Source organism: Luteococcus japonicus, from assembly GCF_003752415.1.
Taxonomy (GTDB): Bacteria; Actinomycetota; Actinomycetes; order Propionibacteriales; family Propionibacteriaceae; genus Luteococcus; species Luteococcus japonicus.
Map to the genome: position 1 here is coordinate 1,018,728 of NZ_RKHG01000001.1, position 112,410 is coordinate 1,131,137.

At 66.6% G+C, this 112,410-nt stretch carries 112 protein-coding genes, 1 tRNA gene, 4 pseudogenes and 1 riboswitch (2 of these 118 running past the window's edge); of the genes and pseudogenes, 37 read left to right on the plus strand and 80 right to left on the minus strand.

Annotated elements, in window-relative coordinates:
- On the minus strand, positions 1-2,117 hold the 5' portion of the coding sequence (locus EDD41_RS17390) for a DEAD/DEAH box helicase (RefSeq protein WP_123575169.1). The gene continues 268 nt to the left of window position 1, outside the view; 2,117 of the gene's 2,385 nt are visible here — the first part of the coding sequence; the start codon lies at positions 2,115-2,117; its stop codon lies off the left edge, out of view.
- A 434-nt stretch (positions 2,118-2,551) separates the two neighbouring features.
- On the opposite strand from EDD41_RS17390, the gene EDD41_RS04995 reads away from it, so the two are divergent.
- Positions 2,552-3,697, plus strand: a complete 1,146-nt coding sequence (locus tag EDD41_RS04995) for a glycosyltransferase family 4 protein (RefSeq protein WP_123575170.1) — start codon at positions 2,552-2,554, stop codon at positions 3,695-3,697.
- Positions 3,698-3,715: 18 nt separating this feature from the next.
- Here the strand turns inward: EDD41_RS04995 and EDD41_RS05000 are convergent, their stop codons facing one another.
- From EDD41_RS05000 to glmS, 4 genes are all read right to left on the minus strand, one after another.
- The gene (locus tag EDD41_RS05000) at positions 3,716-5,131 is read right to left on the minus strand and encodes an NAD(P)H-hydrate dehydratase (protein WP_123575171.1); all 1,416 of its coding nucleotides are present in this window, start codon (positions 5,129-5,131) and stop codon (positions 3,716-3,718) included.
- Positions 5,128-5,484 (minus strand): holo-ACP synthase, encoded by a 357-nt coding sequence (locus tag EDD41_RS05005; protein WP_094763938.1) that lies wholly within the window; start codon positions 5,482-5,484, stop codon positions 5,128-5,130. The genes EDD41_RS05000 and EDD41_RS05005 overlap by 4 nt, the downstream gene beginning before the upstream one ends.
- Positions 5,484-5,948 carry a tetratricopeptide repeat protein gene (locus EDD41_RS05010; RefSeq protein ID WP_094763937.1) on the minus strand — a complete coding sequence of 155 codons (465 nt, stop codon included), beginning with the start codon at positions 5,946-5,948 and terminating at the stop codon, positions 5,484-5,486. Before EDD41_RS05010 ends, EDD41_RS05005 begins: the two co-directional genes overlap by 1 nt.
- 98 nt (positions 5,949-6,046) lie before the next feature.
- On the minus strand, positions 6,047-7,894 hold the full coding sequence (gene glmS / locus EDD41_RS05015; protein ID WP_094763936.1) for a glutamine--fructose-6-phosphate transaminase (isomerizing): 1,848 nt from the start codon (positions 7,892-7,894) through the stop codon (positions 6,047-6,049).
- Between the two features lie 148 nt (positions 7,895-8,042).
- Here glmS and coaA point away from each other — a divergent pair, with 148 nt between their 5' ends.
- Positions 8,043-9,011, plus strand: a complete 969-nt coding sequence (gene coaA, locus EDD41_RS05020; protein ID WP_094763935.1) for a type I pantothenate kinase — start codon at positions 8,043-8,045, stop codon at positions 9,009-9,011.
- A gap of 70 nt (positions 9,012-9,081) precedes the next feature.
- Here coaA and EDD41_RS05025 read toward each other — a convergent pair whose 3' ends face one another.
- Entirely contained in the window at positions 9,082-9,516 is a 435-nt protein-coding gene (locus EDD41_RS05025) for a hypothetical protein (RefSeq protein WP_148060477.1), read from the minus strand.
- Positions 9,517-9,564: 48 nt separating this feature from the next.
- On the minus strand, positions 9,565-9,693 hold the full coding sequence (locus EDD41_RS17760) for a hypothetical protein (RefSeq protein WP_281273090.1): 129 nt from the start codon (positions 9,691-9,693) through the stop codon (positions 9,565-9,567).
- On the opposite strand from EDD41_RS17760, the gene EDD41_RS05030 reads away from it, so the two are divergent.
- Together EDD41_RS05030 and EDD41_RS05035 are read left to right on the plus strand one after the other, a co-directional pair.
- Positions 9,686-10,639: a M15 family metallopeptidase gene (locus EDD41_RS05030; RefSeq protein WP_148060478.1), complete on the plus strand. Its 954-nt coding sequence runs from the start codon at positions 9,686-9,688 to the stop codon at positions 10,637-10,639. The two genes, EDD41_RS17760 and EDD41_RS05030, sit on opposite strands and share 8 nt — an antisense overlap.
- Entirely contained in the window at positions 10,639-11,364 is a 726-nt protein-coding gene (locus tag EDD41_RS05035; RefSeq protein ID WP_123575174.1) for a hypothetical protein, read from the plus strand. Before EDD41_RS05030 ends, EDD41_RS05035 begins: the two co-directional genes overlap by 1 nt.
- A 160-nt stretch (positions 11,365-11,524) precedes the next feature.
- On the opposite strand, the gene glmM is transcribed toward EDD41_RS05035, so the two are convergent.
- The 4 genes from glmM to treZ form a co-directional block, all read right to left on the minus strand.
- On the minus strand, positions 11,525-12,877 hold the full coding sequence (glmM, locus tag EDD41_RS05040; protein ID WP_094765758.1) for a phosphoglucosamine mutase: 1,353 nt from the start codon (positions 12,875-12,877) through the stop codon (positions 11,525-11,527).
- Between the two features lie 137 nt (positions 12,878-13,014).
- Positions 13,015-13,545, minus strand: a complete 531-nt coding sequence (gene rpsI, locus EDD41_RS05045) for a 30S ribosomal protein S9 (protein ID WP_094765757.1) — start codon at positions 13,543-13,545, stop codon at positions 13,015-13,017.
- Positions 13,546-13,574: 29 nt separating this feature from the next.
- Positions 13,575-14,018 carry a 50S ribosomal protein L13 gene (gene rplM, locus EDD41_RS05050; RefSeq protein WP_123575175.1) on the minus strand — a complete coding sequence of 148 codons (444 nt, stop codon included), beginning with the start codon at positions 14,016-14,018 and terminating at the stop codon, positions 13,575-13,577.
- A gap of 131 nt (positions 14,019-14,149) precedes the next feature.
- Entirely contained in the window at positions 14,150-15,925 is a 1,776-nt protein-coding gene (gene treZ, locus EDD41_RS05055) for a malto-oligosyltrehalose trehalohydrolase (protein ID WP_123575176.1), read from the minus strand.
- 175 nt (positions 15,926-16,100) lie between these two features.
- Here treZ and EDD41_RS05060 point away from each other — a divergent pair, with 175 nt between their 5' ends.
- The 8 genes from EDD41_RS05060 to EDD41_RS05095 all read left to right on the plus strand — a co-directional run bounded on the left by EDD41_RS05060 (position 16,101) and on the right by EDD41_RS05095 (position 24,608).
- Positions 16,101-17,441: a glycoside hydrolase family 125 protein gene (locus EDD41_RS05060; RefSeq protein ID WP_123575177.1), complete on the plus strand. Its 1,341-nt coding sequence runs from the start codon at positions 16,101-16,103 to the stop codon at positions 17,439-17,441.
- Between the two features lie 619 nt (positions 17,442-18,060).
- Positions 18,061-18,735 (plus strand): MOSC domain-containing protein, encoded by a 675-nt coding sequence (locus EDD41_RS05065; protein ID WP_123575178.1) that lies wholly within the window; start codon positions 18,061-18,063, stop codon positions 18,733-18,735.
- Positions 18,736-18,787: 52 nt separating this feature from the next.
- On the plus strand, positions 18,788-20,884 hold the full coding sequence (locus EDD41_RS05070; RefSeq protein ID WP_123575179.1) for an elongation factor G-like protein EF-G2: 2,097 nt from the start codon (positions 18,788-18,790) through the stop codon (positions 20,882-20,884).
- A 322-nt stretch (positions 20,885-21,206) separates the two neighbouring features.
- Positions 21,207-21,494 carry a hypothetical protein gene (locus tag EDD41_RS05075; protein WP_123575180.1) on the plus strand — a complete coding sequence of 96 codons (288 nt, stop codon included), beginning with the start codon at positions 21,207-21,209 and terminating at the stop codon, positions 21,492-21,494.
- 93 nt (positions 21,495-21,587) lie between these two features.
- Complete coding sequence (trmB, locus tag EDD41_RS05080; protein WP_123575181.1) at positions 21,588-22,346, plus strand: tRNA (guanosine(46)-N7)-methyltransferase TrmB; 759 nt, start codon at positions 21,588-21,590, stop codon at positions 22,344-22,346.
- A gap of 10 nt (positions 22,347-22,356) precedes the next feature.
- Entirely contained in the window at positions 22,357-23,223 is an 867-nt protein-coding gene (truA, locus tag EDD41_RS05085) for a tRNA pseudouridine(38-40) synthase TruA (RefSeq protein WP_123575182.1), read from the plus strand.
- Positions 23,220-23,825, plus strand: a complete 606-nt coding sequence (locus EDD41_RS05090; protein ID WP_123575183.1) for a class I SAM-dependent methyltransferase — start codon at positions 23,220-23,222, stop codon at positions 23,823-23,825. The genes truA and EDD41_RS05090 overlap by 4 nt, the downstream gene beginning before the upstream one ends.
- A 3-nt stretch (positions 23,826-23,828) precedes the next feature.
- A riboswitch (adenosylcobalamin-variant (AdoCbl-variant) riboswitch) is annotated at positions 23,829-23,907 on the plus strand.
- Positions 23,908-23,993: 86 nt separating this feature from the next.
- Complete coding sequence (locus EDD41_RS05095) at positions 23,994-24,608, plus strand: hypothetical protein (protein WP_148060479.1); 615 nt, start codon at positions 23,994-23,996, stop codon at positions 24,606-24,608.
- 144 nt (positions 24,609-24,752) lie between these two features.
- On the opposite strand, the gene EDD41_RS05100 is transcribed toward EDD41_RS05095, so the two are convergent.
- Complete coding sequence (locus EDD41_RS05100) at positions 24,753-25,259, minus strand: hypothetical protein (protein WP_148060480.1); 507 nt, start codon at positions 25,257-25,259, stop codon at positions 24,753-24,755.
- Positions 25,229-26,025, minus strand: a pseudogene (locus EDD41_RS05105) (ABC transporter ATP-binding protein). The gene EDD41_RS05100 and the pseudogene EDD41_RS05105 overlap by 31 nt, the downstream one beginning before the upstream one ends.
- A gap of 190 nt (positions 26,026-26,215) precedes the next feature.
- Here EDD41_RS05105 and EDD41_RS05110 point away from each other — a divergent pair.
- Together EDD41_RS05110 and EDD41_RS17765 are read left to right on the plus strand one after the other, a co-directional pair.
- The gene (locus EDD41_RS05110; RefSeq protein ID WP_123575186.1) at positions 26,216-26,818 is read left to right on the plus strand and encodes a superoxide dismutase; all 603 of its coding nucleotides are present in this window, start codon (positions 26,216-26,218) and stop codon (positions 26,816-26,818) included.
- 166 nt (positions 26,819-26,984) lie between these two features.
- The gene (locus tag EDD41_RS17765; RefSeq protein ID WP_211336590.1) at positions 26,985-28,202 is read left to right on the plus strand and encodes a resuscitation-promoting factor; all 1,218 of its coding nucleotides are present in this window, start codon (positions 26,985-26,987) and stop codon (positions 28,200-28,202) included.
- A gap of 46 nt (positions 28,203-28,248) precedes the next feature.
- Here EDD41_RS17765 and EDD41_RS05120 read toward each other — a convergent pair whose 3' ends face one another.
- From EDD41_RS05120 to infA, 9 genes are all read right to left on the minus strand, one after another.
- The gene (locus tag EDD41_RS05120) at positions 28,249-28,860 is read right to left on the minus strand and encodes a transglutaminase domain-containing protein (RefSeq protein WP_094763910.1); all 612 of its coding nucleotides are present in this window, start codon (positions 28,858-28,860) and stop codon (positions 28,249-28,251) included.
- Positions 28,857-29,957 (minus strand): glycosyltransferase, encoded by a 1,101-nt coding sequence (locus EDD41_RS05125; RefSeq protein WP_123575187.1) that lies wholly within the window; start codon positions 29,955-29,957, stop codon positions 28,857-28,859. The genes EDD41_RS05120 and EDD41_RS05125 overlap by 4 nt, the downstream gene beginning before the upstream one ends.
- An 89-nt stretch (positions 29,958-30,046) precedes the next feature.
- Positions 30,047-30,727 carry a 50S ribosomal protein L17, sunset domain variant gene (gene rplQ, locus EDD41_RS05130; RefSeq protein WP_094763908.1) on the minus strand — a complete coding sequence of 227 codons (681 nt, stop codon included), beginning with the start codon at positions 30,725-30,727 and terminating at the stop codon, positions 30,047-30,049.
- Between the two features lie 33 nt (positions 30,728-30,760).
- Positions 30,761-31,780, minus strand: coding sequence for a DNA-directed RNA polymerase subunit alpha (locus EDD41_RS05135; protein ID WP_094763907.1), 1,020 nt, complete (start codon positions 31,778-31,780; stop codon positions 30,761-30,763).
- Between the two features lie 161 nt (positions 31,781-31,941).
- The gene (gene rpsD / locus EDD41_RS05140) at positions 31,942-32,547 is read right to left on the minus strand and encodes a 30S ribosomal protein S4 (RefSeq protein WP_094763906.1); all 606 of its coding nucleotides are present in this window, start codon (positions 32,545-32,547) and stop codon (positions 31,942-31,944) included.
- Between the two features lie 31 nt (positions 32,548-32,578).
- Complete coding sequence (rpsK, locus tag EDD41_RS05145; RefSeq protein WP_094763905.1) at positions 32,579-32,989, minus strand: 30S ribosomal protein S11; 411 nt, start codon at positions 32,987-32,989, stop codon at positions 32,579-32,581.
- Between the two features lie 47 nt (positions 32,990-33,036).
- Positions 33,037-33,411 carry a 30S ribosomal protein S13 gene (rpsM, locus tag EDD41_RS05150; protein WP_094763904.1) on the minus strand — a complete coding sequence of 125 codons (375 nt, stop codon included), beginning with the start codon at positions 33,409-33,411 and terminating at the stop codon, positions 33,037-33,039.
- Between the two features lie 335 nt (positions 33,412-33,746).
- Positions 33,747-33,860 carry a 50S ribosomal protein L36 gene (rpmJ, locus tag EDD41_RS05155; RefSeq protein ID WP_002514836.1) on the minus strand — a complete coding sequence of 38 codons (114 nt, stop codon included), beginning with the start codon at positions 33,858-33,860 and terminating at the stop codon, positions 33,747-33,749.
- A 98-nt stretch (positions 33,861-33,958) separates the two neighbouring features.
- The gene (infA, locus tag EDD41_RS05160; protein ID WP_094763903.1) at positions 33,959-34,180 is read right to left on the minus strand and encodes a translation initiation factor IF-1; all 222 of its coding nucleotides are present in this window, start codon (positions 34,178-34,180) and stop codon (positions 33,959-33,961) included.
- A gap of 134 nt (positions 34,181-34,314) precedes the next feature.
- Here infA and EDD41_RS05165 point away from each other — a divergent pair, with 134 nt between their 5' ends.
- Positions 34,315-34,605 carry a YciI family protein gene (locus EDD41_RS05165; protein WP_123575188.1) on the plus strand — a complete coding sequence of 97 codons (291 nt, stop codon included), beginning with the start codon at positions 34,315-34,317 and terminating at the stop codon, positions 34,603-34,605.
- A 236-nt stretch (positions 34,606-34,841) separates the two neighbouring features.
- Here EDD41_RS05165 and EDD41_RS17945 read toward each other — a convergent pair.
- The 4 genes and pseudogenes from EDD41_RS17945 to EDD41_RS05180 all read right to left on the minus strand — a co-directional run.
- A pseudogene (locus tag EDD41_RS17945) lies at positions 34,842-35,180 on the minus strand (glutamine synthetase); the annotation flags it as partial.
- A gap of 70 nt (positions 35,181-35,250) precedes the next feature.
- Positions 35,251-35,523: a hypothetical protein gene (locus EDD41_RS17410; protein WP_245995542.1), complete on the minus strand. Its 273-nt coding sequence runs from the start codon at positions 35,521-35,523 to the stop codon at positions 35,251-35,253.
- Between the two features lie 113 nt (positions 35,524-35,636).
- Entirely contained in the window at positions 35,637-36,008 is a 372-nt protein-coding gene (locus tag EDD41_RS05175) for a DUF1707 SHOCT-like domain-containing protein (protein WP_094763900.1), read from the minus strand.
- Positions 36,005-38,158, minus strand: coding sequence for a prolyl oligopeptidase family serine peptidase (locus EDD41_RS05180; RefSeq protein WP_123575189.1), 2,154 nt, complete (start codon positions 38,156-38,158; stop codon positions 36,005-36,007). The genes EDD41_RS05175 and EDD41_RS05180 overlap by 4 nt, the downstream gene beginning before the upstream one ends.
- A 217-nt stretch (positions 38,159-38,375) precedes the next feature.
- Here EDD41_RS05180 and EDD41_RS05185 point away from each other — a divergent pair, with 217 nt between their 5' ends.
- On the plus strand, positions 38,376-39,458 hold the full coding sequence (locus EDD41_RS05185) for an NAD(P)H-dependent glycerol-3-phosphate dehydrogenase (RefSeq protein ID WP_123575190.1): 1,083 nt from the start codon (positions 38,376-38,378) through the stop codon (positions 39,456-39,458).
- Positions 39,459-39,518: 60 nt separating this feature from the next.
- On the opposite strand, the gene EDD41_RS05190 is transcribed toward EDD41_RS05185, so the two are convergent.
- A complete protein-coding gene (locus EDD41_RS05190; protein ID WP_094763924.1) occupies positions 39,519-41,216 on the minus strand; it encodes a formate--tetrahydrofolate ligase in 1,698 nt (565 codons plus the stop codon).
- A 318-nt stretch (positions 41,217-41,534) separates the two neighbouring features.
- Here EDD41_RS05190 and EDD41_RS05195 point away from each other — a divergent pair, with 318 nt between their 5' ends.
- The gene (locus EDD41_RS05195; protein ID WP_245995720.1) at positions 41,535-42,551 is read left to right on the plus strand and encodes a CapA family protein; all 1,017 of its coding nucleotides are present in this window, start codon (positions 41,535-41,537) and stop codon (positions 42,549-42,551) included.
- Between the two features lie 30 nt (positions 42,552-42,581).
- On the opposite strand, the gene map is transcribed toward EDD41_RS05195, so the two are convergent.
- Genes map through secY form a run of 3 tightly spaced genes read right to left on the minus strand, consistent with a single transcriptional unit; the run spans position 42,582 to position 45,306 of the window.
- Entirely contained in the window at positions 42,582-43,421 is an 840-nt protein-coding gene (map, locus tag EDD41_RS05200; RefSeq protein WP_094763896.1) for a type I methionyl aminopeptidase, read from the minus strand.
- Positions 43,421-43,993: an adenylate kinase gene (locus EDD41_RS05205; RefSeq protein ID WP_094763895.1), complete on the minus strand. Its 573-nt coding sequence runs from the start codon at positions 43,991-43,993 to the stop codon at positions 43,421-43,423. The genes map and EDD41_RS05205 overlap by 1 nt, the downstream gene beginning before the upstream one ends.
- Positions 43,990-45,306, minus strand: a complete 1,317-nt coding sequence (gene secY, locus EDD41_RS05210; protein ID WP_094763894.1) for a preprotein translocase subunit SecY — start codon at positions 45,304-45,306, stop codon at positions 43,990-43,992. Before secY ends, EDD41_RS05205 begins: the two co-directional genes overlap by 4 nt.
- A gap of 322 nt (positions 45,307-45,628) precedes the next feature.
- Here secY and EDD41_RS05215 point away from each other — a divergent pair, with 322 nt between their 5' ends.
- The 6 genes from EDD41_RS05215 (at position 45,629) to EDD41_RS05240 (ending at position 51,939) form a co-directional block, all read left to right on the plus strand.
- Positions 45,629-47,269, plus strand: a complete 1,641-nt coding sequence (locus EDD41_RS05215) for a peptide ABC transporter substrate-binding protein (protein WP_094763893.1) — start codon at positions 45,629-45,631, stop codon at positions 47,267-47,269.
- Between the two features lie 103 nt (positions 47,270-47,372).
- Positions 47,373-48,302, plus strand: coding sequence for an ABC transporter permease (locus EDD41_RS05220; protein ID WP_123575192.1), 930 nt, complete (start codon positions 47,373-47,375; stop codon positions 48,300-48,302).
- 43 nt (positions 48,303-48,345) lie between these two features.
- Positions 48,346-49,248 (plus strand): ABC transporter permease, encoded by a 903-nt coding sequence (locus tag EDD41_RS05225; RefSeq protein WP_211336704.1) that lies wholly within the window; start codon positions 48,346-48,348, stop codon positions 49,246-49,248.
- A gap of 116 nt (positions 49,249-49,364) precedes the next feature.
- A complete protein-coding gene (locus tag EDD41_RS05230; RefSeq protein ID WP_245995721.1) occupies positions 49,365-50,303 on the plus strand; it encodes an ABC transporter ATP-binding protein in 939 nt (312 codons plus the stop codon).
- Positions 50,296-51,303 (plus strand): ABC transporter ATP-binding protein, encoded by a 1,008-nt coding sequence (locus EDD41_RS05235; RefSeq protein ID WP_094763889.1) that lies wholly within the window; start codon positions 50,296-50,298, stop codon positions 51,301-51,303. Before EDD41_RS05230 ends, EDD41_RS05235 begins: the two co-directional genes overlap by 8 nt.
- Positions 51,304-51,366: 63 nt before the next feature.
- Entirely contained in the window at positions 51,367-51,939 is a 573-nt protein-coding gene (locus EDD41_RS05240; protein ID WP_170165255.1) for a PH domain-containing protein, read from the plus strand.
- A gap of 86 nt (positions 51,940-52,025) precedes the next feature.
- Here the strand turns inward: EDD41_RS05240 and EDD41_RS05245 are convergent, their stop codons facing one another.
- From EDD41_RS05245 to EDD41_RS05260, 4 genes are all read right to left on the minus strand, one after another.
- Positions 52,026-53,738, minus strand: coding sequence for an ABC transporter family substrate-binding protein (locus tag EDD41_RS05245; RefSeq protein WP_094763887.1), 1,713 nt, complete (start codon positions 53,736-53,738; stop codon positions 52,026-52,028).
- A 215-nt stretch (positions 53,739-53,953) separates the two neighbouring features.
- On the minus strand, positions 53,954-56,086 hold the full coding sequence (locus tag EDD41_RS05250) for an ABC transporter ATP-binding protein (RefSeq protein ID WP_123575193.1): 2,133 nt from the start codon (positions 56,084-56,086) through the stop codon (positions 53,954-53,956).
- Positions 56,083-57,018: an ABC transporter permease gene (locus EDD41_RS05255; RefSeq protein WP_094763885.1), complete on the minus strand. Its 936-nt coding sequence runs from the start codon at positions 57,016-57,018 to the stop codon at positions 56,083-56,085. Before EDD41_RS05255 ends, EDD41_RS05250 begins: the two co-directional genes overlap by 4 nt.
- A 9-nt stretch (positions 57,019-57,027) precedes the next feature.
- Positions 57,028-58,011, minus strand: coding sequence for an ABC transporter permease (locus EDD41_RS05260; protein ID WP_094763884.1), 984 nt, complete (start codon positions 58,009-58,011; stop codon positions 57,028-57,030).
- A gap of 359 nt (positions 58,012-58,370) precedes the next feature.
- On the opposite strand from EDD41_RS05260, the gene EDD41_RS16555 reads away from it, so the two are divergent.
- Complete coding sequence (locus EDD41_RS16555) at positions 58,371-58,565, plus strand: hypothetical protein (RefSeq protein WP_148060462.1); 195 nt, start codon at positions 58,371-58,373, stop codon at positions 58,563-58,565.
- Complete coding sequence (locus EDD41_RS05270) at positions 58,562-59,635, plus strand: IS3 family transposase (protein ID WP_123574591.1); 1,074 nt, start codon at positions 58,562-58,564, stop codon at positions 59,633-59,635. The genes EDD41_RS16555 and EDD41_RS05270 overlap by 4 nt, the downstream gene beginning before the upstream one ends.
- 156 nt (positions 59,636-59,791) lie before the next feature.
- Here the strand turns inward: EDD41_RS05270 and rplO are convergent, their stop codons facing one another.
- The 21 genes from rplO to rpsJ all read right to left on the minus strand — a co-directional run bounded on the left by rplO (position 59,792) and on the right by rpsJ (position 69,821).
- A complete protein-coding gene (rplO, locus tag EDD41_RS05275) occupies positions 59,792-60,232 on the minus strand; it encodes a 50S ribosomal protein L15 (protein WP_094763883.1) in 441 nt (146 codons plus the stop codon).
- Position 60,233: 1 nt separating this feature from the next.
- Entirely contained in the window at positions 60,234-60,416 is a 183-nt protein-coding gene (rpmD, locus tag EDD41_RS05280; RefSeq protein WP_094763882.1) for a 50S ribosomal protein L30, read from the minus strand.
- Entirely contained in the window at positions 60,416-61,015 is a 600-nt protein-coding gene (gene rpsE / locus EDD41_RS05285) for a 30S ribosomal protein S5 (protein ID WP_094763881.1), read from the minus strand. Before rpsE ends, rpmD begins: the two co-directional genes overlap by 1 nt.
- A 23-nt stretch (positions 61,016-61,038) precedes the next feature.
- Positions 61,039-61,422, minus strand: coding sequence for a 50S ribosomal protein L18 (rplR, locus tag EDD41_RS05290; RefSeq protein WP_123575195.1), 384 nt, complete (start codon positions 61,420-61,422; stop codon positions 61,039-61,041).
- A gap of 2 nt (positions 61,423-61,424) precedes the next feature.
- Positions 61,425-61,967, minus strand: coding sequence for a 50S ribosomal protein L6 (rplF, locus tag EDD41_RS05295; RefSeq protein WP_094763880.1), 543 nt, complete (start codon positions 61,965-61,967; stop codon positions 61,425-61,427).
- A 28-nt stretch (positions 61,968-61,995) separates the two neighbouring features.
- Positions 61,996-62,403, minus strand: a complete 408-nt coding sequence (rpsH, locus tag EDD41_RS05300) for a 30S ribosomal protein S8 (protein ID WP_094763879.1) — start codon at positions 62,401-62,403, stop codon at positions 61,996-61,998.
- A 190-nt stretch (positions 62,404-62,593) separates the two neighbouring features.
- Positions 62,594-62,779: a type Z 30S ribosomal protein S14 gene (locus EDD41_RS05305; protein WP_094763878.1), complete on the minus strand. Its 186-nt coding sequence runs from the start codon at positions 62,777-62,779 to the stop codon at positions 62,594-62,596.
- 11 nt (positions 62,780-62,790) lie between these two features.
- Positions 62,791-63,429, minus strand: coding sequence for a 50S ribosomal protein L5 (rplE, locus tag EDD41_RS05310; RefSeq protein ID WP_094763877.1), 639 nt, complete (start codon positions 63,427-63,429; stop codon positions 62,791-62,793).
- Positions 63,429-63,800, minus strand: coding sequence for a 50S ribosomal protein L24 (gene rplX / locus EDD41_RS05315; RefSeq protein WP_094763876.1), 372 nt, complete (start codon positions 63,798-63,800; stop codon positions 63,429-63,431). Before rplX ends, rplE begins: the two co-directional genes overlap by 1 nt.
- A gap of 1 nt (position 63,801) precedes the next feature.
- A complete protein-coding gene (gene rplN, locus EDD41_RS05320; RefSeq protein ID WP_094763875.1) occupies positions 63,802-64,170 on the minus strand; it encodes a 50S ribosomal protein L14 in 369 nt (122 codons plus the stop codon).
- Between the two features lie 279 nt (positions 64,171-64,449).
- Positions 64,450-64,731 (minus strand): 30S ribosomal protein S17, encoded by a 282-nt coding sequence (gene rpsQ / locus EDD41_RS05325; protein ID WP_094763874.1) that lies wholly within the window; start codon positions 64,729-64,731, stop codon positions 64,450-64,452.
- Between the two features lie 2 nt (positions 64,732-64,733).
- A complete protein-coding gene (rpmC, locus tag EDD41_RS05330; RefSeq protein ID WP_094763873.1) occupies positions 64,734-64,964 on the minus strand; it encodes a 50S ribosomal protein L29 in 231 nt (76 codons plus the stop codon).
- Positions 64,964-65,383 (minus strand): 50S ribosomal protein L16, encoded by a 420-nt coding sequence (rplP, locus tag EDD41_RS05335; RefSeq protein WP_094763872.1) that lies wholly within the window; start codon positions 65,381-65,383, stop codon positions 64,964-64,966. The genes rpmC and rplP overlap by 1 nt, the downstream gene beginning before the upstream one ends.
- Positions 65,384-65,385: 2 nt before the next feature.
- Positions 65,386-66,210, minus strand: coding sequence for a 30S ribosomal protein S3 (gene rpsC, locus EDD41_RS05340; RefSeq protein WP_094763871.1), 825 nt, complete (start codon positions 66,208-66,210; stop codon positions 65,386-65,388).
- 2 nt (positions 66,211-66,212) lie between these two features.
- Positions 66,213-66,638: a 50S ribosomal protein L22 gene (rplV, locus tag EDD41_RS05345; protein ID WP_123575196.1), complete on the minus strand. Its 426-nt coding sequence runs from the start codon at positions 66,636-66,638 to the stop codon at positions 66,213-66,215.
- A 28-nt stretch (positions 66,639-66,666) separates the two neighbouring features.
- Complete coding sequence (gene rpsS / locus EDD41_RS05350; protein WP_094763869.1) at positions 66,667-66,948, minus strand: 30S ribosomal protein S19; 282 nt, start codon at positions 66,946-66,948, stop codon at positions 66,667-66,669.
- Positions 66,949-66,963: 15 nt separating this feature from the next.
- Positions 66,964-67,800 (minus strand): 50S ribosomal protein L2, encoded by an 837-nt coding sequence (rplB, locus tag EDD41_RS05355; protein WP_094763868.1) that lies wholly within the window; start codon positions 67,798-67,800, stop codon positions 66,964-66,966.
- Positions 67,801-67,835: 35 nt separating this feature from the next.
- Positions 67,836-68,147, minus strand: coding sequence for a 50S ribosomal protein L23 (rplW, locus tag EDD41_RS05360; protein ID WP_211336591.1), 312 nt, complete (start codon positions 68,145-68,147; stop codon positions 67,836-67,838).
- A complete protein-coding gene (gene rplD, locus EDD41_RS05365; protein WP_094763867.1) occupies positions 68,144-68,842 on the minus strand; it encodes a 50S ribosomal protein L4 in 699 nt (232 codons plus the stop codon). The genes rplW and rplD overlap by 4 nt, the downstream gene beginning before the upstream one ends.
- Positions 68,839-69,498: a 50S ribosomal protein L3 gene (gene rplC, locus EDD41_RS05370; RefSeq protein WP_123575197.1), complete on the minus strand. Its 660-nt coding sequence runs from the start codon at positions 69,496-69,498 to the stop codon at positions 68,839-68,841. The genes rplD and rplC overlap by 4 nt, the downstream gene beginning before the upstream one ends.
- 11 nt (positions 69,499-69,509) lie before the next feature.
- Entirely contained in the window at positions 69,510-69,821 is a 312-nt protein-coding gene (gene rpsJ / locus EDD41_RS05375; protein WP_015071250.1) for a 30S ribosomal protein S10, read from the minus strand.
- A 442-nt stretch (positions 69,822-70,263) separates the two neighbouring features.
- Between rpsJ and EDD41_RS05380 the strand changes: the two genes are divergently transcribed.
- On the plus strand, positions 70,264-72,126 hold the full coding sequence (locus EDD41_RS05380) for a DUF294 nucleotidyltransferase-like domain-containing protein (protein ID WP_170165256.1): 1,863 nt from the start codon (positions 70,264-70,266) through the stop codon (positions 72,124-72,126).
- A gap of 12 nt (positions 72,127-72,138) precedes the next feature.
- Entirely contained in the window at positions 72,139-72,810 is a 672-nt protein-coding gene (locus EDD41_RS05385; protein ID WP_123575199.1) for an exonuclease domain-containing protein, read from the plus strand.
- A 4-nt stretch (positions 72,811-72,814) separates the two neighbouring features.
- Here the strand turns inward: EDD41_RS05385 and gltX are convergent, their stop codons facing one another.
- Positions 72,815-74,206: a glutamate--tRNA ligase gene (gene gltX / locus EDD41_RS05390; RefSeq protein ID WP_245995722.1), complete on the minus strand. Its 1,392-nt coding sequence runs from the start codon at positions 74,204-74,206 to the stop codon at positions 72,815-72,817.
- Positions 74,207-74,389: 183 nt separating this feature from the next.
- Here gltX and EDD41_RS05395 point away from each other — a divergent pair, with 183 nt between their 5' ends.
- Positions 74,390-76,087: a glutamine--tRNA ligase/YqeY domain fusion protein gene (locus tag EDD41_RS05395; protein ID WP_123575201.1), complete on the plus strand. Its 1,698-nt coding sequence runs from the start codon at positions 74,390-74,392 to the stop codon at positions 76,085-76,087.
- A 3-nt stretch (positions 76,088-76,090) separates the two neighbouring features.
- On the opposite strand, the gene EDD41_RS05400 is transcribed toward EDD41_RS05395, so the two are convergent.
- The gene (locus tag EDD41_RS05400; RefSeq protein WP_211336592.1) at positions 76,091-76,591 is read right to left on the minus strand and encodes a DUF4112 domain-containing protein; all 501 of its coding nucleotides are present in this window, start codon (positions 76,589-76,591) and stop codon (positions 76,091-76,093) included.
- Between the two features lie 84 nt (positions 76,592-76,675).
- On the opposite strand from EDD41_RS05400, the gene treY reads away from it, so the two are divergent.
- Complete coding sequence (gene treY / locus EDD41_RS05405; RefSeq protein ID WP_094763861.1) at positions 76,676-78,952, plus strand: malto-oligosyltrehalose synthase; 2,277 nt, start codon at positions 76,676-76,678, stop codon at positions 78,950-78,952.
- A gap of 113 nt (positions 78,953-79,065) precedes the next feature.
- Positions 79,066-79,548: a LysM peptidoglycan-binding domain-containing protein gene (locus EDD41_RS05410; RefSeq protein ID WP_123575203.1), complete on the plus strand. Its 483-nt coding sequence runs from the start codon at positions 79,066-79,068 to the stop codon at positions 79,546-79,548.
- 179 nt (positions 79,549-79,727) lie between these two features.
- Here EDD41_RS05410 and tuf read toward each other — a convergent pair whose 3' ends face one another.
- The 11 genes from tuf to rplJ form a co-directional block, all read right to left on the minus strand.
- Complete coding sequence (gene tuf, locus EDD41_RS05415) at positions 79,728-80,921, minus strand: elongation factor Tu (RefSeq protein WP_094763859.1); 1,194 nt, start codon at positions 80,919-80,921, stop codon at positions 79,728-79,730.
- A 232-nt stretch (positions 80,922-81,153) separates the two neighbouring features.
- Positions 81,154-83,202 (minus strand): elongation factor G, encoded by a 2,049-nt coding sequence (fusA, locus tag EDD41_RS05420; protein ID WP_245995723.1) that lies wholly within the window; start codon positions 83,200-83,202, stop codon positions 81,154-81,156.
- 180 nt (positions 83,203-83,382) lie between these two features.
- A complete protein-coding gene (gene rpsG / locus EDD41_RS05425; RefSeq protein WP_123575205.1) occupies positions 83,383-83,853 on the minus strand; it encodes a 30S ribosomal protein S7 in 471 nt (156 codons plus the stop codon).
- The gene (gene rpsL / locus EDD41_RS05430; protein WP_077340453.1) at positions 83,853-84,224 is read right to left on the minus strand and encodes a 30S ribosomal protein S12; all 372 of its coding nucleotides are present in this window, start codon (positions 84,222-84,224) and stop codon (positions 83,853-83,855) included. Before rpsL ends, rpsG begins: the two co-directional genes overlap by 1 nt.
- A 252-nt stretch (positions 84,225-84,476) precedes the next feature.
- Complete coding sequence (locus tag EDD41_RS05435; protein ID WP_123575206.1) at positions 84,477-85,142, minus strand: MOSC domain-containing protein; 666 nt, start codon at positions 85,140-85,142, stop codon at positions 84,477-84,479.
- Positions 85,143-85,294: 152 nt separating this feature from the next.
- On the minus strand, positions 85,295-89,176 hold the full coding sequence (locus tag EDD41_RS05440; protein WP_123575207.1) for a DNA-directed RNA polymerase subunit beta': 3,882 nt from the start codon (positions 89,174-89,176) through the stop codon (positions 85,295-85,297).
- A 125-nt stretch (positions 89,177-89,301) separates the two neighbouring features.
- Positions 89,302-92,787, minus strand: coding sequence for a DNA-directed RNA polymerase subunit beta (gene rpoB / locus EDD41_RS05445; RefSeq protein ID WP_123575208.1), 3,486 nt, complete (start codon positions 92,785-92,787; stop codon positions 89,302-89,304).
- A 331-nt stretch (positions 92,788-93,118) separates the two neighbouring features.
- Positions 93,119-94,321 carry a UDP-N-acetyl-D-mannosamine dehydrogenase gene (wecC, locus tag EDD41_RS05450; RefSeq protein WP_281273092.1) on the minus strand — a complete coding sequence of 401 codons (1,203 nt, stop codon included), beginning with the start codon at positions 94,319-94,321 and terminating at the stop codon, positions 93,119-93,121.
- 98 nt (positions 94,322-94,419) lie between these two features.
- A complete protein-coding gene (gene wecB / locus EDD41_RS05455; RefSeq protein WP_123575210.1) occupies positions 94,420-95,577 on the minus strand; it encodes a non-hydrolyzing UDP-N-acetylglucosamine 2-epimerase in 1,158 nt (385 codons plus the stop codon).
- 171 nt (positions 95,578-95,748) lie between these two features.
- The gene (rplL, locus tag EDD41_RS05460; protein ID WP_123575211.1) at positions 95,749-96,141 is read right to left on the minus strand and encodes a 50S ribosomal protein L7/L12; all 393 of its coding nucleotides are present in this window, start codon (positions 96,139-96,141) and stop codon (positions 95,749-95,751) included.
- Between the two features lie 51 nt (positions 96,142-96,192).
- Complete coding sequence (rplJ, locus tag EDD41_RS05465; RefSeq protein WP_094763851.1) at positions 96,193-96,822, minus strand: 50S ribosomal protein L10; 630 nt, start codon at positions 96,820-96,822, stop codon at positions 96,193-96,195.
- A 551-nt stretch (positions 96,823-97,373) separates the two neighbouring features.
- Here rplJ and EDD41_RS05470 point away from each other — a divergent pair.
- Positions 97,374-98,156, plus strand: coding sequence for a C40 family peptidase (locus EDD41_RS05470; RefSeq protein ID WP_123575212.1), 783 nt, complete (start codon positions 97,374-97,376; stop codon positions 98,154-98,156).
- 159 nt (positions 98,157-98,315) lie between these two features.
- Here EDD41_RS05470 and rplA read toward each other — a convergent pair whose 3' ends face one another.
- The 9 genes from rplA to EDD41_RS05515 all read right to left on the minus strand — a co-directional run bounded on the left by rplA (position 98,316) and on the right by EDD41_RS05515 (position 104,505).
- The gene (gene rplA / locus EDD41_RS05475) at positions 98,316-99,020 is read right to left on the minus strand and encodes a 50S ribosomal protein L1 (protein ID WP_123575213.1); all 705 of its coding nucleotides are present in this window, start codon (positions 99,018-99,020) and stop codon (positions 98,316-98,318) included.
- Between the two features lie 119 nt (positions 99,021-99,139).
- Complete coding sequence (rplK, locus tag EDD41_RS05480; RefSeq protein ID WP_094763848.1) at positions 99,140-99,568, minus strand: 50S ribosomal protein L11; 429 nt, start codon at positions 99,566-99,568, stop codon at positions 99,140-99,142.
- 87 nt (positions 99,569-99,655) lie between these two features.
- Positions 99,656-100,501 carry a transcription termination/antitermination protein NusG gene (nusG, locus tag EDD41_RS05485; protein WP_123575214.1) on the minus strand — a complete coding sequence of 282 codons (846 nt, stop codon included), beginning with the start codon at positions 100,499-100,501 and terminating at the stop codon, positions 99,656-99,658.
- A gap of 25 nt (positions 100,502-100,526) precedes the next feature.
- The gene (gene secE, locus EDD41_RS17415) at positions 100,527-101,258 is read right to left on the minus strand and encodes a preprotein translocase subunit SecE (protein WP_245995543.1); all 732 of its coding nucleotides are present in this window, start codon (positions 101,256-101,258) and stop codon (positions 100,527-100,529) included.
- Positions 101,259-101,363: 105 nt separating this feature from the next.
- Positions 101,364-101,436: transfer RNA gene (locus EDD41_RS05495), tRNA-Trp, on the minus strand.
- A gap of 93 nt (positions 101,437-101,529) precedes the next feature.
- Positions 101,530-102,309, minus strand: coding sequence for a WecB/TagA/CpsF family glycosyltransferase (locus EDD41_RS05500; RefSeq protein WP_123576872.1), 780 nt, complete (start codon positions 102,307-102,309; stop codon positions 101,530-101,532).
- Positions 102,310-102,512: 203 nt separating this feature from the next.
- Positions 102,513-103,646: a UDP-N-acetylmuramate dehydrogenase gene (locus EDD41_RS05505; protein ID WP_123575215.1), complete on the minus strand. Its 1,134-nt coding sequence runs from the start codon at positions 103,644-103,646 to the stop codon at positions 102,513-102,515.
- Positions 103,643-104,059, minus strand: coding sequence for a MaoC/PaaZ C-terminal domain-containing protein (locus EDD41_RS05510; RefSeq protein WP_123575216.1), 417 nt, complete (start codon positions 104,057-104,059; stop codon positions 103,643-103,645). The genes EDD41_RS05505 and EDD41_RS05510 overlap by 4 nt, the downstream gene beginning before the upstream one ends.
- Complete coding sequence (locus tag EDD41_RS05515) at positions 104,056-104,505, minus strand: FAS1-like dehydratase domain-containing protein (protein WP_094763844.1); 450 nt, start codon at positions 104,503-104,505, stop codon at positions 104,056-104,058. The genes EDD41_RS05510 and EDD41_RS05515 overlap by 4 nt, the downstream gene beginning before the upstream one ends.
- 210 nt (positions 104,506-104,715) lie before the next feature.
- Here EDD41_RS05515 and EDD41_RS05520 point away from each other — a divergent pair, with 210 nt between their 5' ends.
- From EDD41_RS05520 to EDD41_RS05525, 3 genes and pseudogenes are all read left to right on the plus strand, one after another.
- The gene (locus tag EDD41_RS05520; RefSeq protein WP_148060481.1) at positions 104,716-105,207 is read left to right on the plus strand and encodes a YncE family protein; all 492 of its coding nucleotides are present in this window, start codon (positions 104,716-104,718) and stop codon (positions 105,205-105,207) included.
- Positions 105,208-105,560: 353 nt separating this feature from the next.
- Positions 105,561-105,941: pseudogene (locus EDD41_RS18110) on the plus strand (hypothetical protein); the annotation flags it as partial.
- A gap of 52 nt (positions 105,942-105,993) precedes the next feature.
- The gene (locus EDD41_RS05525) at positions 105,994-106,602 is read left to right on the plus strand and encodes an esterase-like activity of phytase family protein (protein ID WP_148060482.1); all 609 of its coding nucleotides are present in this window, start codon (positions 105,994-105,996) and stop codon (positions 106,600-106,602) included.
- 123 nt (positions 106,603-106,725) lie between these two features.
- Here EDD41_RS05525 and EDD41_RS17420 read toward each other — a convergent pair whose 3' ends face one another.
- The 3 genes and pseudogenes from EDD41_RS17420 to EDD41_RS05535 all read right to left on the minus strand — a co-directional run bounded on the left by EDD41_RS17420 (position 106,726) and on the right by EDD41_RS05535 (position 109,730).
- Complete coding sequence (locus tag EDD41_RS17420) at positions 106,726-107,598, minus strand: glycine betaine ABC transporter substrate-binding protein (protein WP_245995725.1); 873 nt, start codon at positions 107,596-107,598, stop codon at positions 106,726-106,728.
- Positions 107,599-107,694: 96 nt separating this feature from the next.
- Positions 107,695-108,519 (minus strand): annotated as a pseudogene (locus EDD41_RS17425) (ABC transporter permease); the annotation flags it as partial.
- Positions 108,516-109,730: a quaternary amine ABC transporter ATP-binding protein gene (locus EDD41_RS05535; RefSeq protein WP_123576874.1), complete on the minus strand. Its 1,215-nt coding sequence runs from the start codon at positions 109,728-109,730 to the stop codon at positions 108,516-108,518. The gene EDD41_RS05535 and the pseudogene EDD41_RS17425, both read right to left, overlap by 4 nt.
- Before the next feature lie 262 nt (positions 109,731-109,992).
- On the opposite strand from EDD41_RS05535, the gene EDD41_RS05540 reads away from it, so the two are divergent.
- The 3 genes from EDD41_RS05540 to nhaC form a co-directional block, all read left to right on the plus strand.
- Positions 109,993-110,694 carry a response regulator transcription factor gene (locus EDD41_RS05540; RefSeq protein ID WP_123576876.1) on the plus strand — a complete coding sequence of 234 codons (702 nt, stop codon included), beginning with the start codon at positions 109,993-109,995 and terminating at the stop codon, positions 110,692-110,694.
- Positions 110,691-112,007, plus strand: coding sequence for a HAMP domain-containing sensor histidine kinase (locus EDD41_RS05545; RefSeq protein WP_123575220.1), 1,317 nt, complete (start codon positions 110,691-110,693; stop codon positions 112,005-112,007). The genes EDD41_RS05540 and EDD41_RS05545 overlap by 4 nt, the downstream gene beginning before the upstream one ends.
- A 268-nt stretch (positions 112,008-112,275) precedes the next feature.
- On the plus strand, positions 112,276-112,410 hold the 5' portion of the coding sequence (nhaC, locus tag EDD41_RS05550) for a Na+/H+ antiporter NhaC (RefSeq protein WP_123575221.1). Its footprint extends 1,368 nt past the window's final position; only the first 135 of its 1,503 coding nucleotides appear in the window; the start codon lies at positions 112,276-112,278; its stop codon lies off the right edge, out of view.

Sequence of the window (112,410 nt, forward strand, 5' to 3'; positions counted from 1 at the left end):
GGACGCGCGCCGGTCTTGTCGGCCAGCTCCTCCTCGCCCGGGTGGGCGTTGAGCTGCTCGGCCTTGACGCCGGCAGCACCCAGCAGGCGCAGCATGGAGCGGCGCTGGTGCGGCAGGCAGATGGAGGCCACGACGCCCTTGGTGCCGGCGCGGGCGGTGCGCCCGGCGCGGTGCAGGTAGTCCTTGTGGTTCATCGGCGGGTCGATCTCCAGCACCAGGGTCACGTCGTCGACGTGGATGCCACGGGCCGCGACGTCGGTGGCCACCAGGACCGGCACGGAGCCGTCCTTGAAGGCCGCCAGGATGCGGGTACGGGCGCCCTGGGTGAGGCCACCGTGCAGCGCACCAGCCATCACGCCGGCGGCGCGCAGCTGCTCGGCAACGCGGTTGGTTCCCATCTGGGTGCGGCAGAACAGCACCGAACGACCCTCACGATTGGCGATCTCCGCGGTGATCAGGTTCTTCTCGTGCGGCGGGACGTGCAGCAGCACGTGCTCCATCGTCGTCACCGACGCACGGTCGGAATCCACCTCGTGGGTGATCGGGTCGTGCAGGTACTTCTTGACGATCTTGTCCACGGCACCGTCGAGGGTCGCGGAGAAGAGCAGCCGCTGACCGTCCGAGGGAACGGTGTCCATCAGGGTGGTGACGGCGGGCATGAAGCCGAGGTCGGCCATGTGGTCGGCCTCGTCGAGGACGGTGACCAGGACCTGGGAGAGGTCCACCGCACCCTGCTCGAGCAGGTCGATCAGGCGGCCGGGGGTGGCCACGACGATGTCGACGCCACGCTCGAAGGCGCGCAGCTGCGGGCCGTAGCCCATGCCGCCGGCGATCAGCGTGAGGTCGAGGCGCAGGGTCTTGGCCAGCGGGGCCAGCACGTCGGCGCACTGCAAGGCCAGCTCGCGGGTCGGCACCAGGACGAGGCCACGGGGGGCTCCGCCGGTCGACTCGGCGGCCGCGATGCGGGTGAGCATCGGCAGGCCGAAGCCCAGGGTCTTGCCGGAGCCGGTCTGGCCGCGGCCCAGCACGTCGCGCCCGGCGATGGCGTCGGGGATGGTGGCCGTCTGGATCGGGAAGGGGCTGGTGATGCCCTGCTTGTCCAGTGCGGCAACGAGCTTTGTGGGAACGCCCAGGGCAGCGAAGCCCTCGGTGGCGACGACGGCGGAGTCATCGACTTCGCCGAGGTCGGTGGCCTCCCAGCTCATCTGGTCCAGGTTCTCGCTGGCGGGGCGGTCCTCGCGACGGTCGAAGGAATGACGCTCCTCACGCTCGAAGCGGGGCTTGTCGTCCCGCTGGAAACGGGGCTTGTCGTCCCGCTCGAAACGGGGCTTGTCATCGCGCCAGGTGCGCTCGTCGGCGGGCACACCGTCACGACGATCATCACGCTGGAAGCGGGGACGGTCCTCGCGGTTCGGGCGCTCGGGACGGTCCCACGGCTTGCGCTCGGCGCGGGGCTCCCACTTGGGGCGGGGTGCCGCGTCGTAGGCGCGGGCGGGACGGTATTCCTTGCGGGGGCCACGTTCGGGGCGCTCGTCCCGGTTGAAGGTACGGCGCTCGCCGCGGTCCTCGCGGTTGAAGCCACGGTCGTCACGGCCGGCACCGCGGTCGTCGCGCTTGAAGCCCCCGCGATCCTCGCGCTTGAAGCCCCCGCGATCGTCGCGGCTGCGGTCATCACGGTTGAAGGGACGACGCTCGCGGTCACCGGAGGGACGCTCGCCGCGATTGTCATAGCCGCGGGACTCGGTGCCACGCTCGACATTGCGGGGGGCGCGGCCACCGAAGCCACCCTCGCGGGGCTCGTAGGCGGTGAAGTTGCGGCCCTTGGCGTCGCTGCGGCGGGGAGCATCGCTGCGGTAGTCGTCGCGACGCTCGTAGCCACCCTCGCGGGGGGCACGGTCTGTGCGGTCGTCACGACGGGGAGCGCGGTCGTCACGGGAGGAACGGTCCTCGCGGGGCTCCCACTGCTTGCGGGGGCCCTTGCCGTAGGCAGCGCGCTTGTCGTCGCTCCAGCGGTTCTTGGCGGCGCCATCAGCCTTGAAGCCCTTGGGGCCCTTCTTGGCGGGCTTGAAACCGGGGGCCTTGGCCGCCTTGCGGCCGTGCGGAGTGGGACGGGGCATGGTGGTACTCACTTCTCTGGGCGCAGTACGCCCGTTGGGGCAGCCGATCATGGCTGGTTCATCACAAGGAACCGTGGCGCACCAACATGCACTTGCTCTCACGCAGATTGATGGCGACGGTACATGGCACTCGAAGCCATGTTTGGCATCAGGCGCTCGGGGCGAATTGGTCGCCTCATCCAAGCTGCAACTGATTCGCGTCGTGGGCCAACTACCGCTCCCTCATTCGGGAACGAATTGCCCAACCGAGAGGCAACACTACCAGTCAGGGCGTGTTCACCACGAATCCAGCCTGTGATCCGGCTGTGGTGTCCTGCCCCGTTCGTCTGGTGTTCAGATTCGTCAACCCGCGTTCAGACCCATCGCGAAGTGTTCAGCCCGGTGTCTCCCCAGACTGTCCGGAGGCACAGGAAGTGGGGTCTACCATCGAAAACGTGAGAGTTGCTTTTGCGGCAGAGTCCTTCCTCCCCCAGGTCAACGGCGTCACCAATTCCGTCCTGCGGATGCTCGAGCATCTGCAGGCCCAGGGCCACGAGGCCCTCGTCCTGGCACCCGCCGCCGCCGGCCGGGTCCCCAAGCAGTACGCGGGCTTCCCCGTGGTCACGCTGTCCAGCGTCGGACTGCCCGGATATTCCGACGTCCGCGTCAACACCGCCCCGCGCTTCATGATCGACCGCACCCTGGCCGACTTCCGGCCCGACGTGGTGCACCTGGCAGCCCCCTTCGCCATCGGCTACAAGGCAGCCCTCAGCGCTGCCCGCCTGAACATCCCGAGCGTCGGCATCTACCAGACAGAGATCGCCACGTACGCCACCCAGTACGGCTTCCCCGCACTGGAACCGGTCTTCTGGTACCGGCTGCGGCAGGCCCACCAGTTGGCCACGTTGAACTTCGCGCCCTCCACCTATGCGCGTGACCAGCTGATGGAACAGGGCATCCCGCGGGTGGGGATCTGGGCGCGTGGCGTGGACTCGGTGCGCTTCCACCCGGACAGGCGCGACGAGGAATTGCGCCGCGAATGGGCACCCAATGGCGAGAAGATCGTCGGCTACATGGGCCGGCTGGCCGCGGAGAAGCGGGTCCAGGACCTGTCCGCCATCGCCGACATCCCCGGCATCAAGCTGGTCATCATCGGCGACGGCCCGAGCCGGGCCGAGCTGGAGCAGCAGCTGCCCGGCGCCATCTTCCTCGGCATGAAGGGCGGCGAGGAGCTGCCCCGCTGCCTGGCCAGTTTCGACCTGTTCGTCCACACCGGCGAACTGGAGACCTTCGGCCAGTCCATCCAGGAGGCGGAGGCAAGCGGACTTCCGGTCATCGCACCGCGACGCGGCGGCCCCATCGACCTGGTCAAGCCCTCGCACAATGGCTGGCTGTACGAGCCCGGACGTCTGGACCAGCTGCGGGGCCACGTGCTGGACCTGGTGGGCGATGACTTCAAGCGCCAGGCCTTCGGTCGCACGGCGCGGGCCAATGTGGAGTACCGCACCTGGCCCTTCATCTGCGGCCAGCTGGTGGAGCACTACGAGGAGGCCATCAAGATGGGCGTCCGGATTCCCCGCCTGACCAATTCAACCCGCTGACCGGGTTGGTGTCGTAGGTCACCAGACCGGGTCGAAGCCGCCCACCACGGCGGCCACCTCGCGCGCGATGACCTCCGGGGGCCACGGCCCGAGCCGACGCTTCGCGGCCATGGCCTGCACCGAGGCTCCCAGCAGGGCTGCATCGGCCGCACTGAGGCCGGCCGCCAGCAGTGCGGCGCAGATCCCGGCGAGCACGTCACCGGAGCCCGCCTGGGCGCTCCAGTGGGGGCCCGGCACGGCCAGCTGGACCCTCCCGCCAGGCTCGACGACGTACTGTGTCGCCCCCTTGAGCAGCACCACGGCCTGCCATCGTTCGGCGGTCTCCCGCGCGTGGGTGAGCGGGTCGGCCTCCACCTGGGCGCGCTCCACGCCCAACATGCGGGACATCTCCCCCGCGTGCGGGGTCAGCAGCGTGTTCGGGGGCACGACGGTGGGCAGGCTGAGCAGGGCATCGGCGTCGATCACGGCTGGCGTCTTGACGCCGAGGTGCGCGGCCAGGCGGTCCCGGTTGGCCTCGGTCTGTCCCCAACCGGAACCCAGGAGCCATGCCTGCACTGCTCCCTCGCCGTGGGTCACGCTGGGCAGCTGGGTGCGGACCAGCTGGGCGGCAACCTCCGGGCCGACGAAACGGATCATGCCGGCGCCGGCATGGAGCGCCCCGATGGTGCCCAGCAGGGCGGCACCCGGGTAGCGGGTCGAGCCCGTGTCGATGCCCACCACGCCGCGCGAGTACTTGTGGCTGGTGGGGCCGGGCACCGGCCACAGCCGTGCGATGTCGGCGGGCGTGGCCTGCAGCGCCACCGGGCGCGTCGCGACCGGCACGTCGAGATCCTCCAGCTGCACCACCCCGCACCGTCCAGCGGCGGGTTGCAGCACGTGACAAGGCTTGCGGGCGATGAAGGTCACGGTGCGGGCGGCACGGAAACCGTCCTGCTCCACATGTCCGCGGTCGGGGTCCAGTCCCGACGGGATGTCGACGCTGAGCACGGGGATGGCGAGGGCCTCGGCCTGTTCGGCGAAGGTTGCCACCACCGAGTCCAGGCCCGGACGCCCGCCGATGCCCAGCACGGCGTCGATCACCAGGCTGGCCTGGGCCAAGAGCTCGGTGGCACCCAGCGCATCCACCTCACGGCACCCGGCCTCCAGGGCAGCGTGCAGACCGTCTGGGTGCGCCTGCCCGGTGGTCAGCCACAGGGAGACGGGGATTCCCTGTCCGGCCAGCCGGGCGGCCGCGTACAGGCCGTCGCCGCCATTGTTGCCGGGGCCAACGGCCACCAGCACGGCGCCCTCGCTGGTCCGGTCGCCCTCGAGCAACTTCGAGGCCGCCTCCGCGACGGCCTCGGCGGCCAGCTGCATCAGGTCGACGCCCGGCTGCTGGGCGAAGAAGGACTCCTCCGCCTCGCGCACGGTCTGGGCGGTGTGGATGGGGATCATTTCGCCTCACAGATCACGAAGGCGGTGGCAAAGCCACCGTCGTGGGAGATGGACAGGTGGACGTGGGTGATGCCGAGCTCGTCGGCGCGCTCCTTGACGCTGCCGCGCAGCGCGAAGCTCGGGGCACCAGTCTCGGTGCGCACCACTTCACTGTCCAACCACGCCATGCCCGCCGGGGCGCCCAGCGCCTTGGCGAGGGCCTCCTTGGCGGCCCAGCGGCCGGCCTGGGAGGCGACCGAGGTGGCCGCTTCTGCGGGGTTCAGGATGCGCTGCACCACGCCCGGCCTGCGGGTGCACATGGCCTGCCACCGCTCGATGCTGCACAGGTCCACGCCGATTCCGACGATGGCCATCAGGCACCTCGCCGGCTCTGCGCCACGCGCAGGGCGTGCTGAGTGGTGGCCAAGGCCCGTGGCGAGCCGACAGCTCGCCCCAGCAGGGCCAGGCGCAACATGTCAACAGCCTCGCCAGTCCGTCCGGCAGCCAACAGGGCGCAGCCGAGGTGGTGCTGGAGGTAGGTGGCGCGGGCCGGCGTGCGGTCCTCATCGAACAGCTCGCGCCAGGCCGCGACGCCCTCGTCATGGCGCCCCTGCGCGGACAGGGCATCGGCGAGCAGTGCTCGGGTCCGGAAGTCCTGGGGGCGTTGCCGCAGCATCTGCTCGGCGCCCGCGGGGTCCTCGCCCCAGAGCCGTTCGAGCTCGGCGCCGTAGGGGTCGTCGGTCCGGTCGGCCCGGAAGACCTCCAGGTCCGTGATCCGGGGCCGCAGCGTGGCGCGGTCCACCTGCCAGCCGGGCCCGCCTTCGAGTTCGTCGCTCACGGCTCGACCCTAGTACGTCTCCCCCAGAAGGACAGTGCCCCACCGGCGAACCGGTGGGGCACTGCATTGGCTGGTCTCAGGGGGTCGCCCCCCTCAACTCATTCAACCGTGACGGACTTCGCCAGGTTGCGGGGCTGGTCGACGTCATTGCCCAGCAGGGTGGCCACCTCGCAGGCGAACAGCTGCAGGGGCACGATGGCCAGCAGCGGCTGCAGCAACGTGGATGCCTTGGGGTGACGGATGATGACGTCGGCGTAGGGGTTGACCGAGTCGTCGCCCTCCTCCACCAGCACGATGGTCTTGGCGCCGCGGGCGCGCACCTCCTGGATGTTGGAGACGACCTTGTCGTGCAGCTGGTCACGGCCCTGCGGCGGGACCATCACGAAGACCGGGATGTCCTGCTCGATCAGGGCGATGGAGCCGTGCTTCAGCTCACCGGCGGGGAAGCCCTCGGCGTGCTTGTAGGCGATCTCCTTGAGCTTCAGCGCGCCCTCGAGTGCCGACGGGTAGCCGACGTGGCGGCCCAGGAAGAAGAAGGAGCGGTCATCCATCAGGTCCTTGGACAGGTCCAGGATCTGCTGGTCGTTGTCCAGCATCGTCTGGATGGCGGCCGGCATCTTCTGCAGCTCGTCGGTGATGGCCTTGATCTCGTCGCCGTACTTCATGCCGCGCACCTGGGCGAGGTAGAGGCCCAACAGGTAGCAGGCGACCACCTGGGTGAGGTAGCCCTTGGTGGAGGCGACGCCGCGCTCGGGGCCGGCGTGGGTGTAGATCACGGCATCGGACTCGCGAGGGATGGTGGCGCCGTTGACATTGCAGATGGCGATGACCTTGGCGTGCTGCTCACGGGCGTGGCGGATGGCCATCAGGGTGTCGGCGGTCTCGCCGGACTGGCTGATGGTGACCACTAGGGTGTTGGGGTCGATGATCGGGTCGCGGTAGCGGAACTCGCTGGCAATGTCGACCTCGCAGGGAATGCGGGTCCAGTGCTCGATGGCGTACTTGGCCACCAGGCCGGCGTGGTAGGCGGTGCCACAGGCAACGATGACGATCTTGTTGATCCGGCGCAGCTCCTCGGGCGAGATGCGGATCTCGTCCAGGGTCAGCTTGCCCTCGGCGTCGTAGCGGCCCAGCAGGGTGTCGGCGACGGCCTGCGGCTGCTCGTAGATCTCCTTGCGCATGAACCAGTCGAAGCCACCCTTCTCGGCGGCGGTGATGTCCCAGTCGACGTGGTACGGGGTGACATCGCTGGCGGGCGTGCCATCGAAGTTGGTGACCTCGTAGGAGTCCTTGGTGATGACGACGACCTGGTCCTGGCCCAGCTCGACGGCGTCGCGGGTGAACTCGAGGAAGGCGGCGACGTCGGAGCCCAGGAAGTGCTCGCCTTCGCCGACGCCCACCACGAGCGGGCTGTTGCGCCGGGCGGCGACGACACGGTCGGGGTCCTGGGCGTCGATGGCGACCAAGGTGAAGGCTCCAGCCAGACGGCTGGCGACCGCGTGGATGGCGTCGGTGATGGTGGCGCCGTCATCGACGAGCTTGCCCAGCAGCTGGGCGGCGGCCTCGGTGTCGGTCTCGGACTTGAACTGGACGCCCTGGGCCTCCAGCTCGCTGCGCAGTTCGGCGAAGTTCTCGATGATGCCGTTGTGCACGAGGGCGACGCGGCCGGACTGGCTCACGTGCGGGTGGGCGTTCTGGTCGGTGGGGCCGCCGTGGGTGGCCCAGCGGGTGTGCCCGATGCCGTGGCTGCTCGCGGGCAGCGGGTTCGCCGCGATCTCGGCGTCCAGATTGGTGATCTTGCCCGACTTCTTGCGGGCCTCGATCCTGCCGTCGGCCTCGACGGCAATGCCGGCCGAGTCGTAACCGCGGTACTCGAGGCGTCGCAGACCCTCGATGACAACGTCCTGGGCGCTACGCGGCCCGATATATCCCACAATTCCACACATGGCAAGAAGTGTACAAAAGGACTGAGCGTTTTGCGAATGCCGCGCCCGGCCAGATGCTGGACCACACCCCTTGCGGTGGACAGGAACAACCGTCGGTTGAGAATCTAGCTCGTGAGGAGGCGCCGCACACCGATTCGGCGCGACACGAATGAGTGAATCTCTGGCGCAGGACCGTGCCGACGACGCTGCGGGCGGCCCCTATGTCCAGTTGGACCGCAACAGTTGGGCCGAGCTGGCCGACCACACCGACATCGACCTGGACGAGGGCACCCTGGCGCGGCTGCGTGGCCTGGGCGATCCGACCAGCCGCGAGGAGGTGGAGGCGGTCTATCTGCCGCTGACCCAGCTGATCCACCTGCACATGCGCCACACTGGGCACCTCTACCGCGCCAGCAATGCCTTCCTGGGGCTCGACGTGCGGCGCACGCCCTTCGTGATCGGCGTCGCCGGCTCCGTGGCCGTCGGGAAGTCCACCACCGCCCGGCTGCTCAAGGAGTTGCTCTCCCGCTCCCCCGGCCGCCCGAGGGTGGAGCTGATCACCACCGACGGTTTCCTCTACCCCAATGCCGAGCTGGAACGCCGCGGCATCCTGGACCGCAAGGGATTCCCGGAGAGCTATGACCGCCGCGCCCTGCAGCGCTTCGTCGTCGACGTGAAGTCCGGGATGCCGGAGGTCACGGCCCCGGTCTACTCGCACATGGTCTACGACGTCACCGACGAGGTGGAGGTGGTGCACCGCCCGGACATCCTCATCGTCGAGGGCCTCAACGTGCTGCAGCCCGCCCGGGTGCGCAGCAATGGCACCACGGGCCTGGCCCTGAGCGACTTCTTCGACTTCAGCGTCTATGTCGACGCCGCGGAGCAGGACATCCGCTCCTGGTACCTGGAGCGCTTCCAGGCCCTGCGCAAGACCGCCTTCAGCGACCCGCGCAGCTTCTTCAAGCGCTACGCGACGATGAGCGACGAGGAGGCCACTGCCTTCGCCCACAAGGTCTGGGACGAGATCAACGGGCCGAACCTGCGGCTCAACGTGGCGCCCACCCGGCCCCGCGCCACGGTGATCCTGCGCAAGGGCGCGGACCACGACGTCGAGTGCGTCCGGATCCGCAAGTTGTGACGATGCTTGATCCTGTCCCGAATTGCTGACGCCCCCACGTGGAGCAGGTTATGGTCAGGTGACCCGCTAGTCACTCGCTGAGGAGCTCTCGCATGCGTCGCCCCGTCCTGGCACCAGCCGCCGCCACACTTGCGTTGGCCCTTTCCCTGACTGCTCCACCCGACGCCCACGCGAAACCCACGCCGAGCCCCAGCCCCACCCCGGCACCGTCACCAACCGCTTCGTCGCCCACTGCTTCAACTCCCATTGCTTCAACTCCCACTGCTTCAACTCCCATTGCTTCAACGACAACGCCCACACCACCGTCGGCCAGCAATCCCAGCCCCGACACGACAGCCACCGACGAGGCCACGCCCGCCTCCACTGCCCCAGTGCGGAGCTCTTCCCCGTCGGCCTCCTCCAGCCCCTCCCCCTCCCTCGCGACTTCCACGACGCCGAGTGCCAACCCCAGCAGCCGGACAAGTGCCACTGCGGCAGCACCCGCCATCACCATCTCGTCGGTCACCTGCACAGGAGGGTGCGCCAGCGGTGGGTGGGTTGCCGGCTTCGGCAGCTACCGCGTGGCGGGTTCCACGACTCTCCCGGCCGGCAGCACGATCGTCCTGCGGCTCTCCATCCGGGGAGGCGTACCCAAGCAGGCCTCCACCGCGACGATCTCCAGCACAGGCAGATTCGTGCTCACCACCCCCATGATGGCCTCCGGTGCCGTGGTGGCCAGCGTCGCATCACCTGACGGCAGGACCGGGGCCAGCGCGGCCCCCATCAACGTCGCCTTCCCGAAGCTGACGATGACAGCCAGCAGCTACAACGCAGCCACGCTGAAGGGAACCAATGTTGCAGGCCAGCTCAACACCAGGATGGCCAACCGCTCCGTGAGTCTGTGGGTCTGGACCTGGTTCCCGTCCGAGGGCCGCAGCCGATGGTCCTTCAGCAAGACCGTCCGCACGAACACCACGGGGGCCTTCGCCACCAAGCTGGACTTCAACAATGGGTACGTCGGTTCTCAGCGCTGGAAGGCAGAGAGCACGTACACGAACACCACCAAGGCCTTCGGCGCGGAGTTCACCACGAACAAGGTTGCGCAGATTGACTTCTCCACCGTGTCAGCAACCTCGTCCATGGTCTCCACCACATACCGCTCCGGGTGCCCGGTGGCCCCCTCCCAGCTGACACGGATCAACATGAACTACTTCGGCTTCGACAAGCGGTTGCACCGCGGCCACCTGATCGTGCGCAGCACCGACGTCGCCCGGTTCAAGAACGTCTTCGTCGCCGCCTTCAATGCCCGCTTCCCCATGAGGGTCATGCGGGACCCGAGCCCGTACGGCAATGACGACACCTCGATGGCGGCCGACAACACCTACGCCTTCTTCTGCCGCCAGGTCAACGGGAATCCCTATGCGATGAGCCCGCACAGCTATGGACGTTCCGTGGACATCAATCCCGTCGAGAATCCCTACCGCAAGCCCAATGGCTACTGGTACCCCGTCAACGCTCGCAGCTATGTGGACCGCAGCAACCGCCGCCCCGGGATGCTGTTCAGCGATTCGCCCATGACGAAGTCCTTCCTGGCCAATGGGTTCAAGTGGCTCACCGGCTTCGACTGGCAGCACTTCCAGGTGAAGTGATGGGTACCCGGCATGCACCGCCCCTGGCGGCGATCACGGTCCTGGCCCTTGGGCTGCCCCTGACGGCGTGTTCGTCTGCCGAGCAGGCACCACCGCAGGTCTCGCCGAGCCTCTCGACGTCCGGCAGCGTGGACCCCAGCAGGGCGGCGGACCAGGTGGCCTCCGAACGAGCCCACCTGCCGTCTGCCAGCGCGACGCCGGCCGCCACGCGCGCCGGTGACCTGGACCAGTCAGTCTTCAGGGCGTCCATGGGCCGGTGGAAGGCCGTCCCCGGCGAGGGCGACGAGGGTACCTACCAACCCAACGGCTCCTGGGTGCATGCGCTGGATCCCGCGCAGGTGGTGCAAGGGCTGTCTCTGCAGGCCTGCGGGAAGTCCCCCGCCCTGCCACAGCCCAAGCACGTGCTGGCCTCGGACTACCGCGATCAGGGAAACCGACCGGCAGTGGGACAGGCCCTGCGCTTTGCCGACGCAGGCCGGGCCAAGGCCTTCGCGGGGGCCTATGTCGCCCTGCTGAAGACCTGCACGGCCCGGAAGAATCCGATGGCGGTGACCGTCTTGTCCACCTCCCCTCAGCTGGTGGACCGGCGCGCGATGCTCGCCGACGGCTCCGCCTGGCTCGAGGTGGTCTCCGTGCAGGGAAACCTGGTCAAGCTCTTCGCCGCCAACGAGCAGGACGCCAAGCTCACGGACGCCGAGGTCCAGGCAATCACGAAGGCCATCTGACAAACGGCCCCGCCACCCCATCGCGGCCTGTGCTCCGTCCCCAAAACCGCACGTAGCTTGATCTGGAGGTACCCAGCTCGGGATACAAGCCCAGCTGGGTACTCCAAGATCAAGCTACGTGGAGGACAGTGCACCCAAGGAGGGGCATCCTTGCGCGGCCCTACAGGCTCACGCGCTCCTTGACGATGGCGGCGAGTTCCTCGCACACCTGCTGGGCGCGCTCGGTCGTCTCGGCCTCGACCATGACCCGCACGACGGGCTCGGTGCCCGACGGGCGCAGCACTACGCGGCCGGTGTCGCCCAGCTCCTTGTTGGCGGCGCTGACGGCGCTCTGGATCTGCGGATCGATGCCGGCGCGCAGCTTGTCGACGTCCTTGACGTTGATCATCACCTGCGGCAGCCGGGTCATCACCTGGCCGAGCTCCTTGAGGCTCTTGCCGGTGCGGGCCATCCGGGCGGCCAGGTGCAGGCCGGTGAGCACACCGTCGCCGGTGGTGGCGAACTCACTCATGATGACGTGGCCGGACTGCTCCCCACCCAGGGTGAAGCCGTTGGCATTCATGCTCTCCAGCACGTAACGGTCGCCAACCTTGGTGGAGTCGACGCTGATGCCGTGCTCCTTCATGGCGTTGACGAATCCGAGGTTGCTCATGATGGTGGCCACGACGGTGTCGCTGTGCAGCTTCTGGTCCTCCTTGAGGGTCAGCGCCAGGATCGCAAGGATCTGGTCACCATCGATCAGGTTCCCCTCGGCATCGCAGGCCAAGCAGCGGTCGGCATCACCGTCGAAGGCCAGACCGAGATCGGCACCCACCTCGACGACCTTCTTCTGCAGGTCCCCCATGTGGGTCGAGCCGCAGTTCTCGTTGATGTTCTCGCCGTCGGGGGTGTTGTGGATGGCGACCACCTCGGCACCTTGGGTCTCGAAGGCGGCCACTGCGGTCATCGAGCTGGCACCGTTGGCGCAGTCCAGGACCACCTTGAGCCCTTCGAGGCTGGAATCGGCGCCCAGGCTGGAGACCAGGTGGGCGACATAGGCCTCGATCGCCCCCAGGTCATCGGTGACGCGGCCGACGGCAGCACCAATGGGGCGGGCCCACTCCTCGCCCATCCGTTCCTCGATGGCGTCCTCGAGCAGGTCGTCGAGCTTCACGCCACCGCGGGAGAAGAACTTGATGCCGTTGTCGGGCATGGGGTTGTGGGAGGCGGAGAGCATGACGCCCAGCTCAGCATTGCGGTCATTGACCAGGAAGGCGACACCGGGGGTGGGCACGACGCCCACCCGGACCACGTCGACGCCGGCACTGGCCAGGCCCGCGACGACGGCGGCCTCCAGGAATTCCCCCGACGCACGGGTGTCACGCCCGACGAGGGCGACGGGCCTCTTCTGCCCGAAGACCCCTGCCTCCCCCAGGACGTGGGCCGCGCCCACCGAGAGTTCCAGGGCCAGTTCGGCCGTGAGGTCCTTGTTTGCCAGTCCGCGCACACCATCGGTGCCAAAAAGTCGTGCCATGGGAAACAACCCTACCGTCCGGCCTGCCGCCCACACGCGACACGCACGGCGGACGATGCGATCCGGATACGGAACAGGCCGCCACCCGAGGGGTGACGGCCTGTTGCCGGAGCTGATGCGACGTGAGTCGCACCAGATCAACGCTTGCTGTACTGCGGGGCCTTACGGGCCTTCTTGAGACCGGCCTTCTTGCGCTCCTTGATGCGGGCGTCGCGGGTCAGCAGTCCGGCCTTCTTCAGGGCGGGGCGGCTGGCCTCTTCGTCGATCGCGTTCAGCGCACGGGCAATGCCCAGGCGCAGGGCACCGGCCTGACCGGTGATGCCGCCGCCATTGATGCGGGCGATGACATCGTAGGCCTCGGTCACACCAGCGGTCACGAAGGGCTCGTTGACCAGCTGCTGGTGCACCTTGTTCGGGAAGTACTCCTCAAGGCTGCGACCGCCGTTGATCGAGAACTTGCCGGTGCCAGGAACCATGCGCACACGGGCAATGGCCTCCTTGCGGCGGCCGGTGGCGCCACCCGCGGCGACGACCGCGGCGCGGCCCGACGGGTTCGTGGCGGGAGTCGGGTTCGAATCCGTACGGTAGGCGATCTCACGATCGTTCTCGTCGGTGAACGGGGCGACCTCGGTCTCGAGGTTCTCGTCAAGCTCTACGGTCTCAGACACATTGATTCCTTGATTCGCGTGGGCGATCGTCACTGGGCGATCTGGGTGATCTCGTACGCCTGCGGGTTCTGCGCGGCGTGGGGGTGCTCAGGGCCCGCGTAGACCTTGAGCTTGCTCATCAGCTGACGGCTCAGCTTGTTCTTGGGCAGCATGCCCCACACGGCCAGCTCGACGGCCTTGCGCGGATCCTTGGCCAGCATCTCGCCGACGGGGGTCTTGGTGAGACCTCCCGGACGACCCGAGTGGCGGTAGCGCATCGAGTCGGTGCGCTTGCTGCCGGTCAGGGCGATCTTGGATGCGTTGATGATGACGACGAAGTCGCCACCGTCGACGTGGGGCGCAAACGTGGCCTTGTGCTTGCCACGCAGCAGGGTGGCAGTAGTCACGGCGAGGCGTCCGAGGACGACATTCTCGGCATCGATCACATGCCAATTCCTGGTGATCTCCCCAGGCTTCGGGCTGTACGTAGACACGGGTCGCAGACCATCTTCCGTTAGATTCATGAACAAGGTGTGGCAGCGCTCAGGGCCGGCGAAAGCTCCGCCAAGACATTCCAATGCGCAACAGCGACTCATGCTACCTGCTGCGAGGCCCCGGAACAAAATCAGGACCTGCCGGGCATCGCCTCCGCCTCCAGGTGCAGCACCGCAGCGGCCTGCCGACCCAGCTGCAGCCGCCCCTCCACCAGCTGTACGTCGCCGACGCGCAACAGGATCTGGACACCGTCCTCCATCTCGATCTCGACGGGATCCATGTCGAAGTTCACGGCCACCGTCATCGTCTCGCCACGCTCCACCACGAACCAGTGGGAGTCGGGGTCGAAGCGGGCGGCGACCCACTCGAAGCGCGGGTCGGTCAGGTCGGGGTAGGTACGACGCAGCGCGATCGCATCGCGGTAGGTGGCCAGGATCTCCGCGTGCACCTCGCCGTCGAGTTCTCCCCAGTTGAGCTTGGAGCGCTCGAAGGCGGCCGGGTCCTGCGGGTCGACGATGGTGGAGGTGTCCCAGTCCATCTTGCTGAACTCCTCCAGCCGTCCCGTGCTGACCGCCTCGGCCAGATCCGGTTCCGGGTGGGAGCTGAAGAACATGAAGGGGGTGCTGGCAGCCCATTCCTCCCCCATGAAGATCATCGGGGTGTAGGCGGACAGCAGGGTGATCAGCGCGGCGATCTGCAGCTGGCGCGGGGTCTGCCGGGTGGCCAGACGGCCGCCGTCGGCGCGGTTGCCGATCTGGTCATGGTTGTCGCTGCACACCACGAGGCGCCAGGTGGGGATGGTCGGGGTGTCCAGCCGTCGGCCGTGGCGACGTCCCCGGAAGCTGGACTTGGTGCCGTCGTGGAAGAAGCCGGTCTCGATGACCTTGGCCAGCGCCTCCAGCTCCGCGAAGTCCGCGTAGTAGCCGGAGTCGTCGCCGGTCAGGTTGGCCAGCAGGGCGTGGTGGAAGTCATCGCTCCACTGGGCGTCCAGGCCGTAGCCGCCGGCCTCGCGGGGCGTGATGAGCCGCGGGTCGTTCAGGTCCGATTCGGCAATCAGGCACAGCGGCCGGTTGAGGAAGGTGCTCAGGGCGTTCACCTCAACGGCCATCTCCTCCAGGATGTGGATGGCGCGGGTGTCCACGAGGGCATGCACGGCGTCGAGGCGCAGGCCATCGACGTGGTAGTCCTGCAGCCACATCAGGGCGTTGTCGATGATGAAGCGGCGCACCTCGTCGGAGTCCTCGCCGGCCAGGTTGATGGCGCTGCCCCACGGCGACTGGACCGAGTCGTCGAGGAAGGGGCCGAAGAGCGGCAGGTAGTTGCCGCTGGGGCCCAGGTGGTTGTAGACCACGTCCTGGATGACGCCCAGGCCGCGGGCGTGGCAGGCGTCGACGAACTCCTGGTAGGCGCGCGGGCCGCCATAGGCGTGGTGTACGGCGTACCAGCCGACGCCGTCGTAGCCCCAACCGTGCTCGCCGTTGAAGGCGTTGACCGGCATGAGTTCCACCAGGTCGATGCCCAGCTCGACGAGGTGGTCCAGCTTGTCGATGGCTGCGGTCAGCGTGCCCTCGGGCGTGAAGGTGCCGATGTGCAGCTCGTAGATGATGGCGCCGGCCAGCTGTCGACCGGTCCAGTCGGAGTCCTGCCAGGCGTAGGAGGCCGGGTCGTAGAGCCGGGACAGGCCGTGCACGCCGTCGGGCTGCCAGCGCGAGCGCGGGGCGGGGATCAGGGCCTCGCCACCGTCAAGGCGGTAACCGTAGCCGGCGCCCTCGCGCAGCAGGTCCTGGCGCTCGGCGGGCAGCCGCCACCAGCCCTCCTCGCCACGTTCCAGGGGCACCTCGAGTCCGTCGACGACGACGTCGACGCGTTCCGGAAGGGGGGCCCAGACATCGAGCGACAGCGGCATTGGTCAACAACTCCTCGGATCGGTCGGCAGGCCTTGTTTCGACAGGCCGTTCGACGTGAACACGCTACCGGCTCGGCGGCCACTCTCCCCCGGGATGGACGCCCGCTACGCGCAGAATGAACACGCTTGCCGGATTGGCACGTTCAAGCGACGGCGAGGCCCCTAGGGTTGTGCCATGCAGCGGATCACCAGCCTGTGGCCCCGGGCCCTGCGCCCGGGAGGTGGCCGACGCGAGTGCCCGGTCCCCGACGAGGTCCGCGACGCCGTCGAGGCCCGCGGCCGCAGGATCGCCGAGGCCACGGGATTCCCGGGCTGGGGCGAGATGTACGTCCGGCTGATGCTGGACACCTGGCGCCGCACCCTGCAGCCGGGGCCCGACGGAGTCTTCGTCGTGACCGGGGACATCCCCGCGATGTGGCTGCGGGACTCTGCCGCGCAGATGCGTCCCTGGCTGGGATTGGCGTCGGACTGCGAAGCCGTCGCCGAGATGTTGCGTGGCTTGGTGCGGATGCAGTGGCGGCTGGTCCGGCACGACCCTCATGCGAATGCCTTCAACCACGGGCCGGTCGGAGGCACGCCGCACCTGTTGGACAACCATCTGCTCGCCCGTCGCGCGGACCCGTGGATCTGGGAGCGCAAGTACGAACTGGACTCGTTGGGTCTTCCATTGCTGCTGGCCCACCAGCTGCAGCAGGCCGCCGGTGACGACGCGCACCTGGACTGGGGCGTGCACAGCGGCTTCGCGGACGTCGTCTCCCTGTGGCGTCGGGAACAGGACCACGCCTCCAGCCGCTACCGCTTCATCCGGCTCGACGCGGTGCTCCGCGGGCGGGCCGACGACACCCTCCCCCGGCTCGGGCGCGGGTCTCATGTGGGGCGCACCGGGATGACCTGGCAGGGGTTTCGGCCCAGCGACGATGCCTGCCGCTTCGGCTACAACATCCCCGCGCAGCTGCTGGCGGTGCACGTCCTGCGGGTGGGTGCGCGGTGGTGCGACGAGCTGTGGCACGATGCGGACCTGGCCGCCGGGGCCCGCGGTCTTGCCGATGAGATCGAGGCGGGCGTGGCGGCCCACGGGATGTTGCCGGACGGCTCCTTCGCCTACGAGGTGGACGGGCTGGGCGCCGTGCTGGCAGCCGACGACGCGAACCTGCCGAGCCTGTTGGGCCTGCCGCTGACCAGCGCCGTGACGATGGATGATCCGCGCTACCTGGCCACCCGGGCGCGCATCCTGTCGTCGGCCAATCCGTGGTGGCACCGCGGGAAGGCCGCCAGCGGGATCGGCAGTCCGCACACCCCCGGGAACCGCGTGTGGCCGATTGCCCTGGCCGTGGAGGGCCTGACCAGCCCGGACCGCGACGAGCGTCTGCGCCTGGCGCGGCTGCTGGCCGACACCACGGCCGGCACGGGACGAATGCACGAGAGTTTCGACGCCGATGACCCGTCGGACTTCACGCGCGGCTGGTTCAGTTGGGCGGACATGGTGTTCTGCGAACTGCTCGCCAGCCTGACCTGACGCGTGCCTTCGCGACCCGGGGGTTGGTGGCTCCCCGGCTCACTCCAGCCAGGTCTCGAAGGACATCTCGAGGAGGTCGGATCCGAGAGCGTCACCTCGAACCATTCCTCCAGCTTCGCCTTGGCGAACGACAGGGGCGATCCGCCCGGGACGGCCGTCTCGTCGGAATCGAGCTTGGACGTCTGCACTTGGGCGTTGGTCTGCCGGACGGAGCATCCGCTGCTGCCCTTGCAATAGCCCACGAAGCTCTCGGCTGTTGCGCCGCGTGACAGTGCGTCGAGGTCCAGCCCGAGGACAGGGTTGCGGCAGGAGGCCACCACCACCCCGTGGGCATTGGCGTGGACGACACCCCGTCCACGGCCAGCAAATCCTCGGTTCCCGCGCAACCGGACAGTCCGAGTTTCTCCGCGACCTCCACGGCGGCTTTGTGATCGCAGGGCACACCCAAGCTGAGTCCCACGGTTCCGACACCGAAGACCTTGGAAGTGGCACCGAGGACAGTCCCCTGCCCCGAATTGTGAAGAGCCCCGCTGAGTCCCCGGACTCACCGGGGCGATGCAAAACACCGTTACCGAAGCGTGACCTAGCGAGCCACGCCTTCGTCGAGCAGGATGGGCCCATGCACACGTCGCCACGCATCAGCGCCTTGGGCTGGACCCCGGTCAAGGGCTGCACCTGGTTGAGCGCCAGCTCCCTCGACGTCACGAGCCACGGGATCGAGCAGGACCGCCGTTGGACTCCCGTCACCCACGGCCTGCGGGCGGTCAAGGCCACCGACGTCCCGGAGCTCGCCGGACTACGTCTGACATCCGAGGACCTCCCGGCGCCCGACGAGCACCTGGTCTTCCCCGACGCCCGGACCGTGCACTACTACGACCGCCCCTTCGAGGCGATGGTGCACGACGACCCCGCCGCGCAACGCATCTCCGAGTGGATCGGCCAACCGGTCTGGCTGGCCCACACCACCGGCCCGACGGGCTTCATCTGGAGCTCCCCCATCAGCGTGCTGCTGCTCAGCGAGCTGGCCGAAGCCGGCCTGCCCACCGACACCGACCGCTACCGCGCGAACGTGATCCTCGACGACCTGTCGGCTCCCCTGCCGTTGACCGTCGGACAGCGGCTGGAACTGGGCGACGTGGTGCTGGAGGTGGAACGTCCGCTGGACCGGTGCCGGGTGATCGACCACAACCCCGTCGACGGCCAGCGGGACCACCACCTGCTCCCCCGGTTGCGCGACGGGCTGTTGCTCGGCTGGGGCTGCCGCGTCCTGGCCCCGGGAACGCTCGTGACATAAACCACAACCAAACCCCCTTGTCAGCTGGGAAGGTCGGGAGCAATGTTGGGCCATGAGTTCAAAGGTGAGCGCTTCCAACAAGGTCTCCAGCCCCGTCGACCTACGCAATGTGGTCCTGGTCGGATCCGCGGGCTCGGGCAAGACCACACTGTTCGACACGATGCTGGCCGCCCGGATTCCCGGCCACAGGCCCGCCAAAGACGACACAGACCGTGCCGCCGCCCTGACCCTCGCGTCGGTCTCCACCGGCGACGTGGTGGTCAACCTCCTCGACGCCCCCGGACACCCGGACTTCGTCGGTGAGTTGCGCGCCGGGTTGCGCGCCGCCGACGCCGCGGTCTTCGTGGTCTCCGCCGCCGACGGCGTCGACAATGCCACCGCCGCCCTGTGGGCCGAGTGCAAGGCCGTCAACCTGCCGCGCGCCATCGTCATCACCAAGCTCGACGCAGAGCGTGGCGACTACGAGAGCGCCGTACAGACCTGCCAGGCCACCTTCGGCGAGGGCGTCGTACCCGCCTACCTGCCGCTGACCAATGACGCCGGCGAGGTGATCGGCTCGATGTCGCTGGTCACCGAACGCATCCACGACTACTCGTCGGGAACCTCCGAGCTTCGTGACGCCAGCGACGACGAGTCCGCCCAGATCGAGACCTACCGCGCCCCCTTCCTGGAGAGCGTGGTCACCGAGGCCGAGGACGACGACCTGATGGAGCGCTACCTCGAGGGCGAGCAGCTCGCCGTCGACCAGGTACGTGCCGACCTGCTCAAGGCCACCGCCCACGCCACCTTCTTCCCCGCCATCCCCGTCCAGGCCAGCAATGGTGTGGGCGTCGAGGAACTGTTCAGCCTCATCGAGCACGGCCTGCCGCACCCCGCGCTGCACCCGCTGCCCACCATCACCAATGCCGACGGCTCGGACATCCTCGAGCTGACCTGCGACCCCGACGGCCCGCTGGTGGCCGAGGTGATCCGCACCAAGTCGGACCCCTACGCCGGCCGCCAGTCCATGGTCCGCATCTTCTCCGGCACCCTGCGCACCGACGAGACGGTGCACGTCGCCGGACACCGGGAACTGTTCACCGGCGTTGCCGACGCCCACCACCCGGACCACGACGAGGACGAGAAGGTCGGCCCGCTGGCCTTCCCCGTCGGCCTGGAGATGAACACCAAGAAGGAGGCCATCGCGGGCGACATCGTGCTGGTCGGCAAGCTGACCCGGGCCGAGACCTCCGACACCCTGTCCGCCAAGGAGTCCCCCGCCCTCGTCGAACCGTGGAACCAGCCCGAACCGCTGCTGCCCACCGCGCTGAAGGCCGCGACCCGCAATGACGAGGACAAGCTGGCCGGTGCCTTGGCCCGCCTGGTCGTCGAGGACACCACCGTCCGGCTGGAACGCACCACGGAGACCGACCAGGAGATCCTGTGGACGATGGGCCAGGCCCACACGGACCTGCTGCTGGGCCGACTCAACGACCGCTACGGCGTGAAGGTCACCCAGGAGCCGGTGAAGGTGCCGATGCGCGAGACCTTCATCGCCGGTGCCAAGGCCCACGGCCGCCACGTCAAGCAGTCCGGTGGCCACGGCCAGTACGCCGTCTGCGACATCGAGATCGCCCCCGGGGAACGCGGCTCCGGTTTCGTCTTCGTGGACAAGGTCGTCGGCGGTGCCGTGCCGCGCCAGTTCATCCCCAGCGTCGAGAAGGGCATCAAGTCCCAGCTGGAGCGCGGCACCATCTACGGCTACCCGATGGTGGACGTCCAGGTCACCCTCTACGACGGCAAGGCCCACTCGGTGGACTCCTCCGACATGGCATTCCAGTCCGCCGGTGCGCTGGCGCTCAAGGAGGCGGCGACGCCGCAGACCGTCGCGCTGCTGGAGCCCATCGACGAGGTCACCGTCACCGTCGGCGAGGAATACCTGGGCGCCGTGATGACAGACCTGTCCAACCGTCGCGGCCAGGTGCTGGGCACCGACGCCGACGCCGAGCACCACTCCATCCTCAAGGCACTGGTGCCGGCGACCGAGCTGGGGCGCTATGCCGTGGACCTGCGCGGGCTCGCGCACGGCAGTGGCACCTTCACCCGCACCTTCCACGGCTATGAGCTGGTGCCGCCGCAGATCGCCCAGACCTTCGAGCGGGAGGCCTGACGGTCACCGGAGCACCACGGTCCCGAGCCTGCCAAGGGGCCGCTGACAAAGGCTCCTCCGCTTGGCGCGACGTCGCCCCCTTCCTGGGACGATGTCGCGCCGCGTGGTGCACGAGGCGTCGGCCAAGGCTCCTGGCGCCTGGTTTGCGGGGTGCCAGGAGCAAGCCGCGCCGCAGGGTGCAAGAGCTGGCGGGAGGTGGGGTGCAAGAGCTGGTGTGAGAGGGTGGGGCCGGGGTGTCGAACCGGAGCGCTCCACCACCGGGCCGAGCCGGCATCAACCCGGACCAGGGCTTCTCGCGCGAGGGTTGGATAGGGTGCCTGCCATGGATGAGGGGTCGAGGACGTGGCGTTGGCTCGCGCTGGCCGGAGTGCTGGTGAGCCTGGTGAAGGTGCTGGGCCCGGACACCTATGTGGACGAGCGCAAGTGCGGCCCGGCGATCTCGGTTGTCGTGCGTGGCCCCGTGATCACCGACGGCTCCACCCCGCCCGCCGGATGGGTGGACCAGTGCCACCGCGACGCCCGCGCCACGGCCCTGCCCTGGCTGGGCGTGCTCATGGCCGGTGGCCTGTTGCTGGGCGCCGGCCTGAAGCTCCGCCCCGCCGCCTCCTGAGCCACCCCTCGCCCGTCGGTTCGACGTGCAGAGTCGATGGTGCACGTCGGAGCGACGAGACCGTGTCCACCACACCTCGCCTAGACTTGCCCGGTGCAGAACCAGTCTCCCAAGCGCCGTGTCCACCGTGAGGTGGTCAGTTTCGTGCGCCGTAGCGCCCGGATGAACGAGTCCCAGACCAAGGCCTGGGAGAACCACCATGAACGGTGGGTGCTGCGGGTGGCACAGGGCGAGACCGAGACCTCCATCGCCCCGCAGGACCCCGTCGACTGGGCCGCAGTCTTCGGGCGCGAGGCGCCGCTGATCGTGGAGATCGGCTCCGGCGCGGGCGAGTCGCTGGTGGCAATGGCCAAGCAGCATCCCGAGGCCAACATCATCGCCTTCGAGGTCTTCCAGCCCGCGGTGGCCAGCACCCTGTCACGGATGGCCCGAGAGGGCGTGGACAACATCCGGATCGTGATGGGCAACGGCGAACAGGGGCTCACCCACCTCTTCGCGCCGGCCTCGATCAGTGAGTTGTGGCTCTTCTTCGCCGATCCCTGGCACAAGGTGCGCCACCACAAGCGTCGTCTGGTCAGCGCCGACTTCGCGCAGCTGGTGCGTTCCCGGCTGGTCGATGGCGGCCTGTGGCGGCTGGCGACGGACTGGGACGACTACGCCGAGTGGATGCGCGAGGTCCTGGACCATGCCCCCGGCCTGGTCAACGCGCACTTGGACCCAGCCGACCCCGAGAACACCGGATGGGCCCCTCGGCTGGAGATGCGTCCGGTCACCAAGTACGAGCGCAAGGGGCTGGCCGCGGGCCGAACCATCCACGACCTCACCTACCGCACGGTGCGCGACGATGACTGAGACCACTCCCATGCCGGCCGAGCCCCTTCCCACGTCGGCCGAGGCCGTCGAGGCCACCCGCTGGCGTCTGGACATCGCCTATGACGGCACCGCCTTCTCCGGCTGGGCCACCCAGCCCGACCTGCGCACCGTCCAAGGCGAGCTGGAGCGCTGGACCGCCCAGGTGCTGCGCCTCCCCGAACCGGTCCAGCTGACCGTCGCCGGCCGCACCGACGCCGGCGTGCACGCCCGCGGACAGGTGGCGCACGTGGACCTGCCCGTCGCTGTCGACACGTCACGTCTGCAGCGACGCCTGGAACGGGTACTCGACGAGGACCTGCAGGTCCTGCGGGTCTCGCGAGCTCCCGAAGGTTTCGATGCCCGCTTCTCCGCCCTCTGGCGTCGCTATGTCTACCGGGTCTGGGACGAGCAGAGCACTCGCGATCCCCTGCTGCGCGGCCACATCACCCGGATCCGTGGCGTCCTGGACGTGGCGGCCACCAATCACGCCGCACGGATGCTGCTGGGCCTGCACGATTTCGCGCCCTTCTGCAAGCCACGCGACGGCGCCACCACCATCCGTACCCTGACCGGCCTGCATGCCGAGCGCACCGCCGACGGCATCGTGGAGTTCACCGTCACGGCCGATGCCTTCTGTCACTCCATGGTCCGCTCGCTGATGGGGGCGATGACCACGGTCGGGACCGGCCGCAAGGACCAGGCCTGGCTGGCGGAGGTGATGGGATCCCCCAAACGCCACAACGGTGTGCTGGTCATGCCAGCCAAGGGCCTGTGCCTGGAGGAGGTCCGCTACCCCGCCGACGACCGGCTCGCCGAGCGTGCCAACCTCTCCCGTGCGGTCCGCACCCTGCCCGAGACATCCGAGGAAGCCCGATGAGCCACTACTTCACCACGCCCGACGGACCTGAGAAGCGGCGCGAGATCCGGGCCACCATCTGGGGTCACGAGCACACCTTCATCACCGCCAACGGTGTCTTCTCGGGCAGCCGGCTGGACCCGGCGACGAAGATCATGCTCGACGAGGTGCAGCCGCCGGCCGACGGTGGCCGACTGCTGGACCTGGGCTGCGGCTACGGCCCCATCACGGTCGCCCTGTCAGTGGCCTGCCCTACCAGCACCATCGACGCCGTCGACGTCAACGAGCGCGCCCTGGCCCTGACCGCGGACAATGCCCGGTGCATCGGCGCCGCAGACCGGGTCCGTGCCATCACCCCGGAGCAGGCGGAGCCCACCGTGCGCTACGACGAGATCTGGTCCAACCCGCCCATCCGGATCGGCAAGCCCGCGCTGCACGAACTGCTGCTCACCTGGCTTCCTCGTCTGGCCGACGGCGGCCGTGCCGTGATGGTGGTCGGCAAGAACCTGGGAGCCGACTCCCTGGCCCGCTGGCTGACGGAGCAGGGCTACCGATGCGAACGACTGACCTCCAGCAAGGGTTTCCGGGTGCTGGAGGTTCGCCCCGGCGCGCCGGTGCAGTAGTCTGCCGCTGTCGTACCCAGGGAAAGCCGGTGCAAGTCCGGCACTGACCCGCAACCGTCACAGTCGGAGCTCCTGGTGCGGCGGACTCATCACCACCCGTCGTGGTCCGCGGGACGAGTCGTGGGCATCGAACCCGCGGCCGTGCGCGGCCCGCTCGAAAGGACTTCCGTGCCCACCACCTCCGCCAAGCTGCTTGCCTCCGCTGCCGCTGCCCTGGCCTTCTCGCTGGCCCCCGGCGCAGCCCTCGCCGCCGATGCCGCCCCCGCCCGGGTGATGCCCGCCGACGCCGTCTCCGACTGCTCCAGCCAGGGCAAGGTCTGGCTGGTCGTGCAGGACTCCAAGGGCAAGGCGCTGGTGGACAAGTGCGTCGAGACCGCCGCCACCGGCTCCGAGCTGCTGACCAAGGCCGACGTGAAGACCACGCTGGACCCGAAGACCAAGATGATCTGCACCATGGAGGGCGAGCCGGCTGCCTGCCCGACCAAGTTCGACGGCAACTACTGGCACTACTACACCGCCGCCAAGCCCGGCACCTGGGCCTTCAGCCAGAAGGGCGCCGACCAGGCCAAGCCCGTCGCCGGTGGCGCCGAGGGCTGGTGCTACGGCAAGGAGTGCACCCCGGCCAAGCCCGGCACCACCCCGGCCGCCACTGCCACCCCCTCGGCCGCCCCTGCCGCGGACGAGAAGAAGAGCAACAAGGGCACCATCACCACCGTCCTGGTCGCGGCGATCGTCGGCGGTCTGGTGGCCGCCTTCTACGTGGCCAAGCGCAAGAAGTCCTGAGCCACACCAGCCGCCTGGGCAGTTGCCCTGGTGACGTGTCGCCCTGCCGTCCTTGCAAGCACGGCAGGGCGACAGCTCGGCAGGCACTCCAACCGTGCCGATCACCCCTTGCTGTAGGTGACCTTCTTGAGCACCTCGGGCCAGCTACGGTCCAGCACCTGGCCTCCCCAGATCACTGAACCGGCCAGCAGCGCCATCCCGTACAGCGGCGCCACGCAGAGCAACAGCCAGCCCAGCCAGGGCCGCCCGCCCGCTGATCCCGGCCGAGATGTGCATCCACAGCGGCGTCCCGTCGTAGCTGATCTCCTGGGCCACCGCCAGCGATCCCATCAACAGCATGGAGAAGATCGGTGGGAACAGGATGCCGCGCCCGCTGGCCATGGAGTTCTCCGCAGAGCCGCCAATCAGGCTCGGGGCCAGCAGCAGCGTGCCGAGCGGCCAGCCCAGCGTGAGCACCGCACAGCCGACGGTGGTGGAGCCGCCGTGCAACTGCTGCGCGGCGCCGCGCAGCCTGAGCAGGGCCACGGACAGCCAGACCAAGGCGCCCAGCGCGTAGAGACCCGCCATCACCAGGCCGATGATCGTGGTCGCCTGGCCCTGCAACGAGCGCTTGAGCAGCGTCAGTTTGAGTCGGACGAGTGTCCCAACCATGCCAGCCCCTCCCCCGCATCGATCGTGCCGCCACCCACCAGCTCGATGAAGCGGTCCTGCAGTCGTCGCCCCTGGGTCACCTCGGAGGTCGGGCTGATCGCCAACACCCGCCCGGCGGCGACCACCGCGACGGCGTCGCACAGACTCTCCACCAGCTCCATCACATGGCTGGAAAGCACGACGGTGCCGCCACCGGCAACGAAGTCATGGAGGATCTTCCGGATGGCCTGCCCCGAGACCGGATCGACTGCCTCGTAGGGTTCGTCCAGTACCAGCAGCCGCGGGTTGTGCACCAGCGCGCAGCCAGACCGATCTTCTTGGTCATGCCCGCCGAATAGTCGCACACCAGCGTGTTGGCGTCAGCTGTGAGTCCGAGAGCATGCAGCAGGGCCTCAGCTCGCGGCTCGATCTGGTCGGGAGCGACGCCGCGCATGCCAGCGGCGAAACGCAACAGTTCCAGCCCGCTGGGCCAGTCGAAGAGTCGCAGCCCGTCGGGTAGCACGCCCATCATCGCCTTGGCCGCGACGGGGTCGCTCCAGACGTCATGGCCCCAGAACTCAACCTGTCCGGCATCGGGCCGCAGCAACCCGGTGGCCATGCCCAGGCTGGTGGTCTTGCCGGCACCGTTGGGTCCCACCAACCCGAACAGGCAGCCGGACGGCACGACAAGACTGAGATTGTCCAGGGCCGCCTTCGGCCCGAACCGCTTGAGCAGATTGCGGATCACCAGGGCGGGGGCGCCGTCGTCGCCTCGTGCTTGACTCATTTGCCCACTACATCGCGCCACCGGCCCAGAACCACTGCCCACAAGGACAATTGGCCGTGGATAGCGCTGGCGGCGAACAAGGATGGCCTCGGCGGGAACAAAGTGCCTAGGATCGGTGTTGTCCCAAGGAAAGCCCCTTCAACAGGGGCTCCAGGCCTTGCCGCCTGGCGAAGACGGAAAGAGGATTTACATGGCTGTTTACACCCTGCCCGATCTTGACTACGACTACAGCGCCCTCGCGCCGCACATCGCGCCCGAGATCATGGAGCTGCACCACTCCAAGCACCACGCCACCTACGTGACCGGCGCCAACACCGCGCTGGAGAAGATGGAGGAGGCCCGCGCCAAGGGTGACTTCGCCAACATCAACAAGCTGGAGAAGGATCTGGCCTTCCACCTGGGCGGCCACGTCAACCACTCCGTCTTCTGGAAGAACATGTCCCCCGAGGGCGGCGGCCGCCCCGAGGGTGAGCTGTCCAGCGCGCTGGACGAGTTCTTCGGCTCCTTCGACGCCTTCCAGGCCCAGTTCAACGAGAATGCCAAGGCCATCCAGGGCTCCGGCTGGTCCGTGCTGGCCTGGGACACCCTCGGCAAGCGCCTCAACGTGCTGCAGCTCTTCGACCAGCAGGGCAATGTCCCGCTGGGCCAGACCCCGCTGCTGCAGCTGGACATGTGGGAGCACGCCTACTACCTGCAGTACAAGAACGTGAAGGCCGACTACGTCAGCGCCTGGTGGAATGTCATCAACTGGGCCGACGTGACCGAGCGTTTCACCAAGGCCCAGCAGGCCTGATCCGCAGTCAGCACGCCGCATGTGGCCGTCACCGTTCGCCGGTGGCGGCCACTGCTCTTGTGGCCGGTTCTGACCCAACCTCCAGAGCAGCTGAGAACCTGAGCCACAATTATGATTTTTCTCAGCTTTCAAGGCATCATGGACCTCAGGCCCACGGAGGAGAAGCGTGAAGAAGAAGACCATCGGGATCATTGCCGCCACAACCACCCTGGCAGCCGTTGCCGGAACAGTCGGGTGGCAGGTCGCGGACAAGGAAGTCCTGCTGGCCATCGACGGCACAAACCAGACCGTCCACACCTTCGGCAGCACTGTGAATGATGCCCTGGCCAAGAAGGGCATCATGGTGGGTGAACACGACACGGTCGTCCCCTCCCCCAACAGTGCCATCACAGATGGCACCGTGGTGAACATCGCCTATGGCCGTCCGCTGACCATCACGCTCGACGGCAAGAAGACCACTGTCTGGACCACCGCATCCACGGTGGACGCTGCCCTGTCCCAGCTGGGCATCACCGAGGCGGGAACCCGCCTCTCGGTGAGCCGCTCGGCCGCCGTCGGCCGCGAGGGCCTCGCCCTGACGGCCACCACACCCAAGACCATCTCCATCTCCGAGCCGGGCAAGCCTGCCGTCGCGCTGGAGACCACGGCCAACACAGTGGGGGACCTCCTCAAGGAACGTCGGATCACCCTCGGCAAGGGCGTCACCGTCACTCCCGATGCCAAGACCGCTCTCACCGATGAGCTCAAGGTCGTCGTCACCCGCACTGTCACCAAGACGCGCACCAGCACCGAAGCAATCAAGCACGAGACCACCACCGTCGATTCCGAAGAGTTGGCGGCCGGCTCCCGCAAGGTCAGCGTCAAGGGCGTCGACGGTGAGCGCACCAAGACCCTGCAGGTGACGGTCGTGAACGGCAAGGAGACCGCCACGAAGGTCGTCTCCGAGAAGATCACCAAGCAGCCGGTCACCGAAAAGGTCCTGGTGGGCACCAAGAAGGCCGAGGCACCCAAGCCGACCAGCACCGAGAGCACCAAGCCCTCGCCGAGCCAGTCCAAGCGCTCCGCGGCCCCGACGCCGAAGACTACTTCGACGCCCAAGGCCACCGAGGCGAAGTCCTCCTCCAGTGGCGCCGGGCTCAACCTGGCTCGCGCGGACATGTGGGACCGGATCGCCCAGTGTGAGTCCACCGGCAACTGGTCCATCAACACCGGCAATGGCTACTACGGCGGTCTGCAGTTCGACCGCGGGACCTGGCTGGCCAATGGTGGCGGCGCCTACGCGCCCACCGCCAACCTCGCCAGCCGCGCCGAGCAGATCACCATCGCCAACAAGGTATACGCACAGCGTGGCCTGCAGCCGTGGGGCTGCGCACACGCCGCCTGACTCCTCCTGATCCTCGGTCCCCCGGGCTCGTCGGGGGGCCCGAGATTCACAGCAGCTCGTCGAAGTCCCGGTAGAGCCACGGTGCCACCGGAGTTCCGGCGAGCTGCTTCCATGTCTGCACCGCAACGACGGGTGACAGGGACAGCGAGACCAGGGCGCGGGTCCAGCGGTTCATCTGTCGCACGGGGGTGACGGGCACGAACTGGACCTCTCCGGCCCTGTTCTCGGCGCGGGAGGCACACACGTCGCGGGTCCGGCCGTCGAGGGTGACCTGCAGCCAGCTGTGCCCCGCCTGCCACCACGGGTTGTTGCCCAATCCGCGCACCCGGGCGGCATGCACGACGCGCGCGTCGATACCGAGCCGGCGCAGCACCAGCATCAGGGCCCCGTTGTACTGGGCAGCCCATCCGCGGCCATTCCTCAGGGCGGTCTCCGACCCCTCCCACAGGTGCCACAGGCTGGTGTGGTCGAAGGCCTCGTGCACCTGGCGGGTGGCCTCGTCCACCAACTCCCAGCCGCGCAGGCCGGTGGCGCGGCAGGAGGCCGCAATCTCGTCGACTTCGCGCCCGGAGCCTTCCCGGGCCGGCCCCGGTGCTGTCAGTACTGCGGGGGCGAAGAAGGCCGCCATGACGGCAGCGCGTGCCAGTGCCCTGTTCATCGGTGCCCTCCCAGGCTCTCGTGGAGTGCCAGCATCTGGGTGACGCTGGCCTGCCAGGTGTACTGCTCGGCGCGCAGGCGAGCCGCCCGGCGCAGGTCTGGGGACAGCCGCGCGGCCAGCCGTTCGACGGCGTCGGCGATCCCGACGGCGTCCGGCGGCCCGTACTCGCCGCAGCTGGCGTCCACGAGTTCGTGGGCCCCACCGCGGTTGGAGGTGACCACCGGGGTGCCACAAGCCAGCGCTTCCAGCACGGCCAGCCCGAAGGTCTCCGAGGGGCACACGGACAGCGAGACGTCGCTCGCCGCGAAGCGCTGGGCCACCTCGTCACGTCCCTCGACGAATCCGTGGAAGACGACGGGTGTGTCGCCTGCCTGGTGGCGCATCTTCTCCAGGTCCGGCCCGACGCCGTACATGTTGAGCTGGATGGGGACGCCACGCCGGTGCAGCTCCACGGCGGCCGCGACGCCCAGCTCGGGATTCTTCTCGTGGGACATCCGCCCCACGTAGCAGAGCTTCACCAGTCCGTCGTCTCGGGGTTCACCGGCGCCGGTGTGGAAGGTCTCGAGGTCCACCCCGAGGGGAACCTTCCACAGGTTGGCCCCCAGGTCTGCGAACTCCTCTCGGGCATAGTCGCTGGTGACGACGACGGCGTCGAACTCCTTGACCAGGCGGCGATTCAGGGCGCCGACGGCCGTCTCGACCCCGAACTGTGCCCGCAACCATCCTGCCAGCATGTCGTCGAGGCGCTCATGGCTGAACAGCACCGAACCGACGCCGTGATGCCGGGCCCACCGGGCCGCCGGCGACAGGGTCCACTTGTCACTGACCTCGATGGTGGTGGGATTGAACCTCTCGAGCACTTTCAGCGCCCGCCACGGGGCGGCGATCATCCGGTAGTCGCGCGAGACCCGGGGGGCCCGGACCTGCACCACGATGCCGTTCTCCGTCTCGGTGGTGCTGTCCCGCTCCCCCGGGATGACCAGGATCCGTTCGTGACCGGCGGCAACATAGCCCTTGCCCAGCTGGTCGATCGCGACGCGCATCCCACCCGAGACCGGACCGACGAAATTGGCCAGTTGGGCGATGCGCAGTGTCATGCCCCCGAGCCTACCGGGGACGGCTTCGAATACGACGAAGGGCGCCCCACCAGTGGTGGGGCGCCCTTCGCCAAGGGTCGAGCGGAGGCTCAGGCCTCTTCGGTCTTCGCCTCGACGGCATTGGTGAAGCCAGCGGCCTCGGCGGCCTCGGCGGAGTTGAACCACACCTCGGCGACGGTCTGCTCGTACCACTGCGACTCGGGCGTGTGGAAGAGCATGGAGTCCTTGTTGCCCTTGATGTCAAAGCCCTCGGGGGCGTTCTCGCCCACGAAGGAGCCCTCGCCGAACTCGGCAGCCTCGGTGGCATCCTTGGCCTCGACGGCCTCCGTGTCGGCCAGCGGAGCGGCCTTGGCGATGTCGGCCTTGACGTCCTCGGCCTTGGCGGCCTTGGACTTCGACGGCTGCTTGACGACGGCCTCGGTCACCAGCTCGATGATGGCCATCGGGGCATTGTCGCCCTGACGGTTTCCGATCTTGGTGATGCGGGTGAAGCCACCGTCGCGCTCGGCCATGGCCGGGGCGATCTCGGTGAACAGGGTGTGCACGATGCTCTGGTCGGTGATGGTCTTCAGCACCTGACGACGGTTGTGCAGGTCGCCGCGCTTGGCCTTGCTGATCATCCGCTCGGCCAGGGGACGAACGCGCTTGGCCTTCGTCTCGGTGGTGGTGATGCGGCCGTGCTCGAACAGCTGGCTGGCCAGGTTGGCCAGGATGATCCGCTCGTGGGTGGGCGATCCGCCGAGGCGGGGACCCTTGGTGGGTGTAGGCATGTCAGTTCTCCAGGTTCTTGGTCAGCGGAGCGGTCAGTACTGCTCGGTCTCGGTGAAGTCCTCTTCGCCCTCGGGCTCGTCCTCGTAGTTGGCAGCAGCCAAGGGATCGAAGCCGGGAGCGGAGTCCTTCAGCGAAAGGCCCATCTCGTGAAGCTTCAGCTTCACCTCGTCGATGGACTTGGAGCCGAAGTTGCGGATGTCGAGGAGGTCCTGCTCGCTGCGCGAGACGAGCTCACCCACGGTGTGGATGCCCTCGCGCTTCAGGCAGTTGTAGGAGCGAACCGTGAGGTTCAGGTCCTCGACCGGCAGGGCCAGGTCCTGCGCCAGCTGCTCGTCGACGGGCGACGGGCCGATCTCGACACCCTCGGCGTCGACATTCAGCTCGCGCGCCAGGCCGAAGAGCTCGACCAGGGTGCGTCCGGCGGATGCCACGGCGTCACGGGGACGGATGGCGGGCTTGGTCTCGACGTCGACGATGAGCTTGTCGAAGTCGGTGCGCTGCTCGACTCGGGTGGCCTCGACCTTGTAGGTGACCTTCAGCACGGGGCTGTAGATCGAGTCGACCGGGATGCGACCGATCTCGGCGTCGGGGTTGTTGTTGAGCACGCTGGAGACGTAGCCACGGCCACGCTCCACGACCAGCTCCATCTCGAGCTTGCCGTTGTCGTTCAGCATCGCGATGTGCAGATCCGGGTTGTGGATCTCCACGCCGGCCGGCGGCTGGATGTCGGCGGCGGTGACCGCACCGGCACCCTGCTTGCGCAGGTACATGGTGACGGGCTCGTCCTCCTCCGAGGACAGCACCAGACCCTTGAGGTTCAGGATCACCTCGGTGACGTCCTCGACGACACCCTCAATGGTCGAGAACTCGTGCTGGTTGCCCTCGACCTTGATGCTGGTCACGGCCGCGCCCGGGATGGACGACAGCAGGGTGCGACGCAGCGAGTTGCCCAGGGTGTAGCCGAAGCCAGGCTCCAGGGGCTCGATGATGAAGCGCGAACGGTATTCGCCGATCACTTCTTCCGACAGGGTCGGACGCTGTGCGATGAGCATGTACTTTCCTTTTCTCCAGGTCCCCCGCTATATGAGGACCATGTGATGCACCACCCGATAGGTGATGGTGCAGGGTAGTTGACGGCCCCTTGCGGGACCGCCAACCAAAGGTCAGAGCCGAAGGCCCCGGCCGGGGCGGACGTGGGCCCGCCCCGATGGGATCACTTCGAGTAGAGCTCGACGATCATCTGCTCCTGGACATCCACGGTGATCTGCTCACGAGTGGGCAGCTGGTGGATCAGGATGCGCATCTTGTTGGGACGCACGTCCATCCAGGCGGGAACCTCGCGCTCGCCATGGATCTCACGGGCCACCACCAGCGGGTGCAGGTCCATGGACTTCGGGCGGACGTCGATGACGTCGTACTGGCTGACGCGGAAGCTGGGGATGTTCACCTTCTGGCCATTGACCAGGAAGTGACCGTGCACCACGAGCTGGCGTGCCTGACGACGGGTCGAGGCGAAGCCGGCGCGGTAGATGACGTTGTCCAGACGGCTCTCGAGGATCTGGAGCAGGGCGTCACCCGTCTTGCCGGGCACGCGGTCGGCCTCGGCGTAGTAGCGACGGAACTGCTTCTCCAGCACGCCATAGGCGTAACGAGCCTTCTGCTTCTCCCTGAGCTGCAGCGAGTACTCGGAGTCCTTGACGCGGCCGCGGCCGTGGACGCCCGGCGGGTAGGGGCGCTTCTCGAATGCCTTGTCGTTGCCGACCAGGTCGGTCCCGTAGCGACGGGACTTCTTGGTCATGGGGCCGGTGTAACGGGCCATTGTTGATCAGTCCTTTTCTGTGTTCTCGGGATCAGACGCGACGGCGCTTGGGCGGGCGGCAGCCGTTGTGGGGCACGGGGGTGACGTCGGCAATGGCGCCGACCTCGAGCCCGATGGCTCCCAGCGAACGGATGGCGGTCTCGCGGCCGGAGCCGGGTCCCTTGACGAAGACGTCCACGCGCTTCATGCCGTGGTCCATCGCACGACGACCAGCGGCCTCAGCGGCCATCTGGGCGGCGAAGGGGGTCGACTTGCGCGAGCCCTTGAAGCCGACGGTGCCGGCAGAGGCCCACGCAATCACAGCACCGGTGGGATCGGTGATGGCGATGATCGTGTTGTTGAACGTGCTCTTGATGTGGGCCTGTCCAGCAACCACATTCTTCTTTTCCTTGCGGCGCACCTTGGTCTTTGCGGCGGCGCCCTTACGGCCTGCAGTAGCCATGGGTCAGTTTTCTCCTGGAATCTGTCGTGTCTGCACCAACCGGAAGGTCAGCGCGCCTTCTTCTTGCCGGCGACGGCCTTCTTCTTGCCCTTGCGGGTACGAGCGTTGGTGCGGGTGCGCTGGCCGCGAACCGGAAGACCGGAGCGGTGACGACGACCCTGGTAGGTGCCGATCTCGATCTTGCGACGGATGTCGGCAGCAACCTCGCGGCGGAGGTCACCTTCGGTCTCGTAGTTGGCCGCAATGTGGTCACGCAGGGCAACCAGCTGCTCGTCGGTGAGGGTGTGGACACGGAGGTCACCGGAAATACCGGTGGCGTCCAGGGTCTCCTTGGCACGGGTCTTGCCGATGCCGAAGATGTAGGTCAGGGCGACCTCGAGACGCTTTTCGCGCGGGAGGTCGACACCAATGAGGCGTGCCATCAGGCGGTTACCTTTCAATTTCCAGCCCAGTTCCCATTTCTGGGAGCTCCCTCGTTTCCAGCGAGTTGAGGAGCTTTCGGTCTTGGGCCGCGAAGGTGTGTGGCGTGACGCGTCCCCGATGCCTTGTGGAGTTCCGGTGCGGATCTCCGTCGGGGCCCTGGCCTTCGCCCAGGGGTGCGACCGGTATTCATCTCCGGCCTTGCGTTCACGTTGTTGATTTGTCTGGCAGGTGGTTCACCGTCGAAACGGTGGGTGACCTTGCACCTGCGATGTTCTGCGAGTCACCGCCCATTGCCCGTCGAGCCGGGGCTCTCGGGGCGGCATTGCCTGGCTGGTCAGCCCTGGCGCTGCTTGTGGCGCGGGTTGTCGCAGATCACCATCACGCGACCGTGCCGGCGAATCACCTTGCACTTGTCGCAGATCTTCTTGACGCTCGGCTGAACCTTCATTCGAGAGTCTCTTTCGGATCATCGAACCGGTGTGGGCACAGGGCTTCCCCCGGTTCTGTGGTGGATGTGTCTGCTGGGCGACGATGCCGCCCGTCAGATCACTTGTGGCGGTAGACGATGCGTCCGCGAGTCAGGTCATAGGGGGACAGTTCGACCACGACTCGGTCAGACGGGAGGATGCGAATGTAGTGCTGACGCATCTTGCCGCTGATCGTGGCGAGCACCTTGTGACCGTTGACCAGCTCGACGCGGAACATCGCGTTGGGCAGGGACTCGACCACGGTTCCCTCAAGCTCGAGGGCTCCCTCTTTCTTTGCCATGAACTCTCAATCTCTTCGATTGCAGCCCCATCCGGTTGGACATGGGCACGAACGATCGCCTGGACACAGGTGACCGACACACCACTCTACGCCAGCCGTCCATCGGCACCAAATCCGGCGGCTAGGGTGGATCCATGGCCTACTACAGCGTTGTGTACACCTATGGACCCGACCAGGCGACGCAGGACGAGAACCGTCCCCGTCACCGCGCCTTCCTCGGTCAGCTGGCCGAATCCGGGAGCCTTGTGGCCTCCGGCCCGCTGGTGGGCACCAGCCCCGGCCGGGCGCTGCTCGTGATGCAGGGCGATTCCGCCGACGCGCTGCGCCAGCTGCTCAGCCAGGACCCTTTCCAGAAGCTGGGCCAGGTCGAGGACGTGCAGGTCGACGAGTGGAATCCCGTGATCGGCATCCTTTCCGGGAAGTGACCTGACCGGCCCGACACCATGGGGCGTCGGGCCGCGGGTCTCACCCGCAGTGCAGTTGACGCTCGACGAGTCGTGCCGTCGCGTCCGGGTCGTCCTGCAGACGTTCGCGCAACCCGTCGTCCTCGAAGGCGCGCAACATGTCCGCCTGCGCGTCCAAACATCCGGTCGTCGGTCCCCCGCCAGCCCAGCGGCACCCGGACCAGGGCCGAGCGGTTGCGCTCACCCCAGCAGATCGATGTCGGCGCCTCCTGATGGGGAACCAGCCGCAGGAAACTGGTGGGCACGGTGTTGCCGAAGGCGGTCAGCGCCGGAGCAGCTTCCAACAGCCCGGCGATGGCGCGGCGCGCCGGATCGCTCAGCCCCTCCTCACCGGCGAGCAGGTTCACTGCGTCGCGGACCAGACGCAGGTGCACGTGCATCCCCGGGCCGGCCTGACGACCATGATCTTGGGGGCAAAGGTCACCAACAGGCCGCGCCGATGTGCCACCTCCCGAAGGATCCATTTCGCGACGCCCAGCTGGTCGGCCGCATCCTCCACGGGGGACAGGCAGGAACTCGATCTCCTGCTGCACCATCTGCCGGTCACCGTCAAGATGTTGCCCACCTCGGCGTGACCGTACTTCACCTGCCCACCGGTGGAGGCGATCAGGGCCAGGGCCTACTGACGCACCTCGGCCCACTTCGAGAAGGGTTGCGCTTCGTGGTATACCTCACCCGCTGGAGGTGCTCCTCGGAGTTGATGACGAAGTGGAGTGCCTTCAGCCGCCCGTCGCCCGCGTCATATCGCAGGGTGAGCATCCCGATCCCCTGCTCCCGCACGTAACGGACCAGGTCCTCGCGGGTGAATTCGGCCTGTGGCTTGCCCAGTGCCTGGACGATCGGGTTGGGGTTCAGTGCGACGGACGGATGCTGGGACACGTGACGCTCCTCGGTCTGGATGACTGTCCATCGATCCCGTCCCGCCACTGCGACGAAGGGCAATGGCCCGGCCGTGTGAATCTCCGCACACCCGGCGCCCCGTGGGCCCCGGTTCAGAGCAGCCCGAAGGCCAGCACCAGCACGATCAACACCGACAGGGCGGTGATAGCCGCGCCCACCTTCAGGGCGAACTGCGCATTCATCCCGGCGGGCGCGAGGTCACCGGGGGCCGTGCTGGTCTGCTGGCGAACCATCTCCGGGTCCGAATAGGTCTGCTTGGCGGGCAGGTGCTCGACGACGGGCACCAGCTCCCCCAGTGTCTGGGCTCCGTACAGCTCGTCCAGCAGCGTCCGGTAGCTGTCGCCGTCGATGTCTCCGCTGGTGAAGGCGTCGTTGAGCCGTTTGGTGAGGTCCTCGCGTTCGGCCTCGTCCACCGGGCGTGCCGGCTGGCTGCGGTACTTGGAGGAGATCGGAAGGTTGCTCACTCCTCCACCCTAACGTCCTTCCCGTCCCCCGGACCCTCCCCCACGTCCCCCGAGCCTGTCGAGGGGAACAGACCGGTGTGGTGGGCGGCGAAGGCCAACAGGTCCGCACACTCGGCCGCCAGCACCGACGGTGGCTTGCTGGCCAGCCCATGCCCGGTCGCCTCCTCGATCCGCGCGACGACCGGAGCGGCTCCGCCCTGGGCAGCCTGCAGCGCGGCCGCGAACTTGTAGGAGTGCGCGGGCACCACCCGGTCGTCGTGGTCACTGGTCAGCACCAGGGTGGCCGGGTAGCTGGTGCCGGGTGTGATGTTGTGCAGCGGAGACCAGGCCAGGATCCGTCCGAAGTCCGCGGCATCGTCGGGATTGCCGTAGTCACTTGCCCAGGCCCTGCCGACGGTGAACTTGTGGAAGCGCAGGGCGTCGAGCACCCCGACGTGCGGCAGGGCGACGGCGAACAGGTCCGGGCGCTGGGTCATCACGGCTCCCACCAGCAGGCCCCCATTGCTCTTGCCGTGGACGGCCAACTGCTCCGGCGTGGTGAGCTCCCGGGCGACGAGGTCCTCCGCGACGGCGATGGCATCGTCGAAGACATTCTGCTTGTGCTCCCGGATCCCCGCCTCGTACCAGCTCCGGCCGAACTCGCCTCCACCCCGGAGATTGGCGATGGCCAGCAAGCCCCCGGCGGCCAGCCACCCCGGCCAGGGGGCGCGGTGGTCCAGCTGCACCGGAGTGTTGAATCCGCCGTAGCCGTAGAGGATCGTGGCCCGTGGCTCGGACAGGTCCAGCCCGTCGGGGACGACGAGGAAGTAGGGGACGCTGGTACCGTCGGCGCTGGTGGCCCGGCGACGCTCCACCCGGAAGCCGGGCGCAGTCCAGTCCCCCGTCGGCGCCGGGAGCTCGTCCAGCTTCCCGGTGGATGCGGCCAGCCGCCACGCGTGGCTCGGATCGGTCAGGGTGCTGAGCTGCAGGAAGACCTCGTCGCTGGTGCTGCGGGTATTCACGGACGCCAAGACGCCCGGAGGCAGCTGGACCTGCCCCAGATCACGGGCCCCACCATCCCCCAGATCCCAGCGATGCAGCACGCTGCTGGCGTCCTCCAACGAGTGGACCAGCAGGGTCTGTCCGGCGAGCCAGGCACCCACGATGGGCGAAGCCCCTTCCGACACCACTTCCCGCAGGTTCCAGTCGCGCTGGTCCACGGCCACGACTCGCCCATGCGGGGCGTCGTCGTCGGTCTGGAAGTACAGCTCCCCGTCTGCGGTGGCGATGTACTCCCACCGGTCCCGCGCCGTGTCGATCAGCTCCACCGGTTCGGCGTCCACGACGCTCTCCCCGCCCTGCTCGTGCACCGGGAAGAGCCACAGCCGGTTGGCCCTTTCGGTCCCAGTGGCCAGGTGCGTCACCAGCCATCGTTCGTCGTCGCTGAGCTGCATCCAGGGCAGTACCTGCGGGTCCAACTCGAAGTCCGCGACGAGGACGTTCTGAGAGGGGTCGTCGCCCACCCGATGGACCTTGATCCGGCACCCCGGCAGGGCCCGGGTCTCAGTCCCCTCGGCCCGTCCGGCACCCGGGAAGTCCAGGTAGGCATAGGAGTTGCCGTCGGGCAGCCAGACTGCGGTGCTGAACTTGGTGACGGCCTCGACGTCGTCGACGGGTTGCCCGTCCGGCGTGACCAGGCTGATCCGGGTCCAGTCCGCCCCGGCATCGCTGCGGCCGACCGCCACCATGGTGGCCTGCGGGTTGACGCTGACGAAGGCCAGTGAAGAGCTGCCGCCCTCGCTCCAGGTGTTCGGGTCCACCAGAACCCTGCCGCCCGCCAGCAGCTCGTCGGCACTGTCGGCGACGTGGAGCACGGCCTGATGGGCCATGCCGTCATGGCGTTGCTGGAAGTAGAGGCCCTTCGAGCACCACGGCGCGGACCACCGGGGACGCGCGGTCACCCGCGCCATCACATCGTCGAAGAAGCCCCGGTGCGGCAGCTGGGCCAGCTGCTCGGCCGCGAAGGCGCGTTGCTCGGCGACCCAGGCGCGCGTCCCCTCGGAGTCCACGTCCTCCAACCACCGGTAGGGATCCGCGATCCGCTGTCCGTGCAGATCCTCGACGACCCCACAGGTGCTGGTGCCCGGGCTGGTGAGGTGGCTGTGCTCCATTCCACCACCCTAGCCCCCACCCTAGCCAGCGGGCTGTTGGTCCGTGGCAACGCGAAATCATCCGGAGAAATTCACACCGCCGGTGGGAATGTGGCGTATTGCGCCTGTTGAATCAGCATCCCAGCCGTTAGCGTGGATTGCGAACGGATCCGCCGGGCGCTGCCGCCCGGCCCCTGGGCAGACGGCCTCGGGACGGTCCTCGTCGAAAGGAAATCTGATGGCGACACTCGTCGTGCTCGGCTCCGGCATCATGGCCACGGCCCTGGCCACCCCCTTCACCGACAACGGGCACACGGTCCGTCTGGTCGGCACCCACCTGGACCGCGAGATCATCGACTCGATCCAGAAGACCGGCATCCACCCCAATCTGCAGCTCAAGGTGCCCGAGGGCACCGAGGCCTACCAGCTCGAGGACGCCGACAAGGCCTTCGAGGGCGTCGACCTCGTGATGAGCGGTGTCAACTCCTTCGGCGTCGAGTGGGCCGGTGAGCAGCTCGCCGGGCTGCTGCGCCCCGGCATGCACGTGATGGCGCTGGCCAAGGGCCTGCGCGCCGACGACGAGGGCAACCTGGAGATCCTGCCGAACGTGTTGGCCAACCAGCTCCCCGAGGAACTGCGCAAGCAGGTCACCTTCTCCGCCATCGCCGGTCCGTCGATCGCCGGCGAAGTGGCGGTCCACCGCCACACCTGCGTGACCTTCACCGGCAAGGACCAGCAGGTCCTGGACATGTGGAAGGAACTCTTCGAGACCGACTACTACCATGTCTGGACCAGCACGGACTTCATGGGCATCGAGCTGATGGCCGCCACCAAGAACTGCTATGCCTTCGGTGCCGGCTTCATGCACGGAACCCTCAAGCGCCTGCAGGACGAGAAGGTTGCCGGCTGGGACAGCCCGTATGTGAACTACAACTACGGCGCGGCCATCTTCGGCCAGGCCTCCATCGAGATGCAGGAGTGGCTGCAGCTGCTCGAGTGCGACCCGCAGACCGTGATGGGCATCGCCGGCATCGGTGACTGCTTCGTCACCTCCATGGGTGGCCGCAATGTCAAGGTGGGCACCCTGGTGGGCGAGGGCATTACCTTCAGCGAGGCCAAGGCCAAGATGCCCGGTGTCACCCTGGAGGGCGCCACCTGCATCGTCGTGGTCGGCAAGGCGCTCAAGGCGCTCACCGAGCGTGGCGTCGTGCCCGCCGAGAAGTTCCCGCTGCTGCGCCACCTCTACGAGGTCGTCGGTGAGGACCAGGCCGTCGACGTCCCCTGGAAGAAGTTCTTCGGCACCCACGGCGACGGCCGCTGACGCCCAGCAAGACCAACGACGGACGGGCCCCGCGGGGTCCGTCCGTCGTCGTCCCAGGGCTCAGAAGAGTCCGACGATCTCACCGTTCTCGTCGATGTCGATCCGCTCCGCAGCCGGGTGCTTGCCCAGACCGGGCATGGTGCGCATCTCACCGCAGATCGCGTACACATAGCCGGCGCCGGCCGCAAGCCGCACTTCGCGCACGGGCAGGGTCCAGCCGGTCGGCGCCCCGCGCAGTGCCGGGTCATGCGAGATGGACAGGTGGGTCTTGGCGATCACCACCGGCAGGTTCCCATAGCCGAGTTCCTCGAAGAGGGCCACATCCTTGCGGGCCTGCACGGTGAACTCGACGCCGTCGGCGCCGTAGACACCGGTGGCCACCTTGTGCAGCTTGGTCTCGATCGAGTCCTGTTCCTCGTAGCTGAACCGGAAGTCGGTCTGCTCACCACAGGCCTCCTCCACCACCCGGGCCAGCTCCAGGGCACCTTCCCCACCGTCGACGACGTGGGTGGAGGCGGCCACCCGCGCCCCGGCCTGCTCGGCGATCTCCCGGATGGCCGAGATCTCGTCCTCATGGTCGGTCGGGAAGACATTGATCGCCACCACGGGGGCAACGCCGAAGCCGCGCACGATCTCGATGTGCTTGCGCAGGTTGTCCGCACCGGCCCGGACATCGTCGGGATTGTCCTCGAGCATCTCAGGTGGCAGTGGCTTGCCGGCCACCACCTTGTACCGGCCGGAGTGGGTCTTGAGGGCGCGCACCGTGGTGACCAGGACGGCCGCATCCGGGTGGAGGCCGGAGACCCGACACTTGACGTTGAAGAAGCGCTCGGCCCCCATGTCCGCACCGAAGCCAGCCTCGGTGAGCAGGTAGTCGCTCGTCCGGATGCCCAGCTGGTCCGCGATCACCGACGAGTTGCCGGTGGCGATGTTGCCGAAGGGGCCCGCGTGGATCAGCACGGGTGTGTTCTCCGTGGTCTGCATCAGGTTGGGCTTGATGGCCTCCCGCATGATGACGGTCATCGAACCAGCGGCCTTCAGGTCCTCCGCGGTGACGGGGCGACGGTCCCGGGTGTACCCGATGACGATGCGTCCGAGCCGCTCGCGCAGGTCCCGGAGCGAGGTGGCCAGCGCCAGGCACACCCCCACCTCACTGGCCGCCGTGATGTCGAAGCCTGACTGGCGCGGAATGCCGTCCAGCTTGGCGCCGAGCCCGACGACGATGTTGCGCAGGGCCCGGTCGTTCATGTCGACCACCCGGCGCCAGCTGATCGAGTGCGGGTCGATCCCCAGCTCGTTGCCGTGGTGGAGGTGGTTGTCGATCATCGCCGCCAGCAGGTCATGCGCCGTGGTGATGGCGTGGAAGTCACCGGTGAGGTGCAGGTTCAGCGTCTCCATCGGCAATACCTGGGAAAAGCCTCCGCCGGCGGCGCCACCCTTGACCCCGAAGGTGGGGCCCAGCGACGGCTGGCGCAGCGCCAGCATGGACCGGCGCCCGATCCTGGCCAGTCCCTGGGCCAGCCCCACCGCAGTGGTGGTCTTGCCCTCACCCAACGGTGTGGGGGTGAGCGCGGTGATGACCACGTACTTGGCCTTGGGGCACGCGGACAGGTCATCGATTGCCCCGAGGTGGATCTTGGCCACATGACGGCCATGGTGTTCCACCCTGCTGGCGTCGATTCCGCCCGCTGCTGCCACCTGGTCGATCGGCAGCAATGCGGCGGCGCGGGCAATCTCAAGATCCGTCGGCAAAGTCATCTTGGTCACCCCGCCAGTCAACACCAAAGAACTTTGCGGCGCACGCAGCGACGGCGAAAGATACCCCAGTTCTCGGGGCTGGAGGATCCATGGGCACGAGAAGCCTCCTACCAGTGGCTCAGATGACCTACAAGCGGGACAGAATGAACCATGACCATCCCCCGGTGCGCTCGCGCATTGGCCGCTGCAGGCCCACTGCTCACGGTGACCGCCTGTCACCAGGCCCCCACCCAGACACCTCAGCAGCCGCTCGAGCAATCGACCGCGCCGTCATCCACGAGCAGCACCAGTGCCAGGCCCCGTAAGGCATCGGTGGTGATGAATGGTGACCTGCTGTGGCACAACACCCTGTGGTTCGGGGCGCACGAGGACGCGGTCACCGCCGGCCGACGTGGAAGCCAGGAGATGGATTTCGGGCCGACCCTGGCCGCCCTGAAGGGCGTGGTGGCCGGAGCAGACCTGGCCATCTGCCACAACGAGGTCCCCACCGCCCCGCCGGGCGGCCCGTACCACTCCTACCCCGCCTTCTCGGCGCCTCCGCAGACGCTGCGCGCGGTCAAGGACCTGGGCTACGACCTGTGCACCACGGCCTCCAACCACAGCCTCGACCAAGGCTACGACGGCCTGAAGCGCACCCTGGACCAGATGGACGCGCTGGGGCTGCAGCACGTCGGAACCGCGCGTTCGGCACGTGAGGCGGACACCCCGGTGATCCACACCACCCCGGGCGGCGTCCGGATCGCCGTGGTGGAGGGCGCCTATGGCACCAACGGCATTCCCGTCCCGGCCACCCGCCCCTGGGTCTGGGCGGGGATCGAGCAGGCGTCCTTGCTGCGGCGGGCCCGGGCGGCGCGGCAGGCGGGGGCGGAGATCGTCCTGGTGGCCGTGCATGGCGGCGACGAGTACCGGGCCCAACCCAACCAGCAACAGCGGGCACTGGCCGAGGCGCTCACCGCTTCCGATGACGTGGGCCTGGTCTACGGCCACCATGTGCACGTGGTGCAACCCATCACCCGGGTGAACGGCAAATGGGTGGTCTACGGGCTGGGCAACCTGGTGGCCCAGCACCTGACCTCCGTCCCGCGTGCCCAGGAGGGAATCACCACGCGCTTCACCTTCGTCCAAGGGCCCACCGGGCGGTTCACGGTGGGCACCGCCGAGTACTTCCCCACCCTCACCACGCACTACTCGCCGGGCGCGCCCGCACGGGTGCTCCTGGTCAACCAGCAGCTGAAGGCAGGATTCGACGATCGTGAACGATTGGTGCAGGCCCGCGCGCACACCGCAGAGAGTGTGAACCTCCTGACGGCGAACAAGGGCCTCACCCAGAGGTGAGGCCCTCGTCGGTTCGGAGAGTCGAGTTGGTCAGTCGGCCAGCGGACCGAAGGGAAGGCCGCGGGCCGACAGTTCCGCCTCGCCGCCGTCGAGTTCGGTCAGGACCCACAGGCCCTTCTTCGTCACCGTCATGGTGTTCTCCCAGTGCGATGCCCAGGAGCCGTCATTGGTGACCACGGTCCAGTCGTCCTCGAGCGTGACGGCATCCTCGCTGCCCAGGGTGACCATCGGCTCGATGGCAAGCACCAGGCCCTCGACGATCTTGGGGCCCTTGCCCGCCTTGCCGAAGTTGGGGACGTCCGGCGGCTGGTGCATGGCCGTGCCGATGCCGTGCCCGGTGTATTCGCGCACGATCCCGTAGTCGAGGCCGTGCGACAGGATCGACACCTCAACGGCGTGCGAGATGTCGCCGACACGTCCACCCAGGTGGGCGGCACCGATTCCCGCCCACATGGACTCACGAGTGTGCTCGCTGAGCTGCCGGCAGGCCTCGTCCACCTCGCCCACCAGGAAGGTGCGCGCGGCGTCGCCGTGCCAGCCGTCGAGGATCGCACCGAAGTCGACGCTGACGATGTCACCCTCGACGAGCTTTCGCTCCCCCGGGATGCCGTGCACGATCTCCTCGTCCACGGAGATGCAGGCCACACCCGGGTAGGGCGGGTAGCCCCATTCGGCACCGTAGTTGAGGAAGTTCGACGTCGCTCCCTGTTGTGCGAGCATCTCGCGCGCCAGACCATCCAGCTCACCGGTGGTGACGCCGGGGGCGACATGGCGCTCGAGCTCGGCCAGGATCCGGGCGACGACCAGCCCGGCCTTGCGCATCCGGATGATCTGTTCGGGCTTCTTCAGCTCGATGCCACGGGAGAACATCAGGCGCTGTACTTGTCGAGGGCGGCGAAGATGCGCCCGGCGACCTCGTCGACGGTGCCCTCACCATTGACGCGGACCAGCAGCCCGCGCTCCTCGTAGGTGGCCAGCAGCGGGGCCGTCTCCTCGGTGTAGACCTCCATCCGGCGCCGGATCGTGGTCTCGTTGTCATCGGCCCGGCCCTCGATCTCGGCCCGCTTGACCAGGCGGTCGATCAGGGTCTCGGGGTCGGTCTCCAGGCACAGCACGCAGTCCAGGTGGCGCTTGGCGTCCTCCAGGATGATGTCGAGCGCCTCCACCTGGTCGGTGGTGCGCGGGTAGCCGTCGAGCAGCCAGCCGTTGTGCGCGTCGTCCTCCAGCAGACGCTTGGCCACCACGGCGGTGGTGATCACGTCGGGGACGAACTCACCGGCGCTGATCAGCTGGTGCACCCGCTGGCCCAGCGGCGTCTTCGCGGCGATGTTGGCGCGGAAGATCGCCCCGGTGGAGATCGCGGGGATGCGGTAGTGGTTGGCGATCAGCTTCGCCTGGGTGCCCTTGCCGGCGCCCGGGGCGCCCATGATCAGCAGTCTCACTTGAGGAATCCTTCGTAGTTGCGTTGCTGGAGCTGGCTCTCGATCTGCTTGACCGTGTCGAGGGCCACACCCACGATGATGAGGATGGACGTGCCGCCGAACGGGAAGTTGGCCGCGGCGCCCAAGGTCATGAAGGCGATGGTGGGAATCAACGCGATCAGGGCCAGGTACAGCGAGCCCGGCGCGGTCAGGCGGGAGAGCACGTAGGCGAGGTAGTCCTCGGTCGGCTTGCCCGCGCGAATGCCGGGGATGAAGCCACCGTACTTCTTCATGTTGTCGCTGATCTCCACCGGGTCGAAGGTGATGGCGACGTAGAAGTAGGTGAACGCGATGATCAACAGGAAGTAGACCGCGTTGTAGATGGGCTGGTGGTTGCCGCCACTGCCGGTGAAGTTGGCATTGATCCAGCGGGCCGCAGGTGTGTCCTTCTGGAAGGTGGCGTAGAGCACCGGCAGGTACAGCATCGAGGAGGCGAAGATGACCGGGATCACGCCGGCCTGGTTGACCTTCAGCGGGATGTAGGTGGTGGTGCCACCGAACAGGCGCTTGCCCACCATGCGCTTGGCGTACTGCACCGGGATGCGGCGCTGCGCTTGCTCGACGAAGATGATGGCCGCCATCACCAGCAGGCCGATGGCCAGCACGAGCCCGAAGACCAGCCAGGCGTTCGCGCCGGTGCGCGCGGTCTTGATGGACCACAGCGAGGTGGGGAACTGGGCGGCGATCTGGGTGAAGATCATGATGGACATGCCGTTGCCGACACCGCGATCGGTGACCAGCTCACCCATCCACATGATGATGGAGGTGCCGGCGGTCATCACGAGCACCATCACGATGATCGGGAAGATGCCCTCGTCGTACATGATCCCGTCGCAACCGGGGAAGAGCTGCCCGTTGCGCGCCATGGTGACGAAGGCGGTGGCGTTCAGCACGGCCAGGACCAGCGTCAGGTAGCGCGTGTACTGGGTGATCTTCTGCTGGCCGGAGGCGCCCTCCTTCTTCAGCGTCTCCAGGCGCGGGATCACCACGGTCAACAGCTGCAGGATGATGGAGCTGGTGATGTAGGGCATGATGCCCAGCGCGAAGATCGACAGCTGCAGCAGCGCACCACCCGAGAACAGGTTGATGATCGAGTAGAGCCCCGCGCTGGACCCGTCCTGCGCGATGCGACGGCACTCGTCGATCCGCTCCAGGTTGACATTGGGCGTGGGCACGCTGGAGCCCAGACGGAAGACCGCGAGGATGAACAGGGTGAACAGGATCTTCTTGCGAAGGTCCGGTGACCTGAACGCGTTTCCAAAGGCTGAAAGCATTGGGCAGGACTCTCTTCGATCGTTCCGTGGAACGCACGGGCGTGCGTCCCCGGGGGCTCGGGCAGCCGGCGTCACAGACGTGCAGCCGCGCCAGCCTATCAACTGGCCCGACACTTCCCACATTTCGAGTGCCCGGGACACCCACCCGGGTTATCACGTCACGGAATGACAACGATTGTGTGTCACCCCGCGAACGGTTCTTCCACTCATCGGTTCAGGCATGTAGCTTTCCTGCCATATGCCGGAGCGCACCCCAATGATGCACACGCGACGGCTGCTCGAATTGACCGGGGCTCCGGCCCCGCCACACAGGAGGCACCACATGCGAGCACGACGCTCACTGGCCGCCGCTGCACTGGTCACCATCGCGTTCACCGCGACGGCCTGCGGCGGATCCACCGACAATGCCGGCAATGGCGCCGGCGCCGACGGCCCCGCCAAGGACGGCGGAGCCATCACGATTCGAGGCTGTACGCCCGAGAACCCGCTCATCGGTTCCAACACCACCGAGGTCTGCGGTGGCAACGTCATCGACGCCGTCACGTCCAAGCTGGTGCGCTACAACAGCGACACTGCCGCACCGGAGAACGATCTGGCCGAATCCATCGAGACCACCGACAACAAGGTCTTCACGGTCAAGCTGAAGAAGGACCGCAAGTTCTCGGACGGCACTCCGGTCCAGGCCAAGAACTTCGTGGACGCCTGGAATTTTGCCGCCTACGCCCCCAATGGCCAGCAGAACGGCTACTTCTTCGAGCCGGTCGCCGGCTTCGCCGATCTGCAGTGCCCCGATGAGGAGTGCAAGACCAAGCCGAAGACCAACAAACTCTCCGGCCTGAAGGTTGTCGACGACTCGACATTCACCATCACCACCTCCGAGGCGGTCTCGAACCTGCCGGTGCGTCTGGGCTACTCGGCCTTCGTGCCACAGCCCGACGCCTTCTTCACCGACCCCAAGTCCACTGAGTTCGGCAAGATGCCGGTTGGCGCCGGTCCCTTCAAGGTGACCAGCAACACTGCCACCGAGATCGTGCTCGAGAAGAACCCCGAGTACACCGGCGACTTCAAGGCCCACGTCGACAAGGTCACCTACCGCATCTACAACGATGCTGCCGCCGCCTACACCGAAGTGGTGGCCGACCAGCTCGACTTCACGGACATCATTCCCTCGGACCAGCTGGCAGGTGACCAGTGGAAGGCTCAGCTGGGTGATCGCACCGTCGTGCGTGACTCGGGCGTGCACCAGACCCTGACCTTCACCCCGAACGACGAGCAGCTCAAGAAGCCGGAGATCCGCAAGGCGATCAGCCAGGCCATCGACCGCAAGACCATCACGGAGAAGGTCTTCAACGGCACACGCACTCCTGCCACCAGCTGGGTCTCCCCCGTGGTCGACGGCTACAAGGAAGGTGCCTGTGGCGACGCATGCACCTTCGACAAGGACGCCGCCAAGAAGGCATACGACGCGGCCGGCGGTTACAAGGGTGTCTTCCAGATCTCGGTGAACGGCGACGGCGGCCACAAGTTGTGGGCCGACGCGGTCTGCAACCAGCTCAAGTCGAACCTCGGCATGAACTGCCAGGTGAACACCACGCCGGACTTCAAGACCCTCCGCACTCAGATCAAGGCTGGCGAACTCAAGGGTGCGCACCGCAGCGGCTGGCAGATGGACTACCCGTCCATCGAGAACTTCCTGACCCCGCTCTACACCAAGAACGCGGCCTCGAACGATGCCAAGTACGACAACCCCGCCTTCGACAAGAAGCTCGTCGACGCAGCCGCTGCCAAGACCCCGGGAGAGGCCAACACCCTCTACCAGGAGGCGGAGGCCATGCTGTCCGATGGCCTCCCCGTGATCCCGTTGTGGAGCGCCGCGACGCCCTGCGCCTGGTCCACGAAGGTGACCAATGTCAAGGTGACGCCCTTCGGAACCCTCGACATGAGCAGCATCAGCGTCAAGTGACGCGTACCGCCATGTGACTCGTTGAACTCCTCGCGATGCGGTGGTGCACCGACGTATCGGTGCACCACCGCATCAACGGGTTCGAGAAGGAGCAATCCCCAGCATGTTGAAATATGTCCTGCGGCGCCTTGTCCAGATGATTCCGGTCATCATCGGAGCCACCTTCCTGCTCTACCTCCTGGTCTTCGCACTACCCGGTGAACCCTGGGAAGGCAGGTGTGGTGAACGAGACTGCACTCCTGCCTACATCGAGAACTTCAAGCGCGAATACAACCTCGACCGGCCCCTGCTCGTGCAGTACGCGCTGTACCTGGCCAAGCTGCTGCAGGGTGATCTGGGCGTGAACTTCTACCACAACACCGTCGCCTCCGAGCTGGCCGTGCGCTACCCCACCACCATGAAGCTGGCGCTGATCGCCCTCCTCTTCGAGGCCGTCGTCGGCATCGCCGCCGGTGTCCTGGCCGGTATCCGCAAGGGCCGTTTCATCGACAGCCTCGTGACGGTCTCCACTCTGGTCGTCATCTCCATCCCGGTCTTCGTGATCGGTGGGATGGCGCAGTTCGGCATCCTCAAGGCGGGACTCAACCAGGTCATCCCGGTGACCGCCAGCCAGGGCACCCTGCAACAACTCATCCTGCCGGGCCTGGTTCTCGGCTCCCTGTCCGTTGCCTATGTAGCCCGGTTGACCCGCACCAATCTCGTGGAGAACCTGCGTGCCGACTATGTGCGGACCGCCCGGGCGAAAGGTCTGAGTCAGAGCCGCACCATCGGCGTGCACGCCCTGCGCAACTCCCTGATCCCGGTGATCACCTTCATGGGCTATGACTTCGGGGCACTCATGGGTGGCGCCATTGTCACTGAGCGCATCTTCAACATCAACGGCATCGGCGGCTTCATCTTCCGCTCCATCAACCAGCGCGACGGCATCTCCGTCGTCGGCGCGGTCACCTGTCTGGTACTGGTCTACCTGCTGATGAATCTGATCGTGGACATCCTGTACAGCGTGCTCGACCCGAGGATCTCCCATGACTGATCCCATCAACTCGTCGGCTCCAGGCCCGGTGGCCGAGCCCCTCATGCCTTCTGCAGAAGCTGTCGCCCCTGAGCAGGCCCATTCCCTGTGGACCGATGCCTGGCTGGAGATGCGCCGCAACCCGCTCTTCTGGGTCTCCGTGATGCTCATCACAGTGCTGGTCACGATGGCGTTGTTCCCCGGACTGTTCACGCGGATCGACCCCTACCAGTGCGACCTGCAGATCTCCCGCGAGGCGCCCAATGCCGCCCACTGGTTCGGCACCGACCTCCAGGGCTGTGACGTCTACTCGCGCACCATCCACGGGGCCCGCTCCTCCATCCTGGTCGGCCTGTTCACCACACTCGGTACCACTCTCCTGGGCTCCCTGGTCGGCATCATCGCCGGCTATGCGGGAGGCTGGGTTGACACCCTGCTGTCCCGCATCGGTGAGGTCTTCTTCGCCATCCCGCTGCTGCTCGGCGGCATCGTGATCCTCTACTCCTTCCCCAGCACCTCGGAGACGCCCTACCTGGTCGTGGTCGCCAAGGTGGTCGCGGCCCTGGTCGTGCTCGGCTGGCCGAGCATCGCGCGGCTGATGCGTTCGTCGGTGCTGCAGGTCAAGCCCAACGAGTACGTCCTGGCCGCCCGCGCCCTGGGCGCCAACCCATGGCGGATCATCACCTCGCACATCCTGCCCAACGCGCTGGCTGCGGTCATGGTGGTGGCCACCATCAACCTCGGCTCCTACATCGCGGTCGAGGCGACGCTGAGCTTCCTGGGTATCGGGCTTCGTCCACCGGTGATCAGTTGGGGCATCGCCATCAGCGAGGCGTCGGGTCTGGGCTATATCCAGTCCGCCCCGTGGATGCTCGCCTTCCCGTCCATCTTCCTGTCGCTGACCGTCCTCGCCTTCATCATGCTCGGCGAGGTCATCCGTGACGCCCTCGACCCGAAGCTGCGGTGACAGACATGACGAAGACCCTTCCGAAGGATCGGCAGACCAGCCGGGGCGTCGACCAGATCGGCTTCGACTGGGGAGCGCCACTGCTGCGTGTCAATGACCTCCACGTCGAGTTCCGGATGCGTCAGGGCGTGGCCAGGGCCATCAACGGGGTGGACTTCCGCCTCGATGCCGGCGAGACGCTGGCCATCCTGGGCGAGTCCGGTTCCGGCAAGTCCGTCACGGCGCAGGCAGTGATGGGCATCATCGACTCCCCACCCGGCTTCGTCACCGCCGGCGAGGTGGTCTATCGCGGCGTGGACCTGCTGAAGCTCCCCGAGACGCAGCGCCGGGCCACCCGTGGCCCGTTGCTGTCGATGATCTTCCAGGACGCACTCAGCGCTCTCAATCCGGTCTTCCCGGTGGGCTGGCAGATTGCGGAGATGTTCCGGATCCACCGGGGGATGAACAAGGCGGACGCCCTCAAGCAGGCCATCGGGCTGATGGAGAAGGTGCAGATTCCCGCTGCCCGGGAGCGCGTGAAGGCCTTCCCGCACCAGTTCAGCGGCGGAATGCGCCAGCGAATCATGATCGCGATGGCCATCGCCCTGCAACCGGAGGTACTGATCGCTGATGAGCCCACCACGGCCCTCGACGTGACCGTGCAGGCCCAGATCATGGACCTGCTCAAGGAATTGCAGGACGAGTCCGGCATGGGCCTGATCCTGATCACCCATGACCTGGGCGTGGTGGCCGACGTCGCGGACCGGATCAACGTGATGTACGCCGGCCGGATGGTCGAGCAGGCGCCGGTCCACGAGATCTACGCCAGCCCGGCGCACCCCTACACCAAGGGGCTGATCGACTCGATACCGCGGCTGGACCAGAAGGGCCAGAAGCTGCAGGCGATCGGCGGCCTGCCCCCCAACCTGATGCGCATTCCGTCCGGCTGCGCCTTCAACCCGCGCTGCCCGATGGCCGCCGATGTCTGCCGCACCGGCGGGGCACCCGCCCTGGTGCAGGTGGCCGACGACAGGTGGAGCGCCTGCCACTTCACCCAGGAGGTGCTCCATGGCTGACCCGATCCTGTCCGCCCGCGGACTGAAGAAGTACTACCCGTTAAAGGGCGGCGTGGTCCGCCGGACGGTGGGGCATGTCAAGGCGGTCGACGGGGTGGACCTGGACCTCTTCCCCGGCGAGACGCTGGGCATCGTCGGCGAGTCCGGCTGCGGCAAGTCGACGCTCGGCCGAGTGCTGATGCGGCTGGAGGACCCCACCGAGGGCACCATCATCTTCGAGGGCACGGACATCACCAAGCTCTCGGGTGCCGGGCTGCGCAGGCTGCGCCGTGACATCCAGATCGTCTTCCAGGACCCGTACACCTCGCTGAACCCGCGCAAGACGGTCGGGGACATCATCGCCGAGCCCTTCGAGATCCATCCCGATGTGGTGCCCCGCGGCGGACGTCGCCAGCGGGTGCAGGAGCTGCTGGAGCAGGTGGGTCTGAACCCGGAGCACATCAACCGCTACCCGCACCAGTTCTCCGGCGGGCAGCGACAGCGCATCGGGATCGCCCGGGGCGTCGCACTGAACCCCAAGGTGATCATCTGCGACGAGCCGGTCAGTGCGCTGGACGTCTCGGTCCAGGCGCAGGTGGTGAACCTGTTGGAGAAGCTGCAGGACGAGCTGGGCCTGGCCTATGTCTTCATTGCGCATGACCTGGCCGTGGTGCGCCACATCTCGGACCGGGTGGGCGTGATGTACCTGGGCCGCATGGTGGAGGTGGGTGACGACGCCCACATCTATGAGCGCCCGACGCACCCCTACACCCAGGCCCTGTTGTCGGCGGTACCATTGCCGGATCCGACGCTGCGCGGCTCGCGGGAGCAGATCGTGTTGACCGGCGACGTACCGAGCCCGGCCAATCCCCCGTCGGGTTGCCGCTTCCACACCCGCTGCTGGAAGGCCACCGAGATCTGCTCCACGCAGGTCCCGGAGCTGGAACCGCACGAGGACGGCACCGGAACCCACGACAGTGCCTGCCACCACGCGGAGCTCCGCCCCTCGGTGACCGTCTGACACGCGCGACGGCCGAGCAATACGGACACTCGGCCGTCGTGGTGTGCGGGCACAATGGTCCCCATGCGTCCCACAGTCATCATCCAGTCCACGATGGGTCGCATCGGCGTCCCAGTGGTCGGCGTGATCGCCGCCGCGCTCCTGGCGCTGGAGGCCTTGTCCGGCGGGCCGATTGCGGCCCTGTTCGCTCTCCCATGGCTCGGTCTCGTGGTGGTGCTGGCCTGGCTCCTGTGGGCCAGCGCGAGCGTGCGGCTGGAGACCGAGCACCTGGTCCTGGACAATCCGCTCTCCACGGTGCGCCTCGGCTGGGGCGCGGTGCAGGAGGCGCGCAGCCGCTGGGGCCTGGTGGTGGATGCCGACGGGCGCGAGCACAAGGCGTGGGCGGCCCCCGCGCGCGGGACGGCCTCCTTCGGCCGTCAGCGGGTGGATCCCCAGCAGGACCTGCAGCCCACCGCGGCCGGAGCCCCTGCCATCCGGATGGACCTCGACGCCCGTGCCGCCGCCCTGCTGATCGGCGAGGAGGCCCTGGTGCGCGGGCCGGGCTCCCCCAGCACCGTCGCGCGACGCCTGCACCGCAGCCGTGTCGTGCTGCTGGTGACGCTGGCCCTGCTCAGCTTCGCCACCGCCGTGCTCTAACAACTGTGCACGACGAAGGCCGTGGGCCGGATCCCGAAGGATCCGGCCCACGGCCTCTGTGCTGACTGCTCAGGGTTGCAGGGGGCTCACTTGGTGTAGCCGATGTTCTCCGGAGGCAGGGTCTTGAAGGTTGCCGAGCCGTAGTTGGCCAGGTTCTTCGGGGCCGCGGTGTAGCCGATGCGACGGTAGATCGGCAGGGTGTGCACCTCATCCCAGATCATCTTGTCCACCTGGTTGGTGAGGTCCTGACGCTTCGCCACGTCGGCCTCGGTGTCGGCCTGCGGGATCAGCTTCTCGATTTCCGGGTTGACCAGCTGGGCGTAGTTGGACTCGGAGGGAACCTCGGCGCCGGCGGACTTGGCGCCGTAGATCTGGCGGATGTTGTTCATCGGGTAGGGGGTGCCCTGCCAGGTGAAGGCGATGATCTCGAAGGAGTGGGCGGTGAGGTTCTTGCTCATGTCATCGGGCGCGATGTTCACGAACTTGAGGTCGATGCCGACGGCCGCGAGGTCCTTCTGCAGCAGCTTGCCCTCGTTCTCGCTGGTGGGGACGCCAGTGAGCATCGTGTACTTCACCTGGAGCGGCTTGCCGTCCTTCTCGCGGATGGTCTTGCCCTCGGGCAGCTTCCAGCCGGCATCGTCGAGCTGCTTCTTGGCGGCTTCGACGTCGTACTTGAAGTCGCCCGAATTGTCCTTGTACCCCTCTTGGCCGGGCAGGAAGAAGTGGTTGCCGGTCATCAGTTCGGAGGGGTTCACCGGCAGACCCACCAGGTCCGACTTGGCGATGGCCTCACGATTGGTGGCCTTCACGATGGCCTGGCGCACGTCCTGGTCGGCCAGGTTGCCCGCTTTCGAATTGAAGGTGAAGTGACGCCACTGACGGGAACCGGCCGCGCGGATGTCGGCGTCGGAGCGCTTCTTGGCGGTGTTGACCGCGGTGGCGTTGATCATGGTGTCGACGACGTCGATCTCATTGTTGGCGAAGGCGTTGACGTCGGCCGGGGTCTCCAGCTGGCGGAAGCTCAGCTTGTCCAGCAGCGGCTTGTCACCCCACCACTTGTCATTGCGCTTCAGCGTCAGGGTCAGCTGCGCCTTGTCCAGCTTCTCGAAGGTGAAGGGCCCGGTATGCCATTCGGGCTTGAAGGTGGTCCATCCGGTGTTGTAGGCCTCGGGGGTGGCGACACCCTCCTTGGGCAGCACGCCCGAGAGGGCAGCCGACCAGTCCGGGTAGGACTTCTTGAAGGTCACGACGACGTCGGTGTCCTTCTCCCCCTTGGCGACGCTGGACACCTCGCTCCAGCCATCGGTGGTGGCCGGCTTGAAGGCCTCATTGCTGCCGTTCTGCGCCTTCCAGGTGGCCTCGTAGTCGGTCCAGTCGATGGTGCGGCCGGAATTCCACTTGGCCTTCGGGTTCAGGTGCAGGGTGATGACCTGGCCCTTGCCATCCTTGGCCTCCTGGACGTCATAGCTCTCCAGGTAGGGCTTGTAGGGCTCGAAGCTCGCGTCCTCGTTGTAGAGGAAGTTCACCGGGAGGCAGTAGCCCGCGATGTTGTTGTTGTCGACACCATTGCCGTCGATCGAGCTGATGTTCCAGTTCGTCGGCAGGAAGCTGATGGCGAAGCGGACCTGGCCGCCGTCCTTCAGCTCCTCGCGGGGCTTCTCGTTCAGCGCGGCGAGGGCGGGTGCCTTGCCATCGGTGCCATCACTGCCACCGGTGCTGGACTTGGGGGCGCCGCAGGCGGAGAGCGCGAGGGCTCCCACGGCGAGAAGGGCAACCGCGGACGATGCGGGCTTGCGCACAATGACCTCCGGAAAATCGTGGTTCCCAGTACTTCTGGGACCCGGATGGTGGTAAACCTATTCCAAAATGGTCCCGCCGAGAACAGCCCCACTCCCAAATGGGCACATTGTTATCAGTCCGTGACGCCCGGAGCGGTTCGCGACGGGACGGTGCCGCCGGGAAGGCCTCATGGCTTCCCGGCGGCACCGTGCCGAACCTTGTCTCCGCGCAGCCGTCAGAAGACGGTCAAGGCCTGCGGGAAGTGACAGGCCACCTCCTGGTCCGCTCCCTGCACGTGCAGGTCGGGGCGCTCCTGCGAACACCGCTGCTGCTGCGTCTGGTCCAGGGTCCTGAACTTCGGGCAGCGGGTGTGGAAGGGGCATCCCGACGGCGGATTGGCCGGGCTGGGCAGGTCTCCGGTGAGCACGATCCGGTCCCGCTGGCGTTCCTTGGCCGGATCGGGCACGGGGATGGCCGAGAGCAGCGCTTGGGTGTACGGATGCTGCGGGGCGTCGAAGACGTCGTCCACGTCACCGATCTCCACGATGTGCCCCAGGTACATCACCGCCACGCGGGTGGCGATGTGCCGCACTACGGAGAGGTCGTGCGCCACGAACAGGTAGCTCAGGCCCAGCTCGGTGCGCAGCTGCTCCAGCAGGTTGAGCACACCGGCCTGGATGGACACGTCCAGGGCGCTGACCGGCTCGTCCAGCACCAGCAGCTTCGGCTCCAGTGCCAGTGCGCGGGCGATGCAGATGCGCTGGCGCTGACCTCCGGAGAAGTTGCGCGGGTATCGGTTGGCATGGGCAGGCTCCAGGCCGACGAGCTTCATCAGGTCTCGAATGTGGCCGGGGATCATGTCCTTGGGATAGCCGTTGTACTTCAGCGGCTCGGCGAGGATGTCGGAGACGGGCATTCGTCCGTCCAACGAGGCCATCGGGTCCTGGAAGACCACCTGAAGGTCCTCACGGACCGTCTTGCGATCCGCCCTGCCGAGCGTGGCGACATCCTTGCCCAGCACCACCACCTTGCCGCTCTCCGGGGCCTTGAGGCCGAGGATGCTCATGATGGTGGTGGTCTTGCCGCAACCGGACTCCCCCACCAGTCCGAGGGTCTCACCCGCCCGGATGTCCAGATCGATGGTGTCCACGGCATGCACAGTGCCCACGCGACGCTTGAAGACGGCGCCCTTGGTCAACGGGAAGGTCTTGACCAGGCCTTCGACCCGCAGCACCTCCTCACGCTGCTCGCGGGGAACGCCCGCCAGTTCATGGGGCCGGACCCTTGGAATCGGGTAGATGTCCGCGTAGCCCAGCTTCCCGTCGATGATCCGCTGCACCTTGACGCAGGCCGCTTGGTGGTCGGGATTGTCCGTGGCACACAGTTCCGGCTCACCCGCACGGCACTCCTCGGAGACCATCGGACAGCGAGGGCCGAAGGGGCAGCCCGGAGGCAGCGCCAGCAGGGACGGTGGGTTGCCCTCGACGGGGGTCAGCATCTCGTCGCGGCTCATGTCGGGCCGCGGCAGGGAGCCGAGCAGGCCGATGGTGTACGGCATCCGGGTGCGGTAGAAGATGTCGTCCACGCTGCCGGCCTCGACGATCCGCCCGGCGTACATGACGGCCACCTGGTCCGCCATGCCGGCCACCACGCCCAGGTCGTGGGTGATCATCACGACGGCGGCATTGGTCTCGCGCTGGGCCACCTTGAGCAGGTCGATCACCTGCGCCTGGATGGTGACGTCGAGGGCCGTGGTGGGCTCGTCGGCGATGATCACGTCCGGATTGTTCGCAATGGCCATGGCAATCACGACGCGCTGACGCATGCCGCCACTGAACTCATGCGGGAAGGCCTTGATCCGCACCTCGGGATTGGGGATGCCCACCATCCGCAGCAGTTCGAGAGCCCGCTCGTGTGCGGCCTTGTCATCCATCTTGCTGTGGATCTGCAGCGCCTCGATGATCTGGTCACCGATGGTGTAGACGGGTGTCAGCGCGCTCAGCGGATCCTGGAAGATCATCGCGACCTTGCGGCCGCGGACATTGCTCATCCAGTTGTCACTGCGGCCGATCAGCTCGGTGCCGTGCAGCGTCACCGAACCGTCGATCCTGGCATTCTCGTCCAGCAGGCCCATCACGGCCATCGACGTGACCGACTTGCCCGAGCCGGACTCACCGACGATGGCGAGTACCTCGCCGGAGTCCACCTCCAGGTTGACTCCGCGCACGGCGTGCACGACGCCGTCCTCGGAGGGAAAGCGCACGTTCAGGTCGCGGATCTGCAGGGCCGGCACCCCGGCACGCGCCTCGGGAACCGCCTTGTCGTCATTGCGCGGGCTTTCGACGGGGCTGGTTGCGGCGTGGCTCATGCTTGGCCTCCGGACTTCGAGGACGGATCAATGGCGTCGCGCAGGGCGTCGCCGATGAAGTTGACAGACAGCAGGGTCAGCACCAGCACGGTGGCGGGTGCCAGGAAGACCCAGGGGAAGGTGGTGGCCTGCTGGGTGCCCTCACCGATCAGGGTGCCCAGCGAGGTGTCGGGGGCCTGGACACCGAAGCCGAAGAAGCTCAGCGCCGTCTCGCTCATGATCGCGCCCGCCACGGCGAGGGTGGCATCGATGATCAGGAAGGACGAGATGTTCGGGATGACGTGCTTGGTGATGATCACCCAGGACGGCACGTTCATGAACTTCGCGGCATTGACGTAGTCAAGGTTCACCACGCTGAGCGTCATGGCGCGCACCACACGGGAGCTGATCATCCAGCTGAAGGCCACCAGGAGAAGGATGAAGAGCCAGGTTGCCCCCTTGTGTCCACCGGTGTTCTGGCTGAGGATGGCGATCATCAGGAAGGACGGGATCACCAGCATCAGGTCGATGATCCACAGGATGGACTTCTCCACGCGCCCGCCGAAGAAGGCAGCAGACGCGCCGATCAGGGAGGCAAGGCAGGTCTGCAGCAGCGCGACGCTGAAGCCGATGATGAGGGACTTGCGCAGCCCCTCCATCGTCATCGCGAAGACATCACGACCGCCCTGGGTGGTGCCGAACCAATGCAGGTTCGACGGCGGCGAGAGGAACCACTCGCTGTCCACGTCATCGAACTTCCACTGCCCGATGTGCGGGCCGACGAGGGCCAGCAGCACGATCAGGGAAAGCCCGACCACACCGATCTTGGCGCCGAGAGGGCGCCAGAAGCGCTTGAGGATCAGCCGGCCTCGGGAGAGGTGCTTCTCGTCATTCTTGGCGGCCTCGTCCACCACCTCGGGGGTTGAGGGGGCCTCGGGAAGAAGATTGCTCATGCCAGGCTCCTAGCTGGTGCGCACGCGCGGGTCGATGGCGGCGATCAGGATGTCGGACAGCAGGGCGCCGGTCAGCACGCAGACGCCGGAGAAGGCGACGACGGCCGCGGTGCCGTTGATGTCCTGGGCGGTGATCGAGTCCACCGAGTAGGCGCCCATGCCGTGCCAGCCGTAGATCCGCTCGGTCATCGCGGCACCCGTGAAGACCAGCGCGACGCTGAAGGCGAAGTAGGTGGCCATCGGGATGATGGCATTGCGCAGGGCGTGGTGACGGATGGCCTTGGCCTTGCGCAGGCCCTTGGCCCGGGCGGTGCGGACATAGTCGGCGCCCAGCGTGTCCAACATCAGGTTGCGCTGGTAGCGGGAGTAGGAAGCCATCTGCATCAGGGACAGGGACAGTGTCGGGAGGACCAGGTGCTGCATCCGGTCCATCAGCCCGGCACCGAAGTACTCGCCGTGCTGCCCCGTTTCACCAATGAACTCGAAGATGGGCATCCCCGCGGCCGTGTTGACCCAGGTGGCGACCATCTGCAGACTCGGGGCGAGCACCAGCACCGGCGTCGAGATGAGCAGCAGCGCGAAGAAGGAGATGATCCGGTCGGCCTTAGAGTACTGGCGCACGGCGGACCAGGCGCCGATGACCACGCCGCCGATGATGCCCAGCGCGGTGCCGATGGTCATCAGCCTCAGCGACACCCAGACCTTGGTGCCCATCAGCTCGTTGATGGAGTCGCCCTTGGGGGTGAAGCCCCAGTTCCAGTCCCCGAAGACCATCTTCAGCCAGCGGCTGTAGCGCAGCAGGGGCGAAGTCTCGGGGTTGATGTTGTAGTTCGTCAGCGTGGCATTGACGGCAGCCCGGTTCAGGCTGGGGTTCGTCCAGTCGAAAGCCTGGCGCGGGTCCATCGACACCGAGGCCAGGATGAAGGCCAGGGAGACAGCGATGAACAGCAGGAGGACGTAGTTGGCAAGACGTCGAAGCAGAAAGCGAAGCACGGACGTCCTTTCTGTGAATGCGGGGTGCCCCGGGCTGTCCCCTGTCGCGTGGCAACATTGCCGCCTGCGTCAGGCCCCGTCAAGCGTGGCGCTACCCCGCTTGGTGTCTTTTGTCGAAAAAAATGCGTGCGTCCCTGATTGGCAAGCTGGTTGTGAGTCAGGGAGGTGCCGTGATGATTGAGCAGCGGACCGCGAGGGAGCGGGCGGAGTTGGTGGCTGAGTACTTGGTGTTGCCGCAGGGGTCGAAGGGGCGGTGGCTGGATGAGCATGGGGTTTCCCAGCGGCGGATGCAGTCGTGGCGTCGGCAGTACTTGTATGGGGACTTGGAGTTGGGGTTGGAGCCTCGCGATACTGCGCGTATGAGTGCCACGGATGGGGCGGAGTTCGCCCGGTTGAAGGCGCAGTTGGCCATCGAGCGTCAGGCTCGTGAGGAAGAGGCGCGGCAGGCTCGGGAGCAGATCGAGTCGTTGACCCGGGCCAATGATGCGTTGGGAAAAGCTATCGGGCTCTTGCAGCAGCTGTCCGTCAGGCAGGGGCCCACCAACGGCGAGTGACGGGGCAGGTCAGCGCCGAGCAGGAGCGGTTCTTGGCGGCCGAACAGGCGCTGGTGGACGACCTGCGCCAGGCGGGTTGGAGCCTGCGGCGATCGTTGTCGGTGATCGGGTTGTCGCGTTCGTCGTGGCACTACCGCAGTCATCCCCGTCCCGGGATCGCCAGCCCGACACCACACCGGGGGCGGGCCTACCCGAACCGGGTCGGGGAGCAGGACCAGCAGCGCATCATCGGCCTGTTGCGCTCGGCGGCGCAGCAGGGAATCAGCGCGTATCAGGCGTGGTTCGACGCGTTGGACGCCGGGGATCCGGTGGCGTCGTTGTCGACCTGGTACCGCATCGCCCGCGCCGAACGGATCCGTTGCACCACTGCTCGACGTTCCCGCAAGCGCTCGTCGGCGATGCCGCAGTGGCATGCCACCGGCCCCAACCAGGTGTGGTGCTGGGACATCACCAAGCTGCCCGGCCGGTACAAGGGCCAATGGTTCAACCTGTATGCCGTCATTGACGTGTTCTCCCGCCGGATCATGGCTTGGCGTGTCGAGGACTGCGAGGATGACCAGCTGGCTGCCGACATGTTCACCACCGCATTCACCACGCACGGCGTCCATCCCCGCATCGTCCACTCCGATGGAGGTCCGTCGATGATGTCCGACGAACTCGCCCGCGTGTTCCGCGCGATGGGCATCACCCGCTCCCGCAACCGGCCGCGGGTCTCCAACGACAACCCCCACATGGAGTCATGGTTCAAGACCGCGAAGTACCACCGTGACTGGCCCGGATACTTCACCGACCTCGACGCCGCCCGGTCTTGGGCCGCACGTCGGGTCACCGACTACAACCAGCACCACGCCCACTCATCCCTGGCCGGCCACACGCCCCAGTCGGTTCACGACGGCACCTGGCACCAGGTCCACCACCGACGCCAAGCCACTCTTGAGGCCCTCGCCCACCGATATCCCCAACGATTCACTCAGCCACCCCACCTGGCCACACCACCCGCACATGCCTGGCTCAACCCCGACGGCATCCTCGACGAGCAAACCCGCCGCGAGTGTCTCCACACAGGTTGACAGCTTCCGCGTCCTCACACACAGTGAAGGATTCACTCAGTGGAACGAGACAATTCGACCAGTCTGCTCGTTCCACGATGCGACGGCCGCTGGAAATGGACGAAGCGGGACAGCAACACCTCAGTGTCACTGCCCCGCTTAGTCATCAGGCCTGGCTCACAGCTCCGTGACGGAACCGCCGGCCCTCTCGATCTTCTCCTTGGCCGACCCGGTGAACGCGTCGGCGCTCACCTGGACGGCAACCTGGATGTCGCCATTGCCCAGCACCTTGACGAGACGTCCCTTGCGGACGGCACCCTTGGCGACAAGATCCTCGACGCTGACGGCACCCCCCTCGGGGAAGAGCTCGGCGATGGTGCCGACATTGACAACCTGGAATTCCGTGCGGAAGGGGTTCTTGAAACCCTTGACCTTCGGCAGACGCATGTGCATCGGCATCTGGCCACCCTCGAAGTTCTCGGGGACGTTCTTCCGCGCGCCGGTACCCTTGGTACCGCGACCGGCAGTCTTGCCCTTCGAGCCCTCACCACGACCCACACGGGTCTTGGCGGTCTTGGCTCCGGGAGCAGGACGCAGGTGATGAACCTTCAACGCCATGTCACTCAACCTCTTCCACAGCAACCAGGTGCTGCACGGTCTTGACCATTCCGCGGATCTCGGGACGGTCCTCCTTCACGACGACATCGCCGATGCGCTTCAGGCCCAGCGTACGCAGGGTGTCGCGCTGGTTCTGCTTGCCGCCGATGCCGGACTTCATCTGGGTCACCTTCAGGCGTGCCATCAGTTGGACACTCCTTCCTTGCGAGCCTTGAGCAGGGCGGCCGGGGCAACGTCCTCGACGGACTTGCCGCGACGCTTCGCGATCTGCTCGGGCTCCTCGAGGCCCTGAAGTGCCTCAACGGTGGCGTGCACCACATTGATGGCATTGGGCGAACCCAAGGACTTGGCCAGGATGTCGTGGATACCGGCGCACTCGAGCACGGCGCGCACGGAGCCACCGGCGATCACACCGGTACCGGGCGACGCCGGACGCAGCATGACGACGCCAGCCGCCTTCTCACCCTGGACGGGATGGGGAATGGTCCGCTGGACCATCGGCACCTTGAAGAAGTGCTTCTTGGCCTCCTCGACGCCCTTGGCGATCGCCGCGGGCACCTCCTTGGCCTTGCCGTAGCCGACACCCACGGTGCCCTCGCCGTCGCCCACCACAACCAGTGCGGTGAAGCTGAAGCGACGGCCGCCCTGGACCACCTTGGCGACGCGGTTGATGGCAACCACGCGCTCCAGGTACTGCGACTTCTCTTCCTGCTGCTTGCCGTTGCCTCGGCGGTCCTCACGACCCCGACGCTCGCCGCCTGCGCGGCGCTGAGTTTCACTCATCGTCTTTTGCCTTTCAGTCGTGATCAGAACCCGAGGCCAGCCTCGCGCGCGGCGTCAGCCAGCGCGGCGATGCGGCCGTGGTACTTGTTTCCAGCGCGGTCGAAGACCACGTTCTCGACGCCAGCGGCCTTCGCGCGCTCGGCGATCAGCTCGCCGACCTTTGCAGCCTTGGCAGACTTGTCGCCCTGTGCACCGCGCACGGCAGCCTCCATGGTCGAGGCCGACGCCAGGGTGTGACCCTGGACATCGTCGATGACCTGGACGCCGATGTGACGGGCAGAGCGGGTGACGACCAGGCGCGGACGCTCGGCCGAACCGTGGATCTTCTTGCGGCCGCGAGCCTGACGACGCAGACGCGACGCGGTCTTCGGGGCCAGTCCCTTGCGGACTGCCAGAGAGATACCCATGGTCACTTACCAGCCTTTCCGACCTTGCGGCGAACGTTCTCGCCGGCGTAACGCACACCCTTGCCCTTGTACGGCTCGGGCTTGCGAAGCTTGCGGATGTTGGCCGCAACCTCGCCGACAACCTGCTTGTCGATGCCCTGGACGCTGAACGCGGTGGGCTTCTCGACGGCGAAGGTGATGCCCTCGGGGGCATCGATGATGACCGGGTGCGAGAAACCGAGCGCAAACTCGAGCTGCTTCGGGCCCTTGGCCATGACGCGGTAACCAACGCCGACGATCTCGAGCTTCTTCTCGTAGCCCTCGGTGACACCGATGACCATGTTGCTCACCAGGGTGCGGGTCAGGCCGTGCAGCGAGCGACTCTCGCGCTCGTCGTTGGGACGAACGACCTCGATCTGGCCGTCGTCATTCTTCTGGATCTTGATCGGCTCGGGAACGACGTGGGTCAGGGTGCCCTTGGGACCCTTCACCTCGACATTCTGGCCGTCGAGCTTGACCTCGACACCGGACGGGACGGTGATCGGGAGCTTGCCAATGCGTGACATTCAAATTCTCCTTATCAGTCTCGTCGGATCACCAGACGTAGGCGAGGACTTCGCCGCCCACGGACTTGGCATGTGCCTGGCTGTCGGTCATCAGGCCCTGCGAGGTGGAGATGATGGCGATACCCATCCCACCCAGGACCTTGGGGAGCGCGTTCGACTTGGCGTACACGCGCAGGCCGGGCTTGCTGATACGGCGGATACCGGCCAGCGAACGCTTGCGGTCATCGCCGTACTTCAGGGTCAGGGTCAGGGTCTTGCCGACCTCGCCCTCACCCGGCTCGGTGACCTCGAAGTCACTGATGTAACCCTCCACCTTGAGGATCTCGGCGATTCCCACCTTGATCTTCGAGTGCGGCATGGAGGTCGAGTCGTGGAACGCCTGGTTGGCGTTGCGCAGACGGGTCAGCATGTCTGCGATCGGATCAGTCATTGTCATGGCTGTGCACTACTTTCTCGCGACGGTTTCAGGCCCGGGTACACCCAGACATGACCTTTCGCGCTTTGTCCCGGCCGGACGGCCAGGGAGTTCTCGGGGCAGGTCGCTCGCTCTTGCGAGCGCCTGCATGGTGCGCCGACGGCGGGGGTCTCCCCCGCCGTCGGCGACAGGTTTCAACGCGTCGCGTCGATCACCAGGACGACTTGGTCACGCCGGGCAGTTCGCCCTTGTGAGCCATCTCGCGCAGGCACACGCGGCACAGACCGAACTTGCGGTAGACCGACTTCGGTCGGCCGCACTTCTGGCAACGGGTGTAGGCGCGCACGCCGAACTTGGGGGTACGCGACTGCTTGACCTTCAGAGCTGTCTTCGCCATGGGTCAGCGCCTCACTTCTTCTTCTTGTAGTACGCCGGGCCACGACGCACCTTCTTGGCCTTGGGATCGTCGACCTCCTTGAACGGGAAGCCGAGGTGCTTCAGCAGCGCCTTGCCCTCCTCGTTGTTCGTGGCGGACGTCACGAAGGTGATGTCCATGCCACGCACGCGGTCGATCTTGTCCTGGTCGATCTCCAGGAACATGACCTGCTCGTTCAGGCCGAAGGTGTAGTTGCCCAGGCCGTCGAACTGGTTGCCGTTGAGGCCGCGGAAGTCGCGGATTCGGGGCAGGGCCAGGGTCAGCAGACGGTCAGCGAATTCCCACATGCGGTCGCCACGCAGCGTGACGTGGCAGCCGATGGGCTGACCCTCACGCAGCTTGAACTGGGCGATCGACTTGCGGGCCTTGGTGACCTGCGGCTTCTGACCGGTGATGGCGGTCAGGTCCTTGATGGCACCGTCCATGACCTTGGAGTCATTGGCGGCGTCACCCACACCCATGTTCACCACGACCTTGACCAGGCCGGGGATCTGCATGGGATTGGCGTAGTTGAACTCGCCCTGCAGCGCGGGGACGATCTCCTCGCGGTAGCGCTTCTTCAGGCGGGGCATCTCGCCGGCCACGTTCTTGTTCTCGGTGGTCTCCGACATCAGATCTCCTCCCCCGTCTTGCGAGCGATGCGAACGCTGCGGGTGCTCTTGTACTCCGAGCCGTCAGGACGACGCTTGTCAACCTCGACGCGCTTGTGGCCGACGCGGGTGACCTTGGCGTCCTTGCCGGTGCCGATGACCAGCTGGACGTTGGAGACGTGGATGGGTGCCTCGGACGCGACGATCCCGCCCTTGACCTGCTGACCCGACGCGTTGGCCTGGTCGCGCTTGTGGCGCTTGACGATGTTGACACCCTCAACGGTCACGCGGTTGCGCTCCACGTCAACGGCGATGATCTCGCCAACGGTGCCCTTGTCCTTGCCGGCGATGACCTTGACGCGGTCACCCTTCTTGACGTTCAGGGACTTCATGTCAGATCACCTCCGGGGCGAGCGAGACGATGCGCATGAACTTCTTCTCGCGCAGCTCGCGGGCAACCGGGCCGAAGATGCGGGTGCCGCGGGGCTCCCCGTCGTTCTTCAGGATGACGGCCGCATTCTCGTCGAACTTGATGTAGGAGCCGTCAGCGCGACGGTTCTCCTTGGTGGTGCGCACGATGACGGCCTTGACGACCTCGCCCTTCTTCACGTTGCCACCGGGAATGGCGTCCTTGACGCTGCACACGATGGTGTCGCCGAGACCGGCGTAACGGCGCTTGGATCCACCGAGAACACGGATGCACAAGAGTTCCTTGGCACCAGTGTTGTCGGCGACCTTAAGCCGCGACTCCTGCTGGATCATTTGTTCTCCTCTACCCCGCTGGTTCCCGTGAAGGGCCTGGTGAGGCTTGAATGTGTAACCCACCTGGATTTTGCCAGCTGGGGTGGACAGCCCCGAACCGAGGTTCGCAGGCGACGGCCGACCCGGGTGCACGCGGACGCGCAGCCCAGTTCAGACCAACTTGTCAAGCATAAGCCAAAGCGGCGCCGGGAGCCAATCGGACCGGCGCCCGCCACGGACGACGAGGCGGGGGCCCGCCCTGTTGGACGGACCCCCGCATGCGTCGGCTTCAGCGACGGATCACTTGGCCTTCTCGACGATCTCAAGGAGCCGCCAGCGCTTGGTCGCCGACAGCGGTCGGGTCTCCATGATGCGCACGCGGTCGCCCGCGCCGGCCTCGTTGTTCTCGTCGTGCGCCTTGAGTCGCTCGCTCTTGGTCATGACCTTGCCGTAGAGGGGGTGCTTGACGCGATCCTCCACGAGCACGGTGATGGTCTTGTCCATCTTGTCCGAGACGACGACACCCTCACGAACCTTGCGGTCGTTGCGGGCCTCGGTCTCGACCTTGGTGTTCTCGCTCATTGTCAGGCCTTCTTGTCAGGGTCGTCGACGATGCCCAGGTTGCGCTCCTGGAGCACGGTGTAGATCCGGGCGATGTCCTTGCGGACCTCACGCAGACGTCCGTGGGACTCGAGCTGGCCGGTGGCTGCCTGGAAGCGCAGCGTGAACAGCTCCTCCTTCAGCTCGAGGACCTTTGCGTTGAGGTCGTCGCGGCTGAGGCCGCGCAGTTCGGCGGCCGTCGTGGTCTTCGACATCAGATGTCACCTGCTTCGCGCTTGATGAAGCGAGCCTTGAAGGGCAGCTTGTGGATTGCCAGGCGCATGGCCTCGCGAGCGACCTCTTCATCAACACCGGACAGCTCGAAGAGCACGCGACCCGGCTTGATGTTGGCCACCCAGAACTCGGGCGAGCCCTTGCCGGAACCCATGCGGGACTCGGCAGGGTGCTTGGTCAGCGGGCGGTCGGGGTAGACGTTGATCCACACCTTGCCACCACGCTTGATGTGGCGGGTCATGGCAATACGAGCAGCCTCGATCTGACGGTTGGTCAGGTAGGAGGACTCGAGTGCCTGGATGCCGTACTCACCGAAGGCGAGCTTGGTTCCACCCTTGGCAGCACCGGTCCGCTTGGGGTGGTGCTGCTTGCGGTACTTCACACGACGAGGAATCAGCATGCTCAGGCTCCTGCGTTCTCGGTCGCCGGGGCCTTGGACTCGGCCTTGGGGGCATCGGCGTTGTTGTCATTGCGCGCCTCCTCGGCGCGACGGCGTCCACCGCGCTCGGGACGGCCACCGCGCTCGGGACGACGTCCCCCACGACGGTTGGCGCCGGGAGCGGCGGCACGGGCGGCCTTCTGCGCAGCGCGCTCGGCCCTGGTACCGGTCACGTCGCCCTTGTAGATCCACACCTTGACGCCGATGCGACCGAAGGTGGTCCGGGCCTCGTAGAAGCCGTAGTCGATGTCCGCACGCAGGGTGTGCAGGGGCACGCGGCCCTCGCGGTAACCCTCGGAACGGCTCATCTCGGCGCCACCAAGACGGCCAGAGCACTTGATACGGATGCCCTGGGCACCGGAACGCATCGCGGTCTGCTGCGCCTTGCGCATCGCACGACGGAAGGCAACGCGGGCCCCCAGCTGCTCGGCGACGCCCTGGGCAACCAGCTGCGCATCGATCTCGGGGTTCTTGACCTCGAGGATGTTCAGCTGGATCTGCTTTCCGGTCAGCTTCTCCAGTGCGCCACGAACACGCTCCGCCTCGGCGCCATTGCGGCCGATGACGATGCCCGGACGAGCGGCGTACAGGAAGATGGTCACGCGCTCGGAACGACGCTCGATCTCGATCGAGGAGATACCAGCGCGTTCCAGGTTCTTGAGGAGGTACTGGCGGATCTTGACGTCTTCACCAACAAAGGCCGCGTACTGCTTCTCGGCGTACCAACGGGTCTTGTGGTCTGTGGTGATGCCGAGGCGGAAGCCATGCGGGTTGATCTTCTGGCCCATGCTCAGGCTCCCTTCTTGCTCTCAGTTGCGGCGGATTTGTTGCTCTTGGGCTCGACAACCACGGTGATGTGGCTGGCGCGCTTGAGGATGCGGCTCGCGGAACCCTTGGCGCGGGGGCGAATGCGACGCAAGGTCACGCCCTCGTCCACGAAGATCTGCGAGACGTGGAGGTCATCGGCACGCAGGCTCTCGGAGTTCTCCGCATTGGCGACGGCCGAGGCCACCACCTTGTAGACGGGATCACTGGCAGCCTGCGGGGCGAACTTCAGCGTGACGAGGGCGTCATTGACACCCATCCCACGCACCAGGTCGGCGACGCGACGAACCTTGGTCGGGCTCATCCGGACGTGACGCGCAATCGCGTACGAGCCAGGACGATCCCCGAGCAGGGCAGCGCGACGGCTGGGCCGGCTTTCGTTGTTGCTCATTGTTTGATCAGTTCCTTGTCTCGCCCGCTCAGCGGCGGCGCGCCTTCTTGTCGTCCTTGACGTGACCCTTGAAGGTACGCGTCGGAGCGAACTCGCCCAGCTTGTGGCCGATCATGGACTCGGTCACGAAGACCGGGACATGCTTGCGACCGTCGTGGACGGCGATGGTGTGACCCAGCATGTCGGGCACGATCATCGAACGGCGCGACCAGGTCTTGATGACATTCTTGGTTCCCTTTTCGTTCTGAGCATCGACCTTCTTGGTCAGGTGCTCGTCGACGAAGGGACCCTTCTTCAAACTACGAGGCATTGTTCAAGCTCCCAATCAGCGCTTCTTGCCGGACTTGCGGCGACGAATGATGAGGCGGCTGCTCGCCTTGTTCTTGTCGCGGGTGCGACCCTCAGGCTTGCCCCAGGGCGACACCGGGTGGCGACCACCCGAGGTACGGCCCTCGCCACCACCGTGCGGGTGGTCGATCGGGTTCATGACCACACCACGCACGGTCGGGCGAACGCCCTTCCAGCGGCTGCGGCCGGCCTTGCCCCAATTGATGTTGGACTGCTCGGCATTGCCGACAGCACCAACGGTTGCGCGGCAACGCACGTCAACCATGCGCATTTCGCCCGAGGGCATGCGCAGGGTGGCGTACTTGCCTTCGCGGGCGACCAGCTGGATCGCCGCGCCGGCCGAACGGCCGAGCTTGGCGCCGCCACCGGGGCGCATCTCCACCGCGTGCACCGTGGTGCCGACGGGGATGTTGCGCAGCGGCAGGTTGTTGCCGGGCTTGATGTCAGCGCCCTCCCCAGCGGTCACCGTCGCGCCCTGGGCCAGGCCCTGGGGAGCGATGATGTAACGCTTGGCGCCGTCTGCGTAGTGCAGCAGGGCGATGCGGGCGGTGCGGTTGGGGTCGTACTCGATGTGAGCGACCTTGGCCGGAACGCCGTCCTTGTCGTAACGCTTGAAGTCGATGATGCGGTACGCCTGCTTGTGGCCACCACCAATGTGACGCGTGGTGATACGGCCCGAGTTGTTGCGGCCGCCGGTCTTCGGCTTGGGGGCCAGCAGCGACTTCTCCGGCGTGGAACGAGTCAGTTCGACGAAGTCGGCGACGCTCGAGCCGCGACGGCCCGGCGTAGTCGGCTTGTACTTACGGATACCCATGAGGTCTCAGTTTCCTTGTCTCAGCGAACGTCCGGTCAGGCGACCGGACCTCCAAAGATGTCGATGCGCTGGCCTTCGGCCACGGTCACGATCGCGCGCTTGGTGTCTGGACGCTTGCCCATGCCGAAGCGGGTGCGACGCGTCTTGCCCTTGCGGTTGATCGTGTTCACATTGGTGACCTTGACATCGAAGATCGACTCAACGGCGATCTTGATCTCGGTCTTGTTGGCGTGCGGGGCGACGAGGAAGGTGTACTTGTTCTCGTCCAGCAGGCCGTAGCTCTTCTCGCTCACGACGGGCGCGAGCAGGATGTCGCGGTGGTCGCGGATCTTCACGGACTCGGTCACTTCTGGGTCTCCTCTGCGGCAGCCTCGGACTCGGTGGCCACTGCCTTCACGCTCTTGCCCTTGGCAGGACCAGCGGTGTAGGCGTCCAGGGCGGTCTTGGTGAAGACCACGCCGTCGTTGACCAGGATGTCGTAGGCGTTGAGCTGGTCAACGGCCAGGACGTGCACCGTGGGGACATTGCGCAGGCTCAGCCAGGCGATGCTCTCGGAACGGTCCAGGACAACCAGCAGCTTGGTGACGTCGCCGACGCTCTTGATGGCCTGCAGTGCGGCCTTCGTGGACGGCTTCTCGCCGGTCACGATCTGGTCCAGCACGAAGACCTGGCCGTCACGGGCGCGGTCCGACAGTGCGCCACGGATCGCGGCGGCGATCATCTTCTTGGGGGTGCGCTGCGCGTAGCCGTGGGGCTGCGGGCCGTGCACGGTGCCACCGCCGACCCAGATGGGCGAACGACGCGAGCCGTGACGGGCGCGGCCGGTGCCCTTCTGGCGCCAGGGCTTGATGCCACCGCCGCGGACTTCACCGCGGGTCTTGGTGGAGTGGGTGCCCTGGCGAGCAGCAGCCTGCTGGGCCACGACAACCTGGTGGATCAGCGGGATGTTGGTCTGCACGTCGAAGAGCTCGGAGGGGAGCTCAGCGGTGCCCGACTTCTTGCCGTCGACGCCGAGGACGTCGACCTTCAGCGACTCGCTCATGCGACATCACCCTTCTTGGCGGCGCTGCGAACGACGACCAGCGAGCCCTTGTTGCCCGGGATCGCACCGCGAACCAGGATCAGGCCGCGCTCAGCGTCGACAGCGTGGATGGTCAAGTTCTGCACGGTGACCTTGTCGACGCCCATACGACCAGCCATGCGCATGCCCTTGAACACGCGACCTGGGGTCGAGCAGCCGCCGATGGAACCGGGCGAACGGTGCTTGCGGTGCACACCGTGCGATGCGCGCAGGCCCTTGAAGCCGTGGCGCTTCATGACACCAGCGGTGCCCTTGCCCTTGCTCACGCCGGTGACGTCGACGACGTCGGTGGCGGCAAAGGCCTCAGCGGTGATCTCCTGGCCGAGCGTGTACTCGGAGGCGTCGGCGGTGCGCAGCTCCATCAGGTGCTTGCGCGGGGTGACGCCCGCCTTCTCGAAGTGACCGCCCACGGGCTTGGTCACCTTCTTGGCCTTGACGGCACCGAAGCCGAGCTGGACGGCGTTGTAGCCGTCGATCTCGGGGGTGCGCATCTGGGTCACGACACAGGGGCCGGCCTGGATCACGGTCACGGGAACGACCTTGTTGTTGTCGTCCCACAGCTGGGTCATGCCGAGCTTGGTGCCCAGCAGGCCCTTCACCTTGCGTTCGTTAGTCATGTTCACGGACCTCACGGGAGCTTGATCTCGATGTCCACACCGGCCGGAAGGTCGAGACGCATCAGCGAATCAACAGTCTTCGGGGTGGGATCGAGGATGTCGATGAGCCGCTTGTGGGTACGCATCTCGAAGTGCTCGCGGCTGTCCTTGTACTTGTGGGGCGAACGGATCACACAGAACACGTTCTTCTCGGTCGGCAGCGGCACCGGGCCAGCAACCTTGGCACCCGTACGGGTCACCGTGTCGACGATCTTGCGCGCCGACGAGTCGATGACCTCGTGGTCATAGGCACGGAGCCTGATGCGGATCTTTTGTCCCGCCACAGTTGTTCCTTCTACTCGTCCAAGCTTTGTCCGGAGGATTCCGGCTTCGCGGCCGATGACCCGGCGGGCCTCGGCATGCTCTCTGATGTCGTGGTGTTCAAGCGTCTCCCACAAGGGATTTTCACTTCCCACCACCGACCCCCGCGGTCGGGTGTGTCGCAACTGTATCGGGCACTCACAAACGCTCTTTTTCGTTGTGTGGTGCTCTCCTCAGTTCCGTTCACACGGCGACTGCCCAGGACCGGTGCGCTGTGTCCTCACACAAGCCCTGAACGGGACTGCACCAGAACGCATCACGCCAACTCCATCGGAGCAACTTGTTAAGTCTGTCATGTCGAGGCTTGTGAAGCAAAATCGGCGTCGCCCCTTCCCTCCCCCGCCCGAGGATGGCAGGCTGTGGCGCCAAGGGCCCGCCCCGGCCCACCACGACGAAGGAGTTGTGATGGACGTCGAACTTGCCGAGGTGCGCGCCTTCCTGGCCGCCCACGAGCCCTTCGCCAGCCTGCCGGCCAGCGTTCTGGGCCAATTGCCCAGCCGGCTGCAGATCCGCTACCACCGGCGCGGAACCCAACTGCTCACGGCAGGTCAACCCAACAACGTGCTGTACATCGTGCGGTCCGGTGCGGTGGACATCGTCGATGCCGCCGGTGCCCTCGTGGAGCGCACCGAGGTGGGCGGGAGTTTCGGAGCCTCGTCGCTGCTCTCCCGTTCCGGATCTCTCTACACGATCACGACGATAGAGGACACATTGCTGCTCGTGATGGGCGCCGAGGTCTTTACCCACCTCGTCGAACACCATCCGGCCATCAGGACCTACTACGCCGAGCTCGGCCGCGACCGGCTGCGCCATGCGGTTGCCGTGAAGCAGACTGCCGAGGACCGGTCCGCGGCCTGGCTGCGCATGCGGCTCGACGAGATGACCTCCCGCCGTCTGGTCACGGCCCCCAGTCACATCACGATTGCGGAGGCGGCCCAGCTGATGACCACCCACCGCGTCTCCGCGCTACCGGTGGTGGAGCAGGAGGGCCTGGTGGGCATCATCACGGACCGGGACCTGCGCTCCAAGGTGGTGGCCGCGGGAGTGGACAGCAGCCTGCCCCTGGAGCACGTGATGACCCGGGACCCCATCCGGGTCTCACCCGATCTCCAGGCCTTCGAGGCCCTGCTGGAGATGACCAGCCGGGGGGTGCACCACCTTCCGGTGGTGGACCGCGGCCGGCTGGTGGGCATGGTGAGCTCTGGGGACATCATGCGGCTGCAGCAGGCGGACCCCGTCTTCCTGGTCGGCACCATTGCCAAACAGCATGACGTGGACTCCCTGGCCGCGCTGTCTGGGCGTACGGCCCTGCTGGTGGACCAATTGCTGCGCCAGGATGCCTCCGCGGCCGACATCTACCGGCTGCTCACCACCGTGGCCGACGGGTTCACCCGTCGCCTGATCTCGCTGGCCCAGGACGAACTGGGGCCGCCTCCCTGCGCCTGGAGCTGGATCACCCTGGGCTCACAGGCCCGACGGGAGCTCAGCATCGGCTCCGACCAGGACCACGCCCTGGTACTGGAGGACACGAATCTGGACGAAGCCGCCCAACAGTGGTTCTCGGACCTTGCCTCGCGGGTGACCGACGGCCTCGCTCGCTGCGGCTACCGGCTCTGCGACGGTGATGTGATGGCCAGCAATCCGGCCTGGCGCCTGACGGTCCCCCAGTGGCAGGTCCAGTTCTCCCGGTGGATCAACGAGCCACATCCTGACGCCGTCCTGCACAGCCAGATCTTCTTCGACGCGCGCACCGTGCACGGGGACCCGCTGCTTCTGGAGCAGGTACGACGCGATGCCCTGTCACTGACCCCGGGCGCCCAACGCTTCCTCGGTCAGCTCGCGGCCCAGGCCGTCGAGCGCCAGCCACCGGTGGGATTCTTCCGCGGGGTGGTCCTGGCCCGCCGTGGCGACCAGAGCGAGAGCTTCGACCTGAAGGGTGAGGGCCTGCACGCGATCATCGAACTGGCCAGGGTGCATGCGCTCGCCCATGGGTTGGACGCAGTGGGCACCTTGGACCGGCTGCACGCCGCCGCACAGGCCACCGGGGCAAGCAGCCTGGACGAGCTGGCCGACGCCTTCGAGTTCATCGGTCATGTGCGTCTGGCCCACCAGAACCGTCAGGCGCGCGAGCAACGCCCGGTGGACAACGTGGTGCGGGCGGACGAGTTGTCCTCCTTCGACCGGCGACACCTCAAGGACGCCTTCTCCTTGATCCGCACGGCGCAGGAGGGCCTCTCCTATGCCTACCAGACCCACCTGATGAACTGACGGGACAGGAAGATGGCACTGTTCCGCAGGAAGCCCACACTGGAGGGCCTGGCCGACAGCCTGCCCGACGGCCCCCTCAGGGCCTTCGCCCAGAGGCCCGCTCCCCCGCCCTCGACTACGGCCGACCAGCTGCGGCTGCTCGCCGTGGACGTCGAGACCACTGGGCTGGACGCCACGACGGATCGCCTGCTGAGCATCGGCTTCGTCCCGGTGGATGGCTCGACCATCCCCCTGGGTGGCGCGGGCCACCATGTGGTGCGCTCCACGGCCGAGGTGGGTCAGAGTGCCACCGTCCACGGCATCACCGACGACGCCCTGGCTGCCGGGGTCGAGCTGGAGGAGGCGCTCACCCGATTGCTCGAGGCCTTGGCCGGCAGGGTCCTGCTGGCGCACCACGCGGTGATCGAGAACGACTTCCTGACGCGTGCCATGCGGCAGGTCTGGGGCCAAGCCGTCCCCCTGACCTGCGTCGACACGATGCAATTGCAGCACCGGTTGCTAAGCCAGGGCTTCGACGACGAGCCGCCGCCGGGATCACTGCGCCTGTGGAGCGCCCGGCAACAGTACGGACTGCCCCGTTACCAGGCCCACGAGGCACTCACTGACGCGCTCGCCTGCGCGGAGCTCTACCTCGCGCAGGTGAGCGAACTCGGCTGGCAGACCTCGCTCAAGAAGTTGACCTGAGGTCTCACAGCGAGGCGCGGAAGTTGCGCAGCCGCTTGATCGAGGAGTCGTGCCCCAGCAGTTCCATCGACTCGAACAGCGGTGGGCTGACATTGCTGCCCGTGATGCCCACCCGCACCGGCGCGAAGGCGAACTTGGGCTTGATGCCCAGGTCATCCACGAGCTTGGCGCGCAAGGAAGCCTGGATCGTCTCCGCGTCAAAGGGCTCCAGCCCCTCCAGCGCGGACAGGGCCGCGTCGAGCGCATCGGGGGCATTGTCCGCGAGCTTGGCCACGACCTCGTCGGGTGCGCTGATGCTCGCATCCTCCGCGAACAGGAAGGCGAGCTTGTCCTTGGCCTCGGCCAGGGTGACCATCCGCTCCTGGATGAGCGGGGTCGCGCCCACCAGCAGGCGACGCGCCTCGTCGTCCAGCGCCGGTTGGCCCTGCTCGGCCCAGCAAGTCTCGATCCGGGCCGCCAGGTCCTCCGCCGGCATGGTGCGGATGTAGTGACCGTTGAGCCAGTTCAGCTTGTCCATGTCGAAGACCGGACCACCAGAGTTGATCTTGGTCCAGTCGAAAGCCGCCACGAACTGCTCGAAGCTCTGCACCTCCTCGCCCTCGACCACGGGCGGATATCCCAGCAACATCAAGAAGTTGAGGAGCGCCTCGGGAAGATAGCCCTGTTCGCGGAACCAGGTGAGACGCGCCGCAGGGTTCTTGCGCTTGCTGATCTTGGACTTGTCCGTGTTGCGGATCAGCGGCATGTGCGCAAAGCGCGGCGCCGGGAGCCCCAGCCACTTGTAGAGCAGCAAGTGCTTGGGCGTGGAGCTGATCCACTCCTGCCCACGCACGACGTGGGTGATCCCCATCAGGTGGTCGTCCACGACGACGGCCATGTGGTAGGTCGGGAAGCCGTCGGTCTTCAGGATGACCTGGTCATCGGGGCGTGGGGCCGCGGTCGATCCGTTGATGAGGTCGTCGAAGGTGAGTTCCACGTCGTCGGGGACGAGCATCCGCACCACCGGTGTCTCCTGGAAGCCGGGCAGCTGCGCGCGCTCCTCCTTGGTCTTTCCCAGGCAGAGCCGGTCGTAGCCGATCACGTCGGCCTTGGCGGCCTGCTGCTGCTCGCGCATCTCCTTCAACCGTTCCGAGCTGCACCAGCAGTAGTAGGCGTGACCGTCGGCGATCAGCTGCTCGACGAAGGGCCGGTAGGTGTCCAGGCGCTCCGACTGGCGGTACGGCCCGAAGCTGCCACCCTGCTGCGGCCCCTCATCGGGGGCCAGCCCGAGCCACTCCAGGCTGTCGTAGATCTGCCCCTCCGAGCCGGGCACCAGACGCGCCTGGTCGGTGTCCTCGATGCGCAGCACGAAGGCACCGCCGGTTCGCCGGGCCCAGGCCTTGTCGAACAGAGCCATGTAGGCGGTGCCGACGTGCGGGTCCCCAGTGGGCGAGGGTGCCACACGCAGACGCGCAGGTGCCAGAGGATCAGCGGTCTTCGGAGTGGAGATGGCTTCAGTCATGATGCGGGCAAGCCTACCGCGGTGATGGCCTCTCACCGCCCGCCAGGAAGGGTGGTCGCGCATGCTAGTTTGGCCGCCATGAGTGCGCCCGAACCCGCTGTGCCTGCCAATGACTTCATCCGCGACGCAATCCGCCGCGACAACGAGCAGGGCACCTACGGCTCTCGGGTGCAGACCCGCTTCCCTCCGGAACCCAATGGCTACCTGCACGTCGGCCATGCCAAGGCCATCGTGCAGAACTTCGGCGTCGCCGAGGACTTCGACGGCGTCTGCAATCTTCGCCTCGACGACACGAATCCCGGCACCGAAGAGACCGAGTACGTCGACTCCATCAAGGACGACATCGCATGGCTGGGCTACACCCCCGGCGTGACGGTGCACGCCAGCGACTACTTCGAGCAGCTCTACCTGTGGGCTGAATATCTGGTCGAGCAGGGGCTTGCCTTCGTCGATGACCAGGACGGCGAGACGATCAGCGCCCAGAAGGGCGGCTTCGGGGAACCCGGAACCAACTCCCCCTTCCGCGACCGTCCTGCCGCCGAGAGCCTGGACCTGCTGCGCCGGATGCGGGCCGGCGAGTTCCCCGATGGGTCCCGCTGCCTGCGCGCCAAGATCAACATGGCCGCCGAGAACATGTGGTTGCGCGACCCGGTGATGTACCGGATCCGCCACGCACGCCACCACAACACCGGTGACGCATGGTGCATCTACCCCACCTATGACTGGGCCCACGGCCAGAGCGATGCCATTGAGGGCGTCACGCATTCGCTGTGCAGCCTCGAGTTCGATGCACACCGCCCGCTCTACGACTGGTTCCTGGAGCACCTGCCCCTGACCGGCGACAGGCCCCGTCAGATGGAGTTCGCCCGGCTCGAGCTCACCCACACCGTGACCTCGAAGCGTCGCCTCAAGAAGCTGGTGGAGGACGGTCTGGTGGACGGCTGGGATGATGCCCGGATGCCCACCCTGCGCGGCATGCGCCGTCGCGGCTACCCCGCCGCCGCCATCCGCAACTTCATGCTGGCGATCGGCACCACCCGAAACAACTCGGTCAAGGCGATCGAGGAATTCGAGTCCTTCGTGCGACGCGAACTCAACCAGACCGCCCAGCGCCGGATGGCCGTACTGCGGCCGCTGAAGCTGACGCTGACCAACTGGCCCGTCGACGCCAATGGCGAACCGGTGGTCGAGTACTTCGAGGTCACCAACAATCCCGAGCGTGCCGAGGACGGGCTGCGCTCGATGCCCTTCACCGGGAGCCTGTTCATCGAACAGGAGGACTTCGCCGAGGTGCCGCCGCCCAAGTACTTCCGGCTCACGCTGGACCGCGAGGTCCGGCTGCGCGGTGCCTACTTCGTCAAGGCCCACGACGTCGTCAAGGACGAGCAGGGCAATGTGGTGGAGGTTCTTGCCAGCTATGATCCCGAGACGCGTGGGGGCGATGCCCCCGACGGCCGCAAGGTGAAGTCCACGATGCACTGGGTCTCCGCTCCGCACGCCCTCGACGCAACGGTGGCGCTCTACGAACGGCTGTTCACCACCCGAATCCCGGGCGAGGCCACTGGCGAGGCACTCGACGACCTCAACCCGTCCAGCAGGGAGCTGCTCACGGGGTGCAAGGTCGAGCCCGCGTTGGCCGAGTCCGCCCCGGGCGAAGTGGTGCAGTTCGAGCGCACCGGCTACTTCGCCGTCGACCCGGACCAGCCGATGCACTTCCACCGCACCGTGGGTCTGCGCGACGAGTGGGCCGCTGCCCAGAAGAAGCAGGGCAAGTAGTCCTCACAGGAGCTCGAGCATCCTGGCCACCCACCACAGGGCGAAGAGGGTCGCCGCCACCATGACGGCCACCGCCACCAGGACCATGACCACCGCGCTGACCAGGTAGGCCACGCTGCTGGCTTCGGCCCGTCGAGGATCCGTCAGGGCCCGGTCCAAAAGCCGCAGGTTCTTGCGGTTGGACCTGAAGCCGATGTCCGCGAGGTCTCCGACGAGTGGGAGTTGCCCCAGCAGGGCGTCCAGGCCGCAGTTGGCGACCATCCTCGCCAGGACGGGCAAGGGGACCCGGGCGCGGACGGCATCGAACAGGATGATGCTGGCCATCGCCGTGGTGGCGGCATCCCCCACCCCCGGGACCAGTCCCACCAGGGCATCCGCACCGAGGGTGATCCGGGTCCCGGGAATGGTCACCAGGTCGTCCAGAACTCGGGCCATGCCCCGCGAGGTGGGAACCTCGTCGTGGCTCCGGCTGGCACGGCCACCAGCCGCATCGGAAAGGCTCATGCCTCAACGGTAGCCGTCCCGCCGACAGCGGAACCGCCGCCGAGACCCGGCTCCACTCGTGCCGCGCCCACTAGGCTCGGTGGCATGAAGCCCACCTCCACGTATCGTCTCCAGATCACGCCGGACTTCCGCCTGCAGGACGCCGCCCGCGTGCTTGACTACTTGGCCGACCTCGGGGTGGGGGCCGTCTACCTCTCCCCCGTCCTGACCTCGACAGCCGGCTCCAACCACGGCTATGACGTGACCGATCCCACCACCGTCGACGAGCAGCGCGGCGGCGAGGAGGGGTGGCGCGAGCTCGTGGCGACGGCCCGGGACAAGGGCTTGGGCATCGTGATGGACATCGTCCCCAACCATCTGGGCATTGCCCATGCCTGGGAGAACCCCGCGTGGTGGAGTGTGCTGGCCGAGGGGCCTGCCTCGCCACACGCCGCATGGTTCGACATCGACTGGTCCGCCGACAGGATCGCCCTGCCCGTGTTGGGCAACGCGGACGACCTCGACCGTCTGGAGCTGTCCGAGGACGGACGCGAGCTGTCCTTCTACGAGCACCGCTTCCCCGTCGCACGGGGCACCGCAGGGGCGGGCGGGGATCCTCGGGTGGTCCATGATCGACAGCACTACCGCCTGGTTCCCGGCGTGGACGGCAACGACCTGCTGACCCATCGGCGCTTCTTCACCGTCTCGACGCTGGCCGGGGTTCGCGTGGAAGACCAGCAGGTCTTCGAGGCAACCCACGAACGCATCGCGCGGATGGTCCGCGAAGACGGCATCGATGGGCTGCGAGTGGATCATCCCGATGGTCTGGTCGATCCGAAGCAGTACTTCGAACGGCTCCACCAACTGGCACCCGAAGCATGGATCGTCGCGGAGAAGATCCTCGAACATGGCGAGGAACTGCCCGAATGGCAGGTCGACGGCACCACGGGCTATGACGCGATGACAGAGGTCAACCAGCTCTTCGTCGATCCCAGCGCCGAGGAATTCTTCACCACCGACTACCAGCGCCGCACCGGGGACGAACTCGACGTCGAGCAACACGTGCTCGCTGGCAAGCTGGAGGTGGCACGCACCCTGTTCGGGGCCGAGACGCGTCGCCTGCTGGCCCTGCTTGACGCGGGCGACGTGGATCCCGAGCTGCTGCGTGACGCCCTGCACGAACTTGCCGCGCGGATGCCGGTCTACCGCACCTACCTGCCGGAGCACGATGAGGCACTCACCGAGGCCCTGGCCACCACCCGCCATGACGCGCCAGATCTGGGCCCCGCCCTTGATGTCCTGGAGGGGCAGCTGCTCGACGTCGACCGCGAGGCCGCGCGGCGCTTCCAGCAGCTCTCCGGGGCGGTGATGGCCAAGGGCGTGGAGGACACGGCCTGGTACCGCGCCAACCGCTTCGTCGCGCTGAACGAGGTGGGCGGGCATCCCGCCAGCTTCGGCACCGGCCTGAACACCTTTCACGCTGCCATGCAGCGGCGGGAGCAGAGGATGCCGGAATCCATGACCGCGCTGTCCACCCATGACACCAAGCGGGGGGAGGACGTGAGGGCCCGGCTCGCGGCGCTCTCCGAGCTGCGTGGGCCATGGACCCGTTTTGCCGACACCTTCGGCCGTCACACCGCCATCCCCGAACCCACCTTTGCCCACCTGCTGGCGCAGACCCTCGCCGGCACCGGTCCCGTCGCCGCCCCCGAGCGGCTCCACCAGTACGCGGAGAAGGCCATGCGTGAGGCGGGCTTGGCCACCAGCTGGATGGAGCCCGATGCCGCCTTCGAGGCCCGCGTGCACGAGGCCATCGAGACGGCCCATTCCCATCCGGAGATCCGTGGGGCCTGGGATGAACTGACCAGCGCCCTGGACTCCCCCGCTCGCTCCAACAGCCTCTCCCAGAAGCTGGTACAGCTGGTCATGCCGGGCATTCCCGATGTCTACCAGGGCACGGAGGTCTGGGAGGACTCGCTGGTGGACCCCGACAATCGCCGGCCGGTGGACCACGAGCACCTGCGCGGCCTGTTGGCCCGCCACATCTCTGACTGGGAGGACCCCGCCTTCAAGCAGCACCTGGTGGCGGCGGTGCTGCGACTGCGCCGCGACCGGCCGGAATCGTTCACCGGCTATCGCCCAGTTGACGCCGATGGCCCCGCCGCGGGGCACCTGGTGGCCTTCGAACGTGACGGGGTGCTGGCCTGCGCAACTCGGCTTCCCGCCTCCTTGGCCCAGGCGGGTGGCTGGCGGGACACCGAACTGGTGCTGGACGGCTCGTGGGGGGACGCCCTGCGCCCGGACCCCGCCACCTTCTCGGGACGGGTGCTGCTCCGCGAGCTGCTGGACCATGCCCCCGTCGCACTCCTGGTGAGGGACTGACCCATTCCGCCGGGGGCGTAAGCGCCAGGCTTCTCCGGACGCGCCACACCTGGAAGGGCTAATTCTGGACCACGCGCCCCCCGCTGCGGGGCCCCGCAACAGGAAGAAGGACCATGGGACTGTTCGACGAGATCAAGGACAAGCTGACCGGCAAGCACGACGAGGCCGCCGACGCCCCCGAGGTACAGGCCCCGATCATCCCCGAGGAGCAGGCGCGGATAGATCGTGAGCAGGCCTCCAACGAGGCCACCGCAGCCGTTGCCCAGACCGAGCTGGACGCCAAGGAGAAGGCGGAGGCCGAGGCTCGCGCCAAGGCAGAGGCCGAGGAGAAGGCCAAGGCCGACGCAGCCGCCCAGGCAAAGACCGCAGCCGACCAGAAGGCCGCCGCCGAGGCGAAGGCCGATACCGAAGCCAAGCAGAAGGCCAACGCCGCCCAGGCCGCCCAGCCCAAGCGCACCTACACGGTGAAGCCCGGCGACACACTCTCCGAGATCGGCTCCAAGTTCGGCGTCAACTACATGGACATCGCGCGCGCCAATGGTGTGAAGAACCCCGACCTGATCTACCCCGGCCAGGTCTTCACCATCCCGGAGTGACCCGCTGCTCCTGTTGAGCAGGTGACACGAGGGCCACGCACCGTCACGGTGCGTGGCCCTTCTCATGTCATCTTCCCGCAAAACCCAATGCTGGGGAAAACGACAGTGGGCCCCGATCCTTGCGGATCGGGGCCCACTGGGTTGATCAGGTGTCGCCCGACCAGATCAGTGACGAAGGGTCACTTGACGATCTTGGTCACGCGGCCGGCACCGACGGTACGCCCACCCTCACGGATGGCGAACTTCAGGCCGTCCTCCATGGCGACGGGCTTGTTCAGGTGAACAGTCATGTCGGTGTTGTCACCAGGCATGACCATCTCGGTGCCCTCGGGCAGCTGGACGACGCCGGTCACGTCCGTGGTACGGAAGTAGAACTGGGGCGAGTAGTTCGAGAAGAACGGCTTGTGACGGCCACCCTCCTCCTTGGTCAGCACGTAGACGGAACCCTCGAAATCGGTGTGAGGGGTGGTCGAGCCGGGCTTGATGACACACATGCCACGCTCGACGTCTTCCTTCTTGGTGCCGCGGAGCAGCAGGCCGACGTTCTCGCCAGCGCGACCTTCGTCGAGGATCTTGCGGAACATCTCAACACCGGTGACGGTGCTGCTCTGCTTGTCCTCGCGGATGCCGATGATGTCGACGGTCTCGCCGGTCTTGACGATGCCGCGCTCGATACGACCGGTGATGACGGTGCCACGACCGGTGATCGTGAAGACGTCCTCAACGGGCATCAGGAAGGGCTTGTCGGTCTCGCGCTCGGGCTGCGGGATGTACTCGTCGACAGCGTTCATCAGCTCGAGGATGCTCTCGGCCCACTTGGCGTCACCCTGCAGGGCCTGGAAGGCCGACACGCGCACGACGGGGCAGTCGTCGCCATCGAACTCCTGCGAGGACAGCAGCTCGCGGACCTCCATCTCGACGAGCTCGATGAGCTCCTCGTCGTCCACCATGTCGCACTTGTTCAGCGCAACGACGATGGCGGGCACGCCGACCTGACGGGCGAGCAGCACGTGCTCGTGGGTCTGGGGCATGGGGCCGTCGGTGGCGGCGACCACGAGGATGGCGCCGTCCATCTGGGCAGCACCGGTGATCATGTTCTTGACGTAGTCGGCGTGGCCGGGGCAGTCAACGTGCGCGTAGTGGCGCTTCTCGGTCTGGTACTCGATGTGAGCGATCGAGATGGTGATGCCACGCTGGCGCTCTTCGGGAGCCTTGTCGATGTTCTCGAAAGCGAAGGTCTCGTTGAGATCCGGGTACTTGTCGTGGAGCACCTTGGAGATCGCCGCGGTGAGCGTGGTCTTGCCGTGGTCGATGTGTCCGATGGTGCCGATGTTGCAGTGCGGCTTAGTCCGCTCGAACTTGGCCTTTGCCACTGAGGGCTCCTTCTGGATTGCCGCCACGCTCTCCGCGGGGCGTACTGGGTGAAACCGCGACGGGGAGATCCCGCCACGTGTCCTGACTTACTAGGCTCGGCCCCCGCCAACCAAGGTTGTGCAAGGGTACCGTCCAAGTTTTGTGCACCTCGGCGTCATAGTCAAACTGATTCCGGGTGCTGACCCGGGTGGAGCGGCCTTCCGGGGAAGACCGCCCCACCCGGACCGAGCCTCACTCGCCGCCGCGGGCCTTCGCGACGATCTCGTCCGAGACGGCCTTCGGGGTCTCACCGTAGGAGTCGAACTCCATGGAGTACGAGGCCTGTCCGGAGGTCTTCGAGCGCAGGTCGCCGACATAGCCGAACATCTCGCTCAGCGGCACCAGGGCGCGCACGACGCGGTTGCCGTGCAGCTCGTCCATGCTCTGGATGTGGCCACGACGCGAGTTCAGGTCGCCGATGACGGTACCCAGGTAGTCCTCCGGGGTGGTCACCTCGACGGCCATCATGGGCTCCAGGATGGCCGGGTCGGCCTTGCGCGCGGCCTCCTTGAAGACCATCGAGCCAGCCAGCTTGAAGGCCATCTCCGAGGAGTCGACGTCGTGGTAGGCGCCATCGGTCAGCGTCACGCGGATGTCCTCGACGGGGTAACCGGCCAGGACACCGAACTGCATGGCATCCTTGACGCCGGCGTCGACGGCGGGGATGTACTCCTTGGGGATGCGACCACCGGTGACGGCGTTCACGAACTCGTAGCCGGAGCCCGGCTCCAGCGGCTCCAGGTCCACGATCACCTTGGCGTACTGGCCCGAACCACCCGACTGCTTCTTGTGGGTGTAGTCGACCTTCTGCACCGGACGGCGCAGGGTCTCACGGTAGGCCACCTGCGGCTTGCCGATGTTGGCCTCGACCTTGAACTCGCGCTTCATGCGGTCGATCAGCACCTCGAGGTGCAGCTCGCCCATGCCGGCGATGATGGTCTGGCCGGTCTCCTCGTCGGTGTGGACGCGGAAGGTGGGATCCTCCTCGGCCAGACGCTGGATGGCGACACCCAGCTTCTCCTGGTCGGACTTGGTCTTCGGCTCGATGGCCTGCTCGATGACCGGAGCCGGGAATTCCATCGACTCCAGGATGATCGGGTTGGCCGGGTCGCACAGCGTCTCACCGGTGGTGGTGTCCTTCAGACCCATCACGGCCACGATCATGCCGGCGCCGATGGCCTCGATCTCCTCACGCTTGTTGGCGTGCATCTGGTAGATCTTGCCGATGCGCTCCTTCTTGCCCTTGGTCGCATTCAGCACCTGGGTGCCGGACTGCAGGACGCCGGAGTACACGCGGATGAAGGTCAGCTTGCCCAGGTGGGGATCGGCGGCGATCTTGAAGGCCAGGATCGACAACGGGTCCTCGTTGTTGGGGTGACGCTCCAGGACGGCCGACTCGTCGCCGGGCTTGAAGCCGTCGATGGCGGGAACGTCCAGCGGGGAGGGCAGGTAGTCGACGACCGCGTCAAGCAGGGGCTGCACGCCCTTGTTCTTGAACGAGGTGCCGCAGACCACGACGTTGAACTGGTTGGCCAGCACACCCTTGCGCAGGGCAGCCTTCAGCTCCTCGATGGTGGGCTCCTCGCCCTCGAGGTACTTCTCCATCAGCGCATCGTCGGCCTCGGCAGCGACCTCGAGCAGCTCGGCGCGGGCAGCCTGTGCCTGCTCGAGCATGTCGGCCGGGATCTCCTCGACCTCGTACATCTCGCCCAGCGAGGTCTCGCCCCGGTAGGTCTTGGCATTCATCTCGACCAGGTCGACGACGCCCATGAAGTCGGACTCGGCACCGATCGGGAGCTGGGTGATGGCCGGAGTGGCCATCAGACGCTCGCGGATCGTCTTGACGCAGTGATCGAAGCTCGCACCGGTGCGGTCCAGCTTGTTGATGTAGCAGATGCGCGGCACGCCGTACTTGGAGGCCTGGCGCCACACGGTCTGGGACTGGGGCTCCACGCCGGCCACGCCGTCGAACACGGCGACGGCACCGTCGAGCACGCGCAGCGAACGCTCCACCTCGACGGTGAAGTCCACGTGACCGGGGGTGTCGATGATGTTGATCTGGCTGTCGTGCCAGAAGCACGTGGTGGCAGCAGAGGTGATCGTGATGCCACGCTCCTGCTCCTGCTCCATCCAGTCCATGGTCGCAGCCCCGTCGTGCACCTCACCGATCTTGTGGGTGATGCCGGTGTAGAACAGGATGCGCTCGGTCGTGGTGGTCTTGCCAGCGTCGATGTGGGCCATGATGCCGATGTTGCGGACCTTGGCCAGGTCAGTCTTCAAGTCGATGGCCACAGGGCTTCAACCTCAAATCTTTGAATGGGTTTGAACAGGTTTGGACGTACAAACGCCCGGGACGAGAGTCTACCTGCCCCGGACGTGATGAATGCCCCAGCGCCGGAGATCCAGCGCTGGGGCCAAAGATCACCAGCGGTAGTGGGCGAATGCCTTGTTGGCCTCGGCCATCTTGTGGGTGTCCTCACGCTTCTTGACCGAGGCGCCCAGACCATTCGAGGCGTCCAGGATCTCGTTCATGAGGCGCTCGGCCATGGTCTTCTCGCGACGGGCGCGGGAGTAGTCGACCAGCCAGCGCATGCTCAGCGTGGTGGCGCGGGCGGGCTTGACCTCGATCGGCACCTGGTAGGTGGCGCCACCGACACGGCGGCTCTTGACCTCGAGCGAGGGCTTGATGTTGTCCAGCGCACGCTTCAGCGTCTGCACGGGATCGACACCGGTCTTCTCGCGGGTGCCCTCCAGTGCGGTGTAGACGATGTCCTGGGCAGTGGTCTTCTTGCCGTCGAGCAGGATCTTGCTGACCAACTGGGAGACCAGCGGCGAACCGTAGACCGGATCGATGATGATGGGGCGCTTGGGCGCCGGACCCTTGCGAGGCATTACTTCTCCTTCTTCGCGCCGTAGCGGCTGCGAGCCTGCTTGCGACCCTTGACACCCTGGGTGTCGAGCGAGCCACGGATGATCTTGTAGCGAACGCCGGGCAGGTCCTTCACACGGCCGCCGCGCACGAGCACCATCGAGTGCTCCTGCAGGTTGTGGCCCACGCCGGGGATGTAGGCGGTCACCTCGATCCCGGAGGAGAGGCGAACACGGGCCACCTTGCGAAGAGCCGAGTTCGGCTTCTTCGGGGTGGTGGTGTACACGCGAGTGCACACACCACGACGCTGGGGCGAACCCTTGAGCGCGGGCGTCTTGTTCTTGCTGACCTTGTCAGTGCGGCCCTTGCGGACCAGCTGCTGGATTGTAGGCACCGGCTGGTATCTCTTTCGTTGTCTGGATGGTCTTACCCTGGCTTGCAGCACCGCGCGAACAGTTGTGGACCACCGTTATCCCCAGCTGGTGCAGTTGTCTGCAGTGCGAACTCCGCACCGTTGTCGTCCTCCTCGCAACGTTTAGGAGTCCGACCCCACTGCCAGGGCACGCACAAAGGCCCGATCTGATCGAGCACAGGTACCAAATCTAGTCGACCTGCGGCGTCGGGTCAAAACGCGGGCCGTCCGGACTCAGCTCAGGTCAGTGGTGACCCGGGCCTCCAACTTCTCCCGGAGATCCGACGCGAGGAAGTCCGCCGCAGTCAACACGCGGTTGGCCAGGTCCGGCCGGGTGGTGCGCGCCCAGAAGGCCTCACGCATCGTGACTCCGTGCGCAGGCACCTCGACGACCTCCACAGACATGCCCGGCTCCAGCAGACCGGGCTGCAGCACCCGCAAATAGGTGCCCGCTCCCCCAGCCTGGGTGAACTCCTTGATCCAGCCGGGACGGCCCACCACCCGCTGGAAGGTCCGGCAGGGAATCCGGGGAACGCTCACCTGGAGCAGCACGTCGCCGATGCGCCACCGCTCCCCCACCACGCACGCATTGAGGTCACGCCCGACAGTCGTGAGGTTCTCCCCCATCCACCCCGCACCCAGCGTCATACCGAGCCGTTCTCCCCACAGGTCCAGGTCCTCGCGCCCGACGGCGTAGACGGCCTTGTCCGTGCCGCCATGGTTCCGGCGATCCCCGACGAAGTCACCTTCCACGCCCGAGGAGCGCGGTCCGTCCGGCGTGCGAGGACCGGGGTCGCTGACACGGATGCACTCGACGGGCCTCTTGTCGTGTCCCGTCGGGATCCCATAGCCCCCCAGATCCTCGCGTGGCTGGCCGACGTTCACCGAGAGGATGCGCATGGGCCCACGCTATCCCGTCGAGAGGCTCCCCGAGGGGCCCAGAGCCCCGCCACAGGCCCGGGGAAGCCGGGTGCCAGCACGAGGGGCCAGGAACGACACGGGGGCGCCTCCCCGGAGGGAGACGCCCCCGTGGGTCGCCATGACGGATGGAATCAGCGCATGTCGCCGAAGTCCAGGTCCTCGAGCGGAACAGCCGCGCCAGTGCCCGACCCGAAGTCGTAGTCGAACGGGTCGTAGCTCATGGTGAAGGCAGTCGCCTTCGCCTCGGCCGTCGGCTCCACGCGGATGTTGCGGTAGCGCTCCAGACCGGTGCCGGCCGGGATCAGCTTGCCCAGGATCACGTTCTCCTTCAGGCCCACCAGCGAGTCCGACTTGCCGTGGATGGCGGCGTCGGTCAGGACCTTGGTGGTCTCCTGGAAGGAGGCCGCCGACAACCACGACTCGGTGGCCAGCGAGGCCTTCGTGATGCCCATCAGCACCGGACGACCCTCCGCGGGCTTGGCGCCCTCGGCCAGAGCCTTGCGGTTCTGGCTCTCGTAGGTCGCACGGTCCACCAGCTCGCCCGGCATCATCGCGGTGTCACCGGAATCGATGACCGTGATACGACGCAGCATCTGACGGATGATGATCTCGATGTGCTTGTCGTGGATCGGGGCGCCCTGGGTGCCATAGACCTTCTGGACCTCGTCCACGAGGTGCTCCTGCACCTTGCGGACACCACGAACACGCAGCACGTCCTGGGGATCCAGGGTGCCGGCCGTCAACTGCTGGCCGGCCTCGACGTGCACGCCGTCGGTGACCGAGTGCTTCACGCCATTGGCATCCTCGAAGTCGAGGCGCGCACGACGCGGCACCGGGTACTCGAGGTCCTCCTGGCCATCGTCGCGCTTGATGACGAGCTTGCGCGAACGGTCGCCCTCCTCGATCGTGACCCGACCAGCGGCCTCGGCCATCGGCGCCTTGCCCTTGGGCTGACGCGCCTCGAAGAGCTCGACGACACGCGGCAGACCCTGGGTGATGTCATCACCGGCCACACCACCGGTGTGGAAGGTACGCATCGTCAGCTGGGTACCGGGCTCACCAATCGACTGGGCGGCGACGATACCGACGGCCTCGCCGACGTCGACCAGCTTGCCGGTGGCCAGCGAACGGCCGTAGCACATGGCGCAGGTTCCGGTGGCGGCCTCACAGGTGAGCACCGAACGGACCTTGACCTTCGAGACACCGGCCTCGACCAGCGCCGTGATCTCGAGGTCACCCAGGTCGGTACCGGCGGGCACCACCACATTGCCCTGCTCGTCGACACCGTCGACGGCCAGGGTGCGGGCGTAGACCGCGGTCTCGACATTGCCCAGGATCCGCAGCGCACCGGTCTCGTCGACCTCGGCGATGTTCTTGTTCAGGCCACGCTCGGTGCCGCAGTCCTCCTCACGGATGATCACGTCCTGGCTGACGTCCACCAGACGACGGGTCAGGTAACCCGAGTCAGCGGTACGAAGAGCCGTGTCGGCCTGACCCTTACGACCACCGTGCGTGGAGATGAAGTACTCCAGGACCGAGAGGCCCTCACGGAAGTTCGACTTGATGGGTCGGGCGATGATCTCGCCCTTCGGGTTCGCCACCAGGCCACGCATGGCGGCGATCTGACGCATCTGGGTCATGTTTCCTCGAGCGCCCGAGGCCACCATCATGAAGATGGGGTTGGTCTCGGTGAAGTTGCGCTCCATGGCAGCGGTCAGCTCGGCCGTTGCGTCGGTCCAGATCTGGATCAGTTCCTGACGACGCTCGTCCTCGGTCACCGCGCCACGCTCGTAGAGCTTGTCGATCTTGGCGGCCTTCGCGTCATAACCGGCAATGATCTCCGGCTTGTTCGGCGGCGTCTGGACGTCACCGATGGACACGGTCACACCGGAGCGGGTGGCCCAGTGGAAACCGAGGTCCTTCAGGTTGTCCAGGGTGCGGCCGACCTCGACCTTGGGGTAGCGCTCGGCCAGGTCGTTGACGATGGCACCCAGCTGCTTCTTGCCCACGGTCTCGTTGATGAAACCGTAGTCATCCGGCAGCGCCTCGTTGAAGAGCGCGCGGCCCAGCGTGGTGTCCAGGAGCACGGAGCCGTCAGGACGGACCGGGGTGCCCTCGGGCGCCACCACGTCGGTCAGGCGCAGCTTGATCCGCGAACCCATCATCAGCTCCTTGCGGTCGAAGGCCATCAGGGCCTCCGCGATGGAGCTGTAGGACTTGCCGGTGCCCACACCCTCACGCTCCTGCGTGAGGAAGTACATGCCGATGATCATGTCCTGGGTCGGCAGCGTGACGGGGCGACCGTCGGCCGGCTTCAGGATGTTGTTCGTCGACAGCATCAGGATGCGCGCCTCGGCCTGGGCCTCGGCGGACAGCGGCAGGTGCACGGCCATCTGGTCGCCGTCGAAGTCGGCGTTGAAGGCGGTGCAGACCAGCGGGTGCAGCTGGATGGCCTTGCCCTCGATCAGCTGGGGCTCGAAGGCCTGGATGCCCAGACGGTGCAGCGTTGGTGCGCGGTTCAGCAGCACCGGGTGCTCCTTGATGACCTCTTCGAGGACATCCCACACCTGGGGACGCTGACGCTCCACCATGCGCTTGGCGCTCTTGATGTTCTGCGCGTAGTTGAGGTCGTCCAGGCGCTTCATCACGAAGGGCTTGAACAGCTCCAGGGCCATGGCCTTGGGCAGACCGCACTGGTGCAGCTTGAGCTGCGGACCGACGCAGATGACCGAACGGCCCGAGTAGTCGACGCGCTTGCCCAGCAGGTTCTGGCGGAAACGACCCTGCTTGCCCTTCAGCATGTCGCTGATGGACTTGAGCGGGCGGTTGCCGGGGCCCGTCACCGGGCGACCACGACGACCGTTGTCGAAGAGCGAGTCCACGGCCTCCTGCAGCATGCGCTTCTCGTTGTTCACGATGATCTCGGGAGCACCGAGGTCGAGCAGACGCTTCAGACGGTTGTTGCGGTTGATCACGCGGCGGTACAGGTCGTTGAGGTCGGAGGTCGCGAAGCGGCCACCGTCCAGCTGCACCATCGGACGCAGGTCCGGCGGAATGACCGGGACGGCGTCCAGCACCATGCCAGCGGGCGAGTTCCGGCCGTCGAGGAAGGCCGAGACCACCTTGAGGCGCTTCAGGGCGCGGGTCTTGCGCTGGCCCTTGCCGGTCTGGATCGTGTTCTTCAGGTTCTCGGCCTCGGCGATCAGGTCGAAGGTGGCCAGGCGACGCTTGATCGCCTCGGCACCCATGAAGCCCTCGAAGTACTTGCCGAAACGGCTCTTCATCTCGCGGTAGAGGATCTCGTCTCCCTCGAGGTCCTGCACCTTGAGGCTCTTGAAGCGAGTCCACACGGCGTCAAGACGGTCCAGCTCGCGCTGGCTGCGGTCGCGAAGCTGCTTGAGCTCCTTCTCCGCCCCGTTCTTGACCTTGTTCTTGATGTCGGCCTTGGCGCCCTCGCTCTCGAGCTGCTCCATGTCAGCCTCGAGCTTGGCCATCCGCGCCTCGATGTCCGCATCACGGCGCTTCTCGAGCTGCTTGCGCTCGTTCTCGACCTTGGCCTCCAGGGAGGGCAGGTCGCGGTGACGGGCATCCTCGTCGACGGCGGTGATCATGTAGGCCGCGAAGTAGATGACCTTCTCCAGGTCCTTCGGGGCGATGTCCAGCAGGTAGCCCAGCCGGGACGGAACACCCTTGAAGTACCAGATGTGGGTCACTGGGGCGGCCAGCTCGATGTGGCCCATCCGCTCGCGTCGCACGTTCGAGCGGGTGACCTCGACGCCACAACGCTCGCAGATGATGCCCTTGAAGCGCACGCGCTTGTACTTGCCGCAGTTGCACTCCCAGTCCCGGGTGGGGCCGAAGATCTTCTCGCAGAAGAGGCCGTCGCGCTCGGGCTTCAGGGTGCGGTAGTTGATGGTCTCCGGCTTCTTGACCTCGCCGTGCGACCACTCGCGGATCTGGTCGGCAACAGCCAGGCCAATCCGGAGCTCGTCGTAGAAGTTCACGTCCAGCACGTTGGTTCTCTTTCTCCTGTTGGTTCAGGAAACTTCAAATGTCTGAGTACTTGTCTTGACTGAGTCGCCCGGGGGCCGGCATCGCGGCCGGCCCACCGGGTGAGGGCGTTGCGCGCCCTGGGTACTCAGACTTCGTCGACGGCCGCGAAGGAGTCGCTGCCGGGACGACGGGAGAGGTCGATGCCGAATTCCTCGGCGGAGCGGTAGTCGTCCTCGCTGTCGCGAAGCTCCACCACGGTGCCGTCGCTGGAGAGGACCTCCACGTTCAGGCAGAGCGACTTCATCTCCTTGACCAGAACCTTGAAGGATTCCGGGATGCCGGGCTCGGGGATGTTCTCCCCCTTGACGATGGCCTCGTAGACCTTCACGCGGCCGGGAACGTCGTCCGACTTGATGGTCAGCAGCTCCTGCAGGGCCCAGGCGGCGCCGTACGCCTCCATGGCCCACACCTCCATCTCACCGAAGCGCTGGCCACCGAACTGCGCCTTGCCGCCCAGCGGCTGCTGGGTGATCATCGAGTACGGGCCGGTGGAACGGGCGTGGATCTTGTCGTCCACCAGGTGGTGCAGCTTCAGCATGTACATGTAGCCGACGCCGACCTTCTCCGGGTACGGCTCGCCGGAGCGGCCGTCGAAGAGCTGTGCCTTGCCGTCGGCGTCCACCAGGTGGTCGCCGTCACGCGTCGGGATGCCGTGCTCCAGCAGGCCCGCGATCTCGGCCTCGTTGGCACCGTCGAAGACGGGGGTCGCCAGACGGGAGTTGCCGTCCACGTGTCCCAGGCCGACATCGCGCAGGCGCTCGGCCCACTCCCCCTCGACACCCTCGATGTCCCAACCGGTCTTGGCGATCCACCCCAGGTGGTTCTCCAGCACCTGGCCGACATTCATTCGCGACGGAACACCCATCGGGTTCAGCACGATGTCGACGGGGGTGCCGTCCTCCAGGAAGGGCATGTCCTCGACGGGCAGGATCTTGGAGATGACGCCCTTGTTGCCGTGACGGCCGGCGAGCTTGTCACCATTCTGGATCTTGCGCTTCTGGGCGACGTAGACGCGCACCAGCTGGTTCACGCCGGGCGGCAGCTCGTCGCCCTCCTCGCGGTCGAAGACGCGCACGCCGATGACCACACCGGTCTCGCCGTGGGGCACCTTCATCGAGGTGTCGCGGACCTCACGGGCCTTCTCACCGAAGATGGCGCGCAGCAGGCGCTCCTCGGGGGTCAGCTCGGTCTCGCCCTTCGGGGTGACCTTGCCGACCAGGATGTCACCGGTACCGACCTCGGCGCCGATGCGGATGATGCCGCGCTCGTCGAGGTTGGCCAGCATCTCCTCGGAGACATTCGGGATGTCCCGGGTGATCTCCTCCGGGCCGAGCTTGGTGTCGCGGGCGTCGACCTCGTGCTCCTCGATGTGGATCGAGGTGAGGACGTCGTCCTGGACGAGGCGCTGCGACAGGATGATCGCGTCCTCGTAGTTGTGGCCTTCCCAGCTCATGAAGGCAACCAGCAGGTTCTTGCCCAGCGCCATCTCGCCACCGTCGGTGCAGGGGCCGTCGGCCAGCGGGGTACCGACCTCGACCCGCTGTCCCTGGGTGACCAGCGGACGCTGGTTGATGCAGGTGCCGGCGTTGGAACGCTTGAACTTCTGCAGCTGGTAGGTCTGGTAGGTGCCGTCGTCGCACGCGATGTCGATCAGATCACCGGAGACGCTCATCACGACACCAGCCTTGGCGGCCACGGTGACGTCGCCGACGTCGATGGCCGAGCGGTACTCCATGCCGGTGCCGACGAAGGGAGCCTCGTTGCGCACCAGCGGGACCGCCTGGCGCTGCATGTTGGCACCCATCAGGGCACGCGACGCGTCGTCGTGCTCGAGGAAGGGGATCAGGGCCGTGGCCACGGAGACCATCTGGCGCGGGGAGACGTCCATGTACTCGACGTCATCGCGCGGAACCGTGTCGACGTCACCGTGCTTGATGCGCACCAGGACGCGCTCCTCGGCGAAGCGGCCGTTCTCGTCAATCTCGGCGTTGGCCTGGGCAATGACGTAACGGTCCTCCTCATCCGCAGTGAGGTAGTCGATCTGGTTCGTGACGCTACCCTGCTCCACCTTGCGGTAGGGGGTCTCGATGAAACCGAAGGCATTGACCCGGGCGAAGGAGGCCAGCGAGCCGATCAGGCCGATGTTGGGGCCTTCAGGGGTCTCGATGGGGCACATGCGGCCGTAGTGCGACGGGTGGACGTCACGAACCTCCATGCCGGCACGGTCACGGGACAGACCACCCGGGCCCAGCGCGGACAGACGACGCTTGTGCGTCAGGCCGGCAAGCGGGTTGTTCTGGTCCATGAACTGCGAGAGCTGGGAGGTTCCGAAGAACTCCTTCAGCGCTGCGGTGACCGGACGGATGTTGATCAGGGTCTGCGGCGTGATCGCCTCGATGTCCTGGGTCGTCATGCGATCACGCACGACGCGCTCCATGCGGCCGAGACCGGTACGCAGCTGGTTCTGGATCAGCTCGCCCACCGTGCGCAGACGACGGTTGCCGAAGTGGTCGATGTCATCCTCTTCGACGATGATCTGGGCGCCATCGCGCTCGATCTCGGTCTCGCCCTCGTGCAGGGCCACGACGTAGTGGATCGCGGCGACGATGTCGTCGACGGTCAGCACCTGCTGGTCGAAGGGCATCGTCAGGCCGAGCTTCTTGTTGATCTTGTAACGACCAACCTTGGCCAGGTCATAGCGCTTCGGGTTGAAGTAGTAGTTCTTCAGCAGCGCCTCGGCGGCATCACGGGCCGGCGGCTCGCCGGGACGCAGCTTGCGGTAGATGTCCAGCAGGGCCTCGTCCTGGGTGGAGACGTGGTCCTTCTCCAGGGTCTGGCGAATGCTCTCGTACTCGCTGAACTCCTCGAGGATGCGCTCATCGGTCCAGCCCAGGGCCTTGAGCAGCACGGTGACGTTCTGCTTGCGCTTGCGGTCGAGGCGCACGCCCACCATGTCGCGCTTGTCGACCTCGAACTCCAGCCACGCACCGCGCGACGGGATGATCTTGCAGGTGAAGATGTCCTTGTCGGACGTCTTGTCCGGGGTCTGCTCGAAGTAGACACCCGGGGAACGGACCAGCTGGGAGACGACGACGCGCTCCGTGCCGTTGATGACGAACGTGCCCTTGTCCGTCATCAAGGGGAAGTCGCCGATGAAGACCGTCTGGCTCTTGATCTCGCCAGTGTCGTTGTTCATGAATTCGGCGGTGACGAAGAGCGGCGCGGCGTAGGTCACGTCGCGGTCCTTGCACTCCTCCACGGAGTACTTGGGGCTCTCGAAACGGTGGTCGCGGAAGCTGAGCGACATGGTCTCGGAGAAGTCCTCGATGGGTGAGATCTCCTCGAAGATCTCCTCCAGACCGGACTTGGTGTTGATATCGGTGCGTCCCGCAGCGAGGGCCTCGTCGACGCTTGCGCGCCAGGCCTCGTTGCCGATCAGCCAGTCGAAGGACTTCGTCTGGAGATCGAGCAGGTTCGGGACTTCGAGCGGTTCATGGATCTTCGCGAAGGAGATTCGTCCGCTGGTGGAGACGACATTCGTGTTCTTCGACGCAGTGCGCGAGGCGGCCAAGATAGTTGGTCCTTCCAAGAACTCGGAAAGGGTTCTTTGCATGCAGAACGACCCGAGTCAAGTCACGGGTCGACAGTTTGGCGATGGGGCAAGAAATCACACTACGTGAAGATCGTCAGGAAATCAACACGGGCGCACAGCAATGCCCTGGACCCATTCGGTTCAAGCGCCGCCACAGTGCGACGCGAACCCCGCCCGAGTGACAGCAACTGTACCGTCTGGCGCCGCCGAGGCAAAGACCTTGGGCTGTGTGGCGACCGCGCCGCCCGACACTCCCCCACAAAGGGGCTCGCCGGCCGGGAATTCCGGCCGGCGAGCATTCCACGCAAGGTCATCGCGCGATGCGGAAGAGACCCTTCGTGTCAATGAGCTCGATCCCCTGCAGCGCCTGGACATCGATGGACTTGAAGGCGGTGTGGTCCACGAGCAGGACCAGGACCTGTGCCCGCGCCAGAGCGTCCTCCAGCGAGGCGAGTGCCACTCCGGCCGATGCCAACTTGCTGGGCAGTTCCTCGATGTGCGGTTCCACGGCCAGCACCTCGTGGTCCTGGAAGCGCTTGCCGATCTCCTCGACGATGTGGACCGACGGGGACTCACGCAGGTCATCGATGTCGGCCTTGAAGGCCAGACCGAGGCAGGCCACCACCGCACCGGGACGAGCCTCGACAGCCTTGCGGACCTGCTCGATGACCCACTCGGGCTTTCCGTCGTTGACCTCACGCGCCGTACGGATCAGGCGGGCCTCCTGCGGAGTGCTGGAGACGATGAACCACGGATCAACCGCAATGCAGTGCCCACCCACACCCGGGCCAGGCTGCAGGACATTCACCCGCGGATGCTTGTTCGCCAGCTCGATCAGCTCCCACACGTCGATGCCCAGCTTGTCGCTGATCAGCGACAGCTCGTTGGCGAAGGCAATGTTCACGTCACGGAAGGCATTCTCCGTCAGCTTGGCCATCTCCGCCGTGGTCGCATCGGTCTGGTGCAGCTCGCCCTGGCAGAAGGTGGCATACAGGTCACAGGCCCGCTGGGCAGCCTCCGGAGTGAGTCCTCCGACAATGCGATCATTGCTGACCATTTCGACCATGATCCGCCCCGGAAGCACTCGTTCGGGACAGTGGGCGAACTGCACATCGGTCAGCTCAGGACGCAACTCCAGCAAGACCTCACGGATGTGCTCCGTGGTCCCGGCCGGGGACGTGGACTCCAGGATGACCAGCTCATCACCTTCCAGCTGCGGCGCGATCGCTGCCGTGGCCGCATCGATGTAGCTCAGGTCCGCCTTGTAGCCCTCGGCAAAAGGAGTGGGGACAGCGATGATGTAGACATCCGCCTTCGGCATCTCCTTCGTCGCGGTCAGTTTCCCGGCCTTGACGACCTCCGCGACGACCTCACCCAGCCCCTCCTCCACGAAGGGCAACTCACCCCGGTTCACGGCGTCGACGTGCCGGTCACTGACATCGACACCCACCACGTCCAGCCCCGCACGAGCCAGCACGGCGGCGGTGGGCAGCCCGATGTACCCGAGACCCACGACAACAATTCGACTATCCACAACCACTCCTAGCGAAAAAGACTTCTCGGATTCTACTCCAGCCACGGAATGCCTGTGCTCCACGGCCGACGACGGTGTCATGACCCTGTGCTGGGCACAAAGTCTGGCAGCCGCTCCCCGACGCCGAGCAGGTGCTCGATGGCGGCTACTGCTCGCTCGGCCGCCTTGCCATCCCCATAGGGATTGGCCACCTGAGCCATCGCCGCGTAGGCATCGGGATCGTCCATCAGGCGACCCACCTCCTGCACGATGCGATCTGCGTCGGTTCCCACGAGGCGAACGGTACCCGCCGTCACGGCCTCCGGTCGCTCCGTGTTCTCACGAAGCACCAGAACGGGCTTGCCGAGGCTGGGGGCCTCTTCCTGGACGCCGCCCGAGTCCGTGAGCACGATGTGGGAGGCCTTCTGGAGATGGATGAACTGCACATAGTCGAGTGGCTCGATGGTGAGCACATTCGAGTGCTTCTCCAACACGGGGAGCATCGTGGCTCGAACCGCAGGATTGCGGTGCATCGGGAACACGATGCTTGCCTCGGGGTAGGTGTCGGCGATACGAGCGACTGCCTCTGCAATGTGCTCCATGGGGGCGCCGAGGTTCTCCCGACGATGGACCGTCAGTGCCACGACCCGTCGACCGGACTCGACCACGTCGACCAGGGCCGGATCACTGAACTCACTGGGCAGCTCCGCAGTCTCCAGCATGGCGTCGATCACGGTATTCCCTGTCACCACCACGCTGGCCGGATCGACCCCCTCCCCCAGCAGATTCTGGGCGGCGTCCGGAGTGGGGGCCAGGTGCAGTCGGGCGACCTGGCCTGCCAGCTTGCGGTTCGCCTCCTCAGGGAAGGGCGAGTCGATGTTGCCAGACCGGAGCCCAGCCTCGAGGTGGACCACCGGGACTTGCCGGTGAAAGCCGGCAATGGCGGCAATCGCGACGGTCGTCGTGTCGCCCTGCACCAGGATGGCGTCCGGCTGCACCTCATCGATCAGGGCATCCATGGCCCCGAAGACCTTGGAGGCAAGCTTGTTGAGCGACTGTCCATGCTCGAACAGGGCCAGGTCATGGTCGGGCTGGATCCCGAATACGGCATTGACCTGCTCCAACATCTCACGGTGTTGCCCCGTGACAGCCGTGACGCAGTCGAGGGTGGAGGACTGCTTCAGCAGCCGAACCAATGGGGCGACCTTGACTGCTTCGGGACGGGTTCCATAGACGACCAGCACACGCGGATTCATGGAGAGGACACTACTTTCACCGGCGCGGCGACTGCCACCGACCCGCTGGAGCGAGCGCACGCAACCGTGCATCAGTCCCCCCGACACGCCATCGGGGCGGCCGGATTCCCGGCCGCCCCGATGGCGATCATTCAGCGTCGCGTCACACTCAGCGAGCGTGGCGGGAAGAAGTCACTTGACGGTGACGGTGGCGCCGGCGCCCTCGAGCTGCTCCTTGGCCTTGGCAGCAGCGTCCTTGCCAACCTTCTCCAGGATCGCCTTGGGGGCACCCTCAACGAGGTCCTTGGCCTCCTTCAGGCCGAGGGAGGTCAGGGCGCGCACCTCCTTGATGACCTGGATCTTCTTGTCGCCAGCCGACTCGAGGATGACGTCGACCTCGTCCGAGGCCTCCTCGGCGGCTTCGCCACCGGCAGCGCCACCGGCCGCGGGAGCGGCGGCAACGGCAACCGGAGCAGCGGCGGTGACCTCGAAGGTCTCCTCGAACTGCTTGACGAACTCGCTGAGCTCGATCAGGGTCATCTCCTTGAAAGCGTCAAGGAGCTCTTCGGTGCTGAGCTTGGCCATGATGGTCCTTTCGTTTTTCTGTCTGATGCAGCGTCTGATGCCGCGTTGGTGTTATTCAGCAGCGTCAGCTGCGTCAGCCGCATCAGCGGCGGGTGCCTCCGAGGTGGCCTCGGGGGCGTCCTGGTCAGCCGCTGGTGCCTGACCGGCACCAGCGATGATCGAGGGGTCCTGCTGAGCCTTGGTCTCCAGCGCACCCATGGCACGAGCGGCCTGGGCGAGTGGAGCGGCGAACAGCTGGACAGCCTGCTGGGGAGCGCCCTTCATGGCACCCGCGAGCTTCGCGAGGAGGACCTCACGCGACTCGAGATCAGCAAGCTTCTTGACCTCGTCGGCGTCAAGGACCTTTCCGTCCATGACGCCGCCCTTGATGACCAGGAGAGGGTTGGCCTTTGCGAAGTCGCGCAGACCCTTCGCAACGGTGGCGATGTCACCGTTGATGAAGGCGATGGCGGTGGGGCCGGTCAGCTGGGCGTCGAGCCCCTCAATACCGGCTTCCTTGGCCGCAATCGTGGTCAGGGTGTTCTTCGCAACGGCGTAGGTGGCGTCTCCACCGAGCGACCTGCGCAGTTCCTTCAGGTTGCTCACGGTGAGTCCGCGGTACTCGGTCAGCACGGCTGCGTCGGCGTTCGTGAAGCTCTGCTTCAGCTCGTCGACCGCAGCTGCCTTGTCTGGCCTCGCCATTGGGTCTCCTTCCCACTTCCTGTTGATGCCTCCCACCTCAAGAGATGGGAATGCCTTTGCCTCGACCGTTGACCCACAAGGGAGACACCAGGGCATCAAAAAAGCCCCGGCACACAAGTGGCGCGGGGCAACTTCCGGGACTGACACCTGAGGTGTCGAACCTGGGAATCGTACTGCGGTCACCTGCGCGGGCGCCCTCTCGATTGCTCGAGATGGCTTTCGTCACTACCAGCGGTCTTCGGCCCTTCAACTCTAGGGCAGGTGTCACGCGAAACCAAATCACGCCAACGCAACTCACGCCCCAGGGTGTGACAAACATCACACCATGACTTCATTGTCAGCGAAATCGCTTGCCACGCCGACAAATTCGCCATCGAGGCAGGAACACGCGCACAGTCACCGAAACCTTAACCGAGCCTGAGAGTTGGTGAAGAACGCTCAGACACGTAGTCTGCCGGAGTCACCCCGTACCGGGGATACCGCGAAAGACGACCGGACCAGGCAGCCCTGCGGGCAGCGGGACCGACCAACATTCAAGGGAAACAATTTTCATGAGCAACCTCACCAAGTCCCTGATGGCCGTCACGGCCTCTGCAGCCGTCGGTTTCGGCAGTTTCGCCGGCGCCACCGCCCCGGCCGAGGCGGCCGGTCTGCGCTGCAGCACGACACGTTTGAGCACGCCCTGCTCGAAGCAGAACGCCCGTCAGATCACGACCTATGTCAAGTACGGCTCCAAGGGCAAGTCCGTGAAGCACCTGCAGCGGGCGCTCAGCCAGGTTGGCTACCGTGTGAGCGACACCGGCTACTTCGGCCCTGCCACCCGCACCCAGCTGAAGAAGTACCAGGCCTCACGCAAGCTCTCGGCGGTTGGCTCCGTGAACAGCTCGACCTTGCACGCACTGCGCGTGGGTGCAGGCGCGAAGCGGGTCAGCGTGAAGAAGGCCAGCACGGCTCGCTCCGCCGTCACCAGCAGCTACTCCAGCAGCTCCAGCAAGGGCACCCGCGCGGTCTCCTTCGCCTACTCGCAGATCGGCAAGCCCTACCGCTATGGCGCCACCGGCCCCAGCTCCTATGACTGCTCCGGCCTGACCGGTGCCGCTTGGCGTTCCGCCGGCAAGAGCATTCCGCGCACGAGCCATGCACAGCTCGGCGGCCTCAAGCGCGTCAGCAAGTCCAGCCTGAAGCCGGGCGACATCGTCGGCTTCTACGGCGGCGGCCACGTCGGCATCTACGTCGGCAATGGCTACATCATCCACGCGCCGCGCACCGGCCAGAACGTCAAGAAGGTTCCGATGAGCCAGATGCGCTTCTACAGTGCGGTGCGTCCCGCCTGATCACAAGCTCGACGAGTCGGCTGAAGGCCCGGTCCCATCTCTCGGGGGGGGGGACCGGGCCTTCTCCCTGTTCAGGAGAGGCTTCACGGCACCAAGCAGAACCGAACTGCTCCCCGCCGGCCAGGCCGACGGGGAGCAGTTCGTGTGGATCGCTGCGGATCAGGCCTGCTCGGCAGGCTTCACCTTGGTGGGGTCGACCTGGACACCGGGGCCCATGGTTGACGACACGGTGATCTTCTGGATGTAACGGCCCTTCGACGCGTTCGGCTTGAGACGCAGGATCTCATCCAGGGCGGCGAAGTAGTTCTGGACGAGCTGCTGGGCATCGAAGGAAGCCTTGCCCACCAGCAGGTGCAGGTTGGCGTGGCGGTCGACGCGGAACTCGATCTTGCCACCCTTGATGTCGCTGACGGCCTTGGCAACGTCCATGGTGACCGTGCCGGTCTTCGGGTTCGGCATCAGGCCACGGGGGCCGAGCACGCGGCCGAGGCGGCCAACCTTGCCCATCAGGTCAGGGGTGGCGACGACGGCATCGAAGTCGAGGTAGCCGCCAGCCACCTTCTCGATGAGCTCGTCGGAGCCGACCTCGTCGGCACCCGCTGCACGAGCGGCCTCGGCATTCGCACCATTGGCGAAGACAAGGACCCTTGCCGTCTTGCCGGTGCCGTGCGGGAGGTTCACCGTGCCACGGACCATCTGGTCCGCCTTGCGGGGGTCGACACCGAGTCGCATGGCGACGTCGATCGTCTCGTCGAACTTGGCCGAGGCATTGCCCTTGACGATCTCCAACGCCTGCTCGGCGGAGTAGAGCTCGTTCTCGTCACGCTTCTCGGCTGCGGCCGTGTAGGCCTTGCTGCGCTTCATATGACTGGTTCCTTTGGTTCTCGAATGCAGTCAGCCTCGCGGGCTGATCCACCAGGTCTGGTACGGGCCGCGCCGGCCCTGCCAGGGGTTCATGCGGGAGGCTCCCGCACGAAGGGACGTCACTCGACGGTGACGCCCATCGAACGGGCGGTGCCGGCGACGATCTTCATCGCAGCCTCGACATCGTTCGCGTTCAGGTCGGGGAGCTTGGTCGTGGCGATCTCGCGCACCTGGTCGGCGGTGAGCTTACCCACCTTGTCCTTGTGCGGAGCCGCGGAGCCCTTGCTCAGGCCGGCAGCCTTCTTGATCAGCTCAGCGGCCGGAGGGGTCTTCGTGATGAAGGTGAACGTGCGGTCCTCGTAGATGGTGATCTCAACGGGGATGATGTTGCCGCGCTGGGATTCCGTCTTGGCGTTGTACGCCTTGCAGAACTCCATGATGTTGACGCCGTGCGGGCCGAGGGCGGTACCGACCGGCGGGGCGGGAGTGGCTGCACCCGCCTGCAGCGCCACCTTGACGAGCGCCGCTACCTTCTTCTTGGGAGGCATGTGTTGGGTCCTTTTCTTGGCTTGGTCACACGGGATGTGTGACCCGGTTGTGCAGGGGTCCGCCTGGCGGCCGGGCCCCGACGTGAACTAGATCTTGGCGATCTGCGGGAAAGTGAGGTCGACCGGGGTCTCACGACCCAGGATCTCGACCAGCGCCTTGAGCCGCTGGCTGTTCACGTTGATCTCGGTGATGGTGGCGTGGACGCCCGCGAAGGGACCATCGGTCACCTGGACGGAGTCGCCGACGGCGAAGTCCACGACCTCCACCTTCTTGCGCGTGCGCGGCGTGGGGGTGGTCTGCTCGGACGCGACGCGGGCCATGACCGAAGGCGTCAGCATCCTCTCCACCTCGTCCAGGCTCAGCGGCACGGGATTCTGGGCCTGACCCACGAAGCCGGTGACCGACGGGGTGTGGCGCACGGTGGACCAGGACTCATCGGTCAGGTCCATGCGCACCAGCACGTAGCCGGGCAGCACGGTGCGGGTCACGGTCTTGCGGGCACCATTGCGGATCTCGACGGCCTGTTCGGTGGGCACGACGGTCTCGAAGATGAAGTCCTCCATGTTCAGCGTCTGGACGCGGGCGTCCAGATTCTGCTTCACACGATTCTCCATGCCCGAGTAGGTGTGCACGACGTACCACTCGCCGAACTTGGTGCGCAGCTCCTGACGCAGCTCCTCGAGGGCAGCCTCCAGTGCGGCGTCGGCATCCTCATCGGGCTCCACGGAACCCTCCTCCGCAGAGGCCTCTTCCTCGTCGTCGCCGAAGTTCAGCTCGATCTTGTCCGCCTCATCGGCGATGTCGTCGCCGAAGTCCAGGTTGAGCTCCTGCTCCGGAGCCTCGGTGTCCTCGGCGTCGTCGAGCTGCCCGAGGTCGATCTCGATCTCCGGGGTCTCCTCGACGGGCTCGTCGAATTCAGGGTGATTGGTCACGTGATTCTCCGATGGTTGGACTTTGTCACTTGCCGAGGAACTTCAGCAGGACCCAGCCGAAGGCGGGGTCCAGAAGACCGACATAGGCAACGATGAACAGGACGAACAGCAGGACCACCACGAAGTACTGACTCAGCTGGGAGCTGGTGGGCCAGATGACCTTGCGCAGCTCGGCGGCGGACTGGCCGACGAAGGCGGCGGGCGTCGTCCGCCTGTGCGCCACCTGACCGGAACTCGCGGAACGCTCGACGTTCTTCTCGCGACGCTTGGCCGGCGCGGAGACCCGCTCCTCGGACGACTGGTCGCGCTTGACCGGACGACGAACAGGGCGCGGCATGGACTGCCGAGGGGCCTCGACGGACTCGGATGCAACCTGCGCCTCCGACTCCTCGGCGAGCCCCTGCTCCTCCTGCGTCTCCTCGACAGCCGAGCTGCGCTGGCGACGCACGGGGCGAGAGGAACGGGCACGAGCCGCGACAGCCTCCGCCTCGGCCAGCTGCTGCTGGTCGTCGATCACGACATCCTGAGGGTCGGCATGCCCGGGCGTCTGGTCCTCGACGGGCTCGGCCGCGAGTTCCTCGGCCTCATCGTCAAAGATGTCTGCGGGGATCTCGGCGGCCTCGGTGGAACCACCGTGCCGGGAGAGATTCTCACCCGAGGGGCCGTCGGCCTGGTCTTCAATGCCGTGGGATTCGAAGGTCTGGCCCGACTCATCCCCGGCGTCGTCAAATGACTTGCGCGTCTGGTCGTCGGCCACGGTCTTCCTTCGTTCGCGCCTCTCGGCTTGTCTCGGTGACCCTCTCGGATCGACGTACTCGCCCTGATGGGGCCTGGACTGGTCAGCAGGTAGAAACCTGCTTCGCAGGGCAAGAGGGACTTGAACCCCCAACCTGCGGTTTTGGAGACCGCTGCTCTGCCAATTGAGCTATTGCCCTTCGATGCCGGTCACCCGACATCCCCGGCGTCACCCGTAGGTGCCACCAAGATGAAAAGTGTAGGCGCTTTGCCCCACCGAGTCGAATCGAGACTCAGCGGGAACGCTTGAGACGCCCGATCGCTGCACTCGACACCAGACGAAGAGCATACGGCACGTCATCAACCAGATAACGACGCGCGAGCCGTCGTGGTTCCTGGAAGAGGCGGTGCAGCCACTCGGCGCCGATGTCCTGCAGCACGGGGTGCGCCCGCGGAACCTCCCCGGCCGCCATGTCCAGCGCCCCGCCGCAACCCATGAACCAGGTCTTCGGCAGGTGCTCCAACAACTGCAGGGCCACCCGCTCCTGCTTCGGGAAGCCCAGGGCGACGAAGACGAGGTCAGGCGCCGCAGCCTGCAGCCGGTCCAGGAGTCCGGTCATGTACTGCTCGTCGGACTCGAAGCCCTTGGGCGGGCAGTCGGTGCCGACGATCTGGAGCCCCGGGTTCTGGCGCACGAACTCGGCGCCCGCCCGCTCCGCCACACCGGGCCCTGCACCCAGCAGGAAGACCCGCCGCCCCTGCACGGCCGCCTCTTCGGAGAGGTGCCAGACCAGGTCCGCACCGGTGACCCGCTCGGGAAGCGGGGTGCCCTGCAGGTGCGAGGCCCAGACCAGAGGCATCCCGTCGGCGACCACCACGGTGGCCTTGTCCGCGAGGTCACCGCTCTCGGGCTGGCTGAGCTGGTACATGATGTCCACATTGGCCGTGAGCAAGAGCCCACCGCGTCCCGCGTCCAGCTCTGTCATCACGTGGTCGACGGTCTGGCGCCAGGAGATCGGACTGATCCTGACGCCGTCGAGGACCACCGTGTGGCCCTGCCGCTGCTTGTCCATCTTCACTCCCCCGAGTCTGTTCCGACGGATTCGCGTCGGGGTGTCACCCTGCTCATGAAACCGCTTGGTCCACCAGCCTACGGGACGGGCGAGCTGGAAGAACCTCCTCAGGCGGCCACCCCACGGATCTGGATCAGGCCTTCTTCAGCCCCGCCCAGCAAGAAATCCCAGTGGTTGAATGGCTTGTGGGAGGGTGGTTGGTCTCACTCGTCCAGGGAGCAACCCACCAGGACCGGCTCGGGCAGCAGGACCACGTGGAATCGCTGGGACACGCCGTCGCGAATGGTTCGGGCGAGCTCCACAACGTCCGCCGTACGGGCCTCGCCCCGGTTCGTGAGCGCCAGCGTGTGCTTGGTGGACAGGCTGGCTCGCGGACTCACCTGAAAGCCCTTCGGGAAGCCCGCGTGATCGATCAACCACGCCGCCGATGACTTGATCCGGCCGTCTGGCTGTGGGAAGCGCGGCGCCTCGGGAGGCAGGGCGGAAGCCTGTTCCGCATCGAGCAGCGGGTTGGTGAAGAAGCTGCCGGCACTCCACGTGTCATGGTCAGCCGGATCACTGACCATGCCCTTGCCGCGACGAAGACCGAGCACTGCCTCGCGGACCGCACGGATGGGGGCCCGCTGCCCCACCTCGAGGCCCAACCGGGTGGCCAGCTCCTGGTAGCGGATCGGGGCGGACAGGCTGCCCAGCTCCAGTTGGAAGATCACCTCGAGGACGACATAGCGGCCCGTCGGGCCTCCCTCGGGCATTCGGGTCTGCTTGAAGACCGAATCCCGGTAGGCAAAGCCGCACTCCCCATTGGTGAAGGTGCGGTACTCCCCCGTGACGCGGTCCAGGGTGCGCACCCGGTACACGGTCTGCGAGACGTCGCTGCCATAGGCGCCGACATTCTGCACCGGAGTCGAGCCCACGAGCCCGGGGATCCCGGACAGCGTCTCGATGCCGAACCACTCCTGCTCGACGGCGTGTTGCACGAAGTCATCCCACACCTCGCCTGCCGCCACGGTGACCACCGCCCCGCCGCACCCGGAGACGTCGGCGCTGATGCCCCTGGTGGCGACCTTGACCACGGTGCCGTCGAAACCCGCGTCGCCGATCAGGAGATTGGAACCTCCGGACAGCACCAGGAGCGGCTCGCCGGCCCGGTCCGCTGCCCTGACCGCCTCGATGAGTTCCGCCTCGGTGGTGGCGACCACCAGCTTGCGTGCCGGACCGCCCAGCCGGAAGGTCGTGTGTTCCCGCAGCAGTGGTGAGGAAGTCCCTGCCTCCTGACCGGAGTCCAGCTCCACGTGCTCCGTGCTGCAGCTCTCCTGCGTCTCGAACGGTTCGATCACAGCCTGACCTCCACCTTCACGGCTCCCAAGACCTTGTCGTCGCCACAGATGGCCTCCAGGTTCACAAGTGCCGTGCCCTCGGCAACCTGCGCGACGGATCCACCGAAGCGCACCAGCAGGCCCTCGTCGTCATCGGGGACCTGGATGGGGCGAGTGAAGCGCACGAAGTAGGACTGCACGCGGGAGGGGTCCTCGCACCAGTCCGTCACGACGCGCAGCGCAGTGCCCATCGTCCACATGCCGTGCGCAACGACGCCGGGCAGTCCGATGGCCCGGGCGTGCCGGTCACTGAAGTGGATCGGGTTCAGGTCCGTCGAGGCGCCGGAATAGCGCACGATGCGCTCGCGGGTGATGTGCACCTCGAGGGAGGGGAGCTGGTCCCCGACAGCAACGGTGGACGGGTCGAAGCTCATGCCTGCTCCTCCTGCTGCGGACGGGTGTGGATCAACTGGCTGCTCGCGGTGCACAGCGGCTCACCCTGGACGGTGCTCAGCGCCACACTGATCGAGACCATGTCCGTGTTGCCGCGGTTGCGGACCTTGTCGATGGTCAGCTGCGCGACGACATCGTCGCCCTCCCGCAGCGGACGGACCCAGTCGAAGCGCTGGTCCGCATGCATCGTGCGCATCAGGGCCAGGCCGAGTTCCTCGTCGCCGAAGAGGGCATCCCAGGCCTGGGCGCCGATGACGATGGCGAAGGTGGGCGGCGCCATGGGGTTCTCACCGGCATAGGCGGGATTGGTGTCGCCCCCCTCGCTGCCACCGAGCGCGGCCGCGAACTCGGCGATCTTGGCGCGACTGATGCGGTAGGGGGCAGTGGGCGGATAGCTGCGTCCGACGTGTTCCGGAGTGATCGGCATGAGGGCAAGGCTACCGGTGCCTCCTCGCCGCGTCGTTCACCGTGCGAGCCCCTGTGCGTCGCCCGGGGTTCACCGGCCAGTGGTTGGCTGGCCGCCGGTTCCATGTGCCCGCCCCCATGCCGGGTACACCCCCACTGGGGCCGACCAGACCACACGCCCAGGAGTTCCTGTGTACCCCCACTCTTGCACCGCGGCCTCGGCATCGCCGCTGTGACCGCCCTGACCTGCGGCATGGTGGCCGCCCCCACGGGGAGCCTGATGGTCTTCGACCTGACGAGCAGCAAGCTCCTTCGCGAGATCGACCTGGGCGGCCAGCCCGACTCCATCGACATCAGCCCCGACGGGGAATGGGCCGCCATCGCCGTCGAGAACCAGCGCGACGAGGAGTTCACCCCCGAGGGGCTCGACGAGGGTGCCCTCCCGCAGCTCCCCGCCCGCTTCCTGGCCTCGATCGACCTGCGTGGTGAGGTGGCCGACCGGCAGGTCAAGCGCACCGAGCTGACCGGGCTGCAGGGCATGATGGCCGCTGACGATCCCGAGCCCGAGTACGTCAAGTTCAGCCCCGACGGCAGCCGGGTGCCCCCACCCTGCAGGAGAACAACCACGTCGCCATCATCGACCCGCGCGGCCAGAAGGTGCTCAACCACTTCAGCGCTGGCACCGTCACCGTCGACGGCGTGGACACCAAGAAGGACGGCGTGATCGACCCGACGGGCAGCATCACTGCACCGCGCGAACCCGACAGCATCGGCTGGGTGGATGGCCGCCACGTCGCGACTTCCAATGAGGGCGCCTGGTTGGGCGGCACTCGCGGCTGGACCATCTTCGACCCCCACGATGGCAAGGTCACCTGGGATGCCGGCAACAGCCTGGAACAGCAGGTGATCGCCAACGGCCACTGGCCCGAAGGGCGCGCCGCGAAGAAGGGTGTGGAGCCGGAAGGCCTCGCCGTGGCCACCTTCAACGGCCGGCGCTACGCCTTCGTCGGGTCCGAACGCGCCAATGTCGTCGCCGTCTACGACGTGACCCGGCCCAGCAAGCCCCGCTACCTGCAGATGCTGCGCTCCACCAATGGCCCCGAGGGCCTGTTGCCGGTGCCCTCGCGCAACCTCCTGGTGGTCTCCAGCGAGGTGGACAAGGCCGAGAAGAACATTCGCGCCACCTTGCAGACCTACCAGTTCAGCCGCAAGGCCAAGACGGCCTACCCGCAGTTCACCGCCACCGATGGCATCGCCTGGGGTGCACTGGGCGCGCTGACCGCAGACCCGAAGAAGCCAGGCAGGCTGTGGAGTGCCACGGACGCCGCCTACAAGGACACCAGCATCCTGGGGATCGACGCCAAGGGCTCGCAGGGCAAGGGCAAGAAGGCCAAGCCTGCGCGGATCACCCGCGAACTGCCGGTCACCAAGGACGGCAAGCAGGCCTGCTACGACGTCGAGGGCATCTGGCTCAAGCGCGACCGCTCGGGCTTCTGGCTGGGCATCGAGGGTGCCAAGGCCCCCCGAGAAGATGCTCGTCGAGACCGATGCGAAGGGGGCCGTGCTGCGCGAGGTCAAGCTGCCCGAGGGCTATGCCGCCAAGCTCGGCAAGCAGGGCATCGAGGGCGTCACGGGGACCCGCGACGGCAAGGTGCTCTACGTCGCCATGCAGCGCGAGGCCAAGGGCGAGGATGTCACCCGGATTGGCTGTTACGACGTGACGACCGGCCAGTGGAGCTTCTACGGCTACCAGCCGCAGGCCACCGACGTGAGGGGCGACTGGACTGGCCTGAGCGAGATCCACCTCGTCGACGAGAAGACCCTGGCGGTCATCGAGAGCGACAAGCCCAACGGCCCCGACGCCCGCATCAAGCGGATCTACACGGTGAAGATCGACGGCGAGGGAGTCGCCGAGGGGCAGGAGCTGCCGCTGCTCACCAAGAAGCTTGCCGTCGACGTCCTCCCCCACCTGCAGGCAACCAAGGGCTGGACGCAGGAGAAGCTGGAGGGCATGACCGTCGACGCCCGGGGTGACCTGCACGTCATCACCGACAATGACGGCGTGGACGACAACAACGGAGAGACCGTGTTCCTCAACCTGGGCCATGTCCTGGGCTGAGTGCCCCCGGTTCTTCCATCAGACACAGAGAGGGGTTCCCGGCCCATTGGGCCGGGAACCCCTCTCCCACGATGTTGGACGAATCCCGCGGTGTTGATCACAGTGCAGCCGGGGCTGCACGGATCACTTCTCCACGGCAGGAAGCACATCCGGATTCTTGGCCAGCCAGTCATCGACGGCCTTGGGCTCCTGGCCCTCCGGGTACTTGTTCACCACGGTGTCCTCCAGGGAGTTGTACTCCTTGTCGTCCAGCTTGACCTGGCTGATGTACTCAGCCGCCTCCGGGAACTCGTCGGCAAAGCCCTTCTTGCCCAGGAAGTGCAGTCCCTCGGCCTTGCCGAGAGCGCCCTTGGGATCCTCGAGGTCTCGCATCTCGAACTTGCCATTGGCCCAGAAGGGACGCCACAGGGTCACCACGATGTCGCGCTTCGCGGCAGTGGCCTTCTGGACCTCCGTGAGCATGGCGGGCGTCGAGGAGGTGACCAACTTGTATTCGTCCAGCCCGTACTGGGGGATCACCTGGGTCTTGGTGGCCTTGGTCAGACCGGCCCCGGGTTCGATGCCCACAATCCGGCCACCGTACTGACTGGACTTGCCCTTCAGGTCCTCGATCGACTTGAGCTTTGAATAGCTGGGCACGGCCAGGGTCAGCTTGGCCCCGTCGTAGTAGGTGCCGATGTCATCGATGTTCGACGAGTACTTCTTCATGTAGTCCGCGTGGGTGACCTCGGGCCAGGCGGACGGGTAGAGGTCGACGTCGCCACGGTCAAGACCTGCGTAGAGCACTGCCGCATCATTCATGCCCGTGAGCTCCACCTTGTAGCCCATCTCCTCGAGACGGTTCTTCAGCAGGAAGGCGGTGCTGCGACCGTCGCTCCACGAAGGGATGTAGCCAAAGCTGATCGTGCCCTTGGATCCGGGCTCGTCCGCGCCGTCCGCCGCATTGTCGTAGATGGAGAAGCCCGCGACCAACGCGAGCGCGACCAGCGGTACCACGAGCTTGCCGAACCACCCCAGCCCGGTCTTGCCATGGGCAGCGCGACGGCTGCGCAGGTGGCCCAGCAGCGAGGAACCGTAGTCCGCCGGCTGGCCCAGGGCATTCGTGATGCGATCCAGGTAGATGGCCAGGAAGACCACCGCCAGGCCGGCTTCCACACCGAGGGAGATGTTCAGGGTCGAGATTGCCGTGACCACCTGCTTTCCCAGACCATCCGCACCGACCATGCCGGCAATGACGGCCATGGACAGCGAGAGCATGATGACCTGGTTGATGCCCGCCATGATGCTGGGCATTGCCAGTGGCAGCTGGATTCCCTGCAGGATCTGACGCGGGGTGGCTCCGAAGGACTCTCCCGCCTCCACGGTCTCCGCGTCGACATTGCGAATGCCGAGCTCGGTCATGCGCACGCCTGGCGGCAGGGCAAAGATCAGCGTCGAGATGACACCGGGTACCACGCCGATACCGAAGAAGGTGATGGCAGGAATCAGGTAGACGAAGGCTGGCATCGTCTGCATGAAGTCCAGGATTGGCCTGAGCACTGCGCTCACCGCCCGGTTGCGCGCAGCCCAGATGCCGAGTGGCACGGAGATCAGCACGGCGAACAGTGTGGAGATCAGCACCAGGGAGAGGGTCTGCATGGACGTCGTCCACTGCCCCATCGACCAGATCAGACCGAAGAAGGCGATGCTCCCCAGCCCGAGCTTCCAGCTGCGCACACACCACGCGATCAACGCGAGGGCGAGGATCATCACTGGCGTCGGGACTGCGACAAGTGCCCCGGCCAGCAGGTCGACCATCCATTGGACGACGTTGGTGATGACCCGGAACAGCCCTGCCCAGTTGTCAGTCATCCAGTCGATGCCGCCGGAGACCCAGTCTCCGAGCTTGATACGCGGAACAGTGATCTCCTGGATCATGCCTCGCTCCCTTCCTGGTCGTGCGATGCGGTGTCATCCGGGTGGCCGACTGCCGTCAGCAGGGTGACACGCGGGATCACGCCGACGAAACGCTTGTTCTCATCCACCACCACCAGCGGTGACAGATGCTGCGCGGACCGGGCAAAGAGGTCTGCGATGGGGGTGTCCGCGGACACCACAGGCATCTCGTGCCGCTGCGACCACGGCAGCTCGGAACGGTCGTCGCGAACCGCCCGGGCCACGTCCTCCTCCCACAGCACACCCAGGGGTGTGCGATCGCGACGCAGCACCACCAGCCACGGCACCTGCGACTCGCGCATCAGTTTGTGCGCGGTCCTTGGGCCCTGCTCGCCGCCCAACACCGCAGGAGGCTGCTCGGCGATCGAACCGGCGGTGAGCACCTTGGCCCGATCCACGTCCTGAGTGAACTGGGCGACGTAGTCATTGGCGGGGTCGTTGAGGATCTGCTCCGAAGTTCCGATCTGCTCGATCCGCCCGTCGCGCATCATCGCGATCCGGTCGCCCAGCCGCATCGCCTCGTTCAGGTCATGGCTGATGAACAGGATCGTCTTGCCCAGGTTCTGCTGCAGTTCGAGCAGTTGGTCCTGCATGTCGCGCCGGATCAGCGGGTCGAGCGCGCTGAATGCCTCGTCCATCAACAGGATGTCCGTGTCGGCGGCCAGCGCACGCGCCAGCCCGACACGCTGACGCATGCCACCGGAAAGCTGACTCGGCAACGAGCCGCCCCAACCGTCGAGACCCACTTGTTCGAGAGCCCAGGCGGCGCGTTCCTCACGTTCCGCACGCCCCACGCCCTGGATCTCCAGCGCATATGCCGCGTTCTCCCCCACCGTCCGGTGCGACAGCAGGGCAAAACTCTGGAAGACCATCGAGACCTTGTCACGACGGACGCGACGCAGCTGCTGCGCGGACATCCTGCTGATGTCCTCCCCCTGGACCTCCATCACCCCGGATGTGGTCTCCAGCAGGCCGTTGACCATGCGAATCAGGGTGGACTTGCCGGAACCAGACAGGCCCATCACGACGAAGATCTCACCTTCCTCCACTTCGAAGGAGGCGTCGATGACGGCAGGGGTGAGGCCCTCGTCTCGCAATTCCTCCCGTGAGGTGCCCGAGCGCAGTCGCTCCACCCCTCGCTCCGGATTACGCCCGAAGACCTTGTACACGTTCTCGGCCCTGATCGCAGTCACTCCCGACCTCCCTGTGGCCATCCGGCCGTTGTCGTCGAGGTTGCACCCTGCCCGGTGCAGCCAGGACATCGGGCAGGGTGCGCCCCATGGGATTCCTCGCAGCTGTGCCAACCACCACGGCGCGCCGTTGGACCGTGGCCACCACGAGACGATTCCAGCTTCGCATCCGTACCTTGCGGACAGCTTGCGATGCCCTTCCTGCTCCGTGACAACCACCACTGCACTTCGCCCGTCAGGTGCGACGAGTGAGATGATCCGGAGCATGGCACGAATCTTGGTGGTGGAGGATGATGATGGGATCCGCACCATGCTGGGCATGGCCCTGACCGACGAGGGGCACGATGTCACGGAGGCACCCAGTGCCGAGATGGCACTGGTGAGACTGGGCGCCAACACGCCGGAGCTGATGCTGGTGGACCTCATGCTGGGCGGAATGAGTGGGCTCGACTTCATCCGCCAGGCCCGCAAGGTGACCACTGCCCCCATCCTGGTTGTCAGCGCGCTGGGAGATCCGAGCACCACGGTGGAGGCCTTCGAGCGCGGCGCCGATGACTACGTGACCAAGCCCTTCGACCTCGAAGTGCTCTCGGCTCGATGCCGGGCGGCGCTACGCCGCGCCAGCCGTTCTGAAGATCCACAGGAGGCAGCGCAGCACCAGGTCCTGGACGCCGATCGTTGCGTCGTGCTCGACGTTCCGGCCGGACGTCTGACCATGGGTGATGAGGAGGTACACCTCACCGACACCGAGTTCCGGCTGCTCGCCCACCTCGGTACACACCCCGGGCGAATCGTCTCGCGTGAATGGCTCCTGCGTGAGGTGTGGGGTCATCGCCTGGTGGTCGACGACGGTCGGCTGGTCGACGCCCACATGAGCCGGCTGCGCAACAAGGTGGAACGCGATCCCACCCGCCCCACGCTGATCACCACCGTGCGCGGCCAGGGCTATCGCCTGGATCCCCAGTGACGCGTCTTGGCCTGAGAGGGCGACTGGCCCTCGCCTTCTCCGTCGGCGCCCTGGCACTGGCCTCCCTCCTGTCCGTGGGTGCCTGGACCGTGACCTCGCAGATCATGTTCGACCAGCGCATGCAACTGGCGCAGCAGCAGGGGCAGGTGATGTCCTTCCGCATCCCGGATGATCTGGCACAGGCCGACACCGCCTTCGACTTCCAGGAACCACTGGGCACGGACTGGTGGGTCAAGACCAACCAGCACACCTGGTCATCGTCCACCACCGACTTCCGCGAGCCACCCCAGCCATCGGTTCGGGAACAGCAGTCGCAGTGGACAAGTGTTGGGGGCGAACGCGCCGCCGCAGTGTGGACACCCGCCGACGAGCCCGGTGTCTGGCTGCTGGAGGTCACCGTCACGCGAGAGCTCAACACCACTCTGGAGACCTTGCGCAAGGTGCTCATCGGATGCGCCGTGCTGGTCACCGCCGTCGGGGGGCTGTACGGCCACGTCTCGGCGCGGCGTGTCCTGCGCCCACTGGAACAGATCGGCGCCACGGCCACGGCGATCGCCACCGGCCGGCAGCACGAACCTCTGAGCAACAATGACCCCGAGCTTGCCGAGATCATCGGCGCCTTCAACGACATGGTGGCCTCCCTGCAACGCCGCATCGAACGCGATGGCCGCTTCGCCGCCGATGCCGCGCACGAGCTCAAGTCACCGCTCACCACGCTGGTCGGGTGCACGGAGTTGCTGGTACGCCGGCGCGACCAGTTCGACGCCCGGACGGCCGTCACCGTGGACCTGCTGCAACAGGAACTCGTGCGATTCCGCGCGGTCCTGGAGGACCTGTTGGAACTGGGGCGGTACGAGAGTGAGGACTCCACCACCCTTGAGTGCGTGCGACTGGCACCTCTGGTCGCCGCGCACCTGGCCGGACGCGACGTGAGGGTCGAGATCCCCGCGGACCTGGAGGTGCTCGGCAACCCGCGCCTGCTGTCGCGAGCCATCAGCAACCTGATCAAGAATGCCGATCTCCATGGCCGCGGGCTGGTGGGCATCAGCGCTCGGCACAGCGGTGGCCACGTCGCGCTCAATGTCGATGACGCCGGGCCCGGCGTACCCCTGGCTGAGAGAGAGCTCGTCTTCGAGAGGTTCAGGCGGGGTGGGGCCCGGGGAAACCTTCCCGGGAGCGGGCTCGGGCTCAGTCTGGTGGCCCAGGCTGCGGCCAGCTCGGGCGGCTCCGTGCGATGCACTTCCTCACCCCAGGGCGGAGCACGCTTCGTGATGACCCTGCCAGCGCCCCCGGCGAGCGAATCCCTCAACTGATTCCCGCCACCACCGAGTGCGGTCGTGACGGAGTCGCAACACAACGTCACAAATCGTCACAATCGCCTCTGACCAGTGGCCATCACCGGCGGCCACCACCACGGGAGCACGCTTTGCGGGGCGTCGGGAGAAGGCTCCCACAAGCCCAGATACCCTGATTGCCCGGTGGAAGGAACTGCCAGTGTGTCGCGGCACCACGCTCGACGCATCCCAACGGCCCCGTCCCCGGAGCTGCCCCGGGCGTGACGACCACGAGCCGAAAGGCATCATGACCACGAATGACGACGAACTGACCACGCAGCATGAAAGACTCCCTAGCCTGGGAATGGCGATCCTGCCGATCGTCCTCACACTGGGCGTGCTGGGTCTGCAGATCTTCTACTACCAGGACTTCTCCCCACAC

Bases quoted from the DNA above. Each gene is read 5' to 3' on its own strand.
- EDD41_RS05000 (WP_123575171.1), bottom strand. From the start codon at position 5,131: ATGATCCCCATCCACACCGCCCAGACCGTGCGCGAGGCGGAGGAGTCC.
- EDD41_RS05005 (WP_094763938.1), bottom strand. From the start codon at position 5,484: ATGGCCATCGTCGGAATCGGCGTGGACCTGTGCAGCATCGAGCGGTGG.
- glmS (WP_094763936.1), bottom strand. From the start codon at position 7,894: ATGTGTGGAATTGTGGGATATATCGGGCCGCGTAGCGCCCAGGACGTT.
- coaA (WP_094763935.1), top strand. From the start codon at position 8,043: ATGAGTGAATCTCTGGCGCAGGACCGTGCCGACGACGCTGCGGGCGGC.
- EDD41_RS05035 (WP_123575174.1), top strand. From the start codon at position 10,639: ATGGGTACCCGGCATGCACCGCCCCTGGCGGCGATCACGGTCCTGGCC.
- glmM (WP_094765758.1), bottom strand. From the start codon at position 12,877: ATGGCACGACTTTTTGGCACCGATGGTGTGCGCGGACTGGCAAACAAG.
- treZ (WP_123575176.1), bottom strand. From the start codon at position 15,925: ATGCCGCTGTCGCTCGATGTCTGGGCCCCCCTTCCGGAACGCGTCGAC.
- EDD41_RS05060 (WP_123575177.1), top strand. From the start codon at position 16,101: ATGCAGCGGATCACCAGCCTGTGGCCCCGGGCCCTGCGCCCGGGAGGT.
- EDD41_RS05065 (WP_123575178.1), top strand. From the start codon at position 18,061: ATGCACACGTCGCCACGCATCAGCGCCTTGGGCTGGACCCCGGTCAAG.
- EDD41_RS05070 (WP_123575179.1), top strand. From the start codon at position 18,788: ATGAGTTCAAAGGTGAGCGCTTCCAACAAGGTCTCCAGCCCCGTCGAC.
- EDD41_RS05075 (WP_123575180.1), top strand. From the start codon at position 21,207: ATGGATGAGGGGTCGAGGACGTGGCGTTGGCTCGCGCTGGCCGGAGTG.
- truA (WP_123575182.1), top strand. From the start codon at position 22,357: ATGCCGGCCGAGCCCCTTCCCACGTCGGCCGAGGCCGTCGAGGCCACC.
- EDD41_RS05090 (WP_123575183.1), top strand. From the start codon at position 23,220: ATGAGCCACTACTTCACCACGCCCGACGGACCTGAGAAGCGGCGCGAG.
- EDD41_RS05100 (WP_148060480.1), bottom strand. From the start codon at position 25,259: ATGGTTGGGACACTCGTCCGACTCAAACTGACGCTGCTCAAGCGCTCG.
- EDD41_RS05110 (WP_123575186.1), top strand. From the start codon at position 26,216: ATGGCTGTTTACACCCTGCCCGATCTTGACTACGACTACAGCGCCCTC.
- EDD41_RS05120 (WP_094763910.1), bottom strand. From the start codon at position 28,860: ATGAACAGGGCACTGGCACGCGCTGCCGTCATGGCGGCCTTCTTCGCC.
- EDD41_RS05125 (WP_123575187.1), bottom strand. From the start codon at position 29,957: ATGACACTGCGCATCGCCCAACTGGCCAATTTCGTCGGTCCGGTCTCG.
- rplQ (WP_094763908.1), bottom strand. From the start codon at position 30,727: ATGCCTACACCCACCAAGGGTCCCCGCCTCGGCGGATCGCCCACCCAC.
- EDD41_RS05135 (WP_094763907.1), bottom strand. From the start codon at position 31,780: ATGCTCATCGCACAGCGTCCGACCCTGTCGGAAGAAGTGATCGGCGAA.
- rpsD (WP_094763906.1), bottom strand. From the start codon at position 32,547: ATGGCCCGTTACACCGGCCCCATGACCAAGAAGTCCCGTCGCTACGGG.
- rpsK (WP_094763905.1), bottom strand. From the start codon at position 32,989: ATGGCTACTGCAGGCCGTAAGGGCGCCGCCGCAAAGACCAAGGTGCGC.
- rpsM (WP_094763904.1), bottom strand. From the start codon at position 33,411: ATGGCACGCCTCATTGGTGTCGACCTCCCGCGCGAAAAGCGTCTCGAG.
- rpmJ (WP_002514836.1), bottom strand. From the start codon at position 33,860: ATGAAGGTTCAGCCGAGCGTCAAGAAGATCTGCGACAAGTGCAAGGTG.
- infA (WP_094763903.1), bottom strand. From the start codon at position 34,180: ATGGCAAAGAAAGAGGGAGCCCTCGAGCTTGAGGGAACCGTGGTCGAG.
- EDD41_RS05165 (WP_123575188.1), top strand. From the start codon at position 34,315: ATGGCCTACTACAGCGTTGTGTACACCTATGGACCCGACCAGGCGACG.
- EDD41_RS05180 (WP_123575189.1), bottom strand. From the start codon at position 38,158: ATGGAGCACAGCCACCTCACCAGCCCGGGCACCAGCACCTGTGGGGTC.
- EDD41_RS05185 (WP_123575190.1), top strand. From the start codon at position 38,376: ATGGCGACACTCGTCGTGCTCGGCTCCGGCATCATGGCCACGGCCCTG.
- EDD41_RS05190 (WP_094763924.1), bottom strand. From the start codon at position 41,216: ATGACTTTGCCGACGGATCTTGAGATTGCCCGCGCCGCCGCATTGCTG.
- EDD41_RS05195 (WP_245995720.1), top strand. From the start codon at position 41,535: ATGAATGGTGACCTGCTGTGGCACAACACCCTGTGGTTCGGGGCGCAC.
- map (WP_094763896.1), bottom strand. From the start codon at position 43,421: ATGTTCTCCCGTGGCATCGAGCTGAAGAAGCCCGAACAGATCATCCGG.
- secY (WP_094763894.1), bottom strand. From the start codon at position 45,306: ATGCTTTCAGCCTTTGGAAACGCGTTCAGGTCACCGGACCTTCGCAAG.
- EDD41_RS05215 (WP_094763893.1), top strand. From the start codon at position 45,629: ATGCGAGCACGACGCTCACTGGCCGCCGCTGCACTGGTCACCATCGCG.
- EDD41_RS05220 (WP_123575192.1), top strand. From the start codon at position 47,373: ATGTTGAAATATGTCCTGCGGCGCCTTGTCCAGATGATTCCGGTCATC.
- EDD41_RS05225 (WP_211336704.1), top strand. From the start codon at position 48,346: ATGCCTTCTGCAGAAGCTGTCGCCCCTGAGCAGGCCCATTCCCTGTGG.
- EDD41_RS05230 (WP_245995721.1), top strand. From the start codon at position 49,365: ATGCGTCAGGGCGTGGCCAGGGCCATCAACGGGGTGGACTTCCGCCTC.
- EDD41_RS05235 (WP_094763889.1), top strand. From the start codon at position 50,296: ATGGCTGACCCGATCCTGTCCGCCCGCGGACTGAAGAAGTACTACCCG.
- EDD41_RS05240 (WP_170165255.1), top strand. From the start codon at position 51,367: ATGCGTCCCACAGTCATCATCCAGTCCACGATGGGTCGCATCGGCGTC.
- EDD41_RS05250 (WP_123575193.1), bottom strand. From the start codon at position 56,086: ATGAGCCACGCCGCAACCAGCCCCGTCGAAAGCCCGCGCAATGACGAC.
- EDD41_RS05255 (WP_094763885.1), bottom strand. From the start codon at position 57,018: ATGAGCAATCTTCTTCCCGAGGCCCCCTCAACCCCCGAGGTGGTGGAC.
- EDD41_RS16555 (WP_148060462.1), top strand. From the start codon at position 58,371: ATGAGTGCCACGGATGGGGCGGAGTTCGCCCGGTTGAAGGCGCAGTTG.
- rplO (WP_094763883.1), bottom strand. From the start codon at position 60,232: ATGGCGTTGAAGGTTCATCACCTGCGTCCTGCTCCCGGAGCCAAGACC.
- rpmD (WP_094763882.1), bottom strand. From the start codon at position 60,416: ATGGCACGCCTGAAGGTGACCCAGATGAAGTCCGGCATCGGCGGCAAG.
- rpsE (WP_094763881.1), bottom strand. From the start codon at position 61,015: ATGAGTGAAACTCAGCGCCGCGCAGGCGGCGAGCGTCGGGGTCGTGAG.
- rplR (WP_123575195.1), bottom strand. From the start codon at position 61,422: ATGGGTATCTCTCTGGCAGTCCGCAAGGGACTGGCCCCGAAGACCGCG.
- rplF (WP_094763880.1), bottom strand. From the start codon at position 61,967: ATGTCACGCATTGGCAAGCTCCCGATCACCGTCCCGTCCGGTGTCGAG.
- rpsH (WP_094763879.1), bottom strand. From the start codon at position 62,403: ATGACAATGACTGATCCGATCGCAGACATGCTGACCCGTCTGCGCAAC.
- EDD41_RS05305 (WP_094763878.1), bottom strand. From the start codon at position 62,779: ATGGCGAAGACAGCTCTGAAGGTCAAGCAGTCGCGTACCCCCAAGTTC.
- rplE (WP_094763877.1), bottom strand. From the start codon at position 63,429: ATGTCGGAGACCACCGAGAACAAGAACGTGGCCGGCGAGATGCCCCGC.
- rplX (WP_094763876.1), bottom strand. From the start codon at position 63,800: ATGAAGTCCCTGAACGTCAAGAAGGGTGACCGCGTCAAGGTCATCGCC.
- rplN (WP_094763875.1), bottom strand. From the start codon at position 64,170: ATGATCCAGCAGGAGTCGCGGCTTAAGGTCGCCGACAACACTGGTGCC.
- rpsQ (WP_094763874.1), bottom strand. From the start codon at position 64,731: ATGAGCGAGAACACCAAGGTCGAGACCGAGGCCCGCAACGACCGCAAG.
- rpmC (WP_094763873.1), bottom strand. From the start codon at position 64,964: ATGTCGAAGACCACGACGGCCGCCGAACTGCGCGGCCTCAGCCGCGAC.
- rplP (WP_094763872.1), bottom strand. From the start codon at position 65,383: ATGCTGATTCCTCGTCGTGTGAAGTACCGCAAGCAGCACCACCCCAAG.
- rpsC (WP_094763871.1), bottom strand. From the start codon at position 66,210: ATGGGCCAGAAGATCAACCCGCATGGCTTCCGCCTCGGCATCACCACA.
- rplV (WP_123575196.1), bottom strand. From the start codon at position 66,638: ATGAGCAACAACGAAAGCCGGCCCAGCCGTCGCGCTGCCCTGCTCGGG.
- rpsS (WP_094763869.1), bottom strand. From the start codon at position 66,948: ATGCCTCGTAGTTTGAAGAAGGGTCCCTTCGTCGACGAGCACCTGACC.
- rplB (WP_094763868.1), bottom strand. From the start codon at position 67,800: ATGGGTATCCGTAAGTACAAGCCGACTACGCCGGGCCGTCGCGGCTCG.
- rplD (WP_094763867.1), bottom strand. From the start codon at position 68,842: ATGAGCGAGTCGCTGAAGGTCGACGTCCTCGGCGTCGACGGCAAGAAG.
- rplC (WP_123575197.1), bottom strand. From the start codon at position 69,498: ATGACTAACGAACGCAAGGTGAAGGGCCTGCTGGGCACCAAGCTCGGC.
- EDD41_RS05380 (WP_170165256.1), top strand. From the start codon at position 70,264: ATGGACGTCGAACTTGCCGAGGTGCGCGCCTTCCTGGCCGCCCACGAG.
- EDD41_RS05385 (WP_123575199.1), top strand. From the start codon at position 72,139: ATGGCACTGTTCCGCAGGAAGCCCACACTGGAGGGCCTGGCCGACAGC.
- gltX (WP_245995722.1), bottom strand. From the start codon at position 74,206: ATGGCTCTGTTCGACAAGGCCTGGGCCCGGCGAACCGGCGGTGCCTTC.
- EDD41_RS05395 (WP_123575201.1), top strand. From the start codon at position 74,390: ATGAGTGCGCCCGAACCCGCTGTGCCTGCCAATGACTTCATCCGCGAC.
- EDD41_RS05400 (WP_211336592.1), bottom strand. From the start codon at position 76,591: ATGAGCCTTTCCGATGCGGCTGGTGGCCGTGCCAGCCGGAGCCACGAC.
- treY (WP_094763861.1), top strand. From the start codon at position 76,676: ATGAAGCCCACCTCCACGTATCGTCTCCAGATCACGCCGGACTTCCGC.
- EDD41_RS05410 (WP_123575203.1), top strand. From the start codon at position 79,066: ATGGGACTGTTCGACGAGATCAAGGACAAGCTGACCGGCAAGCACGAC.
- fusA (WP_245995723.1), bottom strand. From the start codon at position 83,202: ATGGCCCACATCGACGCTGGCAAGACCACCACGACCGAGCGCATCCTG.
- rpsG (WP_123575205.1), bottom strand. From the start codon at position 83,853: ATGCCTCGCAAGGGTCCGGCGCCCAAGCGCCCCATCATCATCGATCCG.
- EDD41_RS05435 (WP_123575206.1), bottom strand. From the start codon at position 85,142: ATGCGCATCCTCTCGGTGAACGTCGGCCAGCCACGCGAGGATCTGGGG.
- wecB (WP_123575210.1), bottom strand. From the start codon at position 95,577: ATGAATCCGCGTGTGCTGGTCGTCTATGGAACCCGTCCCGAAGCAGTC.
- rplL (WP_123575211.1), bottom strand. From the start codon at position 96,141: ATGGCCAAGCTCAGCACCGAAGAGCTCCTTGACGCTTTCAAGGAGATG.
- rplJ (WP_094763851.1), bottom strand. From the start codon at position 96,822: ATGGCGAGGCCAGACAAGGCAGCTGCGGTCGACGAGCTGAAGCAGAGC.
- EDD41_RS05470 (WP_123575212.1), top strand. From the start codon at position 97,374: ATGAGCAACCTCACCAAGTCCCTGATGGCCGTCACGGCCTCTGCAGCC.
- rplA (WP_123575213.1), bottom strand. From the start codon at position 99,020: ATGAAGCGCAGCAAGGCCTACACGGCCGCAGCCGAGAAGCGTGACGAG.
- rplK (WP_094763848.1), bottom strand. From the start codon at position 99,568: ATGCCTCCCAAGAAGAAGGTAGCGGCGCTCGTCAAGGTGGCGCTGCAG.
- EDD41_RS05500 (WP_123576872.1), bottom strand. From the start codon at position 102,309: ATGGACAAGCAGCGGCAGGGCCACACGGTGGTCCTCGACGGCGTCAGG.
- EDD41_RS05510 (WP_123575216.1), bottom strand. From the start codon at position 104,059: ATGAGCTTCGACCCGTCCACCGTTGCTGTCGGGGACCAGCTCCCCTCC.
- EDD41_RS05515 (WP_094763844.1), bottom strand. From the start codon at position 104,505: ATGCCGATCACTCCGGAACACGTCGGACGCAGCTATCCGCCCACTGCC.
- EDD41_RS05540 (WP_123576876.1), top strand. From the start codon at position 109,993: ATGGCACGAATCTTGGTGGTGGAGGATGATGATGGGATCCGCACCATG.